This is a genomic window from Streptomyces sp. NPDC015220 (assembly GCF_043079345.1).
Taxonomy (GTDB): Bacteria; Actinomycetota; Actinomycetes; order Streptomycetales; family Streptomycetaceae; genus Streptomyces.
On record NZ_JBIBUK010000010.1, the window covers coordinates 115,344 to 230,686 of the forward strand.

The 115,343-nt window shown below is 73.2% G+C and carries 89 protein-coding genes, 1 tRNA gene and 6 pseudogenes (2 of these 96 cut by a window edge); 55 read left to right on the top strand and 41 right to left on the bottom strand.

Annotated elements, in window-relative coordinates; genetic code table 11:
* The 5 genes in view from ACF061_RS21040 to ACF061_RS21060 are tightly spaced (at most 8 nt apart) and all read right to left on the bottom strand, a layout consistent with a single transcriptional unit that may run on beyond the window.
* Nucleotides 1-288, bottom strand: the beginning of a protein-coding gene (locus ACF061_RS21040; protein ID WP_392268439.1) for a hypothetical protein. 1,215 nt of this gene lie to the left of the window's left edge; only the first 288 of its 1,503 coding nucleotides appear in the window; it begins with the start codon at nucleotides 286-288; the stop codon falls past the left edge of the window.
* An 8-nt stretch (nucleotides 289-296) separates the two neighbouring features.
* Nucleotides 297-1,097 carry an ABC transporter permease gene (locus tag ACF061_RS21045; RefSeq protein ID WP_392268440.1) on the bottom strand — a complete coding sequence of 267 codons (801 nt, stop codon included), beginning with the start codon at nucleotides 1,095-1,097 and terminating at the stop codon, nucleotides 297-299.
* Nucleotides 1,094-1,900 carry an ABC transporter permease gene (locus tag ACF061_RS21050; protein ID WP_392268441.1) on the bottom strand — a complete coding sequence of 269 codons (807 nt, stop codon included), beginning with the start codon at nucleotides 1,898-1,900 and terminating at the stop codon, nucleotides 1,094-1,096. The genes ACF061_RS21045 and ACF061_RS21050 overlap by 4 nt, the downstream gene beginning before the upstream one ends.
* Nucleotides 1,897-3,186 carry an ATP-binding cassette domain-containing protein gene (locus ACF061_RS21055; protein WP_392268442.1) on the bottom strand — a complete coding sequence of 430 codons (1,290 nt, stop codon included), beginning with the start codon at nucleotides 3,184-3,186 and terminating at the stop codon, nucleotides 1,897-1,899. The genes ACF061_RS21050 and ACF061_RS21055 overlap by 4 nt, the downstream gene beginning before the upstream one ends.
* Nucleotides 3,183-4,475, bottom strand: a complete 1,293-nt coding sequence (locus tag ACF061_RS21060) for an aspartate aminotransferase family protein (RefSeq protein ID WP_392268443.1) — start codon at nucleotides 4,473-4,475, stop codon at nucleotides 3,183-3,185. Before ACF061_RS21060 ends, ACF061_RS21055 begins: the two co-directional genes overlap by 4 nt.
* Before the next feature lie 246 nt (nucleotides 4,476-4,721).
* Between ACF061_RS21060 and ACF061_RS21065 the strand changes: the two genes are divergently transcribed.
* The 4 genes and pseudogenes from ACF061_RS21065 to ACF061_RS21080 form a co-directional block, all read left to right on the top strand.
* Nucleotides 4,722-5,789, top strand: a complete 1,068-nt coding sequence (locus ACF061_RS21065; RefSeq protein ID WP_392268569.1) for a glucose-1-phosphate thymidylyltransferase — start codon at nucleotides 4,722-4,724, stop codon at nucleotides 5,787-5,789.
* Nucleotides 5,786-6,763, top strand: a complete 978-nt coding sequence (rfbB, locus tag ACF061_RS21070) for a dTDP-glucose 4,6-dehydratase (RefSeq protein ID WP_392268444.1) — start codon at nucleotides 5,786-5,788, stop codon at nucleotides 6,761-6,763. Before ACF061_RS21065 ends, rfbB begins: the two co-directional genes overlap by 4 nt.
* A gap of 579 nt (nucleotides 6,764-7,342) precedes the next feature.
* Nucleotides 7,343-9,073 carry a carbohydrate-binding module family 20 domain-containing protein gene (locus ACF061_RS21075; protein WP_392268445.1) on the top strand — a complete coding sequence of 577 codons (1,731 nt, stop codon included), beginning with the start codon at nucleotides 7,343-7,345 and terminating at the stop codon, nucleotides 9,071-9,073.
* Between the two features lie 173 nt (nucleotides 9,074-9,246).
* Nucleotides 9,247-12,312: pseudogene (locus ACF061_RS21080) on the top strand (alpha-amylase family glycosyl hydrolase); the annotation flags it as partial.
* Between the two features lie 133 nt (nucleotides 12,313-12,445).
* Here the strand turns inward: ACF061_RS21080 and ACF061_RS21085 are convergent.
* The 4 genes from ACF061_RS21085 to ACF061_RS21100 all read right to left on the bottom strand — a co-directional run bounded on the left by ACF061_RS21085 (nucleotide 12,446) and on the right by ACF061_RS21100 (nucleotide 19,489).
* Nucleotides 12,446-15,115, bottom strand: a complete 2,670-nt coding sequence (locus ACF061_RS21085; protein WP_392268446.1) for a SpoIIE family protein phosphatase — start codon at nucleotides 15,113-15,115, stop codon at nucleotides 12,446-12,448.
* 455 nt (nucleotides 15,116-15,570) lie between these two features.
* Nucleotides 15,571-15,735 (bottom strand): VenA family class IV lanthipeptide, encoded by a 165-nt coding sequence (locus tag ACF061_RS21090; RefSeq protein ID WP_392268447.1) that lies wholly within the window; start codon nucleotides 15,733-15,735, stop codon nucleotides 15,571-15,573.
* A 44-nt stretch (nucleotides 15,736-15,779) separates the two neighbouring features.
* Nucleotides 15,780-18,623 (bottom strand): class IV lanthionine synthetase LanL, encoded by a 2,844-nt coding sequence (gene lanL / locus ACF061_RS21095; protein WP_392268448.1) that lies wholly within the window; start codon nucleotides 18,621-18,623, stop codon nucleotides 15,780-15,782.
* Nucleotides 18,624-19,117: 494 nt separating this feature from the next.
* Nucleotides 19,118-19,489, bottom strand: coding sequence for a VOC family protein (locus ACF061_RS21100; protein ID WP_392268449.1), 372 nt, complete (start codon nucleotides 19,487-19,489; stop codon nucleotides 19,118-19,120).
* A 275-nt stretch (nucleotides 19,490-19,764) separates the two neighbouring features.
* Here ACF061_RS21100 and ACF061_RS21105 point away from each other — a divergent pair, with 275 nt between their 5' ends.
* From ACF061_RS21105 to ACF061_RS21115, 3 genes are all read left to right on the top strand, one after another.
* The gene (locus ACF061_RS21105; RefSeq protein ID WP_392268450.1) at nucleotides 19,765-20,457 is read left to right on the top strand and encodes a response regulator; all 693 of its coding nucleotides are present in this window, start codon (nucleotides 19,765-19,767) and stop codon (nucleotides 20,455-20,457) included.
* A 109-nt stretch (nucleotides 20,458-20,566) separates the two neighbouring features.
* The gene (locus ACF061_RS21110) at nucleotides 20,567-22,300 is read left to right on the top strand and encodes a GAF domain-containing protein (RefSeq protein ID WP_392268451.1); all 1,734 of its coding nucleotides are present in this window, start codon (nucleotides 20,567-20,569) and stop codon (nucleotides 22,298-22,300) included.
* A gap of 1,175 nt (nucleotides 22,301-23,475) precedes the next feature.
* Nucleotides 23,476-24,522 (top strand): Acg family FMN-binding oxidoreductase, encoded by a 1,047-nt coding sequence (locus ACF061_RS21115; RefSeq protein WP_392268452.1) that lies wholly within the window; start codon nucleotides 23,476-23,478, stop codon nucleotides 24,520-24,522.
* A gap of 330 nt (nucleotides 24,523-24,852) precedes the next feature.
* On the opposite strand, the gene ACF061_RS21120 is transcribed toward ACF061_RS21115, so the two are convergent.
* Nucleotides 24,853-25,275 (bottom strand): pyridoxamine 5'-phosphate oxidase family protein, encoded by a 423-nt coding sequence (locus tag ACF061_RS21120; protein ID WP_392268453.1) that lies wholly within the window; start codon nucleotides 25,273-25,275, stop codon nucleotides 24,853-24,855.
* A gap of 331 nt (nucleotides 25,276-25,606) precedes the next feature.
* Nucleotides 25,607-25,982, bottom strand: a pseudogene (locus ACF061_RS21125) (hypothetical protein); the annotation flags it as partial.
* Between ACF061_RS21125 and ACF061_RS21130 the strand changes: the two are divergent.
* Nucleotides 25,982-26,128: pseudogene (locus ACF061_RS21130) on the top strand (FCD domain-containing protein); the annotation flags it as partial. The pseudogenes ACF061_RS21125 and ACF061_RS21130 overlap by 1 nt on opposite strands.
* A 140-nt stretch (nucleotides 26,129-26,268) precedes the next feature.
* Nucleotides 26,269-27,321: a phosphotransferase family protein gene (locus ACF061_RS21135; RefSeq protein WP_392268454.1), complete on the top strand. Its 1,053-nt coding sequence runs from the start codon at nucleotides 26,269-26,271 to the stop codon at nucleotides 27,319-27,321.
* A gap of 137 nt (nucleotides 27,322-27,458) precedes the next feature.
* On the opposite strand, the gene ACF061_RS21140 is transcribed toward ACF061_RS21135, so the two are convergent.
* The gene (locus tag ACF061_RS21140; RefSeq protein ID WP_392268455.1) at nucleotides 27,459-29,615 is read right to left on the bottom strand and encodes a cellulose binding domain-containing protein; all 2,157 of its coding nucleotides are present in this window, start codon (nucleotides 29,613-29,615) and stop codon (nucleotides 27,459-27,461) included.
* Nucleotides 29,616-30,075: 460 nt separating this feature from the next.
* Between ACF061_RS21140 and ACF061_RS21145 the strand changes: the two genes are divergently transcribed.
* Together ACF061_RS21145 and gap are read left to right on the top strand one after the other, a co-directional pair.
* Nucleotides 30,076-31,032, top strand: a complete 957-nt coding sequence (locus ACF061_RS21145; protein ID WP_392268456.1) for a GlxA family transcriptional regulator — start codon at nucleotides 30,076-30,078, stop codon at nucleotides 31,030-31,032.
* A 394-nt stretch (nucleotides 31,033-31,426) separates the two neighbouring features.
* Nucleotides 31,427-32,425, top strand: coding sequence for a type I glyceraldehyde-3-phosphate dehydrogenase (gap, locus tag ACF061_RS21150; RefSeq protein WP_392268457.1), 999 nt, complete (start codon nucleotides 31,427-31,429; stop codon nucleotides 32,423-32,425).
* Nucleotides 32,426-32,724: 299 nt separating this feature from the next.
* Here gap and ACF061_RS21155 read toward each other — a convergent pair whose 3' ends face one another.
* The 6 genes from ACF061_RS21155 to ACF061_RS21180 all read right to left on the bottom strand — a co-directional run bounded on the left by ACF061_RS21155 (nucleotide 32,725) and on the right by ACF061_RS21180 (nucleotide 40,512).
* Nucleotides 32,725-33,807, bottom strand: coding sequence for a protein kinase family protein (locus ACF061_RS21155; RefSeq protein WP_392268458.1), 1,083 nt, complete (start codon nucleotides 33,805-33,807; stop codon nucleotides 32,725-32,727).
* A gap of 169 nt (nucleotides 33,808-33,976) precedes the next feature.
* On the bottom strand, nucleotides 33,977-34,843 hold the full coding sequence (locus tag ACF061_RS21160) for a LysR family transcriptional regulator (RefSeq protein ID WP_392268459.1): 867 nt from the start codon (nucleotides 34,841-34,843) through the stop codon (nucleotides 33,977-33,979).
* Complete coding sequence (locus ACF061_RS21165) at nucleotides 34,750-36,507, bottom strand: TniQ family protein (protein ID WP_392268460.1); 1,758 nt, start codon at nucleotides 36,505-36,507, stop codon at nucleotides 34,750-34,752. The genes ACF061_RS21160 and ACF061_RS21165 overlap by 94 nt, the downstream gene beginning before the upstream one ends.
* Nucleotides 36,504-37,631 carry an AAA family ATPase gene (locus ACF061_RS21170; RefSeq protein WP_392268461.1) on the bottom strand — a complete coding sequence of 376 codons (1,128 nt, stop codon included), beginning with the start codon at nucleotides 37,629-37,631 and terminating at the stop codon, nucleotides 36,504-36,506. The genes ACF061_RS21165 and ACF061_RS21170 overlap by 4 nt, the downstream gene beginning before the upstream one ends.
* Nucleotides 37,628-39,763, bottom strand: a complete 2,136-nt coding sequence (locus ACF061_RS21175) for an integrase (protein ID WP_392268462.1) — start codon at nucleotides 39,761-39,763, stop codon at nucleotides 37,628-37,630. The genes ACF061_RS21170 and ACF061_RS21175 overlap by 4 nt, the downstream gene beginning before the upstream one ends.
* On the bottom strand, nucleotides 39,760-40,512 hold the full coding sequence (locus tag ACF061_RS21180; RefSeq protein WP_392268463.1) for a TnsA-like heteromeric transposase endonuclease subunit: 753 nt from the start codon (nucleotides 40,510-40,512) through the stop codon (nucleotides 39,760-39,762). Before ACF061_RS21180 ends, ACF061_RS21175 begins: the two co-directional genes overlap by 4 nt.
* Before the next feature lie 220 nt (nucleotides 40,513-40,732).
* On the opposite strand from ACF061_RS21180, the gene ACF061_RS21185 reads away from it, so the two are divergent.
* A tRNA-Met gene (locus tag ACF061_RS21185) sits at nucleotides 40,733-40,806 on the top strand.
* Nucleotides 40,807-41,008: 202 nt separating this feature from the next.
* Here ACF061_RS21185 and ACF061_RS21190 read toward each other — a convergent pair.
* Nucleotides 41,009-42,241: a cytochrome P450 gene (locus ACF061_RS21190; RefSeq protein WP_392268464.1), complete on the bottom strand. Its 1,233-nt coding sequence runs from the start codon at nucleotides 42,239-42,241 to the stop codon at nucleotides 41,009-41,011.
* A 521-nt stretch (nucleotides 42,242-42,762) separates the two neighbouring features.
* On the opposite strand from ACF061_RS21190, the gene ACF061_RS21195 reads away from it, so the two are divergent.
* Nucleotides 42,763-43,110, top strand: a complete 348-nt coding sequence (locus ACF061_RS21195) for a DUF3140 domain-containing protein (RefSeq protein ID WP_392268465.1) — start codon at nucleotides 42,763-42,765, stop codon at nucleotides 43,108-43,110.
* A gap of 161 nt (nucleotides 43,111-43,271) precedes the next feature.
* Here the strand turns inward: ACF061_RS21195 and ACF061_RS21200 are convergent, their stop codons facing one another.
* Nucleotides 43,272-44,564, bottom strand: a complete 1,293-nt coding sequence (locus ACF061_RS21200; protein WP_392268466.1) for a cytochrome P450 — start codon at nucleotides 44,562-44,564, stop codon at nucleotides 43,272-43,274.
* 20 nt (nucleotides 44,565-44,584) lie between these two features.
* Nucleotides 44,585-45,940 (bottom strand): glutamine synthetase family protein, encoded by a 1,356-nt coding sequence (locus tag ACF061_RS21205; RefSeq protein WP_392268467.1) that lies wholly within the window; start codon nucleotides 45,938-45,940, stop codon nucleotides 44,585-44,587.
* A 332-nt stretch (nucleotides 45,941-46,272) separates the two neighbouring features.
* On the opposite strand from ACF061_RS21205, the gene ACF061_RS21210 reads away from it, so the two are divergent.
* The 9 genes from ACF061_RS21210 to ACF061_RS21250 all read left to right on the top strand — a co-directional run bounded on the left by ACF061_RS21210 (nucleotide 46,273) and on the right by ACF061_RS21250 (nucleotide 55,124).
* Entirely contained in the window at nucleotides 46,273-46,461 is a 189-nt protein-coding gene (locus ACF061_RS21210) for a ferredoxin (RefSeq protein WP_392268468.1), read from the top strand.
* Between the two features lie 3 nt (nucleotides 46,462-46,464).
* A complete protein-coding gene (locus ACF061_RS21215) occupies nucleotides 46,465-47,673 on the top strand; it encodes an NAD(P)/FAD-dependent oxidoreductase (protein WP_392268469.1) in 1,209 nt (402 codons plus the stop codon).
* 12 nt (nucleotides 47,674-47,685) lie between these two features.
* Complete coding sequence (locus tag ACF061_RS21220) at nucleotides 47,686-48,492, top strand: acetoacetate decarboxylase family protein (protein WP_392268470.1); 807 nt, start codon at nucleotides 47,686-47,688, stop codon at nucleotides 48,490-48,492.
* Nucleotides 48,493-48,529: 37 nt separating this feature from the next.
* Complete coding sequence (locus ACF061_RS21225) at nucleotides 48,530-50,008, top strand: aldehyde dehydrogenase (RefSeq protein ID WP_392268471.1); 1,479 nt, start codon at nucleotides 48,530-48,532, stop codon at nucleotides 50,006-50,008.
* A complete protein-coding gene (locus tag ACF061_RS21230; protein WP_392268472.1) occupies nucleotides 50,001-50,954 on the top strand; it encodes a 3,4-dihydroxyphenylacetate 2,3-dioxygenase in 954 nt (317 codons plus the stop codon). The genes ACF061_RS21225 and ACF061_RS21230 overlap by 8 nt, the downstream gene beginning before the upstream one ends.
* Nucleotides 50,955-50,968: 14 nt before the next feature.
* Nucleotides 50,969-51,814, top strand: coding sequence for a fumarylacetoacetate hydrolase family protein (locus ACF061_RS21235; protein ID WP_392268473.1), 846 nt, complete (start codon nucleotides 50,969-50,971; stop codon nucleotides 51,812-51,814).
* A 28-nt stretch (nucleotides 51,815-51,842) separates the two neighbouring features.
* Complete coding sequence (locus ACF061_RS21240) at nucleotides 51,843-52,520, top strand: TetR/AcrR family transcriptional regulator (protein WP_392268474.1); 678 nt, start codon at nucleotides 51,843-51,845, stop codon at nucleotides 52,518-52,520.
* A gap of 391 nt (nucleotides 52,521-52,911) precedes the next feature.
* Entirely contained in the window at nucleotides 52,912-54,396 is a 1,485-nt protein-coding gene (locus ACF061_RS21245; protein WP_392268475.1) for an aldehyde dehydrogenase, read from the top strand.
* Entirely contained in the window at nucleotides 54,393-55,124 is a 732-nt protein-coding gene (locus ACF061_RS21250) for a gamma-glutamyl-gamma-aminobutyrate hydrolase family protein (RefSeq protein ID WP_392268476.1), read from the top strand. Before ACF061_RS21245 ends, ACF061_RS21250 begins: the two co-directional genes overlap by 4 nt.
* A 198-nt stretch (nucleotides 55,125-55,322) precedes the next feature.
* On the opposite strand, the gene ACF061_RS21255 is transcribed toward ACF061_RS21250, so the two are convergent.
* The 7 genes from ACF061_RS21255 to ACF061_RS21285 all read right to left on the bottom strand — a co-directional run bounded on the left by ACF061_RS21255 (nucleotide 55,323) and on the right by ACF061_RS21285 (nucleotide 63,207).
* Nucleotides 55,323-55,895: a MarR family winged helix-turn-helix transcriptional regulator gene (locus ACF061_RS21255; RefSeq protein ID WP_392268477.1), complete on the bottom strand. Its 573-nt coding sequence runs from the start codon at nucleotides 55,893-55,895 to the stop codon at nucleotides 55,323-55,325.
* A gap of 326 nt (nucleotides 55,896-56,221) precedes the next feature.
* Entirely contained in the window at nucleotides 56,222-57,931 is a 1,710-nt protein-coding gene (locus ACF061_RS21260; RefSeq protein WP_392268478.1) for an amidohydrolase, read from the bottom strand.
* Between the two features lie 297 nt (nucleotides 57,932-58,228).
* A complete protein-coding gene (locus ACF061_RS21265; RefSeq protein ID WP_392268479.1) occupies nucleotides 58,229-59,209 on the bottom strand; it encodes an alpha/beta hydrolase in 981 nt (326 codons plus the stop codon).
* 50 nt (nucleotides 59,210-59,259) lie between these two features.
* Nucleotides 59,260-60,330: a phosphotriesterase gene (locus ACF061_RS21270; protein ID WP_392268480.1), complete on the bottom strand. Its 1,071-nt coding sequence runs from the start codon at nucleotides 60,328-60,330 to the stop codon at nucleotides 59,260-59,262.
* The gene (locus ACF061_RS21275; RefSeq protein ID WP_392268481.1) at nucleotides 60,327-61,445 is read right to left on the bottom strand and encodes a phosphotriesterase; all 1,119 of its coding nucleotides are present in this window, start codon (nucleotides 61,443-61,445) and stop codon (nucleotides 60,327-60,329) included. The genes ACF061_RS21270 and ACF061_RS21275 overlap by 4 nt, the downstream gene beginning before the upstream one ends.
* Nucleotides 61,446-61,652: 207 nt before the next feature.
* The gene (locus ACF061_RS21280; RefSeq protein ID WP_392268482.1) at nucleotides 61,653-62,336 is read right to left on the bottom strand and encodes a GntR family transcriptional regulator; all 684 of its coding nucleotides are present in this window, start codon (nucleotides 62,334-62,336) and stop codon (nucleotides 61,653-61,655) included.
* Between the two features lie 112 nt (nucleotides 62,337-62,448).
* Nucleotides 62,449-63,207, bottom strand: coding sequence for an alpha/beta fold hydrolase (locus ACF061_RS21285; RefSeq protein ID WP_392268483.1), 759 nt, complete (start codon nucleotides 63,205-63,207; stop codon nucleotides 62,449-62,451).
* Between the two features lie 236 nt (nucleotides 63,208-63,443).
* On the opposite strand from ACF061_RS21285, the gene ACF061_RS21290 reads away from it, so the two are divergent.
* From ACF061_RS21290 to hpaD, 4 genes are all read left to right on the top strand, one after another.
* Nucleotides 63,444-64,880 (top strand): fumarylacetoacetate hydrolase family protein, encoded by a 1,437-nt coding sequence (locus ACF061_RS21290; RefSeq protein ID WP_392268484.1) that lies wholly within the window; start codon nucleotides 63,444-63,446, stop codon nucleotides 64,878-64,880.
* Nucleotides 64,881-65,210: 330 nt separating this feature from the next.
* Complete coding sequence (gene dapA, locus ACF061_RS21295; RefSeq protein ID WP_392268485.1) at nucleotides 65,211-66,131, top strand: 4-hydroxy-tetrahydrodipicolinate synthase; 921 nt, start codon at nucleotides 65,211-65,213, stop codon at nucleotides 66,129-66,131.
* A 192-nt stretch (nucleotides 66,132-66,323) separates the two neighbouring features.
* The gene (hpaE, locus tag ACF061_RS21300; protein ID WP_392268486.1) at nucleotides 66,324-67,823 is read left to right on the top strand and encodes a 5-carboxymethyl-2-hydroxymuconate semialdehyde dehydrogenase; all 1,500 of its coding nucleotides are present in this window, start codon (nucleotides 66,324-66,326) and stop codon (nucleotides 67,821-67,823) included.
* 21 nt (nucleotides 67,824-67,844) lie between these two features.
* Entirely contained in the window at nucleotides 67,845-68,870 is a 1,026-nt protein-coding gene (hpaD, locus tag ACF061_RS21305) for a 3,4-dihydroxyphenylacetate 2,3-dioxygenase (RefSeq protein WP_392268487.1), read from the top strand.
* A 591-nt stretch (nucleotides 68,871-69,461) separates the two neighbouring features.
* Here hpaD and ACF061_RS21310 read toward each other — a convergent pair.
* The 4 genes from ACF061_RS21310 to ACF061_RS21325 all read right to left on the bottom strand — a co-directional run bounded on the left by ACF061_RS21310 (nucleotide 69,462) and on the right by ACF061_RS21325 (nucleotide 74,199).
* Nucleotides 69,462-70,706 (bottom strand): multidrug effflux MFS transporter, encoded by a 1,245-nt coding sequence (locus ACF061_RS21310; protein WP_392268488.1) that lies wholly within the window; start codon nucleotides 70,704-70,706, stop codon nucleotides 69,462-69,464.
* Nucleotides 70,707-70,735: 29 nt separating this feature from the next.
* Nucleotides 70,736-71,764: an alpha/beta hydrolase gene (locus ACF061_RS21315; RefSeq protein ID WP_392268570.1), complete on the bottom strand. Its 1,029-nt coding sequence runs from the start codon at nucleotides 71,762-71,764 to the stop codon at nucleotides 70,736-70,738.
* Nucleotides 71,765-71,766: 2 nt separating this feature from the next.
* Complete coding sequence (locus ACF061_RS21320) at nucleotides 71,767-72,729, bottom strand: aldo/keto reductase (protein ID WP_392268489.1); 963 nt, start codon at nucleotides 72,727-72,729, stop codon at nucleotides 71,767-71,769.
* A gap of 360 nt (nucleotides 72,730-73,089) precedes the next feature.
* On the bottom strand, nucleotides 73,090-74,199 hold the full coding sequence (locus ACF061_RS21325; RefSeq protein ID WP_392268490.1) for a zinc-binding dehydrogenase: 1,110 nt from the start codon (nucleotides 74,197-74,199) through the stop codon (nucleotides 73,090-73,092).
* Between the two features lie 98 nt (nucleotides 74,200-74,297).
* Between ACF061_RS21325 and ACF061_RS21330 the strand changes: the two genes are divergently transcribed.
* Complete coding sequence (locus ACF061_RS21330) at nucleotides 74,298-75,716, top strand: amidohydrolase (RefSeq protein ID WP_392268491.1); 1,419 nt, start codon at nucleotides 74,298-74,300, stop codon at nucleotides 75,714-75,716.
* Between the two features lie 308 nt (nucleotides 75,717-76,024).
* On the opposite strand, the gene ACF061_RS21335 is transcribed toward ACF061_RS21330, so the two are convergent.
* Complete coding sequence (locus ACF061_RS21335) at nucleotides 76,025-76,765, bottom strand: SDR family NAD(P)-dependent oxidoreductase (protein ID WP_392268492.1); 741 nt, start codon at nucleotides 76,763-76,765, stop codon at nucleotides 76,025-76,027.
* A 110-nt stretch (nucleotides 76,766-76,875) separates the two neighbouring features.
* Here ACF061_RS21335 and ACF061_RS21340 point away from each other — a divergent pair, with 110 nt between their 5' ends.
* From ACF061_RS21340 to ACF061_RS21385, 10 genes are all read left to right on the top strand, one after another.
* Nucleotides 76,876-77,844 carry an aldo/keto reductase gene (locus ACF061_RS21340; RefSeq protein ID WP_392268493.1) on the top strand — a complete coding sequence of 323 codons (969 nt, stop codon included), beginning with the start codon at nucleotides 76,876-76,878 and terminating at the stop codon, nucleotides 77,842-77,844.
* Between the two features lie 61 nt (nucleotides 77,845-77,905).
* Nucleotides 77,906-78,895, top strand: coding sequence for a methyltransferase dimerization domain-containing protein (locus tag ACF061_RS21345; RefSeq protein ID WP_392268494.1), 990 nt, complete (start codon nucleotides 77,906-77,908; stop codon nucleotides 78,893-78,895).
* 294 nt (nucleotides 78,896-79,189) lie between these two features.
* A complete protein-coding gene (locus ACF061_RS21350; RefSeq protein WP_392268495.1) occupies nucleotides 79,190-80,701 on the top strand; it encodes an ABC transporter substrate-binding protein in 1,512 nt (503 codons plus the stop codon).
* 60 nt (nucleotides 80,702-80,761) lie between these two features.
* Nucleotides 80,762-81,703: an ABC transporter permease gene (locus tag ACF061_RS21355; protein WP_392268496.1), complete on the top strand. Its 942-nt coding sequence runs from the start codon at nucleotides 80,762-80,764 to the stop codon at nucleotides 81,701-81,703.
* On the top strand, nucleotides 81,700-83,490 hold the full coding sequence (locus ACF061_RS21360) for a dipeptide/oligopeptide/nickel ABC transporter permease/ATP-binding protein (protein WP_392268497.1): 1,791 nt from the start codon (nucleotides 81,700-81,702) through the stop codon (nucleotides 83,488-83,490). Before ACF061_RS21355 ends, ACF061_RS21360 begins: the two co-directional genes overlap by 4 nt.
* On the top strand, nucleotides 83,487-84,338 hold the full coding sequence (locus ACF061_RS21365; RefSeq protein WP_392268498.1) for an ATP-binding cassette domain-containing protein: 852 nt from the start codon (nucleotides 83,487-83,489) through the stop codon (nucleotides 84,336-84,338). The genes ACF061_RS21360 and ACF061_RS21365 overlap by 4 nt, the downstream gene beginning before the upstream one ends.
* 8 nt (nucleotides 84,339-84,346) lie before the next feature.
* The gene (locus ACF061_RS21370) at nucleotides 84,347-84,937 is read left to right on the top strand and encodes a TetR/AcrR family transcriptional regulator (RefSeq protein WP_392268499.1); all 591 of its coding nucleotides are present in this window, start codon (nucleotides 84,347-84,349) and stop codon (nucleotides 84,935-84,937) included.
* Between the two features lie 298 nt (nucleotides 84,938-85,235).
* Nucleotides 85,236-86,684: an aldehyde dehydrogenase family protein gene (locus ACF061_RS21375; RefSeq protein ID WP_392268500.1), complete on the top strand. Its 1,449-nt coding sequence runs from the start codon at nucleotides 85,236-85,238 to the stop codon at nucleotides 86,682-86,684.
* The gene (locus ACF061_RS21380) at nucleotides 86,677-87,288 is read left to right on the top strand and encodes a nuclear transport factor 2 family protein (RefSeq protein WP_392268501.1); all 612 of its coding nucleotides are present in this window, start codon (nucleotides 86,677-86,679) and stop codon (nucleotides 87,286-87,288) included. Before ACF061_RS21375 ends, ACF061_RS21380 begins: the two co-directional genes overlap by 8 nt.
* 166 nt (nucleotides 87,289-87,454) lie before the next feature.
* Nucleotides 87,455-88,726 (top strand): hypothetical protein, encoded by a 1,272-nt coding sequence (locus tag ACF061_RS21385; RefSeq protein WP_392268502.1) that lies wholly within the window; start codon nucleotides 87,455-87,457, stop codon nucleotides 88,724-88,726.
* Between the two features lie 181 nt (nucleotides 88,727-88,907).
* Here the strand turns inward: ACF061_RS21385 and ACF061_RS21390 are convergent, their stop codons facing one another.
* Nucleotides 88,908-90,290: a ricin-type beta-trefoil lectin domain protein gene (locus ACF061_RS21390; protein ID WP_392268503.1), complete on the bottom strand. Its 1,383-nt coding sequence runs from the start codon at nucleotides 90,288-90,290 to the stop codon at nucleotides 88,908-88,910.
* 304 nt (nucleotides 90,291-90,594) lie between these two features.
* On the opposite strand from ACF061_RS21390, the gene ACF061_RS21395 reads away from it, so the two are divergent.
* Nucleotides 90,595-91,803 carry an alginate lyase family protein gene (locus ACF061_RS21395; RefSeq protein ID WP_392268504.1) on the top strand — a complete coding sequence of 403 codons (1,209 nt, stop codon included), beginning with the start codon at nucleotides 90,595-90,597 and terminating at the stop codon, nucleotides 91,801-91,803.
* A gap of 185 nt (nucleotides 91,804-91,988) precedes the next feature.
* Entirely contained in the window at nucleotides 91,989-92,597 is a 609-nt protein-coding gene (locus tag ACF061_RS21400) for a TetR/AcrR family transcriptional regulator (protein ID WP_392268505.1), read from the top strand.
* Nucleotides 92,598-93,041: 444 nt separating this feature from the next.
* Here ACF061_RS21400 and ACF061_RS21405 read toward each other — a convergent pair whose 3' ends face one another.
* Nucleotides 93,042-93,932, bottom strand: coding sequence for an SDR family oxidoreductase (locus tag ACF061_RS21405; RefSeq protein WP_392268506.1), 891 nt, complete (start codon nucleotides 93,930-93,932; stop codon nucleotides 93,042-93,044).
* Nucleotides 93,933-94,198: 266 nt separating this feature from the next.
* Nucleotides 94,199-94,705, bottom strand: coding sequence for a TspO/MBR family protein (locus tag ACF061_RS21410; RefSeq protein ID WP_392268507.1), 507 nt, complete (start codon nucleotides 94,703-94,705; stop codon nucleotides 94,199-94,201).
* A 300-nt stretch (nucleotides 94,706-95,005) separates the two neighbouring features.
* Between ACF061_RS21410 and ACF061_RS21415 the strand changes: the two genes are divergently transcribed.
* The 3 genes from ACF061_RS21415 (at nucleotide 95,006) to ACF061_RS21425 (ending at nucleotide 98,228) form a co-directional block, all read left to right on the top strand.
* On the top strand, nucleotides 95,006-96,676 hold the full coding sequence (locus ACF061_RS21415; RefSeq protein WP_392268508.1) for a PP2C family protein-serine/threonine phosphatase: 1,671 nt from the start codon (nucleotides 95,006-95,008) through the stop codon (nucleotides 96,674-96,676).
* A gap of 104 nt (nucleotides 96,677-96,780) precedes the next feature.
* Nucleotides 96,781-97,836 carry a B12-binding domain-containing protein gene (locus ACF061_RS21420; protein ID WP_392268571.1) on the top strand — a complete coding sequence of 352 codons (1,056 nt, stop codon included), beginning with the start codon at nucleotides 96,781-96,783 and terminating at the stop codon, nucleotides 97,834-97,836.
* A complete protein-coding gene (locus ACF061_RS21425; protein WP_392268509.1) occupies nucleotides 97,833-98,228 on the top strand; it encodes an STAS domain-containing protein in 396 nt (131 codons plus the stop codon). Before ACF061_RS21420 ends, ACF061_RS21425 begins: the two co-directional genes overlap by 4 nt.
* A gap of 77 nt (nucleotides 98,229-98,305) precedes the next feature.
* Here the strand turns inward: ACF061_RS21425 and ACF061_RS21430 are convergent, their stop codons facing one another.
* Both ACF061_RS21430 and ACF061_RS21435 read right to left on the bottom strand, forming a co-directional pair.
* Nucleotides 98,306-99,028: a class I SAM-dependent methyltransferase gene (locus ACF061_RS21430; protein ID WP_392268510.1), complete on the bottom strand. Its 723-nt coding sequence runs from the start codon at nucleotides 99,026-99,028 to the stop codon at nucleotides 98,306-98,308.
* Nucleotides 99,025-99,561, bottom strand: a complete 537-nt coding sequence (locus ACF061_RS21435) for a cysteine hydrolase family protein (protein WP_392268511.1) — start codon at nucleotides 99,559-99,561, stop codon at nucleotides 99,025-99,027. The genes ACF061_RS21430 and ACF061_RS21435 overlap by 4 nt, the downstream gene beginning before the upstream one ends.
* Nucleotides 99,562-99,633: 72 nt before the next feature.
* Here ACF061_RS21435 and ACF061_RS21440 point away from each other — a divergent pair.
* Nucleotides 99,634-99,765 (top strand): annotated as a pseudogene (locus ACF061_RS21440) (nitroreductase); the annotation flags it as partial.
* Nucleotides 99,766-99,842: 77 nt separating this feature from the next.
* On the opposite strand, the gene ACF061_RS21445 reads toward ACF061_RS21440, so the two are convergent.
* On the bottom strand, nucleotides 99,843-100,319 hold the full coding sequence (locus tag ACF061_RS21445; protein ID WP_392268512.1) for a hypothetical protein: 477 nt from the start codon (nucleotides 100,317-100,319) through the stop codon (nucleotides 99,843-99,845).
* Nucleotides 100,320-100,689: 370 nt separating this feature from the next.
* Between ACF061_RS21445 and ACF061_RS21450 the strand changes: the two genes are divergently transcribed.
* Nucleotides 100,690-101,910 (top strand): FG-GAP-like repeat-containing protein, encoded by a 1,221-nt coding sequence (locus tag ACF061_RS21450; RefSeq protein WP_392268513.1) that lies wholly within the window; start codon nucleotides 100,690-100,692, stop codon nucleotides 101,908-101,910.
* A gap of 69 nt (nucleotides 101,911-101,979) precedes the next feature.
* On the opposite strand, the gene ACF061_RS21455 is transcribed toward ACF061_RS21450, so the two are convergent.
* Complete coding sequence (locus ACF061_RS21455; RefSeq protein WP_392268514.1) at nucleotides 101,980-102,117, bottom strand: hypothetical protein; 138 nt, start codon at nucleotides 102,115-102,117, stop codon at nucleotides 101,980-101,982.
* 224 nt (nucleotides 102,118-102,341) lie between these two features.
* On the opposite strand from ACF061_RS21455, the pseudogene ACF061_RS21460 reads away from it, so the two are divergent.
* The 3 genes and pseudogenes from ACF061_RS21460 to ACF061_RS21470 all read left to right on the top strand — a co-directional run.
* Nucleotides 102,342-102,533, top strand: a pseudogene (locus ACF061_RS21460) (hypothetical protein); the annotation flags it as partial.
* 2 nt (nucleotides 102,534-102,535) lie between these two features.
* Nucleotides 102,536-102,658: pseudogene (locus tag ACF061_RS21465) on the top strand (RNA polymerase subunit sigma-24); the annotation flags it as partial.
* A 325-nt stretch (nucleotides 102,659-102,983) separates the two neighbouring features.
* Complete coding sequence (locus tag ACF061_RS21470) at nucleotides 102,984-105,719, top strand: ABC transporter substrate-binding protein (protein ID WP_392268515.1); 2,736 nt, start codon at nucleotides 102,984-102,986, stop codon at nucleotides 105,717-105,719.
* A gap of 545 nt (nucleotides 105,720-106,264) precedes the next feature.
* Here the strand turns inward: ACF061_RS21470 and ACF061_RS21475 are convergent.
* Entirely contained in the window at nucleotides 106,265-106,669 is a 405-nt protein-coding gene (locus ACF061_RS21475; RefSeq protein WP_392268516.1) for an ATP-binding protein, read from the bottom strand.
* A 581-nt stretch (nucleotides 106,670-107,250) separates the two neighbouring features.
* On the opposite strand from ACF061_RS21475, the gene ACF061_RS21480 reads away from it, so the two are divergent.
* From ACF061_RS21480 to ACF061_RS21515, 8 genes are all read left to right on the top strand, one after another.
* Entirely contained in the window at nucleotides 107,251-108,099 is an 849-nt protein-coding gene (locus tag ACF061_RS21480; protein WP_392268517.1) for an STAS domain-containing protein, read from the top strand.
* Complete coding sequence (locus ACF061_RS21485; RefSeq protein WP_392268518.1) at nucleotides 108,096-108,464, top strand: STAS domain-containing protein; 369 nt, start codon at nucleotides 108,096-108,098, stop codon at nucleotides 108,462-108,464. Before ACF061_RS21480 ends, ACF061_RS21485 begins: the two co-directional genes overlap by 4 nt.
* Complete coding sequence (locus tag ACF061_RS21490; protein ID WP_392268519.1) at nucleotides 108,461-108,880, top strand: anti-sigma regulatory factor; 420 nt, start codon at nucleotides 108,461-108,463, stop codon at nucleotides 108,878-108,880. The genes ACF061_RS21485 and ACF061_RS21490 overlap by 4 nt, the downstream gene beginning before the upstream one ends.
* Nucleotides 108,868-109,914, top strand: a complete 1,047-nt coding sequence (locus tag ACF061_RS21495) for a SpoIIE family protein phosphatase (protein WP_392268520.1) — start codon at nucleotides 108,868-108,870, stop codon at nucleotides 109,912-109,914. The genes ACF061_RS21490 and ACF061_RS21495 overlap by 13 nt, the downstream gene beginning before the upstream one ends.
* Nucleotides 109,911-111,833: an ATP-binding protein gene (locus ACF061_RS21500; RefSeq protein WP_392268521.1), complete on the top strand. Its 1,923-nt coding sequence runs from the start codon at nucleotides 109,911-109,913 to the stop codon at nucleotides 111,831-111,833. The genes ACF061_RS21495 and ACF061_RS21500 overlap by 4 nt, the downstream gene beginning before the upstream one ends.
* Nucleotides 111,830-113,491, top strand: coding sequence for a SpoIIE family protein phosphatase (locus tag ACF061_RS21505; RefSeq protein WP_392268522.1), 1,662 nt, complete (start codon nucleotides 111,830-111,832; stop codon nucleotides 113,489-113,491). The genes ACF061_RS21500 and ACF061_RS21505 overlap by 4 nt, the downstream gene beginning before the upstream one ends.
* A gap of 206 nt (nucleotides 113,492-113,697) precedes the next feature.
* Nucleotides 113,698-114,951: an MFS transporter gene (locus ACF061_RS21510; RefSeq protein ID WP_392268523.1), complete on the top strand. Its 1,254-nt coding sequence runs from the start codon at nucleotides 113,698-113,700 to the stop codon at nucleotides 114,949-114,951.
* A gap of 231 nt (nucleotides 114,952-115,182) precedes the next feature.
* On the top strand, nucleotides 115,183-115,343 hold the 5' portion of the coding sequence (locus tag ACF061_RS21515) for an SDR family NAD(P)-dependent oxidoreductase (RefSeq protein ID WP_392268524.1). The gene runs 634 nt beyond the window's last position; only the first 161 of its 795 coding nucleotides appear in the window; the start codon lies at nucleotides 115,183-115,185; its stop codon lies off the right edge, out of view.

A 115,343-nucleotide genomic window follows, 5' to 3' on the forward strand; every position in this document is an offset into this window, starting at 1 on the left:
CACCTGGCGCACGGCCGCGAGCCCTCCGTTCCCGTCGCCGTCCGCGTGGGCGTGCGTCAGGGCGCCCGACGGCTCCTGTCTGCGCACCGGTACGAAGAACCGCCGGCCCGAGGCGGGTCCGCCTTCGGCGGCGACCACGAGCAGCAGTTCCCGCGGGCCCGCCGCCACGTGGTCGACGCACACGTAGCGGTCGGCCTCGCGCGCGTCGCGCGACATCCACGGCGCGGCCCGCAACAGCGGTTCGAGGTGTTCGTCGCCGATGGCGTCCACATTCGTGTTCGTGTGCACGTTCGCGCTCAACTCCCGGTCATCTCGTAGGCGTTGACGCCGCGCCGCCAGACGGCCAGGGCGAGCGCCAGGGCGCCGGCCGTCACCGCCGGCAGCCACACCACCAGTCCCCTCGCCCCGGTCAGCAGGTAGACGCAGGGGACGTAGGAGGTGAAGGCGAAGGGCAGCACCCAGGTCAGCAGGACACGCAGCGAGGGGTGGTAGATGTCCAGCGGATAGGCGGCGAACTCGGACACCTGGTTCGCCGCGTACATCGACGGCAGACTGGTCACGGTCCAGAAGGACAGCGAGGCGAAGAGCAGCTTCACCGAGGTGTGGATCAGCGCCCCGCACAGCACCAGCAGCGGCGCCACGGCCCACTGCGACGGTGTGGGGTCCAGCCCCAGCTCGCTGCCCGACCAGCCCACCAGGACCGCGCCGACGACCAGTTCGCCCAGTCCGTCGGGGTGGAAGAAGCGCTCCGAGAGCAGGGAGAACAGCGGGTTCACCGGACGGATCAGATACCGGTAGAACTCGCCGCGCTGCACCAGTTTGCGCCCCAGCTCCCACAACTGGTCGGTGAACAGGTGGTCCAGGCCGCGCGGCAGCAGCGAGAACCCGAGCAGGAACAGCACCTCGTGGTAGCTCCAGCCGCCCACCGCGGGCACCTGGCGGAAGACCAGGCCCACGACCGCGGTCTGCAGCCCCACCCGCACCAGGAAGGCGCCCGCGCCGAGCGCGAAGTCCATCCGGTACGCGGTCAGCCGGTGCAGCCCCACACCGCCGAGGAAGAGGGCCAGCCGTAGATGTCGCCACACCGTGCCGGTCATCCGCCGAGCACCTCCAGCCGGCTCAGCGAGGCCCGCCACAGGGCGGTGCTCAGCGCCGTCAGCCCGGCCACCCAGCCCAACTGGCGGGCGAGCACGCCGGCCGCTCCGGCCACTCCGTCGTAGCGGCCGAGGAGCAGGGTGAGCGGGCCGTCGACCATGCCCTGGAAGGGCAGCGCGGAGGCCAGCGCGGCGAGCGGGCCGGGCATCAGCGCGATGGGCACCAGCTGCCCGGCGAAGAAGGCCACCACGCTCTGCTTCACCATCCGCACCCCCCAGGTGTTGGTGGTGACGAACCCGGTCATCCCGGTCAGCAGGTTCACGAAGAAGGCGAGGAGCACCGACAGCGCGGTGGACACCAGGAACAGCAGCGCGTCCAGCGGCCGGGGCGCGGTGAGCGGCACCAGCAGCGAGAACAGGCCGAGCACCGGCACGCCGACCAGCACGGCGTTGGCCGCGACTACCGGCAGACAGGCGAAGAACCGCACCACCGGGTAGCTGACGGGCCGGGCCAGCATGACGGCGACGTCACCGCGGTAGACCTCTGCCGCGACCTCGTCGTCGACGCGGTTGGCGTGCAGCACCTGGAGCACCTGGGCCACCAGGAGATAGGTGGTGATGCCCTCGGTGGTGAAGCCGCCGGGGCCGCCGCCGGGCGGGGCGTCCGCGTACACGGCCCGCCACAGGAAGACGGTCACGGCGGCGCCGGCCGCGGCGGTCACCCCGGTCATGACGAACGCCGAGCGGTACTGGAGCAGGGACTGCAGGCCGCCGGTGGCGAACGGCAGGTAGTGACGCACGCTCACCCGGCACCGCCCTCGCGTCCGGCCGGAGCCTCGGCGACGACGCTCTTCGCGCCCGCCCCCGCGCCGGTGTCCGCGCCCGCGGCGGCCCCCGCGTCCGTGCCCGCGCCGGTGTCCGTGCCCGCGGCGGCCCCCGCGTCCGTGTCCGCGCCGGTCTCCGGGCGCGCGCCCGTCGCCGTTCCCGTGCCCGCGGCCGACGCCGTTCCCGTGCCCGTCGCCGCCTCGGTCGCGGTCGCGGTCGCGGGAAGGTCCGCAGGTACCCCGCCCGGGGCCTCGGCGGCCCCGCCGGGTTCCCGTCCGCCCCGGCCGTAGATCTGCCGCAGCACCTCCTCCAGGTCCGGCTCCGGCGCGTAGCAGTCGGCCAGGTCGAAGCGGTCCAGCAGGAAGGCCAGCACCTGCCGGGAGGTGAAGCGGTCCGCCGGGTAGTCCACCCGGATCCGTCCGTCGCCGGCGGGCGCGGCGCTCACACCGGGCAGCCCCGCCTCGACGTCCGCGCAGGCGGCGTGCGGAGCCGGTCCGCCCCGGTGGTCGAACAGGACCGAACGCCGGTCGGCGGTCCGCAGCAGGTCCCGGATGCTGCCCTGGTGCACCACCCGCCCCCGGTCGACGACCAGGGCGCTGTCGCAGATCGCGGCGATGTCCGCGATGTCGTGGCTGGTGAGCACGACCGTGGTGCCCAGCTCCCGGTGGACGCGGTTGACCAGGTCCCGCACGGCGTCCTTGAGCACCATGTCCAGGCCGATGGTCGGCTCGTCCCAGAAGACGACCGCGGGGTCGTGCAGCAGGCTCGCCGCGATCTCGGCGCGCATCCGCTGACCCAGGCTGAGCTGGCGCACGGGAGTGGTCCCGAGGGCGTCGATGTCCAGCAGTTCCCGGTACAGGGCGAGGTTGCGCCGGTAGACCGGCTCGGGGATGTCGTAGATACGGCGCAGGATGCGGAACGAGTCCGGCACGGACAGGTCCCACCAGAGCTGGCTGCGCTGGCCGAAGACCACGCCGATGCCGCGGGCGTTGGCCTGCCGGTGCCGGTAGGGTTCCAGGCCGCGGACCAGGCAGCGCCCGCTGGTGGGCGTCATGATGCCGGTCAGCATCTTGATCGTGGTCGACTTGCCGGCTCCGTTGGCGCCGATGTACGCCGTCTTCGAGCCGGCCGGGATGGTGAAGGACACCCCGTCCACCGCGCGCACCACCCGGTGCCTGCGGGTCAGCAGCGTCGACAGGCTGCCCACCAGGCCGGGCCTGCGCTCGGCGATCCGGAACTCCTTGACGAGGTTCTCCGCGACGATCACGAGAGCACCTGCTCCAGGGCCCGCTCGAGGATGTCGACGCCCTCGTCGAGCAGCGGCTCGTCGATGGTGAACGGCGGTGCCAGGCGCAGGATGTGACCGCCGAGGGCGACCCTGAGGCCCAGGTCGAGGGCGGTGGTGTACACCGCGCGGGCGAGGTCGGGGGCGGGGGTGCGGCTCGCCCGGTCCGTGACGAACTCCAGCCCGTACAGCAGCCCGAGGCCGCGCACGTCGCCGAGGTTGTCGAACCGCGCGTGCAGCGCGGCCAGCCGCTCGCCCAGCAGCTCCCCGAGAACGCCGACCCGGTCGATCAGCAGGTCGCGTTCGACGACCTCCAGGGTGGCCCGGGCGGCGGCGACGCCCAGCGGGTTGCCGGCGTACGTCGACGCGTACGCGCCGGCTCCCGAGGCGGCCGGGTGGTGCAGGAGATCGGCGCGCCCGGCCAGGACGGCGAACGGGAACCCGCTGGCCAGCCCCTTCGACAGGGTCACCAGATCGGGTTCGAGGCCGAAGTGCTCGCTCGCCAGGAACGCGCCCGTGCGGCCGCCGCCGGTCAGCACCTCGTCGGCCACCAGCAGCACCCCGTTGGACCGGCAGGCGTCCGCGATCTGCTCCCAGTAGCCCGGCGGCGGGACGACCACGCCGGCGGCCCCGAGGACGGGCTCGAAGACCAGCGCCGAGATGTTCGGCTTCTCGGCGATGTGCCGGCGTACCAGCGACGCGCACCGCACACCGCACGAGGGGTGGGTCAGCTCCAGCGGGCAGCGGTAGCAGTAGGCCGAGTAGCCCAGCACGGAGTTCCCGGCGAACGCCTGGTGGCCGACGTCCCAGTGCACCAGCATCCGGGCGCCCATCGTCTTGCCGTGGAAACCGCCGCGCAGCGCGCCGATCCGGTTGCGGCCCGGCGGCGCGGTGGCCTGCACCACGCGCAGCGCGGCCTCGACGACCTCCGCCCCGGTGGAGAACAGGGCGTAGGTGTCCAGCCGTTCCGGCAGCAGCCGGGCCAGCAGCTCCAGCAGGGCGGCACGGTCCGGCGTCGCCGAGTCGTGCACGTTCCACAGCCGTCCGGCCTGCGCGGTGAGCGCCTCGACCACCTCGGGGTGGGCGTGCCCCAGCGACTGGGTCAGGGTGCCCGCCGCGAAGTCCAGGTACTGGTTCCCGTCGAGGTCGGTGAGGACCGGACCCCGCCCCTCGGCGAAGACCCGCCGTCCGACGGCCGCCTCCTCCGAAGCGCCCGGTGCCAGATGCCTGGCCTCCCGTTCCAGCCGCTCGAGCTGGTGGTGACCTGTCACTGCTGCCCCCAACCATGTGTGCGAACTGCCATGCAGTGCTGCGCCGTTGGGCGTCGCCGGAGCGAGTCAAACACCAAAGATCCGACACATGCAAGGAGTTGCTGCAATTTTCAGAAGGAGCTTGCGGGAAGGTGTGCCGCTCTGCTTGGGTCAGAAGGAGCTCAACCGGTGACACCGCGACTTGAGTCCGAGGAGAGATCCCGTGAGTCCACACACCCATTCGGCTGCGCGACACCGGTGGCTGTCTTGAAAGCCCTGGTCCTGGCGGGTGGCACCGGCAGCAGACTGCGGCCCTTCACCCACACGCGCGCCAAACAGCTCCTCCCCATCGCCAACAAGCCGGTGGTCGGCTACGCCCTCCAGGCGGTGGCGGACGCCGGCATCGAAGAGGCCGGCGTGGTCGTCGGCGGCCACGCCGACGACATCCGCCGGGCCCTCGGGGACGGGTCCGCCTTCGGAGTGCGGATCACCTACCTGCACCAGAGCCGGCCGCTCGGCCTGGCCCACGCGGTGGCCATCGCCCGGGACTTCCTCGGCGACGACGACTTCCTGCTCTACCTCGGGGACAACTACCTCGAGGAGGGCGTCGGCGGATTCGTCCGGCGCGCCGCGGCCGGCGGCGACGCCGCCCGGCTGCTGCTCACCCCGGTGCCCGACCCCACCGCCTTCGGCGTCGCGGAGGTCGACGACACCGGGCTGGTGCGCCGGCTGGAGGAGAAACCGGAGCGGCCGCGCAGCGACCTCGCGCTGATCGGCGTCTACGCCTTCAGCCCGGCCGTGCACGAGGCGGTGCGCGCCATCCGGCCCTCCGGCCGGGGCGAGCTGGAGATCACCCACGCGGTGCAGTGGATGATCGACCAGGGGCTGAGCGTGCGCGCCGAGACGACCACCCGGCCCTGGCGCGACACCGGCAGCGTCGATGACATGCTGGAGGCCAACCGGCACGTCCTGGACCGGATGGAAGGGCGCATCGACGGCAAGGTCGATCCGCACAGCGTCCTGGTGGGCCGGGTCCGGGTGGCCGAGGGCGCCGTCGTCCGGGGCTCGCACATCGTCGGCCCGGTGATGATCGGGGCGGGCACCGTCGTCAGCAACTCCGTCGTCGGCCCCTACACCGCCATCGCCGAGGACTGCCGGATCGAGGACAGCACGATCGGCTACTCCGTCCTGCTGCAGGGCGCGTGCGTGGAGGGCGCCCCCCGCATCGAGCAGTCCCTCATCGGCCGCGAGGCCGTGGTGGCCGCGGCGCCCCGCCTCCCCTCGGCCCACCGACTCGTCATCGGCGACCACAGCAAGGTACAGCTGACCTCATGACTTCCCGCATCCTGGTCACCGGCGGAGCCGGGTTCATCGGCTCCGCGTACGTCCGCGCGCTGCTCGGTCCGTCCGGGCCGCCCGGCGTCACGGTCACCGTCCTCGACAAGCTCACCTACGCGGGCAGCCTCACCCGCCTCGAACCGGTGCGCGCCCACCCCGGTCTCACCTTCGTGCACGGCGACGTGTGCGACGCGGACGCCGTGCGGCGGCTGGCGGCCGGGCACGACGAGATCGTCCACTTCGCGGCGGAGTCGCACGTGGACCGCTCCATCGAGGACGGCTCCGGGTTCACCCTGACCAACGTCGTGGGAACCCAGGTGCTGCTGGACGCGGCGCTGCGGCACGGGGTCCGCACATACGTCCAGATCTCCACCGACGAGGTGTACGGATCGGTCCCCGAGGGCGCCGCCCGCGAGGCGGACCGGCTCGACCCCAGCTCCCCGTACGCGGCCTCCAAGGCGGCGGCCGACCTGATCGCGCTCGCCCACCACCGCACCCACGGCCTGGACGTCCGGGTGACCCGCTGCTCCAACAACTTCGGCCCCTACCAGCATCCGGAGAAGGTGATCCCGCGCTTCGTGGCCACCCTGCTGACCGGTGGGAACCTGCCGATGTACGGCGACGGCCGGCAGGTGCGCGACTGGCTGCACGTGGACGACCACGTCCGCGCGGTGGAACTGGTGCGCACGGCGGGACGGCCCGGCGAGATCTACAACATCGGCGGCGGCACCTCGCTGACCAACCTGGAACTCGCGCGCCGGCTGCTCGACTGGTGCGGGGCCGGCCCGGAGCGCGTCGAGCACGTCACGGACCGCAAGGGCCACGACCGCCGCTACGCCGTCGACCACGGCAAGATCACCGCCGAGCTCGGCTACCGGCCGAGCGTGGGCTTCGAGCAGGCGCTGTCCGGCACGGCCGACTGGTACCGGGCCCACCGGGAGTGGTGGGAGCCGTTGTTCACCTCCCGGTGAGCGGGGGGGAGCGAAGGGCGCGCGGCGCGTCGCCCACCGGCCGGGGCGGGGTCTCCGGCCGGCGTACGGGACGGGTGCTCGGGCGCGGTACGGCCGGGGTGCTCCGGCGCGGTACCGCCGGGCGCCGCGGCCCGCTCGCCGCCGGACGGTGATGTGCGGGCGAGCGGGTGTCGCGAGGTGCTCCGCCCGGGCGTCACGGGTCGCTCCTGTCGGGCGGTGCCGGGCGCTGCTGTCGGACGGTGCCGGTCGTGCGGGCGGGTACTCCGGCCCGCCGGCCGGGCGCGTAGGGGCTGTTCACCTGCCAACCCCACGGCCGTGGGCCGGAGTTCGACGAACGTAGCACCGTTGAAATCTTTGCGAAAGACTTTGCGGCGGCTGCCTTCAATCATCGCCTGCCGAACTGTCATTTCTGCGCGGAGGGTTGACCGACGGTGAAGCGGCACCGTACGTTCCTGGCCGCAATCTCTTGCAGCAAGAACCAACACGCGGCAAGGGGGCGCACTCGGCCTTCTCCGGCACGGCGCGTTGCCACTCGAGGCTGTTGCTCCGGTACACCCCACTCCCACAACTGGAGAAGACATGGCCAGAAAGACCGTGGCCGCTGCACTCGCCGTAGTGGCGGGAGCCGCTGTGGCCGTCACGGCGCCCACGCCGGCGCAGGCCAGCGCGCCCGGCGGCAAGGACGTCACCGCGGTGATGTTCGAGTGGAACTTCGCCTCCGTCGCCAAGGCCTGCACGGACGAGCTGGGCCCCGACGGATACGGCTACGTTCAGGTCTCCCCGCCGAACGAGCACATCCAGGGCTCCTCCTGGTGGACCGCCTACCAGCCGGTCAGCTACAAGATCGGCACCAAGCTCGGCGACCGCGCCGCCTTCAAGAGCATGGTCGACACCTGCCACGCCGCCGGCGTGAAGGTGGTCGCCGACACCGTCATCAACCACATGGCCAACGCCTCCGGCACCGGCACCGCCGGGTCGTCCTTCAGCAAGTACAACTACCCCGGCACCTACTCGGCCGCCGACATGGACGACTGCACGTCGAGCATCAGCAACTACGCGGACCGCTGGAACGTCCAGCACTGCGAGATGGGCGGCCTGCCCGACCTCGACACCGGCGAGGAGTACGTCCGCAAGACCATCGCGGGCTACATGAACGACCTGCTCTCCCTCGGCGTCGACGGCTTCCGCATCGACGCGGCCAAGCACATCCCCGAGGACGACCTCGCCAACATCAAGTCCCGCCTGTCCAACTCCGGCGTGTACTGGAAGCAGGAGACGATCGGCGCCTCCGGCGAGGCGGTCCAGCCGCCCGAGTTCTACGGCACGGGCGACGTGCAGGAGTTCAACTACGCCTACGCCCTCAAGCGGGTCTTCAACAACGAGAAGCTCTCGGAGCTGAAGAACTTCGGCGAAGCCTGGAACTTCGTCCGCTCCGACAAGGCGTCGGTGTTCGTCACCAACCACGACACCGAGCGCAACGGCGGCACCCTCAGCTACAAGGACGGCGCCAACTACACCCTCGCGCACGTCTTCATGCTGGCCTGGCCCTACGGCTCGCCCGACGTGCACTCCGGCTACGAGTTCAGCGACACAGGCGCCGGCGGCCCCAACAACGGCCAGGTGAACGCCTGTTACACCGACGGCTGGAAGTGCCAGCACGCCTGGCGCGAGATCGCGAGCATGGTGAAGTGGCGCAACACCGCTTCCGGCGCCGGCGTGACCAACTGGTGGGACAACGGCGGCAACCAGATCGCCTTCGGCCGCGGTGACAAGGCGTACGTCGCCATCAACCACGAGGGCTCCTCGCTCACCCGCACCTTCCAGACCTCCCTGCCGGCCGGCGACTACTGCGACGTGCAGAGCGGCAAGGGCGTCACGGTCAACTCCTCCGGCCAGTTCACCGCCACCCTCGGCGCCAACACGGCCCTCGCCCTGCACGTGAACGCCAAGACCTGCGGCGGCTCCGGCAACGGCAACGGCAACGGCAACGGCAACGGCGACGGCGGCGGCAACACGGCCACCGGAGCCTCGTTCGGCGTCAACGCCACCACCCAGTACGGGCAGAACATCTACGTCACCGGCAACAACTCCGCCCTGGGCAACTGGAACACCTCCAGCGCCCTGAAGCTGGACCCGGCGAGCTACCCCGTGTGGAAACTCGACGTGTCGATGCCCGCCGGAACGTCCTTCGAGTACAAGTACATCCGCAAGGACGCGAGCGGCAACGTCACCTGGGAGAGCGGCGCCAACCGCACCGCCACCGTGGGCGCCGGCGGCCTGGTCACGCTGAACGACACCTGGCGCAACTGACCACGCCCCCCGGCACCACCCGCCCGACCCCGACCGCCCGGCGACCGCGCCCCCCGCGCGAGCGCCGGGCGGTCCCCGGCCCCGCCGCACGGCGGGGCGACCTCCATGCCCGGCACCGAGATCCCGAGGAGAGACGTCACGTGGTCGGCACAGCCCGTCGGAACGCAACCGCCCTGGCCCTAGCCCTGTCCGCCGCGCTGCTGCCACCCCTGGCGCCCCCGGCGTCGGCCGACAGCCCCGCGCCCCCGCCGCCCTCCGACGCCCGGCTGGCGAGGGAGCCGGCCCGCCCCGCCACGAGCCGGGAGCAGTTCTACCTGCTGCTGCCCGACCGGTTCGCCAACGGCACCCGGGCCAACGACCGAGGCGGCCTCACCGGGGACCGCACGACGACCGGGTACGACCCCACGGCCAAGGACTTCTTCCAGGGCGGCGACCTGAAAGGGGTCATCGACCGCCTCGACTACATCAAGGGCCTGGGCACCACCGCCATCTGGCTGGCCCCCGTGTTCAGGAACAAGCCGGTCACCGTGCGCGACGGCCACGCGAGCGCGAACTACCACGGCTACGCCATCACCGACTTCACCAGCGTCGACCCCCACTTCGGCACGGAGGCCGACCTCACCGAACTCATCGACAAGGCCCACCACAAGGGCATGAAGGTCTTCTTCGACGTCATCACCAACCACACCGCCGACACCATCGACTACGCCGAGCAGGCCTACGGGTACCGAGGCAAGGGCGCCTACCCCTACCTGGACACCTCCGGCCGCCCCTTCGACGACAGCACCGGCATGCGCCCGACCGACGCCGACGGCGCCCCCTACACCCCGCGCGTCTCCACCGACCCGCAGGACCGCAAGGTCCCCGCCTGGCTCAACGACCCCGCCATGTACCACAACCGGGGCAACTCCACCTTCGCCGGCGAGAGCGCCCTCTACGGCGACTTCCAGGGCATGGACGACCTGTGGACCGAGCGCCCCGAGGTCGAGCGGGGCATGGAGAAGATCTACGAGAAGTGGGTGCGTGACTTCGGCGTGGACGGCTTCCGGGTCGACACCGCCAAGAACGTCGACATGGACTTCTGGACCCAGTGGGCGACCGCGCTGGACCGGTACGCCGCCCGGCACGGACGTGAGCACTTCTTCCTGTTCGGCGAGGCGTTCTCCGCCGACCCGGCCATCACCGCCCCGTACGTCACCCAGGGCCGGCTCGACTCCACCCTCGACTTCCCCTTCCAGGCCGCCGCCCGCAACTTCGCCTCCCGCGGCGGCCCCGCCGACGACCTCGCCCACGTGTTCGCACAGGACTACCGCTACAGCACGGACAAGACCAACGCCTACAGCCAGGTCACCTTCCTCGGCAGCCACGACATGGGACGCATCGGAACCTTCGTCACCCAGGACAACCCCGGCGCGGACGACGCCGAACTGCTGCGCCGCGACCGGCTGGCCCACGAGCTGATGTTCTTCTCCCGGGGCAACCCGGTGATCTACTCCGGTGACGAGCAGGGCTTCACCGGCGCCGGCGGCGACGTCGACGCCCGTCAGACCATGTTCGCCTCCAAGGTGGCCGACTACCTCGACGACGACGAGATCGGCACCGACCGCACCGCCGCCTCGGACGCGTACGACACCTCCCACCCGCTGTACCGCGCCATCGCCGCCCTGTCGAAGCTGACCGAGCGGCACCCGGTCCTGCGCGACGGCGTCCAGACCGAGCGGTACTCCCAGGGCTCGGTGTACGCGTTCTCCCGCACCGACGCCGCACGGGGCGAGGACTGCCTGGTGGTCCTCAACAACGCCGCCTCGGCGAAGACCGTCGAGATCCCCACCGGCTCCGCGCGCACCGGCTACCGGGCGCTGTACGGCGCCTCCGGGAGCGTGCGCGGCGACGCCGGCGGCAGCGTCACCGTGACCGTCCCGGCCCTGTCGTCGGTGGTGTTCGAGGCGGTGGGGCCGCCCGCCGCCCCGGCGTCCCGGCCGACCGTGACCCTCACGCCGCCGGCCGCCGGCGCCGCCGGGACGGTGGAGATCTCCGCGGACGTCACCGGAGGCCGGCTCGACCGGGTGGTGTTCGCCGCCCAGGCCGGCGACGGCGCCTGGCAGACCCTCGGCACCGCCGACCACGCCCCGTACAAGGTCACCCAGACCATCCCGGCCGACGTCCCGGCCGGAACACCCCTGCGGTACAAGGCCGTCGTCGTCGACAGCGCGGGCCGCACCGCGAGCGCGCGGGCCGCCACCACCGCGGGCGCGGCCCCGGCCGTCGGCAAGCCGACGGCGGCACGCCACTGGGCCGTCGTCCACTACCGGCGCTCCGACGGCGACTACGACGGCCTGCGGCTGACGACGTCGGACGGCCGGAGCGCGGACTTCACCGGCCGGGACGCCTACGGCGCCTTCGCCTGGTTCGAACCGGCGGCCGGCACCGGCGACATCCGCTTCACCGTGGAGAAGGACGGCGCCGCCGACGGCCCCGAGCGCACCCTCGACTTCGCCGCGGCGGCCGAGGTGTGGACCGGGCAGGGCAGCGACACGGTGGCGCAGGCCCGCCCCACGGCCTACTATCCGCCGCAGGACACGGCCAAGGCGGTCATCCACTACCACCGCGCGGACGGCGACTACGAAGGCTGGGGCCTGCACGCCTGGACGGGAGCGGCCGACCCGCCGGAGTGGAACGACCCCGTCCGGCCGGTGGGCAGGGACTCCTTCGGCCTGGTCTTCGAGGTCCCGCTGACCGACCACGCGAACTCGCTCAGCTACATCCTGCACAGGAAGGAGGAGAAGGACGTCCCCGCCGACGAGGCCCTCGACTTCTCCCTGTACGGGCACGAGGTGTGGCGCGTGGCGGGGGACCCGGCCTATCTGACGCCCTCGCTCAGCGGCGCGTTCGGCCTGGACCTCGGCGAGTCCGCCGCCACCTGGCTCGACGACACCACCGTCGTGTGGCGGGGAACCGGCACCGGCGTCGCCAGCCGCCAGCTCGTGTACGCCCCGGGGGGCGGCATCACCGTCCAGCACGGAGCCCTCTCGGACGAGGGCCGCTGGCTGCGGCTGGAACCCACCACGCTGACCGACGCGCAGAAGACGGCGCACCCCGGGTTCGAGGACTACCAGGCGTTCACCGTCGACCCCCGCGACCGGCCCCGCATCGCCGAGGCCCGCGCGAGCGAACAGGTCATCGCCACCCAGCGGGCCGAGAACGGGGCACTGCTCGGCGCCACCACCGTGCGCCCGGCGCAGCGGCCCTGACCGGCGGCGGCCGGGCGGGACGGCGGGTCCCGCGAGGGCCGTCGGGGGTGCGCCGCGCGCCGTCGCGCGTCCCCGACCGCCCCGGCCCTGACCGCCCTGGCCGCACGGCCGGTCGGCGCGGTCAGGGCGGCGGCGCCGTGCGCAGCGCGAGGACGGCCACGTCGTCGGTGCTGTCGGCCGCGAGCCCGATGAGCAGTTCGTCGCAGAAGACGTCGAGCGGTTCGCGGGCCAGCGCGGCGGCGTGCTGACGGAGCCTGGACATGGCGTCGTCGAGGGACTCCCCCCGGCGCTCGATCAGGCCGTCGGTGTAGAGCAGCAGCGTCGAGCGGGCCGGCAGCGTGTCGCACGCGGTGGGGCGGACCAGATCGGGGTCCATGCCGATCAGCACGCCCGCGCCGGAGTCGAGATAACGGGTGTCGCCGTCCTCGGTGACGAGCAGCGGCGGCAGGTGCCCGGCGCTCGCGTGGTACAGCAGCCGGCTTCCCTCCTCGGGACCGTCGCTCCTGACCAGGGCGTAGACGCAGGTGGCGGTGGCGTGCTCGTAGAGCGTGGAGCTGGCCAGGTCCAGACGGCGCAGCACGTCCCCGGGAGGTTCCTTGCGGTCGACCGCGATGCCGCGCAGCATGTTGCGCAACGCGCTCATGGCGACGGCCGCCTTCAGGTCGTGTCCGGTGACGTCCCCGATGACCAGCACGGGTTCGCCGTCGGGCAGCAGGAAGGCGTCGTACCAGTCGCCGCCCACCTGCGCGGTGCTGGACGAGGGCGCGTAGCGGGCGGCCAGCTCCAGGCCCGCCATGTCCGGCAGCTTGGGGAGCAGGGAGCGCTGGAGGCGTTCGGCGATCTGCCGGGTCTCCTGGTACAGCAGGGCGTTGTCCACGCCCATGGCGAGTCCGCCGGCCACGTCCGCGATCAGCGGCAGGTCGTCCTCGGTGAACGGGCGCCGCCTGCTGATCCGGGCCACGGTCAGCGCGCCCAGGACCTCCCGGCGGGCGCGCAGCGGCGCGACGACGGCGCTGCTCGCACCGAGTTGCTCGAACAGTTCGAGCTGCCGGGCGTCCAGGGCGCTGGTGGCCCGCTCCGGTGTGGGGATCTCGGTGAGCAGCAGGGGCCCCGCCCCGCGCAGCACCCGGGCCAGCGGGCCCTGCGCGGTGCCGGACACCGGCGGCAGCCGGCCCTCGAACGCCTCGGGCGGCAGCGCGCGGGGGTCGCGGTGGACGACGCAGTACCGGTCCACCTGGTCGCGTTCGTCCAGCAGGGTCACGACACACCAGTCGGCGAGCTGCCCGACCAGGACCTCGCAGACCCGGCGCACCCGCTCCGCCAGGAACGGTGTGGTGGCGAGCGCGCTCCCGGTCTCGGCCAGCAGGGACAGCCGCTCCAGCGCCGTCCGGCCCGCCTCGCCGATGTCGCCCGCGTCGCGGTCGGCACCCGCCGTGTCCGCCGTGCCGGGCCGCGCGGCCGCCGGCTCCCGCCGCGGTCCGGGCCGGCGTCCCGCGGCCGCTTCCGCCGCTGACGGCGCCGGTGCGGAAGCGGGCGCGCTCGTCCGGGGGATGAGCTGGGCGACGAACACGGTACGGCCGTCGGCCGCCTCCTGGGTCTGGATGAACAGGCGGACCGGGACCAGCCGGCCGTCGCGGCGCAGCGCCGGCAGCGGCACGGACCGGCCCAGGATGCGGGGCTCGCCGGTCAGCAGCAGGGAGGTGAACGCCGCCACGTGGCGCTCGCGCAGGTGCTCGGGAATGAGCGCGGTGATCCGCCGCCCGAGCAGATCGTCCGCGGGCCAGCCGAGCAGGTCCGCCGCCGCCCCGTTCACCGCGATGATCCGGTTGTCCTCGTCAGCGGCGACGGTCGGCACCCTGCTGGCCCGGACATGGTCGCTGTCCCACGGCGCCAGCTCCGACGGCCTGGCACTGGGCTCCCGGGGAACCAGCGTCCAGGCGGCGGGATGGGCGCCGGCGAGCTGGCCGATGATCTCGTCGAACAGCCAGCGGTGGAAGGCCCGGATGTGCGGCAGGGCGGGTCGGCTGAGCAGGTCCTCCCGGCGCGCCGCCGCCTCCGCGGTGTCGAGCACCCGGCGCAGGGCGGCGATGCCCTCGCCGGCGTCCGCGGGGACCGGCAGACCGAGGGTCCGGATGTCCGCGTCGGACTGCTGGTCCTGGGCCGCCGCGGCCACGCACGCGCTGAGCACGTTGTTCATGTCGTGGGCGGTGAGCAGCTCCCGCGGCCGCAGGCCGAAGCGGTTCCCGGCGTCGGCGGCGAGGAGGAGTTCGCGCAGCACCGTGTGCCGGTGCTGGCGCGCCGCCGAGTACAGCGCGTACGGCAGGTCGACCAGGGTGACGCTGCCGGCCACCGCGGTGGGACGCGGGACCCGCGGCCCGGGACCGGCGGCCGGCGCCGTCGCCGGGTCGGGCCGCAGTTCGAACCAGACCGTCTTGCGGCCGGCGGCGGTGTCCACGCCGTGGCGCGCGGCCAGCCGTCCGACCACGGCCAGGCCCCACCCCGTGCCGGTGTAGAGGTGGCCCGGCTCGGGCAGCACCACGCGGTCCGGCCGCTGGTCGCCGACCCGTACCCGCACCACCCCGTCGGCGCTCCGCCGCACCTGTACGTCGACCTCGGTGCGGGCGTGCAGCACCGCGTTGGTCACCAGCTCACCGGTCAGCAGCTCGGCGACGTCCACCACGCACCGGGCGGTCCCGTCCAGGGCGGCCCGCACGAAACGTCTGGCCGCCCTCGCGCTCTGCGGCCGCGCGGGGAACCGCTGCGCCGATTCCCGCGGATCGAGGCTGCCCATGCCCCCAGTGTGCTCCAGCCGGACGGCCCACCCGTGCCACCGCCGCCGTACGCGCCGGACGGCCCGCCGACCACGCCGCCGACCGGGTGAGACGGCCCCCGACGCCCCGGCGCCCCGCGGCGCCCTCCTGCGACACTCCGCCCCGCGTCGTTCGGCGGCGCACGGCGCGACCTTGGGCCCGGCACCCGGGAAGGGCGGGGGGCGCGGAGGGGCCGGCCACCAGGGTCGGGTCGGGGCAGGGCCGGGGGCACGAGGGGAGGCCGGGCCTCAGGGAAGGCCGGGTGCCGGGGAAGGGCCGGGTGTCAGGGAGCGGCCGGGCGCCGCGAAGGGCTCGGATCCCGTGAGCGGATCCGAGCCCCTCTCGTGTCGCCGGACGGCCGTCCGGGGCGGGTACGGCCACCACCCGTCCACGTTCCCCGGGCCCGGTGCCGTCGTGGCCGCCGGGCCGGTCGGGGTCAGAAGCAGGTGACGCCGATACAGATGGTGTTCAGCGCCGTCAGCAGGCCGACGCAGGCGCATGTGCCGCCACCGCCGCCGTACGAGACGCCCTCGACCTCGACGGGGTCCGTCTCGTGCAGGCCGTGGAGCTGGGTCAGCAGTTCGACTTCCTTGTTCTCCATGGATGTTCCTCTCTGTGGGGGGGTGACGGCCGGGGAGCCGCCGCTCATGGGGTGGGGACCGGGTGGAGGTGTTCACTCACCGCCCGGGGGTCTGTGCGGTCGTGCGGCCGGGCCGGCGGCGGGACCATCCAGTGCCGGGGGGAGCCGTGGCGCAGCCGGAGGAGGAAGGCCAGGATCCCGGCGGCCCCGTCGCTCCAGCCGGTCGAGACGTCCCCGTACTCGTTGGGGAAGACGAGCCGGCCGTGCCGGCGGGCTCCCTGGGCCAGGACGATCCCGGCCAGCTCCTGAGCCATGGCCCGGTAGGCGGGGTCCTTCGTGGCGGCGGCCATGTCGAGCAGGAAGTCGCCGTTGCCCGCCAGCCCGTGGCACTGGGTGAGGGCGGCGCGGGAGGCGTGCTCCACCACGGCACGGGCGCCGCGGCGGGCGAGGTCGCCGAACCGGTCGTCGCCGGTGGCCTCGTACAGCCGGACGAGGAAGGTGCCGATGCCGGCCGAGCCGTGGCACCAGTACGGGGCCGTGGGCTCGTCCGTGGCCTGGGCGGGCCAGTGGGCGGCCCCGCCGACCAGCTCGACGTGGGCCAGCAGGTGCTCGCCGGCGTCCACGGCCAGGTCCAGCAGGTCGGCGCGGTGCGCCGCGAGCGCGGTGGCGAGCAGGAAGCAGCCGATGCCGGCCGTCCCGTGGGCGAAGCCGAGGTAGCGCTTGCCGGCCAGCCGGGAGACGGCCTCGGCGGGCGCCGCCCAGCTGACTCCACCGGGCTCGCGCCGCGCGGCGGCGGCCAGCGCGTCGGCGGCGTCCACGGCGGCTGCCATCAGGCGCGGATCGCCGGTGCGGTGCCACAGGTACAGGGCGGCCAGTCCGCTGCCCGCGGTGCCGTGGGTGATGTCGTGGCCGGGCGTGCGGCGCAGCGGCGCCAGGGCCAGCGCCAGGGCGTGGTCGGTGAGCCGGCGGTCGCCGACGGCGGCTCCGGCGTCGTGCAGCGCCCAGGCGGTGCCGCGCTCGCCGAAGTACAGGCCGGGGCGGATCTGCTCGGTGCCGGTGTGCCGCGCGATCCAGTGGCCCGCGGTGGCGATCACCTCGGGCAGACGTGGATCGCCGGTGAGCTCGAAGTACCTCGTGAGGACCGCCAGGACCCCGGCCGCGCCCTGCTGGACGGTGCAGGGGGCGGTCTCTCCGGCGGTGGTCGAGACCGGCCACAGCCGTCCGCCGTCGGACGGCGTCATGGTGCCGAGGAGGTGGTCGACGATCCCGGCCACCGGGTCCCGGCCGCCGTCCGGCTGTGGCCGGGCGGGGCCGGCGGGCACCCCCGGCCGCGCGTCGTGCCCGGACGGACGCGCGAGGCCGGCGAACGCCTGCCGGCGGCCCGTCCGGTCGCCCTCGGTCGTCGGCGCCGCCGCGAGCGCCCGCAGGGCCGTGCGCGCCCTGGACGGGTCCCAGCGCTCGGCGGGGTCGTCCCGCATCAGTCCCAGGAGCATCGTCACCAGGCGGTCGGACAGTCGCAGCCGGCCGGCGCAGGCGGCCAGCCACCCGGCCGTCCGCTGCTCCGCGGTCCTGGTGGCGGGCTCCTCGTCCAGCAGGGCCGGGACCCTGCCGGTCAGGACGTGGCAGGCGGTGGCGCCGAGGCTGTAGTAGTCGGCGGTCGGGGCCACGGGCGCGCCGGTCAGGCGTTCGGGTGCGCTGAACCCCGGGGTGCCCAGCCGCGTCGGCGCGGACGACTCCTCGTCGAGCACGGCGAGTTCCAGGTCGATCAGGCGCAGCTCGCCGTCCGGGCGGACCATGACGTTGGCGGGGGTGAGGTCCCGCAGCACGCAGCCGTGCTCATGGGCCGCGGCCACCAGGTCCACCAGCCGCGCGACCAGGTCGAGGGCGTCGGCGCGGTAGCGGTCCGCCCCGACCCGGCGGAAGCGTTCCGTGACCCAGGTGCTCAGCGTGACCCCCGGCACCTCCTCCTCGGCCAGGAACAGGTGACGACCGAGCTCGAACACCGCCAGGAGTGCCGGGGCCAGCTCCAGCCCGTCGAGCCTTTCCAGCGCCCGGGCCTCGGCACGCAGCCAGTCCTGGACGCCGCGGCCGAAGGCGTCCTCCTCCACGTGCGGCCGGGCCTCCTTGATCACCACCGGGGCGCCCGTGCGGAGATCGGTGCCCCGGTAGACACCTCCCTTGTTGGTGTACCGGATCGCCTCCCGGACCGCGAAGCGCCCGTCCAGCGTCACCGGGCCGCCGGCCGGCGCGGGCTGGTCCGGCACGGTGGCCGTGGCGGGCGCGGCGGGGTCGGCGGAGTCGGCGGCCGCGGCGGGATCGGCGGGGAAGGGAGGGACGGCCCAGGAGGGCGGCAGATACCGCCCGGTCCGCCGGTCCTCCACCGGATTGCCGTCGGGGTCCTTGATGTACCACACCAGCAGTCCGTCGTCCGACAGCCGCCGCCGCCCGACGAACGCCCCGTAGCGGTAGTGCACCACGCTGCCCGGCGCGTAGGGCCGGTCGGACAGGATCTGTGGTCCGGCCAGCCCGGCGGTGGCCCGGTGGAGCTCCATCGCCAGCCGGGCCGCGGCGGCATCGCAGCGCGGGTAGACGGTGATGAACTTGCCCGAGCCGCCCCGGGGCGTGGTGCGGGAGTTGAGCGCGCCGACCTGGTCCAGCGACCGGGCGAACTTGAACGCCGAATCCTCCGTCAGGAGTACGTCCAGCGCCCGCGCGAGGACCGCCGGCGCGGAGGCGACCGTCGCCGACAGGTGCAGCTTCCAGCCCTGCTCCGGCACCGTCCCGGTCCGGGATGTGACGTGGCACCAGGACTCGTCCGTGTCGAAGGTCCACCGTCCGCCGGACCCGGTGGCGCGCAACGCCTCGCCGAGGAGGCGCCCGAGGTCGCCCTCCGTGCCGTGACCGGTCATCGTCGTCCCTTCCTTCGGCCGGAAACGTGACGCTCGTCCGTGGCCCGTGGCCCGTGGCCCGTGGCCCGTGGCCCGTCGTCCGCTGCGGCGCGGACGCCGTCCGCCGTGCCCTGTGCTGCCCGGCGGTCCAAGGAAGACGGTGCGCCCTTTCCTGTGATCATCACCAAGGTGCCCACATCGGCGAGCGGTTGGCGCGCCGTGGGACGCGGACGGGTGACGGCCCCGGCGCGGATGGGGGACGGCCGCGATCGGCAAGGGTGACGGTCCGGCAGGTCGGGCGAGGGGCCGTCCGCCGCACGCCCCCCCGGTTCCGCCTGCCACTGCCGGACCTCGGCCGGCGCCTCGCGCGGCGCCGGCCGAGGTCGGGGGAAGGACTGCCCGGCCCGCGCGACGTCCTGTACGCCGTCGCGGCCCGCCCGTGACCGGACGACCGCCGGCCGGGCGACCGCAGGCCGGACGACCGTCGGCCGGCCGGCGGCGTGGTGTGTCCTGCCTCAGCGGGTGAGCACGCAGAAGGGGTGGCCGGCCGGGTCGGTGAAGACCCGCCACCTGTCCCCGCCCGGCTGGTGGTCCGGCTTGGCCGCGCCCAGCTCCAGCAGCATGGCCTCCGCCTCGTCGAGGTCGTCGACCTCGAAGTCGAGGTGGATCTGCTGCGGCACGCTCTGGCCGGGCCAGCGCGGGGCCTCGTAGCCGTCGACCCGTTGGCAGCCGATGGCGAGTCCCCCGTCCTCGCCGACGAGGCCGGCGAACTCGGCGCTGGACCTGGGGTGGGGTTCGAGGCCGGTGACCTGCCGGTAGAACTCGGCGAGCGCCGGCGGATCGGCGCAGTCGAAGGTGATCACCGTCATTCTCATCCGCGAAGGCATGGCAACTCCTTGGCACTGGTCGCGTCACGGCGCGGGGTGGGGTTCCCGCGCCGTCACCGTAGTGATCAACTTCTCGTGGAGCGAGGTGATTTACGGCGTCGTCGGACGCGGCGGCCGGGCGTGGGCGGCCGGGCCGTACGCCTCGCCCCCGGCTCGGACCCCTGTTCGCGTCCGCGTGGGGAAGGCGTGGAACAGGGCCGATCGGCCCTGGCCATCCGGCCCTCCATCGGGAAAGGATCCCTGTGAGGACGACACGCACGCACAAGGAGCGACCGATGGCGGACCGTGCGCAGGCCGGCCCCGACACCCCGATCCGGGTATTCCTCCTCGACGACCACGAGGTGGTACGCCGAGGGGTGCACGACCTGCTGAACGACGAGGCGGACATCGAGGTGGTCGGCGAGGCCGGCACCGTCGAGCAGGCCCTGGCGCGCGTTCCGGCCCTGCGCCCGGACGTGGCGGTGCTGGACGTGCGGCTGCCGGACGGCGACGGCGTGACCGTCTGCCGGGAGCTGCGCTCCCGCCTGCCGGAGCTGGCCTGTCTGATGCTGACCTCGTTCGACGACGAGGAGGCGCTGCTGGACTCGATCATGGCGGGCGCCTCCGGCTACGTCCTCAAGCAGATCCAGGGATCGGACCTGGTCTCGGCGGTGCGCACCGTGGCCCGCGGGCAGTCGCTGCTCGACCCCAGCGCCACCACGAAGCTGATGGCCCGGCTGCGCGGCGGGCAGCGGCAGGAGGAGGAGCCGGACACGCTGCCCGGCCTGACCGACCGGGAGCGGGAGATCCTGGCCCTGATCGGCGAGGGCCTGACCAACCGGCAGATCGGCCAGCGCCTCTACCTCGCGGAGAAGACGGTCAAGAACCACATCTCCCGGCTGCTCGCCAAGCTCGGCGTGGAACGCCGGATCCAGGCCGCCGTCATCGCCACCCAGGCCCGGGACCGGCAGCGCGGGAACAGCCGCTGACCCCTCCGTGCGGCGCCGGGGTCCCGTCTGCGCCCCGTGCCCCAGCCGTTACTGTGACCGGTGGGCGGAAAACGTTTTCGGCAGGTCGTGGGTGCGGGGAGGAACAGCGGTGGGAAACTCCGAGAAGTCGGGGGAGGCCCGCGTCCGGCTGCCGCAGTTGCGGCTGGACGAGCTGCTGGAGGAGTTGCAGGCGCGCCTGGACGCGGCCCGCGGCACCCGGGACCGGGTGCACAGCCTCCTGGAGGCGGTGCTCTCCGTCGGCCGGGAGCTGAACCTGGAGCAGGTGCTGCACAGCATCGTGGACGCGGCCGCGACGCTGGTCGACGCCGGGTACGCGGCGCTGGGAGTGATCGGCCCGGACGGCAGGCGCCTGTCCGCCTTCCACACCATCGGGGTGAGCGAGGAGGAGATCGCCCGGATCGGCCCCTTCCCGGAGGGACACGGGATCCTGGGCGAGCTGATCCGGCACCCGGAGCCGCTGCGGCTGGCGAAGCTGTCCGAGCATCCGGCGTCGTACGGCTTCCCGCCCGGCCACCCGCCGATGCACACGTTCCTCGGGGTGCCGATCCGGGTGCGCGAGCAGGTGTTCGGCAACCTGTACCTGACCGAGAAACGGGACGGACTGGAGTTCGACGAGGAGGACGAGTCGGTCCTGTCCACCCTGGCGGTGGCGGCGGGCGTGGCGATCGACAACGCCCGCCTGTACGAGGAGTCCCGGCTGCGCGAGCGCTGGCTGCGGGCCAACGCGGAGATCACCCGCAGCCTGATGTCGGGCACCGCCCAGGCGGAGGTCCTCGGCGTGATCGCGGAACGCGCGCGGGAGATCACCGGTTCCGCCCTCGCCGCGATGTCCACGCCGGTCAGGGACACCGACACGCTCACCGTGGAACTGGCCATCGGCCGGCAGGCCGAGGCCCACCGCGGGCTGGTGCTGCCCGTGGAGGGCACCCTCACCGGGAAGGCGTTCGCCGACGGCGCGCCCGTGAGCAGCCCGGACGTCGCGCACGACGAACGCGTGACGGCCGGGCCGCCCCGGTTCGCCGGCCTCGGACCGGCCGTGGCGGTCCCCGTCGGTGCCGGCGACCACGTACGCGGAGTGGTCCTGCTGGCCCGGGAGTGTGGGGCCAGGGACTTCTCCGACAAGGAGATCGAACCGCTCAAGGGCTTCGCCGCGCAGGCCGCCCTGGCGATGGAGCTCGCCGAGCGGCGCCGGGACGCCGAGCAGATCGCCCTGCTGGAGGACCGCGACCGCATCGCCCGCGACCTGCACGACCTGGCCATCCAGCGGCTGTTCGCCACCGGGATGACCCTGCAGAGCGCGGGCCGGTTCATCGACCACGCGGGCGCCCGGGAACGGGTGCTGCGGGCCGTGGACGACCTGGACGAGACCATAAAGATCATCAGATCGACGATCTTCGGGCTGCGCAGCCACGGTGACGAGGCGGCGCCCGGACTGCGGGCGCGTGCGGTGCGGGTGGTCGGGGAGGCCGCCCGGGTGCTGGGCTTCGCGCCCAGTGTGCGGATGGAGGGGCTGCTCGACACACATGTGCCCAGGGAGACCGCCGACCATGTGATCGCGGTGCTGTCCGAGTCGCTGACCAACGTCGCCCGGCACGCGCACGCCGACCGGGTCGAGATCGCGCTGGAGACCGACGGCAGGACCGTACGCCTCACCGTCACCGACAACGGGGTGGGCATCCCCGCCGGGGGCCGCCGCAGCGGGCTGGCCAACATGGCCGAGCGGGCCCGGCAACTCGGCGGCGACCTGGAGCTCACCGGCCCCGACGGCGGCGGTGCCGGACTGGTGTGGCACGCGCCGGTTAACGACACCCGCACCGCGTAGGCCCCGCGACCGGTCCGTGGCTCCGCCCCGCGCCGCCCCCGCACCGGCCCGGCCCCCACGAAGCCGCGCCCGCGACCGCGGGCGGCCGGCGGCCGGCCCTGTGCCGCGCGCGGCCGGGGACGCCGTGCCTTCTCGTCCTTCTCCATGACCGGAGAACCAAGTGGCCCACGCCCACCGGAGGTTGGGCCGAACGCCCCCCGCCAGGCAGCCGACGGCCCGGGCCCGCCCGCCGGGCCGGGGACCAACGGCCCTGTGCGGGGGGCCGGTCGGCGCTGCCGCCGTACCGTGCGCGGGGTGCAGGCTGGGGTCGATCGAATCGGAGGCCGCATGGACGACCGCATCCACTTCGGGCCCGGCCACATCCCCCGTCCCAGGCCGAGGCGGGCACGGCGTACGACCTGTGTCGTACTCCGGTTCGGTCACCGTCCGGCCGTCGGTCACGTCTGCCCTGACTCACGGGCGGCCGGACGCACACTCGGGGGACGCCGGCCGTGAGCGAGGCCGTCGACGGGGCACGGGCGGACGGGACGGACCCGGACGCCCCCGCTCGTTCGCTTGTCCGCTCGTCGGCGCTCGTCCGGGCGTCCGGGTGTCCGCCCGCGCCCCGGCCGGCTTCCCCGGCGCGGGAACTCCTCCACCACCGCTCCCCCGGCTTGGTGGAGGAGGCCCGTGCAGGACCCGCGCGGGGCCCTGTGCCGGGTCCCGTGACGGCTCCTGCGCGGGGTCCTGCGCCGGGTTCTGTGACGGACCTGCGCGGGGTCCTGTGTCGGGCCCTGTGGCGGCTCCTGCGCGGGGTCCTGTGTCGGGTTCTGTGACGGACCTGCGCGGGGTACGCCTCGGGGCCCTGTGACGGACCTGCGCCGGGCCCCGTGACGGGTCCTGTCACGGACCTGCGCCGGACCTCGCGCCGGGCCGGGGCCCCGGCGCCCACACGTCCGGTGGCCCCCGGCCTGGTCCCTGCTGACCCGGTGGCCCCCGGCCCGGCCCCCGCTCACCCGGTGGTGCCTGTCCCGGTGCCCCTCGCTGACCGGGCGGCGCCCGGCACACCCGCTGTCCGGCGGCCCCGGGACCTGCGGCCCGGCGCGGGGACCGGCCGGCCCCTGGCCCCGGACGGGGGCGGCGACGCAGGGTCGACGGGAGAAGAGGGACCCCAGGGACTTCGTGAAGGAGCGGGTATGCGGACACCGGAAGTCGACGCGGCAGCCGTGGAGAGCCTGCTGCACGCGGCCGTGGCGGCGCCGTCGATGCACAACACCCAGCCGTGGCGGTTCGGCATGGCGGCGGACACCCGCGCGATACACGTCCGCGTGGACCGCGCCCGGCGGCTGCCCCTGTCCGACCCGGGACTGCGCGCCCAGCACCTGTCGGTGGGCGCGGCCGTCTTCAACCTGCGGGTGGCCGCGGCGCATCTGGGCTGGGACCCCGACGTACGGCTGCTGCCCGATCCGGCCGACCCCGACCTGCTGGCGACCGTCCGGCTGGGCGCGGCGACGGCGGACGCACGATCCTCGTACGGCGACCTGTACGACGCCGTCACGCGACGCCACACCAGCCGGATGCCCTTCACCGGCCGGCCGGTGCCCGAGCACATCGTGACCGAGATGGCGGCGGCGGCGCGGGCCGAGGGCGGGCACCTCGACGTGCCCGACGTCGTCGGAACCCGCCGGCTGCTGCGGCTGACCGCCCTGGCCGAGGCGCGCAACGCCGCCGATCCGGCCCGCACCGCCGAGGCCCGGCGCTGGATCACGGCCGCCGACGCGCCCACCCCCTACGGAATCCCGCTCACCTCGCTGGGCGCCCGTGACCTGACCGGCCGGATGCCGATGCGGGACTTCACCGGCCCGCTGCGCGGCCCGCGCCCGCCCGTCCCGAGCCCGCCCGTCCTGCGCTTCGAACGGCACGCGCAGGTGGCCCTGCTGTGGACCCCGCAGGACCGGCCCGCGGACTGGCTGCGCGCGGGGCAGGCGCTGGAACGCGCGCTGCTGGTGGCCACCCGGCACGGTGTGCGCACCTCGATGCTGCACCAGGCGATGGAGTGGCCGGACCTGCGGGCGGCGATGGGCGCCCCCGGCCGCCGGTGCTCTCCCCACCTGCTGATCCGCTTCGGCTACGGCCCGGAGGGCGGACGCACGCCACGCGCGTCCGCCGACGCGGCCGCCGCCCGGCGCGGAACCCGGAACAGACGTCCGGCCGCTCCCGCGCGTCCGGCTGAGCCGACGTGACCGGCTGAGTCCGCGCGTGCGGCTGATCCAGCGTGACCGACCGGCCCCTCGCGGCCGATCGGTCCCGCGCGTCCGGCCGATCCTCCCCGCGCGGTCGGCCGTTCCTCCGCCGGTTCCGCCTGGCCGGTCGATCCCCCGCCGGTTCCGCGTGGTCGCCCGGTCAGGCCGCTCCCCGGCCGCCGGGACGCCGGCCGGTGCGGGACGCCCGACCGGCACCGGCCGGTGCCGGGCCCCGCCGGTGCCGTACAGCGGCGTACGACCGGAGGCGTACGAGGCTCACGAGGCCCACGCGGTCTACGAGACCCACGAGATCGGCGGCGCCGGCGTCGTTCAGCCGGCCGCGTCGAGATCCGTGAGCTCGCGGCCGGTGACCATCGCGGCCTCGATCCTGATGAAGACGTCGTCCCGGATGGGCATCCACGAACGGGGGCCGGTCCGCAGCAGCCGCTCGTGCTCGGCCGGATCGGTGACCACGGTGGCCCGTCCGGTGATGACGACGCTCCAGCCCGACCGGCTCCCGGCGTCGAACTCGTCCGCCTCGAAGGCGACCACCACGCCGTCGACGGCGTGCACGAGATCGGAGCCGGCCGAGGTCCGCAGCAGCACGGAGGAGTCCAGGTCCACGGCGAAGTTCACCGGCAGCACGGCGGGAAGCGCCTGCTTCGTGTACACCACACGGCCGACCGGCACCTTGGCCAGCAGGCGCAGGCACTCCTGCCGGTCCATCGAGCGAAAGGCGTCGTTCATCAACATTCCCCCATCGTCCCCAGCGCCAGGGCCGATGGTTAGGGCCGGTCGGCCCCCATCCGCCCGCATCCGCCCCGGAGACCCGCGCGGACCGCGCCGTCCCGGGACGGCCTGCCCCGGGCGGGCCTCCGGGGCGGTCCGCCGGGCGTCCAGGACCCCCGGCCTCTCTCGCCGGCGCCCTCCTCGGACGGACAATGCCGTGGGCCACCCGTTCCCGCCGCGGCGGCGGGGCCTGGCCATCGGCCTCTTCGGCAGGGGCATGGGCGGCACCGCCGTCAGCGCGCTGACCACCGTCGCTGTGGCGAAGGACCGTGCACGCCAGGCCGGGCTGTCCCTGGACCGAGCGAAACGTCCCCGCCGCGGTGAACGCGTCGGTGATCGGCGCGATGAGCGAGGCGAGGCGGCGGGCACCCACGTTGCCGATCGGCGCCCACAGCGCGGCACAGTGCTCGTCCGTCTCCACCTCGATGCGCTCACGTGCCGCGCTGCCGGCGTCGGTGAGCGCGGCGTCGGAGTCGAGCCAGCCGCGCGCGACGAGGCGTGCCGTCGCCGCGCTCCACTCCACTCCTCGTCGTCCCACTGCCGGGTCGCCCGCGCGAGAGCCGTCGGGATGCGGCCGGTCGCGGTGTGCAGGACGAGGCAGTCGCACGGCCCGAGGCCGTTGTCGGCGAGCACGACGAGAGGGCGTCGCCGCGCCACTCGCGCGCCACCGTGGTCGGCGCACCGCGACCCCGGCCGGGACGGCGCCGAGGAGCACCGCAGGCTGGAGGAGGCGGCGCTGGCCCGCGACGCCGACACCGCGGCCGAGATCCTGGTCCGGCACCTCACCTTGACCGCGGCCGCCCTGACCGACGACTGACATCCGCCGCTAGTGCCCGGCTGCGGCCGGACGCCGGCGCGCCGACCGCTCGGATTCACGCGATCACCTGGACGGAGGCGTGGCCGACCGGCATCATGGGAGCGCTCCCAGGTCGTCGTACGGTCCGAGAGGACAGCCCCATGCAGAGCAGGACCAAGCGCAGCCTGTCCCCGGACGAACTGGACGTCCTGCTAAAGGAGTCCGCGGGCGTCGGCTGCCGCGTGCAGCGCGAGCTGACCGACGGCTGGTTCAACACCGCCTACCGCGTCCTGCTCGACGACGGCCGGCCCGCCGTCGTCAAGCTCGCCCCGCCGGCCGACGCCGCGGTCCTGCGCTACGAGCGCGGCATCATGGCCACGGAGGCCATGGTCTACCGGCGGATCGCGGCCCTGCCCGGAGGCAGGGTGCCGGCACCCGCACTGCTGTACGCGGGCGAGGGGTTCCTGGTCGTGTCCGTCCTGGACGGGATCCCGTGGGACAAGGCGGTCGACCACCTGTCGCCCGCCGACCGGGCGACCCTGCGCCGCGAACTGGGCGCGATCACCGCGCACCTGCACACCCTGGCTCCGCGGGACGGCCGGTTCGGTTACCCGGCCGCCGAGTCCGCGCTGTCCGCCCCCGACTGGCGGACGGCCTTCACCGCCATGGTGGAGGCACTTCTGGACGACGCCGAGCGCTGGCGGTCCCCGCTCGACGTTCCGGCCGCCGGGATACGGGCCCTGGTGGCCGAGGGCGGGTACGCCCTGGACGAGGTCACCGAGCCCCGGCTCGTCCACTTCGACCTGTGGCCGGGCAACATCTTCATCGACGTCTCCCAGGTCGGAACCGACACCGGAACCTGCGGCGGAACCAACGGCCAGGGCCGAGCCGGGGGCCAGGGCGCACGACCGCCCCGGGTCACCGGACTCATCGACCACGAGCGGGCGTTCTGGGGCGACCCGGCCGCCGAACTGGTCTCCCTGGCCCACGGCGGCGACGCCGGCCCGGACAGCGACTTGGTCGCCGGCTACACCGCGGCCGGCGGCGGCCTGGACTTCACCCCCGCCCTGCGGCACCGGCTCGCCCTCTACCGGCTCTACCTGGGTCTGCTGCTCGTCGTCGAATGCGGTCCACGCGGATACGGCCCCGATCACCTCGCCTTCTGCCGCCGCACCCTCGCGGAGGCCGGCAGCCGGCTCCGCGCGCTGGGGTAACCGGCGGACCGCCGGGACACCACGACCGGCCCGGCGGGCACGGACAAGCGGCCTCCACCTCCTCCGGAGGAAATCGAGGCCGCTCCCCGCGGCCGCGGCGGTCCACCGGCCGCCACGGCCGCGTGCGCCGGCGTCCGTCAGGTGGTGGTGCAGACCGTGCCGTTGAGCGTGAACACCGTGGGCGCGGAGTACGCGCCCGAGTTGGCGCCGGTGAAGCCGAACGACACCGAGTTGCCGCCGTTCGCGGCCAGCGTGGTGTTGCCCGGCGCCGGCGTGGCGACCACGTTCCGGCCGGACTGGCCGACCTTGGCGTTCCAGTACCCCGCCACCGTCACGCCGCTGTCCGGGAAGGCGAACGCCAGGGTCCAGCCGTCGATCGGGGCCGGGCCGGTGTTGGTGACGGTGACCTCGGCGTTGAAGCCGCTGCCCCATCCCGCGGTGAGCCGGTAGGACACCCGGCAGGTCGACTCGGCGGGCGACGTGGTGCGGACGGTGACCGGGGCCGAGGCCCGGGACAGTCGTCCTTCGGCGTCCCGGGCCAGCACGTTGAGCGTGTACGTGGAGCCCGGGACCAGGTTGCGCACGGTCGCGGTGGTCGAGGTCGTGCCGGTCAGCAGCTCGCTGGTGGTGCCCTGCCGGCGGTAGACCTCGTACCTGACCGGTGTGCCGCCCGTGGAGGGCGACCACGACAGGGTCGCGGTGGTGTCGGTGACCGAGGTGACCTTCGGGCTGCCCGGCGCGCTCAGCGCGGAGGCGGTGCCGCTCCTGGGGTGCAGGGTGACGGTGGTGATCGAGTAGGGCGGCAGTTCCTGGGCCGTACCGTCGCCGGTACCGGTGTCGACGGCCGACGCCCGGTCGCGGAAGACCGCCACGTCGGCGGCCGAGCCGTCCGCCGTGTAGCCGCTCAGCCGCAGGTTCGCGGTGTGCGACGCCGAGGGGTCCTTGTTGATCAGCAGCACGCTCAGATCGCCGTCGGCCTGCCGCACGGCGTGCGCCGACACCAGCGCGCTGTTCGTGGCCGCGTTGACCAACTGGTCGCCCGGACGGCCGGCCCGGCTGAGCATCTGTATGCCGTAGTACGGCGGGAAGGGGGTGTTGACGGCGGGCTCGCAGACCGACCCCGTGCAGCCGCCGCTGGACAGTAGGCCCATGTCGCCGTAGTCGGTGGCCCCGTCGGGAGCGGTGGAGACGGCGCCGACTCCGTTGTGGGTGTTCCACCAGTCCACCGTGAACACCCCGCCTTCGAGCGCGGTGAAATACGTGTCCGCGGCGAACAGCGCGTTGGGCTGGGTGTCCATCAGGACGTCGGAGTTCGTCTCGGTCAGCGCGATCGGTGTGCCGGTCGCGCCCGCCGCGTCCAGCTCGGCCCGCAACTGAGCCAGCTCGCCCATCAGTTGGGACGGCGTGTTGAGCATCCCGGCCGCGTCCGAGCCGCCCGGGTACCAGTGCACCACGACGAAGTCGGCCTTGCCCGCGACGATCGGGATGACGGTGTGGTTCCAGTCGGCGCCGTCCCCGCTCGCCATCACGCCGTCCGGCCAGTTGCCCGGCGTGGTGAGCACCGCGCCGACCTTGATCGTCGGGTCGACCGCCTTCATCGCGGAGACGTAGTCCACGACGCCGTGCGCGTAGGCGGTGGGGGAGGAGTCCGGGTGCTCGTCGGTCTCCCAGTCGGCGCCGTAATGGCCGTTGCCGTACAGCTCGTTGCCGACCTCCCAGAACTTGGCGCCGTAGTCCTTGGTGACGTTGGCGTACCTGACCCAGCCGGCCGCCTCCTCGGGTGTGCCCGAGCCGTAGTTGGCGATGAGCATCGGCTGTGCGCCCACCTTGCGCACGGTGCCCATGAAGGAGTCGAAGTCGGTGCCCGGCGCGACGTACCCGCCGGGCGCGGTGTGCGTCTGCCAGTGGTAGATGTCTCCGTAGCTCCCACCCGGATAGCGCAGCATGCCGATGCCCGCGGCCTTGACCAGGTCCTGGGTGTCGGCGGTGTTCATGTGCGCGTCCCAGATGGCGCTGTTGAGGCCGTACGCGGTGTCCGGGATGGTGCCGAGCCCCTGCGCGGCGTTGACGGTGACGTCGACCGTGTCGGGGGAGTCGAGCGCGGCGGCCAGGGCGGGCGTCCCGGGCACCCGCGGGGTGCCGGCCTCGGCGGCGGGGAGCCCGCCGGCGCCGACCAGCAGCGCGGCGGCCACCGCCCCGGCGGCCAGGGCCCGGCGTACGGATCTCGGTCTGCGCGGCAGCGCCCGGGCCGGCCGGCCCAGCGGTCGGCGGACGGGGGGTTCGGCAGCGTGCACGGCGGTTCTCACCTTCGTCGCGTCGGGGTCGAGGCGGGACGTGCTGCGTGCGAGCGCTCCCGGCGGTGTTCCGTGGTGCGGGAGGGGGAGGGGACAACAGTGATGGGAGCGCTCCCATATTGTGTGGGGCGTCCTCTCCCGCCTGTCAATAAGCGTGCGCGGGGATCTGCTCGGGCGGTTCCGGCCACCGTCGGCCCGCCCTCCCGCCGGCCCGCCCTCCACCGACTCACCGCTGTGGTGGCCGTGGACCGCCGGCGTCGGCCGTGGACTGGTGGTGGCCGTGAGCCGGCGTCAGCCGGTGGGCCGGGCCGGAACGCGGTCGGGCACGGCGTCCACGGGGCCCGTCGCGGGAGACGGCCCCGACGCGGCGGAGCCCCGTGCCCGCGTACCGCCGCCTCCCGTCCCCACGTACCCTGTCCCCGCGTACCGCCGCACCCCGTCCCCACGTACCCTGTCCCCCGTGTCAGCCTCCCTCCTGCGGCGTGTCGCCGTGCTCGTGCTCGAGGGTGCGAAGCCGCTCGACGTCGGCATCCCCGCACAGGTGTTCACCACCCGCGCGAGCATGCCGTACGAGGTGCGGATGTGCGGTGCGGCGCCCGGACTCGTGGCCGGCGGCGACGGCCTGTCGTACCACGTCGCCCACGGCCTCGACGCCCTCGATTGGGCGGACATCGTCTTCATCCCCGGCTACCGGTTCCCCGACCGGGAGGACCCGCCGCGGGCGGTCGTCGACGCGCTGTTGGCCGCCCACGACCGCGGCGCACGCCTCGCCGCCATCTCGACCGGCGCCTTCGCGCTCGCCGCCACGGGCCTGCTGGACGGCAGGCGGGCCACGACCCACTGGCACTACTCGGCGGCCCTCGCCGGCAGGCACCCGCTCGTGCGGGTCGACGAGGACGTCCTCTTCGTCGACGAGGGCAGTGTGCTGACCTCGGCGGGCGCTGCCTCGGGCATCGACCTGTGCCTGCACATCCTGCGCGGCGATCTGGGGGTGGCCGCCTCCAACCACGCGGCCAGGCGACTCGTCGCCGCCCCTTACCGCAGCGGCGGCCAGGCGCAGTACGTGCCGCGCAGCGTGCCCGAGCCACTCGGCGAACGGTTCGCCGCCACCCGCGAGTGGGCCCTGCGTCGGCTCGGCGAGCCGCTGACCCTGGAGGCGCTCGCCCGGCACGCGGCGGTCTCGCCGCGCACGTTCTCGCGGCGCTTCGTGGAGGACACCGGGTACACGCCGATGCAGTGGGTCATGCGCGCCCGCGTCGACCTGGCTCGTGAGCTGCTGGAGCGTTCGCAGCGGAGCGTGGAGCAGATCGCCGCCGAGACCGGTCTCAGCACCGGTGCCAATCTGCGGCTGCACTTCCAGCGCATCCTCGGCACCACACCGAGCGAGTACCGGCGCACCTTCGCCCGGAGCGAGTGACCGGCGGCCCGCCCCTGACGGCGCGGGCCCGGGCGGACGCGGGCCTTGGCGGAACGATCACCTGTGGTGGGCCGGTGGGCCGGCGGGCCGGCGGGGCCGCGGCGTCCGCCGGCGCCCTTCCGATGCCGGGGCCGCCGTGACCGATGGCGTGCGGGTGGCGTGCGGGTGGGGCGCGGTGTCCGGTGGGGCGCGGGTGGAGCGGGGGTCTCAGTGGCGTACCGGGAGGGTGCGGTGCTCGGTGGCGTACGGGTGGGGTGCGGACTCGGTGGCCTGCGGGTGGGGCGGGGGCTCGGTGGCGTGATCCTTGCGGACCGTGGCACTCACGCCGCTGTCACCGGGCGGCGGCGCGCGCGATCTTGGTGGTGAACAGAGGTGAACAGAAGGGACGCCGTTCATGACCCGCATCGCCATCAACGGATTCGGCCGCATCGGACGCAACGTGCTGCGCGCACTGCTCGAACGCGGCAGCGACCTGGAGGTCGTCGCCGTCAACGACCTGACGGAACCCGCCGGTCTGGCGCGGCTGCTGGCCTACGACACGACGGCCGGCCGGCTCGGCCGCCCGGTGACCGCCGACGGGAACGCCCTGGTCGTGGACGGCCGCCGCATCACGGTGCTCGCCGAGCGCGAACCGGCGCGGCTGCCGTGGGCCGAACTCGGCGTCGACATCGTGCTGGAGGCGACCGGCCGCTTCACCTCGGCCGAGGCGGCCCGCGCCCACCTCGACGCGGGCGCCCGCAAGGTGCTCGTCAGCGCGCCCTCCGACGGCGCCGATGTCACGCTGGCGTTCGGCGTCAACACCGACGCCTACGACCCGGCGGCGCACACCATCGTGTCGAACGCCTCCTGCACGACCAACGCCCTCGCGCCGCTGGCCGCGGTGCTCGACGAACTCGCCGGCATCGAGCACGGCTTCATGACCACGGTGCACGCCTACACCCAGGAGCAGAACCTCCAGGACGGACCGCACCGGGACGCCCGCCGGGCACGTGCCGCCGCCGTCAACATCGTGCCGACCACGACGGGGGCCGCCAAGGCGATCGGCCTGGTGCTGCCGAACCTGGACGGAAAGCTGTCGGGCGACTCGATCCGGGTGCCGGTCCCGGTGGGCTCCATCGTGGAGCTCAACACGACCGTCGCGCGCGACGTGACGCGTGACGACGTGCTGGAGGCCTACCGCGCCGCCGCGCAGGGGCGGCTCGCCGGCGTCCTCGAGTACTCGGAGGACCCGCTCGTGTCGTCCGACATCACCGGCAACCCGGCCTCGTCGATCTTCGACTCGGCCCTCACCCGCGTCGACGGCCGTCACGTCAAGGTGGTCGCCTGGTACGACAACGAGTGGGGCTTCTCCAACCGAGTGATCGACACCCTTCAGCTCCTCGCCACCGGCTGACCGCGAGAACCGGGCGGGCCCGTCGCCGCGGGCGGACTCCACCCGAGCCCGCCCGGCCGTGTCCGCCCGCGCCCGACTGAGCCCGGCCCTGTCCGTGCGAGCGGCCGCACAGCCCTCCCCGCACGCGGCCGCACAGCCTTCCCCGCACGCGCATGACGACGCTGTAGGTTGAGCCGCTCCGTTAGCAGTGAGTTCTGCTGAAACTCCGGGTTCCATGTTGCGTTAGCAGTAGGCCGATCGGCTGATCTTTAGCAATCGTCGGTAGACAGCGACCGTGGCAACCGAGGCGAGGGCGTGGATCAGCTCGGGGTTGTCGCGCCAGCGCCCGACTGCCGCTCGATCTCGGCGGCCGGGAACGGCGTCTGCTTGCTCTCGGTAATCAGGCGGCGGAAGAAGGAGTCCACGACGACGGTAGGGCGTGCGTGCCGGTCGATGATGGCCGTGATCTCGGGCGGGATGTCGCCAGGTCGCTGGCCCGCGATCCAGTCGTGCAGGAAGACTTCGCGTTCCGTGTCACCGCGCACGCCGTCGAGCAAGTGGTATTGGAGCAGGTGGCTCGCGGTGTAGCAGCGGTCGTAGCCGAGGTGGTCCGCGAGAAAGTCGGACTCGGCCGCCGTAAGGTCGAAGCGGGAGCTCAGGGCAAGTCCGAAGTCGGCGAAGTAGAGCTGACGGCCGTCGGTCAGGATGTTGGCGAAGTGAGCATCGAAGTGGACAAGTCCGCGAGAACTCATGAAGTCGGCACCGTCCATCAGAGCTTCCTCCACCCAGCGGAAGGGCGAGCCGTCCCCGCTTTCCGGCATGGCAGATTCGCGGTGGTCAGCCAGCCATCCGGCGAGTGTGTGCGGCACGTGCTCCAGGAAGACCACCAGACTGCACGAGGACTGGCCGATGGCCTCCAACCGGTCACGAACGGCAGGTGATCCCTCCCAGTGGGCGACGGCCCCCTCCAGGCCCCCGAACGCGTCGGTGAATCCTTCGGGCGGGGAGTCAGGCAGAACCCGCCAGTGATACATCAACGGGAATCCCGCATACTCGTCGCCGAGAACCCAGTTCGTGGTCATGGTGTGCACGGCGAGCTCCCGCCAGGCACCGAACCCGGCCGAGCCCACCCCGTACTGGTAGAACATCGGCAGCTCGAAGACGTTCGCCGTCGATCGCACGTTCTCCGGGCGCAATTCGATGTCCGTCAAAGGGATCCGCTTGACGAAGACGCGCGTTCCGTTGACGTCCAGTTCTGCCGACCTGCCGCCGATGCCTGACCCGAGCGGGGTAGCGGCTGCCACGACCTCCCCGAGCTGATGGTCGCTCAGTAAGGAGAGCTGAGTGCTCACGGTCTCGTAACCAGCCAGGCGCGCGGCGCGTTGCAAACCCTGGTCCAGCATCGACGGCTCCTCGGTGCCCGAACCAGGGCTTCGGCAATCCCACGTCGGCACCGACCTTACGTTGAAAAGGTCAGCGACTCTCATAAACGACCTGACAGTGACCGAAGTTGGGTCCGGGGTGCGTTCGCCGTCGAGGCGGACCGCGTCGTGATGCTGGTCGAGCCGCCGGTCAGGTGACGGAGGATTGCGCTGCGTCCAGGAGGCTGAGGAGGTGCTCTGCTTCGTGGATGAGAGCGGTGCCCGCGGGAGTGGCTGCGAGGGGACTGGTCCGTTCGATCAGTTGAACGCCTGCGGCCTTTTCCAGGGCATGGAGTTGATGCGTGAGCGTTGCCGGTAGCGTTCCGAGGCTCCTGGCGGCGGCGCAGAGGTTTCGTTGACCGGGCAGTCGGACCAGGCGTCTGAGGCGTTCGACGCAGTTGCGGATGTTGCTGATTGCCGCCATCGACTCGGACAGGGCCGGTGCGTCCGGCAGGAGCGCGAACGGGTTGCTGGTGGCGCTGTTCGGGCGGATCTCGATGCCCCACTTCTTGGCCAGCAGGTTGAGGCGGTGTCTGTCGAGACCGAACTGTTCGGCGATGTCGGGGATGCTGAGGCGTCGGTGCAGGTAGGCCTGTTCGAGTTCCTCGCGGGTGATGCGAAGGCTGAGCGGTTCGGGGCGTGGTGTGGCGGGGATCCCGGCTTCTTCCAGGGCGTTTTGGACGGTTGAGAGGCTGCAGCCGGCACTGCGGGCGATCAGGCTCTGGTTGAGAGTTCCGCTGGAGTGAGTGGTGCGGAGGAAGCCCGGGTCGAGCATCCCGCGTCGAGGCCGGCGTCGGCCGAGGCCGGGAGTCGTGGGATGGGGCGGCGGTTGGGTGGTGCCGGTGGCGTCGCAGTAGAGCCGGACGTGCTCTGTGGTCAGTCCGAGGGCGGCGGCCGTCTCCTCGGCCGGGGTCCGGTCGGCGATCAAGGTGTCGAAGTCGCTGTCGGCGATCTGTTCGGGGGTAGCCCCGGGCCAGTCGGTCCAGTCGCACCATGCGGTGGGGGGTTCCCAGAGCACGGGTTCGTCGATCCGGTGGGCAGCGAGGTTTGTGGCCGCCTGTTCCTGCAGGAACAGGCGGCCAGCGGCGGGACCTGGTAGCGGAACTGGTCACGGGCGTGGATGTTCCTCGGAGGGAGGTCCGCGTGGGTGCCGAGGAGGAAACTCAGGAGCATCCACCTGAGCATGTGGATTCGCCCTGTCCCACCGCGGGCCCAGCCTTGCTGGCGGCAGAGCTGCGTGTACTCGTCGAGGTTGAGCGTGATGCTCTCGGACGTGAACAAGTGGCGTCGTCTGCCGTAGTCGATCGGGGAGCCTTCATCGTCGAGGTGACTGGCGAGCTGGGTGAGGCAGCTGGCGATGGCGGTCTCGTGCTCGGTCGAGGCGATCACGCGTCGGAACGCCATCTTGATGATCAACCGGTTGGAGGGCTGGGCCCAAGGGTGGTGCTGTGACTTGGCGCCGGCAAGCAGCAGCTTGCTGCGGCAGCCTCGCCTGAAGCCGTCGACGGTTCGCGGGTCGATGGGGGTGTTGGGGAGAAGCCGGAGAGTCCAGGAAGGCCACAGGGCTGTCGGGATCTTGTCCGCCCGTTTCCGGATGTCGGCATCTGCGAGGTCTGGCCTGCGGGGATGGGCCGCAGACCGGTAGCGAAGCCGCGTGTCCAGGGGCAGCTCCTGGTCCGCGTCGGCGATCACCCGGCTGACGATCTCGGGGCTGGCCCGTCCCCAGGAAAGGAGGCGCCGATCGATGGACAGATTGGCGGCAGAGACGTTCAGGCGGTGGGCCTGGTCGGTTCGTATAAGCCACTCGAACACGGCCTGACCGGTGGCCGTAGCGGTGTCCGAGGCCCAGATCGCGAGGGTGGTGCCCATCGCGAGCCGACCGGCGTCGGCCAGGTCGTGCGGGCTGTCGGACAGAAGTCCTCCGTTGCATTCGCGCAGTGCGAGCCCGACGGCCTCGGGCGCCGCCCAGGGGCTGAGCATCAGGCTGCGCAGGCATCGTCGGCTGAGGAAGTACAGATGGTGCAGAGCGGGAGACCCTGCCTGGACGAGTGCGTCCAGGTGCTGCTGGCCGGCGATGAGTGTTCCGCCTGGTGGCAACGGTTGTGCCGGCGTCTGGGTGAGGTCGTGTCGGCAGGCCGTCTTGCGTCCGTCGCGCAGGGTCAGGCGCATGCAGTGGGCGCCGCTGGTGCTGCGGCCGAGCTGTTGGTTGGTGAACAGCTGTGGCCTGTCCCGGCAGCCAGGGCAGTGGTCGACCAGCAGGCACTGGTGCTGTTGGCAGGCGAATGAGAACGGCAGCCGCCAAGCCAGTGGCCAGCGCCCCCCGTTGTCGGCCAGGCATCGGGGGCAGAAGCGGCTGTGACGCCCGAGGTGACGCCAGACGGGGGCCGTCTCGTCCCCGCTCTGCGGGAGCTGCGGCAGCAGGTCGGATCGCGCGACGGACCGCAAAGTCATCCGGTCGAGTTCGGACGCGTCGGCGTCGGCCAGCCGCGCAAGCGCCTTCAGGTCCCCTTCCTCCAAGCGGAAGACCAAACGCCTCGCCGCGATGCCAGGAAGGCCGAGGAATCGCAGAAGGCCGGTGGAGGACGTTCGCAGCCGGCGGGCGTAAGCCTCGATCCAGCTGTCCAGGGCCTCTCCGGGCAGCGGGGGCAGAACGATCGGCAAGCGGTCGGTGGCCCAGGTCATGCCGACCGCCGCTTGCGGGCCGGGCCTCCCGGGCGGGCGCTGAGGAGACCGGCCTCGATCGCCGCTTCGAGTTCGCGGCGTGCTTCTTCGGCGGCGGCGTCGTTCTTCACCGTGTCGATCAGATCCTTGTCGAGCTTCTCCTCGCCCGAGCGGACGGCTCGCAGGCAGGACCGGTTGACCAGCGCCATCAGCGACGCGAAGTGCCCGGTCGTTCGGGCGAACAGGTAGTCGGCCAGGTCGACGAGCATCCCTGGGTGCTTCTCGGCCAGGACGATCTTCTTCTCGATGGTCTTCAGCAGAACCCGCCACTGCTTGCGCCCCTGGTCGTCGTCGATCTGGAAAGGACGCAGGGTCAGCGCGGTGGTGCGGCGGCCGAACTGCGCGAGCAGGGCCTGCTGCGGCGACAGGCCTTCACGCAGGATGCCGCGGTCGGCGACGCCGACGCCGACGTAAAGCAGGGTGACGGGGAACACGTTCGACAGGAACTTCAGATGGTTGGCCATCCGCACCGCCGAGGACTTCCCCGGGGCCAGGAAGTGCACGTCGTCGATGACGAAGACCGCGGTCCTCATGCTCAGGACCGCGTCGACCGCGCGCTCAGCGAGGGTGTCCGCGTCGCCGCTGGTCGGCAGGCCGTAGAACCGGCAGATCGACGCGTTCAGACCGCGGATCTGCGTGTTGCCGGTCAGGTTGACGTAGACGACCGGGACTCTCCTGTGGCCCTCCGGCGTGGCCTGCCCGTGCAGACGAACCTGCTCGCGATGGAAGTTCCGCGCGTATTCACGAATCGCCGTGCTCTTCCCGATGCCGGGGTATGCGTCGAGCAGGGCCGCGGGCTTGGCCTTGTCACCGTCCTGCCGGTTCGAGTCCACGATCTCGGTGAGGGCTTCATGCAGGGCGATCATCTGCGGAGTCTTGATCGGGCCGAGGTTCGCATGCCAGACGGCCCGCAGGTCCTGGTAGCGCGTGAGCTCCAGCTCGGACAGCTCGCCCATCTGCCGGCGCGTCAGCCGGGGCGGCTGAACCCGCTCTGGCCCGAAGACCAGCTCGAGCCAACCGGACAGGCGCGTCAACGCGTACTGACGATCATCTCCCTCGAACACCGTGCCACTGACCGCGCTCACCGGCTCTCCCAGGTGTCGGCGTAGTAGTCGTCCTCGTCGATGAACTCGTCGGTCTCGCCCGGAAAGGCGGCCTCCAGGTCCTCGTCCTCGTCGTCATCCCCGCCGAGGTCATCGGCGGCCTCGGCAGCAGCGGGGGCCGCTTCCAGGGCGGCGACCGCCCTGAGTGTCGGAAGCCGCAGCGGATCCTCCGGATTCCCGACCCCGTCGGGGCCGACCAGGCAGAGGCGGTCCTCCGACAGACGCACGGCCATCCGCCGCTCGGCCCGGTTCCCGGTCAGGCCCACTCCCCAGCGCTCCAAGAGCTCGACCAGTGCCCGCTTCGGATCAGGGAAGCGATGCGTCGTGAGCGCGAGTTTGCGCGCGTAGCGCATGGCCTCGCGGCTCACCGGCCCGTCCAGCGCGGGAGCGTGCTCCCACTGGAGGGCGTGCCAGGAGTGGTCCGGCCGCTGGAAGTAGACCTGCCGGATGTTGTCCGGGTCCACGGAGACCGGCCACTTGCCCTCATGCACCCCGGTGTAGGGGCTCTTGGCCTCCCGCAGCCCGTCCAAGCCGCCGCCGTTGTAGCGCATCCCCTCCAGCTCCACCCCGTAGTGCTGGAGGGTGCACCAGGCCTGCTCAAGGAAATGCAGGGCGAAGTTCGGCCGTGCCGGGATCCGCAGGTTGCCCGCCCGGGCGACGCCGTGGTCGAACATGTCCAGCGGGCTCAGCTTCAGACCTGGGACCTCCGGGATGACCAGACCCCTGTGGCGGCGCCGGTGATAGGTCAGGCCGATCCACTCCCGGATGATCATCTCCAGCTCGTCGATGAAGAAGAACGCGAAGTCCTCCACCGACTGGCCGCGGCTATGGACATCAGGGCCCTTGTAGCCCGGCAGAGCCGCCAGCAGACCCTGGTTCAAGGTCTTGAACCAGCGCTCGATCGGCGCCTTGTCCGTCGGCGTCAGCGGCCGGGCCGGCTGCAGCGAGATCTCGAACCGGGCGCAGACACTGCGGACGTGGTTGGACAGGTAGATCTTCCCGTGGTCGTAGACCACCGTCTCGGCCGCAACCGACGGAAGCAGCGGCCTGCCCTCCACGTCGACCAGCTTCTCCGCAGGGACGACCACCGTGGACGGGACGCCAAGACGCGGCAGGTTCCTTCCCGGCAACAGCTCCGGGCGCGTCCGCACCGTCTCGAAAAGCACCGCGGCGACGTCCACGGCCTTCGTCGACACCGGGGTGAGCCGCAGCCCGGTGATGCACCGGCTGTAGAGATCCATCGCCACCGTCAGCTCGCACTGCACCCAGCGGCAGGTCACCGGCTCCATCGCGAACACGTCCAACCGGGTGGTGTCCAACAGCACGTACTCACCCGGCCGGGTCGCCCGCAGGCGGCCGTAGACGGTCTGCGGACGGTTCGCGATCGACCGCTTCCCCTTGGTGCTGCCCGTGAACGCATTCGTCCCCGCGTCCAGCTCGCGCAGCACCTCGTAACCGGTCGACTGGGCAGGTATCTTCACCGTGCCCCGGCCGTGCTCGGCCGCGACACGCTCCTCGATCTCCAAGAGGATCAGCCCGCGGACCGGCCGGCTGGCGTTCGTGTAGCTGTCCAGGACCGTCCGGGCGCTCTCCAGCCAGCGATGATCCACCCTGTCCTGGGCGTTCCGTCGCAGCTTGCTCGTGCGGACCAGGCCCGCCGGACCGGACTTCTTCACCTGCGTGACCCACAGCCGGACAGTGCTCTCGCCGACCCCCAACTCGCGGGCCTTGGCCAGGTAGCGATGCATCAGCGGGACGCCCGGGGCGTACTCCGGCCGCGGCTCGCCCTCCTGTGCCAACTCCGGCGAGCCCAGCCGGTAGCCGAAGAGGACTTCCTGCACGTGCTGGAAGCGCTGGGTGACCTCGTCCTCCTCGGCCTGGTCGAGCAGCCCGAGGGCGACGGCCGTGGACTCCTCCTCGTCCGGCAACTCGCTCAGCAGCTGGGTCGTCGGGTCCGCCAGCAGGCCGGCCACGTCGACCAGCCTCCACCGCACGCCGCCGGGCCCGGACTGTTGGAGCAGGACCTCGCGGCCTCGCACCTCGGACACCGTGAACGGCTCACCCTGAAAACTCAGGGCGAGTCCCGCCCGCAACGGAACCGTCCAGTTGCTCATGTCGCCCTCCGCAGCACCGAGTCACCGTCGATCGGGCGGCTCAGGTCGACCGAGAGCCGCCCCGACCACACCAGCGCGAGGACGGCGGGCCGCACGTCCTCGACCGGCCGACCCGCCGCCAGGCGCCGTTCAGCGACCGTGAGCGGATCCCCGTCCTGCACCACCTCCCAGGCCTGCGCGATGTCCTCGTCCGGCACCACCCCGGCCCGCCGGTAGGCGGCCAGGAACCGCACGTTGGCCAGCAGCACCGGATCCGCCCCCGACCAGATCTCGTACTGCCAGCCGTGGCCCTCCACCAGGTCCCCGGGCCAGGCCAGGGCCTCCGCGATCTCCGGATCAAGAAGGCGGTCGGCCGGCTTCACGTTGACCACGCGCACGTTGCCGTCCTCCAGCATCAGCAGGAAGTCCGGCACGTGCAGCCGCCACCGCCCACCCACGCGCGCCCGCAGACGGCACGGCTGGGCGAAAATCCGGACCACCTGCGGGTCGAAGTCCGCCAGCAGCAGCCGAGCCAGCTCCAGACGGCTCTCATAGACCACCAGCCCACGCGTCGTCGCCGACGCGTACTCCCCGGGATGATGCTTGTGACCCTTCGCCGACCTGACCTGCCGCCACGGCACGGACCCGTCGAAACTGCCCCGGCGCAGCTGCCCGAACTCGACGCTGCGTACCGAGTCGTCCTCGTACCGGATCGAAGCCGTCGCAGACTCCTGACTGCCAGCCCTCGCGCTTGTACGCTTGGTGACCATGAGCTGACCGTAGGAAGCCGCCCAGGACCGAGAGGCCGGATGACCGAGAAGTTCCCGGGACTGACCACCACCGACCACAGGTGCTGCTAACGCGACCCGGAAGATTGCTAGCCGACTGCTAGAGATCGACCGACACTGCTAACGCGGACCTGGAACCTACAGACGCTGTGGACACCGATTCGGTCCTGCGGGCCCGATGCCGTACAGTAGAGCCTGCCGACGCGGGGTGGAGCAGCTCGGTAGCTCGCTGGGCTCATAACCCAGAGGTCGCAGGTTCAAATCCTGTCCCCGCTACGAAACAGTGAAGGCCCGGTATGCACCGGGCCTTCACTGCGTTCCAGGGCTGCCGCACTCGATCCGGACGAGGCGTCCGCGTACCGCGGGGCCGACGGCCGGTGCGGTACGGCGGTGGCGTGGGCCGTCCGAACGGCGAGCCGAGGTCCGTGCCGAGCCGGCCGCCCGGGTCCGCGCCCGCCCGGATCTCCCCGGCGCGGAGTCAGTCGGCCGCGGGCCGCAACCGCACGGGCAGGCTCTGGTGGCCGTTGCTGATGAGCGAGGGGTAGGGCAGCAGCTCCTCGGCGGGAACCGCGAGTTCGATCCCGGGGAAGCGGTCGAAGAGCAGGCGCAGGGCGGTGGCGACCTCGATGCGGGCGAGGGGGGCGCCGAGGCAGAAGTGCACGCCGTGGCCGAAGGCGAGGTGCTCCTTCACGGCCCTGGTGACGTCGAAGGAGTCCGCGGTCGGGCCGTGCCAGTCCGGATGCCGGTTGGCCGCGGCGTAGGAGGCGAGGATGGCCTCGCCGCGGGCGATGGTCTGCCCGTCGGGCAGGGGGACGTCCGTGAGGGCGTAGCGCAGCGGGAGGTGTTTGACGGCCGGCTCGTGCCGCAGCGTCTCCTCGACGACGTCCGCCCAGCCCGCGCGGCCGGCGCGGAGGTGGGCGAGTTGATCGGGGGAGGTGAGCAGGGCGGTGATGGCGCGGTCGATGAGGTTGACGGTGGTCTCGTACCCGGCGTTGATCATCAACAGCACGGTGTCGCGCAGTTCGGTGTCGGACAGGCGGCTCCCGTCGCCCTCGTCGTCGCGGGCGGCGATCAGCAGACTGATCATGTCGTCGGCGGGCTCGCGGCGCTTCGTGGCGATGAGGCGGTCCAGCGCCGCGTAGAGCGCGGCGCTGTTGGCCTCGGCCTCCGCGCTGGTGAGGGTGGTGGTGAAGACGCGTTCGACCATCGTGCGGAAGCCCTGGCGCTGATCGCCGGGCACGCCCAGGAGCCGGCCGATCACGGCGATCGGCAGCGGGTGGGCCAGGTGCTCACGCAGGTCGACCGGCGTGCCGGCGGGGCGGGAGTCGAGACCGTCGAGGATCGACGTCGCCGTCGCCTCGACGACGGGCCGCATGGCCTCGACGCGACGGGCGGCGAAGGCGGGCGCGACCATGCGGCGCAGCCTGCGGTGGTCGGCGCCGTACGCGGTGAACATGTTCTCGGCCGAGATCCACAGGGCGAGGGGCCAGGTGGCGACGGTCTCGGCGAAGGCGGGCCAGTGCGCCGCGGCGTCCTTGGAGACGTCCGGGCTGGTCAGTAAGCGCTTCAGCAGGGCGGGGTCGGTGACGGCCCAGGCGGTCACGCCGAGGATGTCCACGCGGGCGGCCGGGCCGCGTGCGCGCAGCGCCCGGTGTTCGGCGTGGTGGTCGGAGCCGGTGGGGTCGAGGACGAACGTCGGCTGCTCGCTCACGGGTGCGGTCTCCTTCGTCGGGCGGCGGCGGGATGAGGAACGGGACCGGAACGGCGGGGAGGACGGGAAGGCGCGCCGCAGCCATACCTACCCCCGCGAGCGGCCCGTGACAATCGACCTGCGCGGAGGGGAACGAGCCATGTGCCACCCCTGCCCGGCCACCCCGGCCCCCTGTCCGTCCCGGCCCGTCCCGCCCGCCTCGCCCGTCCCTTCCGCCCCCTGTTCTGTTCCGCCCTGTCCGTCCGGTCCCGCCGGCCTCGTACTGTCCGTCCGGTCCCGCCGGCCTGCGGGCTCCCCGTCCGGTCCCGTCGGCCTCGTACTGCCCGTCCGGTCCAGCCGGTCCGGGCCGTCCCGCCCAGCGTCGCGTCGGAGCGGCGGCCCGGGGCCGTCGCGCTGTCCGCGCCGGGGCGGAGGGCGCGAGCTGCGGAGCGGGCGGGGAGCCCGCAGGCTGGAGGGGGCAGCGTCGGGCTGTCACCCGTTCTCCGCGGGCCTGCACCGGCTCGCCGCGAAGGAGTACCGGCATGACGAAGAGCCGTGGTGGGGATGAGGAGCGCGAGGAGACCTGGGAGCACTTCCGTGAGCTGGTGAACATGAAGCCGGCCGAGCTGGAGAAGTGGCTGGCGTCCGAGCGGTCGCGAAGCGCCGGGCAGCACAAGGACGGGGGAGAGTCCACCGGGCACGCCTCCGGCCGCCGGATCGTGGAGATCCTGCGGGCGAAGAAGGGCGATCTCTCGGACGACGACTACCAGCACATGCGCAAGGTGGTCGGCTACATCCGACGGCATCTGGCCCAGCGGCCCTCGGGCGACGTCGAGGACACCCGGTGGCGCCACTCCCTGATGAACTGGGGCCACGACCCCCTGGCGTGATCCGCGCCGCCGTCCGGAGGGTGCGACGCCGAAGTGGCGCGACGCCGGACCGAGGACCGGCGCGGCACACGTCAGGTCGGGCCCAAAACCGGCGCGGCACACACCATGCCGGCCCCCGGACCGGCGTCGCGGACGTCTCGCCGGGTGCGGCCGCGCCGGCGTCAGGCGAGGGTGACCTCGATGGGCAGCCTCTTGATGCCGTTGACGAAGTTGGAGCGGACCCGGGGGACGTCGCCGGCCAGGCGGATGCCGCCCAGGCGGGGGACGAGCTCCTCGAACATGATGCGAATCTCGGTGCGGGCCAGCAGGTTGCCCAGGCAGAGGTGGGGGCTGCCCTTGCCGAAGGTGACGTGGTCGTTGTCCCGGCGGGTGACGTCGAAGTCGTAGGGGTTGGTGAAGACCTCCTCGTCGCGGTTGCCGGAGGCGAACCACATGACGACCTTGTCGCCCTCCTTGACCCGCTTGCCGCCGAGTTCGACGTCGCGGGTGGCGGTGCGGCGGAAGTGGTAGACGGGGGAGGCCCAGCGCAGGAACTCCTCCACCGCCGCCGGAATGAGGGAAGGGTCCGCCTGGAGGCGGGCGAGCTGCTCGGGGTGCTGGAGGAGGGCCAGCATCGAGTGGGAGATGGCGTGGCGGGTCGTCTCGTTGCCGGCGACGACCAGCAGCAGGAAGTAGTTGTCGAAGTCCCGCTCGGTGAGCGGGACGCCGTCGCGGGGGGTGCCGTTGACCAACCGGGAGACGAGGTCGGTGCCGGTGCCGCCGCGCCGCTGACGGGCCAGCTCGCGCCCGTACTCGAAGACCTCCAGCGAGGCGGGGGAGCGGAACGGCAGATCGCGGAACCTCTCGCTCTCCTCGCTGTCCAGGAGTACGTCGGCGTAGTCGGGGTCGGTGTTGCCGATGATGCGGTTGCCCCAGTCGATGAGCCGCCGGTTGTCCCGCGGGGGCACGTCCAGGAGGCGGGCGAGGACGTTGATGGGGAAGTCGGCGGAGACCTCCTCGACGAAGTCGAAGGTCCCCTTGGCCAGGGCCGCGTCCAGGGTGGTGGCGGTCAGGCCGCGCAGGAAGTCGGCGTAGCCGTTGACGACGCTCGCGCCGAACCGCCGCTGGAGCAGGCCGCGCAGCGCGCGGTGGCGGACGCCGTCCAGCTCCAGGAGGGAGGCGCGCTTGCCGATCTGGTCGTCGTCGACCTCCTCCAGGTTGACGAACCGGGTGGAGGTGAAGGTCTCGGCGTCGCGGTCGACGCGGACGACGTCGGCGTGCCGGGTCACCGCCCAGAAGCCGGAGTTGGGGGCCTGCTCGGGCTGCCAGTGGACGGGGTCCTGGTGGCGCAGGGTGTGGAACATCCGCCAGGGGGTCACGCCGTCGGTGAAGTTGCCGAGGTCGGCGAGGTCGACGTCGGCCAGGGGCAGCGGCTCGCGGACGGCCTCGGTCACGGAGGGGACGGTCGCGGTCATGGGAAGCGGTCTCCTCGGCGTCACAGGTGGTAGGCGTACTCGGTGAACTCCCAGTCGGTGACGTGCCGGTGGAAGCGGGCGACCTCGTCGCGCTTGTAGATGAGGTAGGAGGCGGTGAACTCCTTGCCGAGCACCTCGGTCAGTGCCGTGTCCGCCTCCAGGGCGTCGAGGGCGGCGGGCAGGGTCATCGGCAGCACCGCGGCCTTCGCGGGGTCGTAGCCGTACCCCTCCAGCGGGGCGGGCGGTTCCTCGCCGGCCAGGACGCCCAGCAGGGCCGCCGCGAGCGTACCGGCGATCAGCAGGTAGGGGTTGGCGCTCGCGTCGCCCAGGCGCAGCTCGAAGCGGGAGCCGGAGCCGCGCTCGGGCGGGACGCGGACCATGGCGCTGCGGTTGTCCAGGCCCCAGTCGATCAGCCAGGGCGCGAGGCTGTGCGGGCCGAAGCGTTTGTAGGAGTTGACGGTGGGGTTGGCCAGCGCGGCGAGCGCGGGGGCATGGGCGAGGACGCCGGCCACCGCGTGGCGCGCGGTGGCGGACAGGCCGTGGGGCGCGGCGGGGTCGGCGAAGGCGTTGCCGCCCTCGTCGTCCTCGCAGGACAGGTGGAGGTGGAATCCGGAGCCGCCGGCGCCGTTGAACGGCTTGGCCATGAAGGTGGCCAGCCGGCCCTCCTTGCGGGCCAGTTCCTTGACCGCCGCCTTGAAGCGGAAGGCGCGGTCCGCGGCCTGAAGGGCTTCGGCGTGGGTCAGGTTGATCTCGAACTGGGAGCCGTCGTACTCGTGGTTGCCGCTGCTGACGCCGATGTCCAGGTCGCGCAGCAGCCGCAGGGTGCGCAGCAGGTGGTTGTCGCCGTCCGCGCGCAGACCGGCGGTGTAGACGACGCCGTCGGCGTCGCTGTAGCGGCGCCAGCCGGTGGGCCGGTCGGGGGCCGCGTCGCACAGGAAGTACTCCAGCTCCGGGCCCACCACCGGGCGCAGGCCGTGCTCACGGCACCGGCCGACGACGGTCCGCAGCAGGTCGCGGGGGGACTCGGGCGCGGGCAGTCCGGTGGCCGGGTCGGTGACGTCGCCCAGGCAGGAGGCGACTCCGGGCTCCCACGGCAGCGCGGTCAGGGTGTCGAGGTCGGGGGTGACGCGGATGTCGGGCAGTCCGGCGTCCAGGCCGCCGGGGACCGGGACGGTGTCGCCCTGGGGGGTGGTGTGGTAGACGGCGCGGCAGAAGGCGAGCCCGTGCTCGCAGGCGGCGGGCAGGTGGTCGAGCAGGACGTCCCGGGCCCGTTCGGTGCCGATGAGGTCGGGATAGGTCACCCGGACCACGTCGATGCCCTCGGCGGCCAGCCGTTCGACGTGGTGGCGGACGGGCGGGGTGTCGGATGCGCTCACCGGTGTCTCCTCTGGGGAAGGGGGCGCTCCCAGGGCGCGGGGCGCTGGGGGAGAGGGGAGGCGGGCCGGCCTCGGACCGCGGGACGCGGGAGGCAGGCACTTGTTTGGTGCCAAACGGTAAGGGCGGTCGCCGCTCTCCACAAGGGGGCTGCCGCAGAAACTTATCCATCCGGATAGCTATTGACCAGGGGTGCGCCGCTCCCTATCTTGTTTGAAGCCAAACGAGTTCGGGATCGGTGTCCCCCCGTGTCCCTTTGGCCGGGGCCCGGCCCCCAGCGGTCCGGGCCCCTTCTTCCCTCTCCGACGCCCCCTCAGCACCAGGAGGACCGGCCATGAAGGTCGTCGTCGACATGAACAGGTGCCAGGACCACGGCCAGTGCGTCTTCGCCGCCCCCGACGTCTTCCGCTTCGACGACGCCGGACGCCTCGCCCACGTCCCCGACCCCGACGACGCGCTGCGCGACGAGGTCGAGGAGGCCGCCGACCTCTGCCCGCTCCAGGCCATCCGGATCGAGGACTGAGCCGTGGACGCGACCGTCGTCGTGGCCGGCGCCTCCATGGCGGGCCTGCGCGCCGCCGAACAACTGCGCGCGGTCGGCTGGACGGGGCCGATCACCCTGGTCGGGGACGAACCCCACATGCCCTACAACCGGCCCCCGCTCTCCAAGGGGGTCCTGGCCGGCCGGGCCGCCTTCGAGTCGCTCGCCCTGCGGCCCCGCGCCTCCGTCTCCGACGTGCGGTGGCGGCTGGGCAGGCGCGTCGTGGGCGCCGACCTGGACCGGCGCGCCGTCGCGCTCGACAACGGCGAGACCCTCCCCTACGACGGGCTCGTCGTCGCCACCGGAATGCGCCCCCGCCGGCTGGGCTGCCCCGGCCCCGTCACCGGACGGCACACCGTCCGCACGCTCGCCGACGCCCGGGGGCTGCGCGAGGCCCTGACCCGGCCGAACGCGCGGGTGGTCGTGGTGGGAGCCGGCTTCATCGGCTGCGAGGTCGCCGCCACCGCCGTGGCCCTCGGCGCCGCAGAGGTCACCGTGGCCGACCCGATGCCGCTGCCCATGGCCGGACCGCTCGGCGAACTGCTCGCGACGGCACTGCTGAGGCGCCACCAGCGGCGGGGCGTCCGGTTCGCCCTCGGCTCCGCGGTGACCGCCTTCACGGGGCAGGACCGGGTGGACGGCGTCGTCCTGGCCGACGGCACGGTCCTCGACGCCGACGTCGTGGTGGAGTCGGTCGGTTCCGTCGCCAACACCGAATGGCTCGACGGCAACGGCCTCGACCTGACCGACGGCGTGCTCACCGACGAGCACCTGCGGGCCGGCGGCCGCCCCGAGGTGGTGGCCGTGGGCGACGTCGCCCGCTTCCCCAACGCCCGCTACGACCGCGTACCGCGCCGCGTCGAGCACTGGTCCATCCCCACCGACACCGCCAGGCACGCCGCCCGGGTGCTCGCCGCCCATCTCACCGGCACCGGGGCCGGCCTCGCGCCGTTCGCGCCGCTGCCGACCTTCTGGAGCGACCAGCACGACTTCCGCATCCAGTCCTTCGGCGCACCCGCGCTCGGCACCGGGGACGTACGCGTCCTGGACGGCGACCCCGACGGGGACCTCCTGGCCGGGTACCACACCGGCGGCCGCCTGGTCGGCGTCGTCGCCCTCGGCGGACCGGCGGCCGCCGCTGCCGCCGCCCGCCACCGCACCGAGCTGCTGAAGCCGCCCGCCCTCACCGCGTAAGGAACCCCTGCCATGACCACCGTCCGCGGATTCCTCCACCCCAGGACGGCGACGGGCGCCTCGTCGCTGATCCCCTCGCCGCCCTGGCGCTACTCCGGCGACCTGCTGACCGTCGAGTACCGCACCGACCCGGACCGGGTGCGCGAACTGCTGCCCGAACCGCTGGAACTCGCCGACGAGGACCCCGGCGCGGTCGCGCTGATCTGGGCCGACTGGCAGTCCTGCGCCGCCTCGGGACAGGAACTGCTCGACCCGGTCCTCGCCCAGTACAAGGAGGCGTTCGCCGTCGTCCGCTGCGCCTACCGGGGGCGGACCTACAGCCGCTGCGTCTTCATCTGGGTCGACAAGGACTTCGCCGTCGCCCGGGGACTGCACCAGGGCTACCCCAAGAAGCTCGGCTCCATCCACCAGACCCGCCCGCACCCCTACGGACCCGCCCCCCGCATCGAGGCCGGCGCCCGCTTCGGCGCCACCCTCGCCGCCGCCGACCGGCGCCTGGCCCAGGCCGTCGTCACCCTGCGCGAACCCGCTGGGACGAACGGCTTCGTCAACGCCCACCCGATGGCCCACCACCGCCGGCTGCCCGCCATCGAGAAGGGGAAGGGCCCCAGCCTGGACGAGCTGGTCGAGTCCGGCGCCGCCTCCTTCGAGGGCGGACAGCCCTGGGTGGGCGACGCCGACCTGGAGCTGTTCGCCTCGCCCACCGAGGAACTGGCCCGGCTGGAGATCCGCGAGCCGATCGCCGCGTACTACCGGCAGGTCGGAGTCGTGTGGGACGGCGGCCGGCTGCTGGAGTCGAACACCTCCGGCGCCCAGTGACCGCACCGCCCCGACCGACCACCAGGAGCCCGAGGACATGAGCGAACACCACATCACCGTCGCCCAAGTCGAGGTCGACACCCGGCACTTCATCGGCGGCGAACGCGTCGCCTCCACCGAGACCTTCACCGACGTCTCACCCATCGACGGCAGCGTCCTGGGGGAGATCTCCCGCGGCACCGCGATGGAGGCCGCGGCGGCCGTCGCCGCCGCCAAGGCCGCCTTCCCCCGGTGGGCCGCCACGCCGCGCGCCGAACGCGCCCGCCTGCTGCACGCCATCGCCGACGGCGTCGAGAAGCGCATCGAGGAGCTCGCCCTCGTCGAGACCACCGACAACGGCGCCCTGCTGCGCTCCCACCGCCGCGGCGTCATGCCCCGCGTCGCCCACAACTTCCGCTTCTTCGCCGACCACCTGCTGGAGCTCGACCACGAGGACTTCACCACCCGCGGCCACACCAACCACGTGAGCTGGGACCCGGCCGGCCCGTGCGTGCTGATCACCCCGTGGAACGCCCCGCTGATGCTGGCCACCTGGAAGGTAGCCCCGGCCCTGGCCGCCGGCGACACGGTGGTCCTGAAGCCCGCCGAGTGGACCCCGCTCACCGCCTCCCTGCTCGCCGACATCGCCGCCGAGGCCGGCCTGCCCGCCGGTGTCCTCAACGTCGTCCAGGGTTACGGCCCGGAGATCGGGGAGCCCCTCACCTCGCACCCGGACGTGCGCCGCATCAGCTTCACCGGATCCGTGCCCACCGCCCGGCACATCGCCGCGTCCGCCGCCGCCAACCTCACCCCGCTCAGCCTCGAACTCGGCGGCAAGTCGCCCCTGCTGGTCTTCGCCGACGCCGACCTGGACCTCGCCGTGGACCTCGCCGTCGAGCAGTACGACAACGCCGGACAGGTGTGCCTCGCCGCGACCCGCATCCTGGTGGAGGAGCCGGTCGCCGAGGAGTTCACCCGCCGCTTCACCGAGAAGGCGTCCCGGTTGATCCAGGGCGACCCGAGGGAGGAGTCCACCGACATCGGCCCCAACATCCACCCCCGGCAACTGGAGCGCATCGACGGCTTCGTACGGCGGGCGCTCGCGGCCGGCGCCCGCGCGGTGCTAGGCGGACACCGCGGAGAGGGGCAGTACTACGCGCCGACGCTCCTCACCGATGTGCGGCAGGACTCCGAGATCGTCCAGGAGGAGGTCTTCGGCCCGGTCCTGACCCTCCAGACCTTCACCGGTGAGGAGGAGGCCGTCCGGCTGGCCAACGGCACCCGCTTCGGCCTGGCCGCCACCGTCGCCACCGGCGACGCCGAGCGCGCCCGACGGGTCACCGCGCGACTGGTCGCGGGCACCGTCTGGGTCAACTGCTTCTTCGTCCGCGACCTCAGGGCGCCCTTCGGCGGCTCCCGCCACTCCGGCGTCGGCCGGGAGGGCGGCGACTGGAGCTTCGACTTCTACTGCGACGTGAAGAACACCGTCACCGCCCCGAACGGGTTCGGCGGGAAGGGGAGCGGGATCCATGGGTGAGATCGTCGGGGCGGGACTCCTCGCCCACGTCCCCACCATCGTGCTGCCCGAGGAGACCCGGCGGGAGCTCAACGACGGCAAGGAGGTCACCCTCGTCACCGGCCTGCGGCAACTGCGCGCGGAGGTCTTCGAGCGCGACGACTACGACACCGTGGTCGTCCTGGACTCCCACTGGGCCACCACCGTCGAGTTCGTCGTCACCGCGCAGTCCCGCCGGGCCGGCCTGTTCACCTCCGAGGAACTGCCGCGCGGCATGTGCCGCATGCCCTACGACTTCCCCGGCGACCCCGAACTCGCCCGCAACATCGCCTCGTCCGCCGACCGGCACGGCACCTGGATCACCGCGATCGACGACGACTACCTGCCGATCTACTACGCCACCGTCAACCTGTGGAAGTACCTCGGCGAGGGCCTGCCCGGCAAACGCTGGGTCACCATCGGCGTCTGCCAGACCGGCGACATGGAGGACCACCTGCGCCTGGGCCGCGCCCTGGCCGACGGCATCGCCGCCACGCCCGGCCGCCGGGTGCTGCTGATCGCCTCCGGCGCCCTGTCGCACACCTTCTGGCCGCTGCGCGAACTGCGCGACCACGAGGCGAGCGACCCGGCGCACATCTTCACCCCCGAGGCCCGCCGGGCCGACCAGGAGCGCATCGCCTGGTTCAAGGAGGGCCGGCACGACAAGGTCCTCGACACCATGGACGAGTTCTGGAAGTACCGGCCCGAGGCCAGGTTCTTCCACTACCTGATGATGGCCGGCGCCCTCGGCGAGCGGGCCTGCGCCGCGCGGGGCCGCCAGTACGGCGAGTACGAGAACTCCATCGGCACCGGCCAGGTCCTGCTGTGGTTCGACCGCCCCGCCGGCGGGTGGGCCGGCGCCGGCCTGCCCGGTCCGGCCGCCGCCCACCGTTCCCACCACCCCCACGACGTCCGCAGCCGAGCCTAGAAAGGCCCCCCGCCATGCCCGAGTACCGCCGTGTCCTCCTCGACGGCGCAGCAGTGCAGGCCGTCCGCGACGGCGACGAGCTGGTCGCCGGAGACGGGCGCCGCGTCAGGATCGAGGACGCGACCCACCTCCCGCCGGTCGTCCCGTCCAAGGTGATCGCCGTCCACCTCAACCACCGCAGCCGGGTCGAGGAGTTCCGGATCGGCCTGCCGGACACCCCCACCTACTTCCACAAGCCCACCTCGGCGCTGAACAGCCACCGGGGCGCGATCGTCCGGCCCGAGGGCTGCAAGTGGCTCAACTACGAGGGGGAGGTCGCCATCGTCGTGGGCAGGACCGCGCGCAACATCTCCCCGGCCGAGGCGGGGCAGTACATCGCCGGCTACACCGTGGCCAACGACTACGGTCTGCACGACTTCCGCGACACCGACGCCGGGTCCATGCTCCGCGTCAAGGGCTCCGACACCCTGTGCCCGCTCGGTCCCGGCCTGGTCACCGACTGGGACTTCCACGGCAAGCGGCTGCGCACCTACGTCAACGGGCGGGTGGTGCAGGACGGTTCGACCGACGAGATGACGTGGGACATGCACTACCTGGTCGCCGACATCGCCCGCACCATCACCCTGTACCCCGGCGACGTCCTGCTGTCCGGCACCCCCGCCAACTCCCGTCCGGTGCGGCCGGGCGACGTCGTCGAGGTGGAGGTCGAGGGCCTCGGCCGGCTCACCAACCACATCGTCGACGGCCCCACCGCCGTCCGCTCCGACGTCGGCGCCCAGCCGACCGAGTCCGAGGAGGTCCTGTCCACCGCGCTCGGCGGCGACTGGGAGTTCCGTGGCATCAGGCCGCCGCGGCGCTGAGCGGAGCGCCACCGGTAGGGTCGGCGGCATGACCGACCCCGTGGAGCCCGCCGCCGAGCGCCGCGGCCGCAAGCGCGTGACGCACTACGGGACGGGGCGGGTCGCCCTGCTGGACGCCGCCGTCCGCGTGGTCGCCCGGGGCGGCCTGCGCAACCTGACCTACCGGGCCGTCGCCGAGGAGGCCGGCGTCACCCACGGGCTCGTGGTGCACCACTTCGGCTCCCGCGACGCACTCATCGAGGAGGCCGTCGACCACGCCATCCGCGCCTCGCTCGGCACCAGCGCGCTCAACACCGGCACCGGCAGGGCGCGGGACTTCGCAGCCGGCCTGGGGAGCATGGTGGAGTCCGGGCCGGACCTCCAGGCCTTCCAGTACGAACTGCTGCTGGAGGCGAGGCGCAGGCCGGAACTGCTGCCGCACCTGCGCACCCTCTACGACGAGTACTTCGACTCCGCACGGCGCGATCTGTCCGCGATCCTCTCCCGGCCGGTCGACCGGGGGCTGACCTGGCTGGTCTTCGCCGCGCTGGAAGGGCTCGTGCTGCACCAGCTCGTCTTCGGCGAACGCGAGGTGACCGAAGAGGCGTTGGCCCAGCTCCGGGTGCTGCTGGCGGAGTCGGCCGGGGACGACGGGGACGGCGCGGACGGCGGGGGTGCCGGGAACGGTGGCGGCCCCGAGGACGGCGAGGGCCCGGCCAGGGGCTGAGCCGGTCGACGCCGAGCCGGTGGGCGCGGGACGTCCCGGCCGCCCGGCGGGCCCGTTCGCCGGGGTGCTTCCTCCGTCCGCCCGAGTGGTTCGCGGCCATCCGAGTGGTTCCCGTCCGCCCGCGCGGTTCTCGTTCGCCGCGCGGTCCTCGGCCGCCCGCGCGGCCCCCGCCCGCCCGGGCCCCCGGGGCTGCCGACGGCCGGTCGCCGCGGCCCCCGCCCGCGCGGCCCCCGCCCGCCGGGCCCCGGGCGACCGGTCGCCGCGGCCCCCGCTCACCGCGGCGCGAGGATCCGCCGGGGCTCCGGCACCCCGCTCCGCACCCCCTTGTCCGACGCATGGCTCCGTCCGCCCCCCTGAACAGCCCGAACCACCAACGAAACGAGGATTCACGGTGGAAGTCACCCACGACGACTGGATCCGCCGGGCCAAGACGCTGCGGCTGCCCGGCGCGCACCTCATCGGCGGTCGCGAACACGGTGGCGGCGGCGCCTTCGCCGTCGTCTCCCCGAGGGACGGCCAGGTGCTGGCCGAGGTGGCCGACGCGGGCGCGGCGGAGGTCGACCTGGCCGTCGCGGCGGCCCGCCGGGCCTTCGACAGCGGCCCCTGGCCGCGCCTCGCGCCCGCCGAACGCGGCCGGATCCTGCTGCGCCTCGCCGACCTGATCGAGGACCGGCGGGCGGACCTCGCCCTCACCGTGAGCCTGGAGATGGGCAAGCCGATCAGCGACGCCCACGACATCGAACTGCGCGCCCTGATCGGCACCTTCCGCTGGTACGGGCAACTGGCCGACAAGCTCACCGACGAGTCCCCGCACACCGCGCCCGACGCCCTGGCCCTCGTCACCCGCGAACCGGCGGGCGTCGTGGGCGCGGTCGTGCCGTGGAACTTCCCCCTGACGCTCGCGGGCTGGAAGGTCGCCCCGGCGCTCGCCGCCGGCTGCACGGTCGTGCTCAAGCCCTCGGAGAACTCGCCGCTGTCCGCGCTGCTGCTCGCCGGGATCGCGGTCGAGGCGGGCCTGCCGCCCGGCGTCCTCAACGTCGTCAACGGCGACGGACCGGTGGCCGGACGGGCCCTCGGCCTGCACCCCGGCGTCGACGTCCTCGCCTTCACCGGCTCCACCGCCGTCGGCCGCCACTTCCTGCGCTACGCCGCCGACTCCAACCTCAAGCGGGTCTGGCTCGAACTGGGCGGCAAGTCCCCCAACATCGTCCTGCCCGACGCCCCCGACCTGGAGCGGGCCGCCGCCACCGCGGCCTGGGGCATCTTCTTCAACCAGGGCGAGATGTGCACCGCGCCCTCCCGGCTGCTGGTGCACTCCTCCATCGCCGAGCGCGTCACCGAGGCGGTCGTCGAACGGGCCCGCGCCCTGCGCGTCGGGGACCCCCTCGACCCGGCCACCGAGATGGGCGCACTGGTCGGACCGGACCACCTGGAGCGGGTGCTCGGCCACATCCGGGCCGGCGTCGACGCCGGCGCCCGGCTGCGCACCGGGGGAGAACGCGCCCTGCCGGACACCCGGGGCGCTTACCTCCAGCCCACCGTCTTCGACCGGGTGAGCCCGGACAGCGCGCTGGCCCGCGAGGAGATCTTCGGCCCGGTGCTGTCCGTCCTCGCCTTCGACGACCTCGACGAGGCGGTGGCCCTCGCCAACGCCACCGAGTACGGACTCGCCGCCGGCCTGTGGACCTCCGACCTGTCCACCGCCCACAAGGTCTCCCGCGCCCTGAGGGCCGGCACGGTCTGGGTGAACTGCTACGAGGAGGGCGACCTCACGGTGCCCTTCGGGGGCATGAAGCAGTCGGGCAACGGACGGGACAAGTCCGTCCACGCCCTGGAGAAGTACACCGAACTCAAGACCACCTGGATCCAGCTGTGACCCGCGTCCCGCGCCCCCTCATCGGCGTCCCTGCCCGCTTCTCCGCCTCCGCCTCCGCCCTGCGCCACGCGGCCGAGGTCAACGCCCGGGCCCTGGTCGAAGCCGTCTGGCGGGCGGGCGGCGAGCCCGTCACCATCCACCCGTACGCCCCCGGCGGCGCCTGCGACCCGGACCTGACCGCCGCCCGGCTGGCCCGCTTCGACGGCGTCCTGCTGCCCGGCGGCGGCGACCTGGCGCCCCACCGCTACGGGGCCGGCGAGGCGCACGAGACCGTCTACGACGTGGACGACGAGCAGGACGCCTTCGACCTGGAGGCGGCCCGGCAGGCACTCGCGCTGCGGCTGCCGCTGCTGGCCGTGTGCCGGGGACTGCAAGTCGTCAACACCGCCCTGGGCGGGACACTGCACCAGGACATGGGCGGGCCGGGCCGCGACCACCGGCACGTGCGGCACCCGGTGTCCCTCGCCCCCGGATCCGCCGTCGCCGCCGTCACCGGGGCCGACAAGGTCGAGGCGTCCTGCTACCACCACCAGCACGTCGACCGGCTGGGGGACGGACTCGTCGCCACTGCCCGGGCCGCCGACGGCACGATCGAGGCGGTGGAGGCGGCGGGAGCCGGCGGCTGGTTCGTCGCCGTGCAGTGGCATCCGGAGGACACGGCACACCAGGACCCGGCCCAGCAGCGCCTGTTCGACGCGCTGGTTAGGGCCGCGCACGACAACCGCTGAGGCCGGTCCGGGCACGGCGGCTCCTGCCGGTCGTCGGCCCGGGCCCACGACCGCCGCGTGCCGCAGGGCGTGGGTCCGGGTCGCGCGCGACAGTCACGTGCCCTCGGTCGTCGGTCCGGGCCGCGGCGCGATGGTTCGGGTGCCGTGTGGCGGGTGTGGCGGTGTGGCCGGTGCAGCGGGTGCGGAAGGAGCCGGTGTTCAGCCCTTGGCGCGCCGGCCGCCGCGCCGCGGCTCGAGGTCGGCACCGGCCAGCAGCGACCGGCGGCGGTCCTCGCCGTGCTGCTCCACCTGGAGGACCACGCGCCGCAACCCGTCCGCGAGGTCGCGGCACTCCGCGGCGGTCAACTGCGAGGTCACGAAGGCCTCTTCCTCGTTGAAGGCGGGGAAGACGCGCCGCATGAACTCCTCGCCCTCCTCCGTGAGGCACAGCAGCACGAGCCGCCCGTCGGTGGGGTGGCCGGCGCGGCGCAGCAGCCCGCGCGACTCCAGGGTGCGGGAGACGCCGGTGAGCGTGCCCTTGGAGATGCCCGCCTCCTCGGCGACGTGCCGGGTCTCCGACTCGCCCCAGACCCACACCACCCACAGCACGACGAAGGCGGTCCAGGTCAGGTTCGAGCCGCGGAGCACAGAGTTCTCCAGGTGGTGCCGCACGGTGGAGGCGGCCCGGTAGATGTTGGCCACGGCCACCATCTGCTCCCGCTGGACGCGGATGCCGCCCAGCTTGGCCTCCGCGAGCTTCTCAGCTTCGGTGATGGATCGCTGGCCGGGCAAGCGTGCTCCCTGAGTCTGCTGGACAGCACCGGACGGCCCGTCGGTCCGCCCGGTCGTTCGGGAACGCATTGTACGGGCGCGGCCGGCGCGGGGCCCGGGGGGCCGCCGTGATCCCTGCTCCCCGGCGGCGGCCCGCACCCGGGCGGCCCGGAGGACGGGCGCCCCGGCGGACGGTCGGTCCGGCGGACGGTCGGTCCGGAGGAGGGGAGGTCCGGAGGACGGGAGGTCCGGAGGAGGGGAGGTCCGGAGGAGGGGAGGTCCGGAGGAGGGGAGGTCCGGCGGACGGGAGGTCCGGAGGAGGGGCGGTGGCGCGGCCGCGCCCTCGGTCACCGCGGGTCCGTGTCGCGTTCGTACACGATCCGCCCGTCGAAGACGGTGAGGTCGATGTCGAGTCCGGGGATGTCGTGCGGGTCGGTGGCGCGCAGGTCGCCGCCGAGGACGCACAGGTCGGCGACCTTCCCCGGTTCGACGGTGCCCTTCCAGGACTCGGCGAAATCCTGCCTGGCGGCGTTGACCGTGTAGGCGCGCAGCGCCGTCTCCAGCGAGACGCGTTGCCCGGGACCGCTCACGCGGCCGGTCGCCTTGGACTCGCGCAGCAGCATGGCGGCGACGCCCTGACGCCAGTTGGGGGCCGTGATGGGGGCGTCGGAGCTGGCGCAGACGGCGATCCCCGCCTCCGCGGCGGAACGCACCGGCCACTGGTAGTCCGACCGCTCGCTGCCGACGATGTCGTCCATCAGATCGGCGATGGTCCACTTGATGGCCGGGTTCATGTTGACGCCGTATCCGTGCGCGGCCAGTCTGGCCAGGCTCCGCGGGGAGGCGAAGTCGCCGTGGATGATGTAGTGCCGGGCGTCGGGGCGTGGATGCGCCCGGTCGGCGGCGATGAAGGCGTCCACCACGGCGTCGATCGCCCGGTCGCCCGTGACGTGCACCCCGAGCTGGTGGCCGGCCGCGTGGGCGACTCTGATCATCTCGGCGAGTTCGGCCTGTTGCAGGGCGGCGTCGGCGCCGTGCACGCACAGTCCGCCGTGGCCGCCGCCCGGGTACGGCTCGTGCATCCAGGCGGTCTCGTTGGGCGGCACCCCGTCGGCGAACACCTTGACCCCGATGACGGCCAGGCGTTCGGCGTCCACGTCGTCCGGTACGCGGAGTCCGGCCAGGCCGCTGGTGACGTCGGCCGCCGAGCCGCCCATCGGCGCGGGCAGCAGCAGCACCCGTACGCGGGCCGCCAGCCGGTCCGAGCGGGCCAGTTCGACGTACGCGTGGAGCGTCGCGGTGTCGAGGCCGCCGCCGAGGATCTGGGCGCCGCCCGGGCCGAGCCCCGGCTCGGTGTAGCTCGTGATGCCCTCGGCGTGCAGCGCCGCCACGGCCGAACGGATCGCCGTCATGCGGTCCGCCACGGTCGCGGGCGGGATCAGCTCCTGCACGAGCGCCTGCGCCGTCTCCTTAAGGATGCCGGTGGGCTCCCCGGCGGCGTCGGTCTCGACGACCCCGCCAGCCGGCGGCTCGGTGCCGCGGGTGATCCCGGCGAGTTCGAGCGCCTTGGAGTTGACCCAGACCATGTGGCCGGAGAAGTCGGTCAGGCAGACCGGGTGGCCGGGGGCGGCGTCGTCCAGGTCGCGTCGGTGCGGGCGGCGGGCCGGGTCGGCCAGGCATTCGGCCAGGTAGCCGACGTCCCAGCCGAGACCGGTGATCCACTGACCGGGGGGAGTGGCGGCCGCGGCCCGCCGCACCGCCTCGGCTGTGTCGGCGATCGACCGCACCTGGGGATGACCGACGTCGAGCGCGAACGGCGGCCGGGTCAACGCCCATGCCGCGCCGTGCAGATGGGAGTCGTTGATGCCCGGCAGCACGGTCCGGCCGGCCAGGTCGACCACCCGGGTGCCCGGCCCGGCCAGTGCCTTGATCTCCGCGTCGCTTCCCACGGCGAGGATCCGGCCGGCCCGTACTGCCACCGCCTGGGCGACGGAGAAGGCGTCGTCGATGGTCAGCACGTCGCCGCCGGTGAGGATGAGGTCCGCTGTCTCCGGCATGGATGACCCTTCTGGCTGGTGAACGGAGGAAGGTGGGGGCGCGTACGCGCCCGGGCGGATCCGGGGCGCGCGCTCGCCGTGGGACACGGGGCGCCGCCGGGAGGGCTGGTGCTCGGCGGTGACGCGCTGCCGGGTGTGTCCGGCGGCCGCTCGGCGACCGTCCCGCGGGGCACGGGCGAGGTCTCCGCGCCCCCATATCGTTTGAACCCAAACCTTATGCTCGGGGGTGCGGACCGGCAAGGGGTTCCGGCCGGTTTGGCGCCGCCCGGTCAGGAGATGCCGGCCGCGCCAGGGCGGTCAGAGCTCCAGCACGCGCCTGAGCCACGACAGGCGTGCCGCCAGGGCGGCCCGGGTCACCTCGTGGTCGGGGGCGAAGACGTCGAAGCCATGGAACGCCCCCTGCCAGATGTGCAGCTCGGCCTGGCCTCCGGCGGCCCAGACGGCGGAGGCGTAGGCCACGTCCTCGTCGCGGAACAGCTCGGCGCTGCCCGCCTCGACGAAGGCGGGGGGAAGGCCCGACAGGTCGCCGGCCCGGGCGGGCGCGGCGTAGACCGGCACCTCGGCCGCGGGGTCGCCCGCCCGATCGCCGAGCAGCGCCCGCCAGCCGAGCAGGTTCATCGCCCGCTGCCAGGTGCCCAGACCGTCGTACTGATGGCTGGAGACGGTGGTGTTGCGGTCGTCGAGCATCGGGCACAGCAGCAACTGCCCGGCCAGCGGCGGGCCGCCACGGTCGCGGGCCAGCAGGGCCACTCCGGCCGACAGACCGCCTCCGGCGCTGCCGCCCATGACGACGACGCGCCGGGGATCGACGCCGAGTTCCGCGGCGTGCTCCGACATCCACCGCAGGCCGGCGTAGCAGTCCTCGACCGGGGCCGGGTCGGGGTGCTCGGGGGCGAGACGGTACTCGACGTTGACGGCGACGACGCCGAGTTCCTCGACGAGGTCGGCCAGGCGGGCGGTGTCCTGGTGGCGGTGTCCGCTGACCATGCCGCCGCCGTGGATGTTGTAGAGCCCCGGGACCGGACCGGCCGGGCGCCTCGGACGCAGCACGGTGACGTCCAGGTCCGGGGCGCCCTCGGGGCCGGGAACCGTGCGTTCCTCGGCGTCGATCTCCCGCGCGCCGATGACTTCGGAGACCGACGGCGTGGGCATGAGCGAGGCGGAGGCGCGCATCGCCTCGACGGTCGCCGGAGACGGCGGCGCGGCCTCCTGCCCCTGGGACATGGCCTGGAGCACCCCGTTCAGAGCGGGGTCGAAGGGAACGGGGGTGACGGGCATCGGTTTCTCCCTGGGTGCGTGAGCGCGTCGGTGCGGACGGGCGGTCCGGGTCACCGCGGCGGGGCGAAGGCGAGCGCTCGCGCCGGATTCTCGACCATGATCGTGCGGATGGCCTCCTCGCTCACCCCGAGGCGGCGCAGGGCGGGCAGGAAGTACCGGGGGATGTAGTCGTACCCCTTGCCGCCGTACCTCTTGAGCTGGATCTTCTGGCACACGTCGTGACCGAGCAGGATCTGCTCCGCGTATCCGCGTTCGACCAGCTCGGCGATGCCCCGGGCGACCTTGTGGTCGCTGGTGAGGAACAGGTGCCCCCAGGGGCTCCCGGGCGAGGCCAGGAAGTCGAACTCCACGAAGACGCCGCGCTTCAGGACGCGTTCGCCGAACACCGGGTCCGCGAGGACCTCCGTGCCGTGCCCCAGCACGATGTTGTCCGGCGCGACGCCCTCCTCCTCCAGGATGCCGAGCACCCGGAACTTCTCCTCGCCGACGCCGCCGACGTGGAAGGTGACGGGGGCGCCCGTCAGCCTGCTCGCGCGTCCGCTCGCGCGCACGCTCTTCAGCTCGTTCGCGGTCAACGGCACGGACTCCGCGCCGACCTCGCCGATGACGCCCGAACGGATGCCGGTGCCGTCGGCGCCGACCGCTATGTCCCGCACGATGAGGTCGGTCAGCTCGTCGACGCCGCGTCCGTCCATGTCCGCCGGGTGGAAGGCCGGGGTGTACCAGCCGCCGCCCATGACGATGTGCAGCCCGCTCGCCCGGGACAGCCGCAGCAGCGAGAGGGGGTCCCGGCCCAGGCCGACGGGGGAGACCTCGACCATCGCGCCGCCGCCGCTGTGCGCGAAGGCCAGCACCTCCGCCAGCATCTCGTCGAAGTCGCCCATCAGGTCGTTGTCGGCGTTGGGCCGCCCGTGCCGGGTGTGTGCGAGGGTGGCGAGGGTGAGCGGTTCGGCGGCCTCCGGCGCGTCCTCGCCGGGGCGGTGGAACCTCGGGGAGCGCCGCAGGTCGACGAAGACGTGCTCGTGCATGAGGGTCGGTCCGAGCACCGACGGGTCCACGGGGCCCGCGACGGTGAGCGCCCGGCCGGCGAGGTCCGGGATCTCGAAGGGGTAGCGGGTCACGACTCTGCCCTCGCGGTCGGAATGGTGAGGAGTCTTCGGGGGTTTCGCACCGTGACCGTCTCGACGAGCGCCTCGTCGGCTCCGAGCATCCTCAGGTACGGGACGAACTGGGTGAGGACGAAGCCGTATCCGCCGCCGCCGTAGGCGAGCAGTTGGGACTTGGCGGAGACGTCCTGGGACAGCAGGATCCGCTCGGCACGGCCCCGGCGGGCGAGCTCGAGCACGGCCGCGGCGACGTCCTGGTCGTCGCAGACGCTGAGCACCGAGGGGAGCCGGCCGAGCTGGTCGAACTGCACGAACACCCCGCGTTCCAGGAGCGGTTCGAGGTCGTCGGGGTCCGGGGCGAGCGCGTCGCAGTGCCCGACGGCGACACGTGTGAGGTCCGCGCCCTCCTCGGCGACCAGATCGAGTACACGCTGCTGGGTGTCGGGGTCGGCGCAGCGGTCGAGGGAGAGGGGAGCGCCCGTGGCCGCCGACGCGCGTGCCGCCGCGACCAGGACGGCGCGCTCGGCGGGCTCGCGCGGATCGAGCGCCGCCGACGCTCCGACGATCCCCGCGCGCACCCCGTCCACGCCATCGGTCAGGTCCCGGACGATCTCCTCGGTGAGGCGCCCGGTGTCGGGGCGGGCCGGTCCGCCGGACCAGGCCGGGTGGTAACACCCGCTGCCCATCACGATGTTGAGGCCGGTCGCCTCGGCGATCCGGCGCAGGCCGGCGGGCCTGCGGGCCAGCGGGGCGGTGGTGACGTCCACCAGGGTGCCGCCGCCGGCGCGCCGGAACGCGGCGGCCTCGGCGGCGGCCAGTTCCTCGTCGTCGAGCAGCCAGTCGTCCCGGTTGGGCGCGCCCATGCCGATCTCGCCGAGCAGGTCCATGGTGAGCGGCGCCCGGTAGAGCCGGAGCCGGGCGGCGGAGGTGGGGCGGGCGCGCCCGGTGGCCGCCCAGGACTCGGCCGTGTCGTGGGGCGGGGCGAGATCGCTCAGCAGGTGCTCGCGGGGAAGTACCGGGCCGAGGGCGTCCGGCGCGATCTCGCCGGTGACGGTGACGACCGTCTCCCGTGAGGCCCGCGCGGCGGTCGGCGCGGGTGCCGCTGTGGCGGCCGGGTCGGTGGTGGACATGGCATCAACGTAACAGATGAGATCAGTTATCGTATATGATTCCGCGCGAAAAATTCGTCCCGCCGGCACGGTGTTCGCGGTGCGGCGGGACGAAGGTGTGCGGGACGAAGGCCCGAAGGTGCGGGGCGGAGGGCGAGGGGCGGGGCCGGGCGCCGGTGGCGCGTCGGGGTGCGACGCGCCACCGGCCGCGGGGTGCGGGACCCGCGCTCAGCCGGTCCGCGGCGCGCCGTGCGCCTGGTGCAGCGCGTCGGCGGTGGCGATCTTGTGGGCGCAGGCGACCTGTTCGATCTCCTGGGTCGTCGCGCCCGTCTCGATCAGCTCCAGCATCCGCTCGTGCTCCGTGACCGACCGCCGGGCCCGGCCGGGGACGTAGGTGAACGTCGAGCGGCGCATGTGGTCCAGCCGGGCCCACTCCGCCTCCAGCAGCGAGACCAGGTGCCGGTCCGGGCAGTGCTCGTAGATGGAGAAGTGGAACTCCCGGTTGAGCGCGGTGAACGACGCGGGGTCGAAGTCCTCCAGCGCCTTGGTCATCCGGGCGTTGATCTTCCGGGAGCGCTCGATGTGCCCCGCCGTCATGTGCGGCGCGCAGATCGCGGTCGCGTACCCCTCGAGCCGGGCCAGGACCTGGAGCGAGTGCTCCACCTGGGCGGCGTCGAAGACCGCCACCCGCGCGCCGATGTTGCGCACGACCTCGACGAGTCCGTCGGACTGGAGCCTGCGCAGGGCTTCGCGCAGCGGGATCGTGCTGACCCCGGTCTCCCGCGCGAGCTGGCTGAGGACCAGCCGGTACCCCGGCCCGTAGGTGCCGTCGAGGATGCGCGAGCGCAGCAGCTCGTAACTGACCTCGGCCTTCGACCCCTTGGCCCGGGCCTGCTTCTGCGTGGCAGTCATCGGTGTCCCCTTGTCCTGATCCGGCCTGCCGTGGTGCGGCCCCGGAACTGTACGCGGTGGGCGGTCGCCGGCGCATCGGGGCCGGCCCCAGCCCGCATGGTCCCGCTCGCGGTCACCGGGCGAGGGCCTCGAGGACCGTGCGCCGGAACTCCGGGCCGGTCAGGGCGTCGTGGTGGCCGCCGGGAACCGTGGTCAGCTCCGCTCCGCCGACAAGATCGACGATACGCTCGATGCCCCGGACCATCACGTCGTCCTCGCCGACGACGAAGACCGGCGGTGTCGCACCGGCCCAGCCCCGCGGGGCGAACGGGGTGCTGCGCAGCCCCTCGACGCACAGTGCCAGACCGGCCGCCCGGTCGCCGTGGGCGCGCACCAGGCCGGCGATCGCCGAGGTGAACGGATCGGCGGGCTCGGTGCCGTCGGCGACCGCGCGGCGCAGCGCCTCGACGTCCACCGCCTCGAACGGCTCGACGGGGCTGAGCCCGCCGAGGACGGCCCGGCGCAGCCGGCCGGGCGCAGCCTCGGGGAACTCCCACAGCAGCCTCGCGCCCAGGGAGTAGCCGACGGCGTCGAACGTCCCCCCGGCGCCCGCCTCGTCCAGCGCGGCGAGCAGGCCGGCGACCAGTGCCGGTGCGGCCGCCCCGGCCGCCGCCGACGGCGCCGGGCTGTCCCCGTGGCCGGGCAGGTCGGGCACGACCACCACCCGTCCGGCCTCGGTCAGCGCCCGCACGATTCCGGTCCCGACCCAGTCGCTGTCGCCGTCGGAGCCGAAGCCGTGCACGAGCAGCACGGGCGGTGCGCCGGCCGCCCCGCCGGGCGCGGGTGTGCCGGGAGTGAACGTACGGACGGCCAGAGCGGTTCTGCCTCGCATCGGGTGCGCACCCCTCACAGAGATTTCCGCCACCGCCTTCGCGGCGTCGGTTCCAGTGTCATTTTCCAGCTAGATCATGCATGATAGCGTATACGATTATTGAGGTCGGCCGTTCGGTCCGCCTCCGGTATCAGGAAAGGTCGTCGCCCGCGCCGGGTCTCCGGACACGCCGCGCCGACCGGCACCGCCCCTCCTCGACAAGCGCCTGACGTCGCTCTCGCCCCAGGAGAACTCCCATGCCGCACCCGCTGGGAACCCAGCCGTCGAAGATCATCGCCGTCCACCTCAACTACCCCTGCCGGGCGAAGGAGCGCGGTCGCGTCCCCGACCAGCCGTCCTACTTCCTCAAGCCCCCCTCCTCGCTGGCCGGCTCCGGCGACCCCCTCGTGCGCCCGAGCGGCTGCGAACTCATGTCCTTCGAGGGCGAGATCGCCCTCGTCGTCGGCCGCCGCGCCCACCGCGTCACCCCCGAGCGGGGCTGGAGCCACATCGCCTGGGTGACGGCGGCGAACGACGCCGGCGCCTACGACCTGCGGTACGCCGACCGCGGCTCCAACCTGCGCTCCAAGGGCGCCGACGGTTTCACCCCCCTCGGCCCCCGGCTGCTTGACGCCACCGAACTCGACCCGGCCGAGCTGCGGTTGCGCACCTGGGTCAACGGCGAGCTGGTCCAGGACGCCGACACCGGCACACTGCTCTTCCCGTTCGGGGCGCTGATCGCCGACCTCTCCCGGCTCCTCACGCTGGAGCCCGGCGACGTCGTCCTCACCGGAACCCCGGCCGGCGCCTCCGTGGTCTCGCCCGGCGACGTCGTGGAGGTGGAGGTCACCGGCGCCGGTGACCGGGTGTCCAGCGGCCGGCTGCGCAACGCGGTGACGGAGGCCGACCACGACCTCGCGCCCTGGGGCGCCATGCCCCGTGTCGACGCCGCCCTGCGCGCCGACGCCTGGGGCCCCGGCCACACCCCCGAGCCGGTACTCGACCGGGACCTCGCCGAGGCGCTGCGCGGCATCTCCACCGCCACCCTCAGCTCGCAGCTGCGCAAGCGCGGCCTCCAGCACATGACGATCGACGGGGTGCGCCCCACCCGCCCCGGCGACAAGCTGGTCGGAAGCGCGCACACCCTGCGCTACCTGCCGCTGCGCGAGGACCTGTTCAAGAAGTACGGCAACGGCATGAACGCCCAGAAGCGCGCCGTCGAGGAGCTGCGTCCCGGCCAGGTGCTCGTCATGGACGCCCGCCGCGACCCCACCTCCGGCACCATCGGCGACATCCTGGCGCTGCGGGCGAAGATGCGGGGCGCGGCCGGCATCGTCACCGACGGCGGCCTGCGCGACAGCGCCGCGGTCGCCGCCCTCGACCTGCCCACGTACTACGCCGCCGAGCACCCCGCCGTCCTCGGGCGCCGGCACGTCCCCTGGGACACCGGAGTCCCGGTGGCGTGCGGCGGAGCACTCGTCCAGCCCGGCGACATCCTCGTCGGCGACGCCGACGGCGTGGTCGTCGTCCCGCCGGACCTGGCCGAACAGCTCGTCGCCGACAGCACCGAGCAGGAACTGCAGGAGCGGTTCATCGCCGAACAGGTCGCGGCGGGCGAGCCCGTCGACGGCCTGTACCCGCTCGGCCCCGACTGGCGGGCCGCCTACCAGCGGTGGCGCGACACCCGCGGCTGACCCCGTGCCACACCCGTCCTGACCCCGTGTCGAACCCGTCCTGACCTCGCGCCACACCCGCCGCTACCCCCGCGCCGCGCCCCTCCCCGACCCCGCGCCACACCCCTCCCCGACCCCCGCGCGACACCTGGCCCCGACGGCACCCGGGGCCCGGCACCCGTCCCCGACGACGACCGCATGCGGCCACGACCGCGTGCGGCGCCCGCCCTGACCCCGTGCCACACCTGACACCGCCGACACTCCCCCCGACGGCGAACGCACCGCGGCCCCGACCGCGCCCGGCACCCGCCCCCGGCCACGCCCGCACCCATCCACGCAACGGAGCAGCTCATGAAGTTCCGCACCGACCCCGCCACCATCCGGGGTTCCATCGCCCCCGTCGTCACGCCGTTCACCGAGGACGGCGCGGTCGACCACGACAGCCTGCGGAACCTGGTCCGCTGGCAGCTGGAGTCCGGCTCGCACGGCATCTCGCTGGGCGGCTCGACCGGCGAGCCGTCCGCCCAGAGCACCGCCGAACGCATCGCCGCGATGCGGACCGCGGCGGACGAGATCGGCGACCGGGTGCCGTTCCTGCCCGGCACCGGCTCGCACAAGCTGGACGAAACCCTCGAGATCACCGCCGCCGCCCGGGAACTGGGCGCGGACGCCGCCCTGGTCATCACCCCGTACTACGCCCGGCCCACCCAGGAGGCCCTGTACCAGTGGTACGCCACGGTGGCCCGGGAGTTCCCCGACCTGCCGCTGGTCGCCTACAACGTGCCCTCCCGCACGGCGGTCGACATCGCGCCGGAGACCGTGCGGCGGCTGTTCACCGACTTCGACAACTTCGTCGGCGTCAAGGAGACCACCAAGGACTTCGAGCACTTCTCCAGGGTCCTGCACGCCTGCGGACGCGAGCTGCTGGTGTGGTCCGGGATCGAGCTGCTGTGCCTGCCGCTGCTCGCGCTCGGCGGGGCCGGCTTCGTCTCCGCGGTGGCCAACCTCGCGCCGACCGCGGTGGCGCGGATGTACGAACTCTGGGAGGCCGGCGAGTTCGAGGCCGCCCGGGACCTGCACTACCGGCTGCACCCCCTGGTCGACCTGCTGTTCGTCGAGACCAACCCGGCCCCCGCCAAGTGGGTGCTGCACCAGCAGGGCAGGATCGCCTCCGGGCACGTCCGCCCGCCGCTCACCCCGCCCACCGAAGCGGGCCTGGCCCGCATCCGCGCCCTGCTCGCCGAGGGCGGCGACCTCACCCAGCAGATCTGAGCCCAGCGGATCTGAGCCCAGCGGATCTGAGCCCAGCGGATCAGGGCCGCAGCGGATCCGGGCCGCCGGGCCCGGCAGGTCGGGAACCACCGGGCCCACCGGGCCCGGCCCGGCAGATCCCTGCCGACCGCAGCCGCACCCAGCACGTCCTCCGCACCCAGCACGTCCGACCCTCCGATCGGAAGAGATGCCATGACCACCGACACCACCGCCGCGCGCCCTGCCGGTCTGCCGGCCGAGATCCGCCACTGGATCGGCGGCGAGCTCACCGGCAGCGCCGACGGCCGCACGTTCCCCGTCTGCGACCCCGTCTCCAACACGCAGTACACCTCGGCAGCCGCCGGCGGGCCCGCCGACGTGGACCGCGCCGTCGCCGCGGCCACGGCGGCCTTCCCCGCCTGGTCCGCGCTCGGCAACCGCGAGCGGGCCCGCCTGCTGTACCGGATCGCCGACGCCGTGGAGGCGCGCGAGGAGCAGCTGGCCGCCTGGGAGACCTTCGACTCCGGTCTGCCCGTCACCCAGGCCAGGGGCCAGGCCAGACGGGCCGCCGAGAACTTCCGGTACTTCGCCGACGTCATCGTCGCCCTCGGCGAGGAGGCCTTCCGGGCCGGCGAGCAGCAGATCAACTACGTCGTCCGCACCCCGGTCGGCGTCGCGGGCCTGATCACCCCCTGGAACACCCCTTTCATGCTGGAGAGCTGGAAGCTGGCCCCGGCACTGGCGTCCGGCTGCACGCTCGTCCTCAAGCCCGCCGAGTGGACCCCGCTGTCCGCGAGCCTGTGGCCGGAGATCCTGGACGAGGCCGGCCTGCCCTCCGGGGTGGTCAACATCGTGCACGGCATCGGTGAGGAGGCCGGCCAGGCCCTGGTGGACCACCCCCAGGTGCCGCTGATCTCCTTCACCGGCTCCACCGACACCGGCCGGCACATCGTCCGCAGCTCCGCGACGCACCTGAAGACCGTCTCGATGGAGCTGGGCGGCAAGTCCCCGGTCGTGCTGTTCGCCGACGCCGACCTCGAAGCGGCGCTGGACTCCGTGGTCTTCGGTGTCTTCTCGCTGAACGGCGAACGCTGCACCGCCGGTTCCCGTGTGCTGGTGGAGCGCCCGGTGTACGAGGAGTTCACCCGCCGCCTGGCCGAGCGGGCAGAGAAGGTGAAGGTCGGCCTGCCCGCCGACCCGGCCACCGAGGTCGGCGCGCTGGTCCACCCCGAGCACTACGCACGTGTGCTGGAGTACGTGGAGATCGGACAGCGGGAGGCCAAGCTGGTGGCCGGCGGTGGCCGCCCCGCACACCTGCCGGAGGGCAACTACCTCCAGCCCGCCGTCTTCGCCGACGTCTCCCGGGACGCCCGCATCTTCCAGGAGGAGATCTTCGGGCCGGTGGTCGCCGTCGCACCCTTCGACGACGAGGCCGAGGCCGTCGAACTGGCCAACGCCACCCAGTACGGTCTCGCCGCCTACGTGTGGACGTCCGACCTCAAGCGCGGACACCGGATCGCGCACGCCGTCGAGTCCGGCATGGTCTGGATCAACTCGCACAACGTCCGCGACCTGCGCACCCCCTTCGGAGGTGTGAAGTCCTCCGGCCTGGGCCGTGAGGGCGGTGCGCATAGTATCGACTTCTACACCGAGTCGAAGATCGTCCACGTGATGCTCGGCGAGGTGCACACACCCCGCTTCGGCGCGTCCTGACCGCGAAGGAGTAGCACCCACATGAGTACACCTCCCGACGTCGTCCGCTCCGCCTACGCCCAGCTCGTCGTCACCGACCTGGACAAGGCACGCTGGTTCTGGGCCGACATGCTCGGCTTCCACGTCCAGTACGAGGACGAGTCACTGCTGTGCCTGCGCGGCACCGACGAACTCACCCACCACTCCCTCGTCCTGCGCCAGGGGCCGACCGCCGCCCTGGACCACCTCGCCTACCGGGTCCGCACCCCGGAGGACGTCGACCGCGCCGAGGAGTACTTCACCGCGCTCGGCCGTCCGGTCCGCCGCGTCCCCAGGGGACAGGGCACGCCCGGGGTCGGCGACGCCGTCCGGGTCGTCGACCCGCTCGGCTTCCCGGTGGAGTTCTTCCACGACATCGACCGCGCGGAACGCCTCATCCAGCGCTACGACATCCGCCGCGGCGCCGAGATCGCCCGCCTGGACCACTTCAACATCTGCACCCCCGACATACCCGCCGCCTACGCCCACTACAAGGCGCTCGGCTTCGGCTGCTCGGAGACCATCGAGGGTGACGAGCACGAGCTGTACGCGGCCTGGATGTACCGCAAGCAGACCGTGCACGACGTCGCCTTCACCGGAGGCGCCGGGCCCCGGCTGCACCACGTGGGAGTGGCCACCCACGAGTCCCACCACGTGCTGCGCACCGCCGACATCTTCGGCTCCCTGCGCAAGGAGCACCACATAGAGCGGGGCCCCGGCCGGCACGGTGTCTCCAACGCCTTCTACCTCTACCTGCGCGACCCCGACGGCCACCGGGTGGAGATCTACACCTCCGACTACTACACCGGTGACCCCGACCACGAGACCTACCGGTGGAACGTGCACGACGACCGGCGCCGTGACTTCTGGGGCAACGCGGTGATCGAGTCGTGGTACAAGGAGGCGGCCCCGGTCCTCGATCTCGACGGCAGGCCCCAGCCGGTGACCGAGTCCGTACTGGACGAGTCCGCGGTCCAGGTCGGCGCCGACGGCCTCGGCATCGTCGGTCCGGGCCGGCAGGACGGCTGACGACACACGAAATGTGCCGGGTGGCGGTCCCGACCGCCACCCGGCACGTGTGCGGACCGCCGGCCCGCAGGCTCCTTCCATCTGCCGGTCGTTCCATCTGCCGGTCGTTCCACCTGTCGATCGCTCCCTCCGCAGGCCGGCCTGTCCATGTGCAGGCCGGCTTCGCCGTGCGCGGGAGGGCTTGGCCGTGTGAGGCCGGCTGTTCCGTGTGCGGGTCGGTTCGTCCGTCCGTGCGGGCCCGCCCGCCCGTCCGTGCACGACCACCCCTGCCGAGGTGCCGCGACCGCGGCAGCCGCCGCCACCGGCCGTCCCGGACCCTCGTGGCCGACGCCTGGCGGCAGGTGCGGAGAGAGATGACGCGGCGGTGCGAGAACCGGTTCCGGCTGCCGGCCGTCGGGCTGCCGGACGGCAGCAGCCGCATCGCCGACCTGCCCGCGACGGCCGAGGCGCTCGACTGCCCGAGCAGGGGCGGTCGCCCGCCCGTCCGCGCGAGCCCGCCCGCCCGTCCGCGCGAGCCCGCCCGCCCGTCCGCGCAGGCCCGAACGACCGTCCCGCCGGGCGCCCGGCGGGACGGTCGTTCAGGCTGGTCGGTCAGCGCGGGACGCCGGGTCGGTCCACGGCGTCCCCGTCGCCGAGTCCGCCGACGAACGGCGAACTCGCGGGCCGGCGGAGCCGGGGCAGCACCGTGGTCCACACGAGCGCGCACGCCACCGCGGTGGCGACGGCCATGGTGAGGACCATGGTCAGCTCGGCGCTGCCGCCGAGCGCGACGAGGGGCGCCACCACGGGGCCGACGGCGAAACCCGACATGCCCAGCAGGGCGGCCGCCGTGCCGGCGCGCTCGCCGTGGCCGGCGAGCGCCAGCGCGGAGCTGTTCGGGCTGATGACGCCGTAGCAGAACAGCACCAGCGCGAGCAGGACGAGCACCACGGCCAGGCCGGCGCCGGCGAGGACCGCGCCGAGCAGGGCCAGCGCGGCGACCGCGGTCGCCGTCGTCCCCGCCACGTACATGCGCGCGGGACCCGCCCGGCGTACGACGGCCCGGTTGGACAGTGACCCGAGCACCGCCACGACCGCGTTCGCCGCGAAGACCGCGCTGAACGCGCGCGGACTGAGGTGGAAGCCGTCCTGCAGCACGAAGCTGATGGACGCCAGGTAGGTGAAGAAGGCCGTGCCGGTGCACGCTCCCACCAGCAGGTAGCAGACGAACAGGCGGTCGCGCAGGACCGTCGCGAACCGCCGGCCGGTGTCCGCGAACCCGCCCCGGTGCCGCAGCCGCGCGGGCAGGGTCTCGGGCAGCAGCGTCGCCGCGACGACCAGCAGGGCGGCGCCGACACCGGCGAGCACCACGAACAGGCCCCGCCAGTCCAGCACAGCGGTGAGCTGCCCGCCCACGACCGGGGCCAGGATCGGAGCCAGCGCCCCGACGAGTCCGAGCAGACTCAGCAGCCGCGCCAGTTCGATGCCCGAGGCGATGTCCCGGGCGGCGGCGAGAGCGATGACGACACCCGCCGATCCCGTGACGCCCTGGAGGAAACGTGTGACGAGCAGGACCTCGATGCCGGGGGCGAGCGCGCACAGCAGCGAGAACACCGCGAAGAGCGCCACGCCGCCCAGCAGCGGTCGGCGCCGGCCCATCCGGTCGCTGAGCGGGCCCGCCACGAGCTGGCCGAACGCGAGCCCGAGCATGCACACCGACATCGACGCCTGCGCCAGGCTGTCGCTGGTGTGCAGATCCTCGGCCAGCCGGGGCAGCAACGGCATGGACAGATCCATCGACAAAGGTCCGAACACCTCGAGCGAACCCAGGACGAACGCGGCGCGGCGCGCGCTCATCGCACGCGCGCCGCGCGCGGTGGCCGTCCTCACCGGGGCCGGCCTGCGCCGCCGAGGACGCGGTGCAGCCACGACCGGCGGGCGGCCACGGCCGCCCGGGACACCTCGGTGTCGGCGGAGAAGCCGGTGAAGCCGTGGTAGCAGCCGGACCACACGTGGAGTTCGGCCCGGCCCCCGGCCGCCCAGATACGTGTCGCGTAGTCGACCGCCTCGTCGCGGAACACCTCGGCGGCTCCCACCGTGATGCAGGCGGGAGGCAGCCCGGACAGGTCCGTCGCGCGGGCGGGCGCCGCGTACGGCGAGACCGAGTCGCTGCCCCGGCCGTCGCCCAGCAGCGCGTTCCAGGCGGTGTCGTTGTTGTTGCGGTCCCAGATGCCGATGCCGTCGTACTGCCGGCTGGAGACCGTGTCGTTGCGGTCGTCGAGCATCGGGAAGTCCAGCACCTGGCCGGCCAGGGCGGGGCCGCCGCGGTCGCGGGCCATCAGGGAGACCGCCGCGCTCAGGCCGCCGCCCGCGCTCGCGCCGCTGACGACGACGCGGCCGGGGTCGACGCCGAGGTCCGCGGCGTGCCCGGCGAACCAGAGCAGGCCCGCGTAGCAGTCCTCGGCGGCCGCGGGCGCGGGGTGCTCCGGGGCGAGGCGGTACTCGACGGTGGCGGCGACGGCGCCGAACCGCACCACCTCCTCGGCCAGTTCGGCGATGCCGAAGAACCGGTTGCCGAGCACCATGCCGCCGCCGTGGATCGAGTAGAGGCCCGGCGCGTCGCGTACCCGGCCGCGGGGCCGCAGGACGGTCAGCTCGACGTCCGGCGCTCCCGCCGGTCCCGGCGCCGTGACGTGCTCGAACTCGACCGGCAGGTCGCCGATCGCCTCCTCGACGGGGGGCACCAGCGTGGCGAAGTGGGCGCGGTTGGCGAGGATGGTGCCGGCCCGCAGCGGGATGGGTTCGACCAGTTCGCGGCAGGCCGCGAGGCCCGGTTCGAGCGGCGGGTCGTAGGGGACGGGGCGCGGGCGCACCGGCCGCCCCCCGTCCGGTGGGCGCGGTGCGGTCACGGTCACGGTCACGGGCCTTCCGGGTCGACGACGCCGCGGTCGGTCCAGAACGGCTCGGCCAGGGCGCGCAGTTCGTCGGCCCCCACCCGCCGCAGCAGTTCCAGGGCGCCGATGTTCTGCTGGACCTGCTCCAGCCGGCTGGCGCCGACGAGGGTGGTGACGTTGGCCGGGTGGGTGAGGGTGAAGGCGACGGAGAGCTGGGCGGCCGTGGTGTCGAGCCTGGCGGCCAGCTCGACGAGGGCGGGGACGGTCGCCACGATCGCGTCCCGGATCGCGCCGGGGTCCCGGCCGATCTCGCGGTCGGGGGAGGTCCGCCCGGCCAGGATGCCGCCCTCCAGCACGTCGGAGGCCTGCATGCTGAACCCGTCCGCGAACAGCTCGGCGAACGGCTCGCCGTCGGGGATGGCACGGCGCGCCAGGCTGTACTTCAGCTGGGCGATCTGCGGTCCGGGCACCCCTTGCGCGGCGGCGATGCGGCGCAGTTCCCGGATGTTCGCCGCCGACCAGTTGTTCACGCCCCAGGCCCGGATCAGTCCGGCGTCGGTCAGTGCGGCGAGGTCGCCGACGAGGTCCTCCAGGCGTACGTCGTCGCGGCGCAGGTCGCCGAGGATCACCAGGTCCGCGTGGTCCAGGCCGGTGCGCAGGAAGGCGTTCTTCAGCTGCGGCCCGAAGCCCTGCTCGCCGAAGGCCTCGATCCACAGCTTCACCGAGGCCAGGTACCGCTCCCGGGGGATACCGGTGGCCCGCATGATCGCGCCCCACAGCACGTCGGTGAAGACGGGGGGCCGGCCGGGCATGCCGTAGACACCGACGTCGAAGAGGTTGACGCCCTGGTCGAGCGCGTGGCGGACCATTTCGACGGCGTCGGCGAAGTCCATGCGGTCGAAGGTGTGCCAGGAGCCGAGGGACAGCAGCGACGCCTCGAGTTCGCTGTCACCGATACGGCGTCGGGGGAGAAGGCTCTGGGTCACGCGTGGTTCCTCTCTTCGGGGCGCGCGGGTTTCTTCGGGTTGCCGGGGTGTTCCCGGGACCGGTGTCTCGGCGGCCGTTTCCTGGGGTTGCCGCGGTCTCTCGGGGTCCGGAGTCCCGGGGTCCGGGGTCCCGGGGTCCGGGGTCTTCGGGGCGCGCGGGTTTCTTCGGGTTGCCGGGGTGTCCCCCGGAGCGGTGTCTCGGGGGGCGGTGTTTCCGGGGCCGGTGTGCTTCTACGGGTCACCCCGGCGGTCTGTGGGCGCACATGTGTCCGCGAGCTCATCGGGTGCCTTCCGGCCGCACGGAGGTTCCGTGCCGCTCGGCGTTGCCGTGCCGCTCGCGTCCTCGCGGTCCTCGGCCGCTCAGGCGATCCGGGGGTCGATGACGGCCTTGATCTCGGCGTGCCCGCTCATCGCCGTGATGCGCGCGTAGGCCTCGGACAGTCCGACGGGTGTGCCGAACAGCCGGTCCCACGGCATGCGGTCGCGGAAGGAGGCGAAGAACCCGATCGCGTCGTGGTAGTCGGCGATGTCGCCGTTGAGGGAGCCGACGACGGTGAGTTCCTTGCCCATCACCGTGCCGAGCGGGAGCGGTTCGCTGCCGGGACCGGTGCTGCCGACGACGACGACGCGTCCGCGCTGCGCGGCCATCTCCACCGCCTCCCGGCCGACCGAGGGCGCGCCGGCGAAGTCGAGCACCAGGTCGGCCCCGTGGCCGCCGGTGAGTTCCCGCACCCGCTCGATGACGGCGTCGGAGCCCGGCGCGATGTCCACCGCCTCGTCGGCGCCGAACTCGCGGGCCAGGGCCAGACGGGAGGCGGGAGCGCCGACGGTGACCACGCTGCCCGCGCCGCTGATCCGCGCGACCGCGGTGGCGAACAGACCGAGCGCCCCGGAACCCTGCACGACGACCCGGGAGCCGGGACGCACCCCGCCGGCCCGGGAGAACGCCCTCAGCACCGTCTTCGCGGCGCAGCCCGCCATCGCCGCCCAGGTGTCCGGGAGTTCGCCGGGCAGCAGGAGTTTGGCCGCGTTGGGAACCACGTATGCGTACTCGCTGAGACCCGCCGTGGCGTACGGCGGGACGTCGGCGCGCTGCCGGAACCCGTAACCGCGGTCGGAGCAGGCGACCGGCTCGCGCAGCACGGTGCAGCCGTGACAGGCGCCGCAGGTCGACTCCGACCACCCGATGCGGTCCCCGACGCGCAGTTCGCGGCCCAGCGCGTCACGGGTGTCCTCGCCGACGGCGACGATCTCGCCGACCATCTCGTGGCCGAGCACCATCGGCAGCATGCCGGGGAAGCTCATCTTCCCCGACCAGATCTCGATGTCGGTGCCGCACAGCGTCGTGCACACGATGCGCACCAGGGCGGCGCCCGGTTCGGGTTTCCCCGGAAGTGGCAGGTCAATGAGGTCAAGTGGTGCGCCGTGCGCGGTCAGTACGGCGGCACGTGTGGAGGAGGGAAGGTCCATCGTTGCTCCTTCGGATCGAGCGCCGGAGGCTCGACGATGCGTTAGTCTACGGTTGTCGACTCAAATGTCGAGACCCCCGAGAGCAATGAGGAGCACCCGTGCGCACAGTCGACGGCGACGCCCGCAAAGCATCGGCCGACCTGATCCTGCGAGGCGGGGTGGTCCATTCCCTGTGCGCGGGCGACGAGGAGGCGACCGCGATCGCCCTCCGCGACGGGCTCGTCGCACGTGTCGGCGACGACCGTGCGGTGATGGCCTTCGCCGGTGACTCGACCGAGGTCGTCGACCTGGCCGGACGGGCCGTCCTGCCCGGTGTCAACGACGCCCATCTGCACGCCACCTGGCTCGGCGCCCTGTGGCCGGACACCCTCTTCGGCGGGCACGACGGCCCCGGCCCGGAACCGCGGCGCCCGCTGCTCGACGCCGCGCAACGCCGCCGGGCCATCCTGCGCGCCGGGGAACTGCTCGCCTCGCTCGGCATCACCAGCTACACGGAGCCGGGCCTCGGGCCGGGCGAGGACAACGGTCCGACCGGCGCGTTCGGGACCTCGGTGGCACAGGAGTACCGCGCGCTCGCCGCCGAGGGACTGCTGCGGGCCCGGGTCACCGTGCTCTGGCTCTACGGCGAACTGGACGGCCCCAGCGATCTGGAGCACTTCCTCGACGGGCTCGCCGCCACCGACGCCGCGACGAGCGATCCGCGATGGCTCCGGTTCGCCGGGGTGAAGATATTCGCCGACGGCATCCCCCCGATGCGGTCGGCCTACACGCACCGGTGCTACGCGGACGGCGTCCGCCCCGCGCTGCTGGTGGAGGGCGCCGACGACGCCGAGCGCGAGGCGAACCTGACGCGGATGATCCTCGCCGCGCACCGCCTGGGCCGGCAGGTCGGGGTCCACGCCACCGGCGACCGCTCCGTCGACGTCATGCTCGACGCGATCGAGCGGGCACGCGCGGAGCACGACGTCGACCTCGGGCACTACGTCATCCACGGCGACCTGGTGACCGGGACCCAGCTGCGCCGGATGGCGGCGCTCGGGGTGGGCCTGGACATGCAGCCCGGGATCGCGGTGCGCACCCACCCGCTGGTCGACGCCGTGCTCGGCGACGGCGCGGCGGCGGCCGCCTGGCCGTTGCGGGCCGCGCTGGAGGCGGGGGTGCCGTTGTGCCTGACCTCCGACGCACCCGTGCTGTCGCCGGACTGGCGGAGGCAGATAGCCGCCGCCGACGAGTGGATGGGACCCGCGGCCGACCCGCGCCGGCGCATGGCCCGGCTGCTGCGCTGCTACACGGTCGAGCCGGCCCGCCAGGACCACGCGGCGTCGTGGAAGGGGACGCTCGCTCCCGGCATGGCCGCCGATCTGTGCGTGCTGGAGGCCGATCCGCTGGCCCTGGTCCCCGCCGAACTGCCCGACGTGGCGGTGGAACTCACCGTGGTGGACGGCAGGATCGTCCACCGGCGCGGGACGCGGGCCGCGGCCCCGGAGCCCGCCGCGGCCGGGGTGGAGGCCGACTGAGCCCGGGTGGGGCCGGCCGAACCGGCCCCACCCGGGCCCCCTCCGCCGCCCCGGCCCCGGTGTACCCGGCACCGGGGCTCGCGCTTGCTCGCCCCGGCCGACCGGGTATGCGGTGCCGGGGCTCGCGTTCGCCCGTCCTGGCCGACCGGGTACCCCGCGGTGGGGCTTTGGCTCTCCGCCGTGCCCGACCGGATGTTTCCGGGGTGCCGGGGCTCGCGTTCGCCCGTCCTGGCCGACCGGGTTTGCGGTGCCGGGGCTCGCCCGCCCCGGCACCGGCCGTGCGTTCGCCGCCCGGCCCCCCGCCCGGCTCAGGTGAGGAGCTGGCCGCCGTCGACCGGCAGGCTGGTGCCGGTGATGTGCGCGGCGGCCTCACCGGCGAGGAAGACGGCGGACGCGGCGACGTCCTCCACCGACGCGAACCGGTGCAGCGGGATGCGGTCCTCCCACGCCCGGCGCTGCGGCGAACCCTCCGGCATCCCGGCGGCCATCATCTCGGTGAGGACTGGGCCGGGCGCCACGGCGTTGACCCGGATGCCGTGCTGGGCCAGCTCGATCGCCGCCCACCGGGTGAGCGCGTCCACCGCCGCCTTGCTGCTCTCGTAGCCGCCCATCCCCGGCGTGGGCTGCCGGCCGCCGATCGAGGAGATGTTGACGATCGCCCCGGCGACGCCGGCGTCGACCATCCGGCGGGCGACCTGCTGGGTCATCAGGAACGTGCCGAGCACGTTGGTGCGCAGGATGGTGTCGAGGTCGGCGCCCGGCAGATCCAGCAGCGTGCCGTGCACGGTGAGCAGGCCCGCGTTGTTCACCAGCACCTCGACCGGGCCGGACTCCGCCGCTATCGCGTCGAGTTCGCGGGTGATCGACGCCGGATCGGTGATGTCGAGCACCCTGCCGCGGACGCCGAGGTCCCGCGCCGTCCCGGTGACGCGCTCCGCGTCCCGGTCGGCGATGACCACGGTGTCGCCCGCGGCCGCGAAGGCCGCGGCGACGCCCCGGCCGATCCCGCCCGCTCCGCCGGTGACGAGTACGGTGCGTGTTCGCTTCATCGTCAACTCTCCTCACACCGTGACCCACGTCACGGCGTCGGCCGTATAGTATACGCTTGTAGACGAAAAACGCCTGTAGACGAAAAACCCCGAGGCTTACGGGAGGAACCTTGAGTGCTGCCAAGACCGTTCCGCGCCGCCCGCTGGGACCCGGCGGGCCCGAAGTGCCGGTGCTGGCCCTGGGATCGTGGAACACCTGGGACCGCATGGCCTTCGACGACGCGGTGTCGCTGATCGCCCGGGCGGCGGAGCTCGGCTGCGCGTTCTTCGACGTCGCGCACTACAACATGGGGCCGCACGCGGAGCGCTCCCGCACCGACCTGATCTTCGGACGGGCGGTGCGCGAGGCCGGACTCGCCCGCTCCGACTGGCAGTTCTGCGGCAAGCTCTGGCTCTGGGACTATCCCGCCACCGGCTTCGCCCGGCAGATGGAGACGTCCCTGGAACGCGTCGGCGTCGAGAGTGCCGACACCGTCGTGGTGGGCGACTACTTCGGCGAACTCGACGTCGAGCGCGTGGTCACCGACGTCGCCGAGCAGATCGAGGCCGGCCGGTTCGCCACGTGGGGCGTCAACAACTGGCGGTACGGCGACCTGCGCCGGGCGATCGACGTCGCCCGCGAACGGGGGCTGGTGCCGCCCTCGTTCGCACAGCTCAAGTACGGCCTGGTCCGGCGCTCGATGGCCGAGGGCGGCTACTACGGACCGCTCTTCGACTCCGGGGAACTCGCCCTGCAGGCGTCCGACGTCCTGGAGGGCGGCATGCTGGCGGGCAAGCTCCTTCCGGACCGCAAGATCGGCGCCGACGTCGGCGGCATCCGTGAGCGCATCGCCACCTCCTACGGCACCGTGCGTCGCCTGGCCGACGAGTTCGGCGCCTCGCCCGCGCAACTGGGCATCGCCTTCTGCCTGGCCAACCCGGCCACCGCCAACGTCCTGGTCGGCGTCTCCCGGCAGGCCCAGCTGGAGGACAACGTCGGCGCGCTGGCGCTGCTCGACCGGGTGGGAGCGGCGACGCTGCGCAGCGCCACCGAGGAGCTGTGGCTCGACCGCCACGTCGCCGCGGACGGCACCTGGTGACGCCGGCCGGCGTACGGACCCCCCGTTCCACAGTCGCAGGACAACACCCCAGGAGGACATCATGACCGTACCCAGCACGTCCGCCACGCCCGAGCGCATCGTCGGCATCGCCACCGCGTACATGGGAGCCAAGCAGCTCTTCGCCGCCGCGCGCACCGGAGTCTTCCGCGCCCTGGCCGAGGGCGAGCGCGACGTGGCCGGGCTGGCCTCGGCCACCGGCCTGAGCGAGCGGATGGCGCGGATCCTCGCCGACGCCATGAACGGGCTGGGGCTGCTGGAGCGCCACGACGGCCGCTACCGGCTCGCCCCGGACGCGGCCGCGTACCTGACCGGCGACGGCGACCTCGACCTGCACCCCTTCCTCGCCTTCCTGAACGAGATCAGCTACGGCCACTGGCTCCAGTTCGACACCACCGTCGACACCACCAAGCCCGGCGACCTTCAGATGGACGACGCCCGTTGGCAGGCGTTCATGGCCGGGGTCATGCGCTACAACACCCTGCACGCCGCCATGCTCGCCCGGTCCTTCGACTTCGGGCCCTACCGGAACCTGCTCGACCTCGGCGGACTCTCGCCCGACTTCGCCATCGGCGCACTGCGGGCCAACCCCGCGCTGTCGGCGCGGTTCGTCTTCGACCCGGCGTCCACCGACGCCATAGCGGCGGCGCTCGACGCGGCGGGCGTCGCGGACCGGGCCCGGATCGAGCCGGCGCCCACCGACACCGCCCGCCCCGGCGGCGACCACGACCTCGTCATGGTCAACCACGTCGTCCACCGCTTCACCGCGGAGCAGAACCGCGCGATCCTCGCCAACGCGCGCGCCGCCGCGGCGCCCGGAGCGACCCTGCTGCTGCTGGACTTCCTGCTGGACGACGACGAACGCCAGCGCCCGATCGACGCGTTGCACGCGGGGGAGTACTTCGTCATCGACGGCACCGTCGTGTACCCGGCGTCCGAGGTCACGGCCTGGCTCCAGGAGGCGGGCTGGCGGCAGCGCGAGGTGCTCGCCCTGCCCGGAAGTCCCCGCGTCGTCGTCGCCGAGGCGGTCTGAGACCGCCCCGATCCGCGGCCCGACGCGCGGTTCGTCGGGCGGCCCGGCCACCGGTCGGACGCCCGTGACAAACCTGGCCCCACCGCTTGCCAATCGGCTGCGGCGGGGCCATTGTCTTTTTAGCCGACATCCGTAGACTAACGGCCACGACACGTGAGGTGGCGTACGGGGGAACAGTCTCCCCCGCACCCGCTCCCGTCGATGGGCCGAGCGCTGCGACGGCGACGAGAACCGGCGACATCCTCTCCCGGCTCGATCTGGCACCAGCGCCCCTCTTACCCGAGAGAAGATTCCATGCAGAGGATCTGGAGAGCCACACTTGTCGCGGTCATCGCGTTCGCGCTGGCCGCCTGCACCAACGCCGCCGCCACGTCCGGCAGCGGGCCGACGGACCAACTCAGGATCGGGACACTGCTCGACGTCACGTCCTGGGACCCGGCCAACGCCGACATCGGCTTCGACGGGCCCTACCTGTCCGCCGTCTACGACCCGCTGGTCGCCCTCGACGACGACTCCCGCCCCGTCCCCGCGCTCGCCACGTCCTGGACCTGGTCCGCGGACTACCTGACCCTCACCATGCACCTGCGCGAGGGAGTCGCGTTCAGCGACGGACAGCCCTTCGACGCCGCGGCCGCGGTGCGGAACCTCGAACACCTCAAGGCCGGCGTCCGCTCCGGGCAGACCTACGCCAACGTCACGGGCTTCACCGAGGTGGACCGGGACACCATCGCCCTGCACCTGAAGAAGAAGGACGACTCGCTCCTGTACTACATGGGGCTGGGCCGCAGTTGGATGGCCTCCCCCGCCGCGATCAAGGCCCGCACCCTGACCACCGGACCCGTCGGCTCCGGCCCGTACACCTTCGTCGCGGGCAGCTCGACGCCGGGATCGCAGTACGTCTTCACCGAGAAACCCCGGCACTGGGACCGCGCCACCTACCCGTTCCGCACGGTGAAGGTGTTCCCGATCTCCGACCCGACCGCGAGCTTCAACGCCATGCTCTCCGGCCAGCTCGACCTCAACTACGCCAACGCGGCCGACATCCCCTACGCCAAGCGCAACGGCTGGAACATCGCCTCCAAGGTCGCCACCTGGGTGGGCATCCAGTTCACCGACCGCACCGGCAAGCAGCTCAAGCCGCTGGGCGACGTACGGGTGCGGCGGGCCATCAACCACGCCTTCGACGGCGCGGCCATCCTCAAGTCGGTCGGCCAGGGCGCCGGGGTGGCGACCAACCAGGTGTTCCCGGCCGGCGACCCGGCGTACGACCCGTCCCTCAACGACCGCTACCCGTTCGACATGGACGAGGCCAAGCGGCTGCTGGCCGAGGCGGGCTACCCCGACGGGTTCCGGGTGACGATGCCGATGTCGTCGATCTTCCAGGCCTGGCAGCCCGCCGTCCAGCAGATCCTCGGCCAGCTCGGCATCAAGGTCACCTGGAAGAACATGTCCCCGGCCGACTACCAGCAGAACGCCTCCACCTACCCGATGTTCGTGGCCGTCGTGGCGCTGGACTCCAACTCGGCGGCGTCGGTGGACGGCCGGATCGCCTCCCGGCAGTGGTTCAACCCCAACCCCTCCACCGAGGCGTTCCCCGAGATCAGCACGCTCCTCGGCGACATCCAGGCGGCGACCGGCGAGAAGCAGACCGCGCTGATCCGCCGACTCGACGCGAAGGTCACCGACGAGGCCTGGCAGGACGTCTGGTACCAGGCGAACAACACCTACTTCAGCAAGAAGGGCATCAAGGTGACTCCGATCACCGGCATGATGTTCCCGACCCTGCGGTTCATCCAGCGCGGCTAGTTCCCGTTCCGGCAGCGGCCCGCCCCGTACGGCCGGCCGCCGCCCCCAGAGGGGTCCCACATGATCAAATTCACGGTTCGACGACTGCTCTCAGGAGCCGTCCTGCTCCTGGTCGTCACCTCCGCCTCCTTCTTCCTGGCTCACCTGGCCATCGGCGACCCCACCGCCGGCCTCCTCGGCGACAGCGCCACCCCGGCCCAGCGGGCGGCGCTGCGGCACCAACTCGGCCTGGACCGTCCGCTGCTCGTACAGTTCTGGGACTGGTTCTCCCACGCCCTGCGCGGCGACCTCGGCACGTCCTGGCGGAACTTCCAGCCCGTCTCCGACCAGATCGCGCTCCGCGTCCCGGTCACCCTGTCGGTCGTGGTGGCCGCCACGCTGCTGGCCGCCGCGGTCGGTCTCGCCGTCGGCGTCGCCACCGGACTGCGGCCGAACGGCGTCCTCTCCCGCGTCCTCAAGGTCGCCTCGGTGGTCCTGTTCGCCCTCCCGGGTTTCTGGGTGAGCCTCATGCTGGTCATGGCGTTCGCCATCAAACTCCGCTGGTTCCCCGCGGTCGGCTACGTCCCCTTCGCCCACTCCGGCACCGAATGGCTGCGGTCCATCACCCTGCCGTCGATCGCCCTGGCCCTCGGCGCGATCGTGATGATCGCCGAACAGCTGCGCAACGGTTTCCTGGAGGTCAACAAGCAGGACTTCGTCCGCACCCTGCGGGCCCGCGGGCTGTCCGCGCGACGAGTGACGCTGCACGTGCTGCGCAACGCCTCGCCCGCCGCGCTCACCGTCCTCGCCGTGATGTTCGTGGGGCTGCTCGGCGGCGCGATCGTCGTCGAGATCGTCTTCAACCTCCCGGGCATCGGCAGCCTCACCCAGTCGGCCTCGCAGATCGGCGACATCCCGATCCTGCTCGGACTGACCGTAGTGACGGTCGTCTTCGTCGTCGTCGTCAACTTCCTGCTCGACCTGTTGCTCGGGTGGGTCAACCCGAAGGTGCGCGAGAAATGACCGAAGCCGCGTTCCCCGCCACACCCGAGCCCGTCCAGGCCCGCCGGCACCTCCTGTCGCGCTATCTGCGCCGTCCCGTCGGCGTCGCCGCGCTCGCGGTGTTCCTCCTCGTGGTCCTCGTGGGACTGTTCGCCCCGCTGCTCGCACCGCACGACCCCAACTTCGTCGACTTCGGCCTCACCCAGGCCCGGCCCGGCAACGGACACCTGATGGGCGGCGACTCCGCCGGCCGGGACATCTTCAGCCGCCTGCTGTACGGGGCGCGCACGACCGTCTACGGGGCCGCCGTCGCCTGCCTCGCCGGGTGCCTGCTCGGGGTGCCCGCCGGAGTGGCCGCCGGCTACTTCGGCGGCCCGGCCGACCGGATCTGCTCGTGGATCAGCGACGCGGTGCAGTCCGTGCCCGGGATGATCGTCCTGCTCATCGTCGCCGCGGGCACCGGAGCGAACTTCACGCTGCTGATGGTCACCGTGGGCGCCTTCATGGCACCGGGCTACTACCGCATCTCCCGCTCCCGGGCGCTCGCCGTGCGCAGGGAGCCCTACATCGACGCGGCCCGGGTCGCGGGGCTCACCCACACCCAGATCCTGCGCGCACACATGCTCCGGGCCGTGTACGCACCCGTCATCATCCAGTCCGCGCTGACCGCGGGCGTCGCGATGGGCATGCAGACCGGCCTGCAGTTCCTCGGCATCGGCACCGCGTCCGACCCCGACTGGGGTCAGATGATGAACGACGGGTTCCGCACCATGCTGACCCACCCGCTCATCCTGCTGTGGCCGTCGGCCGCACTGGGCCTGACCATCGCCGCCCTGGCGTTCATGGGCTCGACCCTCGCCGACCTGGTGAACACACGTACCGAGCCCGTCTCCCGGCGGGTACGCGACGCCGCGCCGCCCCGGCAGGAGGAGAGCGCCACCGGCGAACTGCTGCACCCGGCCGAGGACAGCGCGCTGCGGATCGAGAACCTGCGCGTCGGCTACCGCACGCCTGACGGCCACAAGGAGGTCGTGCACGGAGTCAGCCTGGACGTCGCACCCGGGGAAGTCCTCGGCATCGTCGGCGAGTCGGGATCGGGCAAGTCGCAGACCGTGTTCTCCGCGCTGGACCTGCTCCCGGCGGACGGCACCGCCACCGCGGACGGCATCTGGATCGGCGGCCGCGAGGCCGGCGCGCTGCCGCGCGGCAAGCGCCACGCACTGCTCGGCACCACGATCGGCTACGTGCCGCAGGAGCCGATGAGCAACCTCGACCCCTGCTGCACCATCGGCCACCAGCTCACCGAACCACTGCGCGCGGTGCACAAGCTGTCCAAGGCCCAGGCACGGGAGCGGGCCCGCGCCGTCCTCGAACGCGTCGGCATCACCGACCCCGACCGGGTGCTGGCGTCCTATCCGCACCAGATCTCCGGCGGCATGGCGCAGCGCGTCCTGATCGCGGGCGCGGTCGCGGGCAACCCGAGCCTGCTGGTCGCCGACGAGCCGACCACCGCCCTGGACGTCACGGTCCAGGCCGAGGTGCTGGAACTGCTGCGCGAACTCCAGGCGGAGTACCGGATGGCCCTGGTGATCGTCACCCACAACTTCGGGGTGGTCGCCGACATCTGCGACCGCGTCGCGGTGATGAAGGACGGCAGGATCATCGAGACCGGCCGGGTCGAGCAGATCTTCGGCGACCCCGGCGACCCGTACACCGCGGAACTCATCCGCGCCTCGCTTGACGACACCGAGAGCCGCACCGAACTGGACGCGGCCTGGACCACGGCCGGACGGACGGTGCACTCATGAAGACGGACACGAACGACACCGCGCTGCTCGAGGTGGACGACCTCGTCGTGGACTACCGCCGCGGACGCACCGCCTTCCGCGCGCTGAAGGGCGTCTCGATGAGCATCGGGGCGGGCGAGTGCGTCGGCCTGGTCGGCGAGAGCGGTTCGGGCAAGTCCACGCTCGGCAAGGCCGTCCTCGGACTGACCCCGGTCACCTCCGGCTCCATCACCTTCGACGGCCGCGACATCACCCATCTGAGGGGAACCGCCCGGCGGCGCCTCGCCGCAGATCTCCAGGTGGTCTTCCAGGACCCGTACGGCTCGCTGGACCCCACCCTGACCGTCGGGCAGATCCTCGCCGAACCCCTCACCGCCTCCGGCACCGGCCGGGCCGAGGCACGCAGGGCGGTGGCCGAGATGCTCGACCACGTGCGCCTCCCGGCGGACACCGTGACGCGCTACCCCAGCGAGTTCTCCGGCGGCCAGCGCCAGCGCATCGCCATCGCCCGCGCGCTGGTGCGCCGGCCCCGCCTCATCGTCTGCGACGAGCCGGTCAGCGCACTGGACCTGACGACGCAGTCGGCGGTGGTCGACCTGTTCATCGACATCCAGCGCGAGACCGGCGTCTCCTACCTCTTCGTCTCCCACGACCTGGGAGTGGTGCGCCGCATCTGCCACCGGGTCTCGGTGATGTACCAGGGGGAGTGCGTGGAGTCCGGGCCGAACGAGACGGTCACCCGGGACCCCGAGCACCCCTACACCCGCCGGCTGCTGCTGGCCTCCCCGGTGGCCGACCCGGCCCGGCAGGCCGAGCGCAGGCGAAGCAGGCTCAGGCTACGTGCGCCGAGCGGATCGCCAGTACCGTAGGTACAACTATGCCGAAGATTATCGACCACGATCAGCGGCGGCGGGAGATCGTCGCGGTCGCGAAGAAGCTCATCATCCAGGGCGGTTTCGAGGCCGCGACCATGAGGAGCATCGTCGCTGAGGCGGGTTTCGCCAACGGCGCGTTGAAGCGTTACTTCCCCAGCAAGGACAGCATCGTCGCCGCCACGTTCCAGAGCGTGCTCGCCGAGATGAACGAGCGGATCGGCGAGAGCGACCCGTCGCCCGACCCGAAGGCGGCGCTGCGCCACGACGTCGAGGCGACCCTGCCGCTGGACCGGTACCGCATCGACTCCGCCCGCGTGCTGCTCGCCCTGTGGGAGCACTCGGTGGCGAACGAGGAACTCGCGACCCTGTACCGCGAGCACCTGCGTGAGTGGCGCCGACGGCTCGCCGCACGGATCGCCCAGGCCCGCGGCAAGGGCGAGCCGGCGGACGCCCCGGCCGTCACCGACCTGGCGGGAGAGGTCATCACGACGACCATCGGGGCCAACGTCACCTCCCTGATGTTCCCGGACGGTGCGCTGATCCCGGAGTACCGCTCCTATGTCGACCGGCTGATGCGGAACATCGCCGACTGATCCGCGCGCCGCGGGTCTTCCTCCCCGCCCGCGGCGGGGAGGCGGCCGGCGCCGTGAGGCCCCGGGCCGTCGCTCACGCGGCCCGGGCGTCGGGCCGTCGCACACCCGGCCCGGCCGCGCCGCGCCGGCGACGCCGTGCGCCCGGGCGGCCGCGGTGGCGACGCCGTGCGCCCGGCGGGAGGACGGCACCGCCGGTGAGCATCCCGACCGCTCCGGCGAACCCGTCGCGAGCAAGTCCGTGTCCAAGCAAGTCCGTGTCCGGCAAGTCCCTGTCCGGCAAGTCCAAGAAGGATCCTGTATGGATGTGCGAGGTCGGCTCTTCATCGGCGGTGCGTGGACGGCCGCCGCGGACGGCGCGGAGTTCACCACCCGCGACCCGGCCACCGGAACGGTCCTGGGCACCTGCGCCCAGGCAGGGCAGGCGGAGGTGGACGACGCGGTCGAGGCGGCGCGGGGGGCGCTGGCCGATCCCGCCTGGGCGGGGCTGCCGGCGGCGGAGCGGGCCAGGCTGCTGTGGCGGGTCGCCGATCTGATCGAACGCGACGCCGCCGAACTGGCGGAGACGGAGACCCGCGACCAGGGACAGCCACTGCGGGTGGCGCGCACGGTCTCCGTCGCGGGGGCGGCGGAGCACTTCCGCTACTACGCGGGCTGGGTCACGAAGATCGAGGGAGCGGTCAGCCCCGTCTCCTTTCCCCGCACCCTGCACTTCACCCGCCGTGAACCGGTGGGGGTGTGCGCGCTCATCACCCCCTGGAACTTCCCGCTGATGATCGCGGCGTGGAAGATGGCGCCCGCGCTGGCCTGCGGCAACACCGTCGTGCTCAAGCCGGCCGAGCAGACTCCGCTCAGCGCACTGCATCTGGTGAGGCTCTGCGCGGAGGCCGGGTTCCCGCCGGGCGTGGTCAACCTGCTCACGGGCGGCCCCGAGACCGGCCGGGCCCTGGTGGAGCACCCCGGGGTGGACAAGGTCTCCTTCACCGGGTCCACCGAGGTGGGACGCGAGATCGTCCGGGCCTCGGCGGACGACCTGAAGCGGGTCACCCTGGAACTGGGCGGCAAGGCGCCCAGCATCGTCGCCCGGGACGCCGACGTCGACGCCGCCGTCGAGGGCAACGTACAGGGGGCGCTGCTCAACAGCGGGCAGGTCTGCGCCGCCTACTCCCGCTTCTACGTGGACCGCCACCGGGCGGAGGAGTTCACCGAGAAGCTCGCCGTCGCCGTCGCCGCCCTGCGCCTGGGACCCGGTCTGTCCCCGGACACGCAGATGGGGCCGCTGGTGACCGAGGAGCACCTGCGGCGGGTGGACGCCATGGTGCGCGAGGGCGTCGCCGCGGGAGCCCAGGTGGTCACCGGGGGAGAGCGCGCCGACGGCCCCCTGGGGGGCGGCAACTTCTACCGGCCCACGGTCTTCGGCGCGGTGCGGGACGAGATGGTCATCGCCCGGGAGGAGATCTTCGGTCCCGTGCTGCCCGTGCTCACCTACGACGACGAGGACGAACTGGCGGCGCGCGCCAACGACACCCGCTACGGTCTCGCCGCCGCGGTGTGGACCAAGGACCTGTCCACCGCCCACCGGCTGGCGGCGGACGTCCGCGCGGGCGCGGTGTTCGTCAACATGCCGCCGGTTCCCGACCCGGCGGCGCCCTGGGGCGGCTTCCGGTCCAGCGGCTGGGGGCGGGAGATGGGCTCCTACGCGCTGGACGTGTTCACCGAGACGAAAGGCGTGTGGATCCACCATGGCTGACACACCCGCCACCGAGGCGGAGAACGTGACGAGCGACCGCACGGCCACGTGCGACGGCGTGCGGCCAGCGGGGCACGACGGTGTGCGGCCAGCGGGGCACGACGGTGTGCGGCCAGCGGGGCACGACGGCGTTCGGCCCGAGGGACATGACGGCGTTCGGCCCGAGGGACATGACGGCGTTCGGCCAGCGGGGCACGACGGCGTGCGGCCCGCGGGGCATGACGGCGTCTGGTCCGAGGCGCACGACGGGGTACGGTCCGCCGTGCGGGCCTATGTCTCGGCAGTGTGCGCCGGGGACCCGGAGGCCGTCCGGGCGGCCTTCCGCCCCGACGCCCACATGTGGGGCTACCTCGGCCGGCAACTCGTCTCCGCGCCGATCGAGGCGTTCTGCCAGGTGGTCGCGGCCGAGACCGGCGAGCGCGCATGGACCCGAACGTACACGTTCGTCATCCGCTCGATCGAGGTGAGCGGCGAGGTGGCGGTCGCCGTCCTCGACGAGCGCGGCTACCAGGGCGAGGACTTCACCAACCACTTCTCGCTGGTACGGGAGGACGGGGTGTGGCGGATCGCCGGCAAGACGTTCTTCCGCCGGGACGCGGACTGACCGACGCGGGCTGACCGACGCGGGCTGACCGACGCGGGCTGACCGACGCGGGCTGACCGACGCGGGCTGACCGACGGGGGCGACGGCGTACCGGGCGGAACCGGTCATCGATGGCGGACCCCCGGAGTCCGAGTGCCGGGGTCCGGTAGCTTTCTGCTCCATGAGCATGACACGCAGAACGATCCTCAGGGGGCTGGCCGCCGCGCCGTTCGTCGCGGCCGGCGGCAGCCTGCTCGCCCCCGCCGTCGCCGAGGCGGCCGCCATCGACGCGGGCCAGTTCAGCCTCACCAGCCGAACCTCCAACAGCCACGGCGAGTTCGCCGACCTGAACGCAGCTCTGGCGACCAGGCTGGCCAAGGTGGACGCGACGGCCGTCATCGCGGACGCCAACCGCAAGGCCGTCCACCTCACCGGCGCCCCCGGCACCGTCCAGGCGTTCTCGACCGGCTTCACCTGGGACAGCGGGGACCAGGCGGTCGACTACTGGATCCCGCAGGGCGTCACCACCAGCGCCGACGCCTACGGCAACGGCCTTTACCCGGCTGGCGGCGACAAGAGGGTCGTCCTCGTCTCCTGGTACTTCGAGAGCGACCCCGACGACGACGGCACCGACGAGTACGCGCTCGACAAGGGCCTGCGGCTCAGCTTCGTCGACTACACCACCGCCTCCGCGCCGGTCTACCGGCACGTGCTCCTGGTCGAGCCGGTCAGGACCGCCACCGGGGAGTACTCCTTCAACCCCATCCGCAAGCACGCGGGCGGCATCATGTGGTACGGCAACCTGCTGTACGTCGTCGACACCTACAAGGGGTTGAGGGTGTTCGACCTGAACACCCTCCTCACGGTCGCCACCGCCGAGGCGGACGTGTGCGGTCTGCACACCGACGGGTCGTACTACGGCTACGGGTACAAGTACGTCCTGCCGCAGAGCCACGCCTACGACAACGCCGGGACGTACCTGCGCTACACCACGATCGGCCTCGACCGCGCCAGCGTCCCCGACAGCCTGGTGGTGAGCGAGTACTCCCTGTCCGGCAAGGTCGACTACACGGACGGCACCTTCAACGGCACGGGCCCCGGCACGACCACGCCCAAGGTGGTCCGCTGGAACCTCGACTACACCGACCGGCAGATCTCCTCGCTCACCGCGAGCGAAGCCGTCACCGTCGCCCAGCAGAAGATCCAGGGTGTCGTCTCGCGCAACAGCAAGCACTACCTCGCGACCAGCGCCGGTACGTCCACCGCGGGCTCGCTGCGCACCTTCACCTCCGGCGCCTCCACCGCGACCACCGTCTGCAACCTGGCCATCGGCTGCGAGGACCTCAGCTACCACAGCAGCGGCGCCTCCGGCTGGGCCTACAGCGAGTCCGTGATCTGGAACCTCAGCGAGTACGCCGGCAAGCGGTACGTCTACGCGGTCCACGCGGACGGTTCGTAGCCGGGCCAGGAGCCAGGAGCCAGGGGCCGGCGGCCGGGCCGGCCCCCGTCGCCGTCCGGGCCGGAGGCGGAGAGCCGACGTCCCCGGCCCCGAGGGCGGCCCGGCCCCGTCGCCGGCCCGGACGGCGGTGCCCCGGCCCCCGGGGCGCCGCCGGGGTCACCGGGGGGCGGCGCCGCGGGGGTCAGCCGGTGTACCCGGCGAAGACCCGGGTGTAGTCCCAGTTCTGCTGCGAGACCCCGGAGCAGCTGTCGGCGGGGCCACCGGTGCACGGCCGGTCGCGGTTGGCGGACCAGAAGGTCAGCCGGGCCAGGTGGTGCTGCTGCGCGTAGCCGAGGATGGTGCGGAAGTCGGCGACGGTGACGGTCTCGTTGTCGTCGGTGACGCCGTTCATGGAGGAGATGCCCATGTCGCGGTAGGCCTGGTCGTCGCCGTAGTGGTAGGCGTTCTTCAGCGCGTTCTTGAGGCCCTCGGCGGCCTGCGCCGTGAGGTTGCCCATGTTCTGGCCGGCGCCGCCGAAGTCGAACGGCATGATCGTCCAGGCGTCGACGGTCAGGCCGGAGGCGGCGGCCCGGTTGATGAGGCTCGTGTCGGGGCCGCTCTGCCCGGTGCCGATGGTGACGATCACCTTCAGCCCGGGGTTGGCGGCCTTCACCGTCTTCAGGGCGTCCACGGTGCGCTGCTGGACGGTGGCGTTGCCGTAGGCGTCGGCCTCGATGTCGATGTCGATGGCCTTGAGCCCGTAGGCGTCGACGACCTTCTGATAGGCGGCGGCCAGTTCGCCCGCGCTGGAGCAGGAGCTCTCCAGCTTGTTGCCGCTGTAACCGCCGAAGGAGGGGATGACGTCGCCGCCGTTCGCGCGGACGGTGCCGACGGTCTGCTGGTCGACGCCGCCGGTGAGCGGGCGGCTGCCGTCCCACTGCGGGTTGCAGTAGCCGTTGCTGAGGACGAAGGCGAGGGTGAACCACTTCACGCCGGTGGCGTTGGTGATCGTGGTGGGGCTCGGCGGGCTGCCCCAGCCGTTGTAGAGGTACGGGGCGACGGCCATCGGGGCCGCCGGGGCGCCGCCGCCCGCGGCGGGCGCGTTCCACTTCTGGTTCGCGGCGCCGGTGCAGCTCCAGATCTGTGCGCGGGAGCCGTTGGCCGGGTTGTTGTCCGTGACGTCCAGGCACTTGTCGGCCTGGGGGTTGACGATGTCGTGCGCGGCGGTGACCGTCCACTTCTGGTTGGCGCCGCCGGTGCAGGTCCACAGCTGGACCTTGGCGCCGTTCGCGGTGGAGTTGCCGGTGACGTCGAGGCACTTGCCGAGGGCCCGGACGGTGCCGTCGGCGCCGACGGTCCACTGCTGGGCGGCGGTGCCGTTGCAGTCGTGGATCTGGACGGCCGTCCCGTCGGCGGAGCTCGCCCCGGCCACGTCCAGGCACTTGCCGGCGAGACCGGTGACGGTGCCGGTGGCGGCCGCGGCCGGGGAGGCGGTGAGCAGCCCCGCGGACAGGCCGAGGACGGCGGCGGAGAGGCTGGCGGCGGCGGTCCGCGGGGAGCGGACGGCGAAGCGGCGTCTGGCCATGGGCGATGCGGCCCTTCGTGTGGGGGGAGGGGGAGGCGACCTGGGATGCGCCACGGCGCTGTTCATCCATCGGAACGCCCTGAACATCCTTCGGTCTTTATTCAAGCCGTGAAGTTAAAGGTCCAGACCATGGCCGTCAAGAGCTCGCGCAAGGAGAGGCACCAACAACTCGGCCATAGTTAGCGTCTGATGGGGTCTCAGCTCGAACGCTTGACGGGCCCCGTCTCCGTATCTATGGTCACCGGCCAACGTAGCTGTTCAAGAACCCACTCGTCGTTCACGTATCGGAACGGATGGCTGTCGTATGCCCGCAGCTCCCCCACACACCCGCCGCGGAGTCCGCGCCGTGCTGCTGATCGTGCTGGTCGCCGTCCTCACCGGCGGCCTGACGCTGCCGCGGGCCCAGCGCGCCGAGGCGGCGCCCAGCACCTTCGTGCACCCGGGAGTGACCGTCTCCAGGGCCCAACTGGACTTCGTCCGCGACCGGGTGCTGGCCGGCGCCCAACCGTGGAAGGGCGCCTACGACCAGATGGCGGCCGGCTCCTACGCGAGCCTCGGTCGCACGCCGAAGCCATGGGCCACCGTGGAGTGCGGCTCGTACTCCAACCCGGACCACGGCTGCACCGACGAGCGTCAGGACGCCATCGCCGCGTACACGGACGCGCTCGCCTGGTACATCACCCGCGACCCGCGCTACGCCCAGAAGGCCATCGAGATCATGGACGCCTGGTCGGCCGTGATCCGGAGCCACACCAACAGCAACGCCCCGCTGCAGACCGGCTGGGCCGGCTCCTCCTGGCCCAAGGCCGCCGAGATCATCAAGTACACCTACACCGGGGCCTGGGCCGGAGCCGGCCGGTTCGCCACCATGCTGCGCGACGTCTACCTGCCGGTGGTCGCCAAGGGATCCAACTCCAACGGCAACTGGGAGCTGTCGATGACGGAGGCCGCCGTCGGCATCTCCGTCTTCCTCGAGGACAAGGCCGCCTACGACGCGGCCATGGCCAGGTTCCGCACCCGCACCGCCGCCTATGTCTACCTGTCCTCCGACGGCGACCTGCCCAGGACCGTGCCGAGCCAGAACCTCGACACCAGGGACAAGATCGTCGCCTACTGGCAGGGCCAGTCCACCTTCGTCACCGGACTCACCCAGGAGACGTGCCGCGACTTCACGCACACCGGCTACGGCATCTCCGCCATCTCGCACATCGCCGAGACCAGCCGCATCCAGGGCCAGGACCTGTACGGCACCGATGTCGGGGAGCGGCTGCGACAGGCCCTCGGATTCCAGTCCAAGTACGAGTTGGGCGCGACCGTACCCGGCTGGCTGTGCGGCGGCTCGGTGAACCGGGGCCTCGGCCCGGTCACCGAGGTCGGCTACAACGCCCTGCACAACCGGCTGGGCATCGCGATGACCAACACCCAGGCGCTGACCGAGCGGAACCGTCCGGCCGGCACCAACGCCCTCTTCGTCGCCTGGGAGACCCTGACCCACGGGGACGACCCCGCGTGACGGACTCGCGGCCCGGTGGGGACGGCCGTGTCGTCCCCACCCGGGACGGGACGGCCCGGGAACGGGTGCGCCTGCCCGGCCCGTCGCGGAACCGGGCCGCTCCGGCCGAGGAGGCACCGCGACCGCGCCGGCGAGCGGGCCGTCACCATACGACGGACCAGGCAGTCCATTCCAGGAGGCGCGTCATGCGTGGCGAGTTGACGGCGAAGGGGCGGGCGACGCGGAGCCGGATCGTCGAGGGAGCCGCGGCGGTGCTCCGGGAGAAGGGCGTCGGCTCGGCGACGCTGGACGACGTCATGGCCCGGACCAGCACCAGCAAGAGCCAGCTGTTCCACTACTTCCCGTCCGGCAAGGACGAACTCCTCCTCGCGGTGGCCCGGTTCGAGGCGGAGCGGGTCCTCGAGGACCAGCAGCCCCAGCTGGGCCGCCTCGACTCCTGGGAGGCATGGGAGCGATGGCGGGACGTGGTGGTCGAGCGTTACGAGGCGCAGGGCGACCAGTGTCCGCTCGGCGCGCTGTTCCGTCAGATCGGGCAGGCGACTCCCGGCGCGCGGGCGATCGTGATCGAGCTGACGCGCCGTTGGCAGGAGAGCCTGGCGGCGGGCGTCAGGGAGTTGCAGGGGGCCGGGCTGCTGCCCGCCGGGCTCGATGTCGACACGAGGGCCGCGGCACTGCTGGCGGCGATCCAGGGAGGTGTGTCGATCCTGCTGTCGACGGGCCGCTCCACCCACTTGCGCGCCGCTCTCGACCAGGGGATCGCGGACCTGCGGCAGGCGGGAGACGCCATGGCGTGAACCGGCGCCGGCCGGGGACACCTCGACCGACCGGTACGCCGGCATGGTTCCGTACGCCGGCATGGTTCCGTACGCCGGCACGGTTCCGTACGCCGGCACGGTTCCGTACGCCGGCACGGTTCCGTACGTCGGCACGGGTCCGTACGCCCGCACGGGTCCGTACGCCCGCACCGGCCCGCACGCGACCCGCCGTGCGGCCTTGGCGCGGTGCCGGGTCAGTCGCACGCGCGGCGAATGGGTCGCGGGCCGTCGCGCGTGGCCGGAAATCATCGCGGCACGTCCTCGGCAGGACCGGGTGAGGCGGATCACGGGCCGCGGGACCGCCCACGCGCGTTCCGACGGCCGTCCACGCCACCGCGTCGCCCATGACGGCGGCCCATGGACCCGCACGCTCATGGACCCGCACAGCGGCCGGACCCGCACAAGCCTGTCGAGAACCCCGGTTCAACTCCTGGTGGTGCTCGAGCCGGCCTGGTCGGCCCGGCCGCCGGCGCCCAGCAGCCCGGTGGTCTCGAACGGCGTCGAGGCGGCCAGGCGCGGCAGTTCACGCCGCGACAGCATCGTGACCACCGGTGGCATCGCGGCCCGCACCAGTTGGGTCGCCCGCAGCCAGCGGGGCATGTAGACGGACGGGCGGCGGCGCTCGATCGCGGTGACCAGCCGGCCGGCGACCTGCGCGACGGGGTACACCTTGCGGGCCGGCGGCGGCATGTGGCCGCGCAGCTCGCGGAGCACCGCGTACCTGTCGGCGTCGCGGATCATGTCGGTGTCCGTCCAGTTGATGTACGCGATGCCCACGCCCACCCGCCGGTGGGCCACCTCCGCGCGCAGCGCGTGGGCGAACGACTCGGCCCCCGCCTTCGAGGCGCAGTAGGCGCTCATCATCGGCGCCGCGCCGATGGAGGCGAGCGACGCGACCTGGAGGAAGTAGCCGTGCGTGTCGAACAGGTCCGCGAGGAAGGTCCGCGCGGTGATGGCGCTGCCGATGAGGTTCACCTCCACGACCCGGCGCCAGACCCGGGGGTCGGATTCGCTGAACGGGCCGCCCTCGGCCACGCCCGCGTTGGCCACCACCACGGACGGCGGCCCGAGCACCGCGCGGATCTCCGCCGCGGCCCTGGCCATGCCCTCGTCGTCCGTGACGTCGACCGACCAGCACCGGGCCGCGCCCGGCAGCGTGTCCCGGACCCGGGCCAGGGTGCTCTCCTCGCGCCCGATCAGCGCCACCTTCGCGCCCCGGGCGGTCAGATCCTGGGCCATCGCCGCGCCCAGACCGCGCGCCGCGCCGGTCACGACGGCGGTGCGTCCGTGCAGCGGACTCCGGGGGACTGGCATCGTAGGGTTCCTCTCCCGTGGCGCCTGTGCCGCCCACGCTAGGCGCGGACGGCCCGGTCGGCACGCCGGGCCGTGGCTTCGGACGTACCGGGGACGGCCACGGGCACGCCGGGCCGTGGCCACGGCAGCGCGGCGAGGCCGCCCCACGGCAGCAGCGCGGGGAGGCCTCCCACGGCAGCGCGGGGAGGCCTCCCACGGCCGCTTGGGGCAGCGGGCGGGCCCGGGCGGCGGGCCGTCGTGGTCGCGTACCGGGCGGGCCGCCGTCGTCAGCGGTTGCGGCGGGCGATCGAGGCGCTGAGCGCGGTGGCGAAGAGGCACCAGCCGGCATACGGCACCAGGGCCGCGGCGGCCTTCGGGTCGCTCCGGGCCACACGGCGGACGAGCCGCAGGTTGCTCGCGTCCAGCAGCAGGGCGCCCCCGACACCGGCGGCCGGGCTGCGCAGGGCGAAGAACAGCCAGGTCCAGGCCGAGTTGAGAGCCAGGTTCGTGCCGAAGCCGGTCACCAGGGCGCGCCGCTGCCGGCCACCGGCACGGGTCACGGCGTGGCCGGCGCTCCACGCCATCGAGGCGTACAGCGCGGTCCACACCACCGGAAAGGCCCGCGCGGGCGGCTGCCAGTCCGGCTTGTCCAGCGACGCGTACCAGGAATCCGACGGGCCTGCCGCGCGGGCGCCGGTCCACGCGCCCAGGGCCACGGCGGCGCCGGCGACGGCGTACGCCCAGCGGCCGGTCGGGGTGCCTCGGGAGGTCGTGCGCTTCGTCTCCGTCCACATGCCGGGCGGGTACCCGCGCGGCGACGGTGAAGGCGCGGCGTGCGCGACGCACCACCGCCGGTGGACGCTCCTGCGGGCCCTCGCCGGACCGGGTGAGCGGTCCAGCGGGCCGTGCCGGACCGGGCGCCGCTTCCCGTCCGCTCCCGGTGCGCCTTCTTCCCGGACGTCGGGGCGGGAGGTGCTGCCGTCGTGGCCGGGGGTGGCTTGCGGTCGCGGGGGTGGATGAGGGACGGTTGCCGCAGGACATCGGTTCTCGCAGCAGGAAGGAGGTGGGGAGCGCACGGGTACGTGCCTCCGGTTGTGTCTGCTTCCCGTGATTCCTCCGCGGCATCCCCCGACGCCGATCTCAGGGTCGGCGCGACGTGGAGCGGGGCCCCGTACCCGGTGCTGGTCGTCGACCGGCGCGGGGACCTCGTCCGACTGAACGACGCCGCCCGGGTGCTCCTGCCCCACGCGGCCGGCGGCGACCGGCTGCACGAGCGGGTGCCGTCCTGGCTCTCCGACGCCCACCAGCGCATCGGCGACGGGTACCGCGGCACTGCCACCGGTCCGCCGACCGGCCGTATCAACGGGCGGCTCTTCGAGGCGCATCCCACCACGAGCGGCGGCGGCGACGTGGTGTGGTGGCTGGTCGACGACACCGACCGGCACCTGGCCGAGACGGCGCTGAGTCACGCTCAGTCGCGGTCCGAGATCCTCGCGGAGACCTCCAGCGCGCTGCTGTCCACGCTGAACGTGCCGCGGTGCATGGAGCTGACCGCCTCCATGGCCGCGGAGCACCTCGCCGAAGCCGCCGTGCTGGTCGCCCCGCCCCAGGGGCGGCGCCACGCGCTCACCCACGCACGCCGGGGCGGGCCCGTCACGCAGAGCGTGCGGCAGGTCGACGTGTCCGGCGTGCCGGGTCTCGCCGAGGCCCTCCAGGGCTTCCCGCCCGTGCCGGCCCGCTGGATCAACCCCGACGACATCCCCGACTGGGTGATCCCGGAGGGGTTCGCCGGGCCGGTCGGCTCGGTGATCGTCACTCCGCTCCCCGGGCACGGGGTGCCCGCCGGCGCGCTGATCGTGCTGCGCTCCAGCACCGAGCAGGCCTTCACCGAAGGCGAGGAGGTCTTCGCCCGCCTGTTCGCCGCCCGGGCCGGCGCGGCCCTCTCCGCCGCCCGCCTCTACAGCGAACAGGCCACCATCACCGCCACCCTGATGCGCGACCTGTTGCCTCCGGTGCTGCGACACGTGCACGGCATCGAGTACGCGGGCAGCTACCGTGCGGCCAAGGACCACGAGCGGGTCGGCGGGGACTTCTACGACGTCCACCCCGGCGCGGACCCGTCCCAGGAGGCGTTCGTCGTGCTGGGGGACGTCGCCGGCAAGGGCCTGGACGCGGCGGTGCTCACCGGCAAGATCCGCAACACCCTGCACGCCCTGCTGCCGCTGGCCGACGACCACCAGCGGGTGCTGACTCTGCTCAACGGCGCCCTGCTCAGCTCCCACCACGCCCGCTTCGCCACTCTCGTGCTGGCCTCCGTGCGCCGTCGTGGCGGTCGTGCGCAGATCCGGCTGACCAGTGCCGGCCATCTGCCGCCGCTGATCGTCCGCGCCGACGGCACGGTGGAGGAGGTGCCCACGCAGGGCTCCCTGGTCGGCGCGCTGCCGACCGTGGCGGCGAGCACGGTCGAGGCGGTGCTGGAGCCGGGGGAGACGTGCCTGCTCTACACCGACGGCATCACCGAAGCCCGCGGCGGGCCGCTGGGCGACGAACTCTTCGGTGAGCACCGCCTGCAACGGGCCCTCGCCGGATGCGCGGGCATGCCGGCGGAGGCGGTGGTGGAGCGGGTGCAGATGCTGGCCGCCCAGTGGCTGGGCGCGGGCCGGCACGACGACATGGCCGCCGTCGCCATCAGCGTTCCCCGGACCGGCCCGCCGCCGGTCGCCAACGGGCACGCCGGCGGCAGCAACAGCAGGAGGAACACGTGAGGCACCCCACCGCGGCAGCCGCTCCGGCGGGCCCCACCGCGGCAGCCGCTCCGGCGGGCCCCACCGCGGCAGCCGCTCCGGCGGGCCCCACCGCGGCCGCGGGTCTGCCCGACCGGCTGTGGCAGGCAGTGGTCGACGGCGACGAGTACGGGGCCGTCGACGTCGTCCACGGGGCGCTGGCCGACGGCGTCGACGAGGAGACGCTGCTGCTGGAGGTGATCGCCCCCGTCCAGGAGCGGGTCGGCGTCGAATGGGCCGCCGACCGCATCACCGTGGCCCAGGAACACGCCGCCACCGCCATCAACGAGCGGGTCGTCGCCTCCCTCGCCCACCACCGCCCCGCGGGGCGACGCGACATCCCGACCGGGGGGCGGGTGACGGTCGGCTGCGTCGACGGCGAATGGCACGCCTTTCCGGCGCGCCTGGTCGCGGAGGTGCTCACCCTGCACGGCTGGCGGGTCGACTACCTCGGCGCCCAGACCCCCACCCCGCACCTGGTCGCCCACCTGCACCGCACCAACCCCGACGCGGTCCTGCTGTCCGGATCGATCCCCACCCACCTGCCGACCGCGCACGCCGCGATCACCGCCTGCCAGGCGACCGGCGTCCCCGTCCTGGCCGGCGGCCGGGCCTTCGGCCCGGACGGCCGCTACGCCCGGGCCCTGGGCGCGGACCAGTGGGCGGCCGACGCCCGCGGCGCGGTCGCCGTGCTCCAAGCGGGCCTCACCCGGCCCCGTCCGGCGGCGATCCGGCAGACGGTCGACGACCTGCCGCACCTCGCCGACCAGGAATACACGATGGTCGTCCAGTCCCGGCCCCAGATCGTCAAGCAGACCCTGGTCGACCTGGAGGCCCGCTTCCCCGCCATGCGCGGCTACAGCGACGCCCAGCGCGAGCACACCGCGGAGGACATAGCCCACATCGTCGACTTCCTGGCCACCGCGCTCTACGTCGACGATGCCGAGATCTTCACCGCGTTCCTCGCCTGGACCGCCGGCATCCTCGAAGCCCGGCACGTCCCGGCCCGCTCCCTGGTGACCGGTCTGGACATCCTGGCCGGCCAGTTGCGCGACTTCCCCCGTACAGTGAGGCTGATCCGCCAGGGCGCCGCCGTCCTGGACGACCGCCCTGCCCGTCCCGTCCCCGGCCCCCGCGCATGACCAATCCGCCCCCCACCGAGTTCACCCTCAGCATCCTCCACGAGGCCGGCACGATGGCCGTGCACGTGGCCGGCGAACTCGACTACGACACGAGCGACGACCTGATAGACCGCGTGGTCGAGCACCTGACCGGACACGTGCGGCCGCACGACGTGCACCTGGACTTCCGCGACCTGACCTGGATCGACTCGACCGGCCTGTCCGCCCTGCTGATGATCCGCCGGCACACCGACGCCGTCGGCGCCACCCTGCACCTGGACAACCGGCCGGAGGTCCTGGAGCGCATGCTCCGGATCACCAACGTCCTGGACCACCTCACCGCACCGGCGACCGGCGCGAACGCCCGAGGAGTGGAAGGGGGCGGCGGCCTCGCCGGGGCGGGCTCCACGTGAGGCGTCAGCCGGACCACAGGGCGCGCCCCCGGGTACCGCGTCGCTCCGGCGCGGCGCGCCCCCGGCGGCGGTGACCGTCAGAACGGGCGGAACTCCTCGAAGGGCGGCTCGAAGGGCGGGTCGGGCAGGCGAAGGGCCTGGCAGCGAGGCGCCGATCCGGTCGGGGAGCCGTCCGCGGCCGTCGGCGGGGCCTCGGCGGGGAAGGCGTCGGCGATCACGGCCCAGCCCAGATTGCGCTCGTAGTAGCGCACGGCGGTGCGCACCGACGGCGCCCAGATGTCATCGACCACGATCAGCCCGCCGGGCCGGACGATCCCGCGCAGGTAATAGAGATCGATGAAGACCTCGTGGAACCGGTGGCTGCCGTCCACGAACGCCGCGTCGGCGGTGAGGCCCTCGGCGAGGAGGTTCGGGAGCGCGACGCTGGAGGGAGCGAGCGTGAGGGAGGCGACCGAGTCCAGTCCGGCGGCGCGCAGCAGGCCCCAGCCGGTGTTGGACCAGTGACTCTCCTGGAACGGGTCGATGACGATGTGCCGGGGGCACGGCGGGTCGACCGTCACCAGCGCCTCACCGATGGCCAGCGCGGAACCGGCATAGGCGAGACCGATCTCGACGACCGTCCGCGCGCCCTCGGCGATCAGCAGGTCGCGCAGCTGGTCGCACTGGCTTTCGGGCACGGTGACCCTCCGGAAGTCCGCCTCGCGGTCCCGCGTCCACGGCGGACCCTCCAGCGCGAGCCGACGGCGCACCTCGCGGACCCGCCTTCTGCGTTCGTCCGCCGATCCGGTGCTCGGTGTCATTGCCACAGCTCCCGTCCCTCGCACAGGCGCGCGCTCATGTTCCGCTCCATCATGCGCAGTGCCGCCTGTGCGAGGTCCTCGTGGATGTGGGCCACGGCGTCCGTGGGGACGATCACCTCGAAATGACGGATGTGCGCGTCGAGGGCCGAGTAGAGCACACACTGCTCGGTCACCTGGCCGCACAGGACGAGCCGTTGGACGCCCTGCTGCCGGAGCAGGTAGTCCAGCGGTGTCTCGAAGAAGACGGAGTGGCGGGCCTTGAGCACGAAGAGGGAGTCGGCGTCGGGCTTCACGGGGTCGACGAGGCTCGCGTGCGGACCCGCCAGAGCATGGTCCAGCAGTTCGCCGTGGTGTGAGCGCCACTCGCCGAAGTTGTCGTTCACGTAGACGACCGGCACCCCACGATCCCGTGCGCGGTGCAGGAGGTCGGTCAGCACCGGCACGACCGTTCGCACCGAGGGGAGCAGAAGCTCGGCGTCCTTGTGGTCATAGGTGTTGATCATGTCGATGACGATCAGCGCGGTCTTGCCCATGCCGTCAGCGTTCCACCTGCAGTGCCGCCCACTCGGCAGGGCCCGTCCGGCGAGTCGCCCGGCCACGTCGTGTGGAAGGCCGAGCTGGGGATCCCCGCGGACCTGCGCACCTTCGCGGTGGTTCCGGTGGGATGGCCGCGCGGCGGCTTCGGGCCGGTGCGCCGCCGTCCGGTCGCGGAGGTGTTCCACCGCGACCGCTGGTGACCGGCACGGACGCGACCGCGGGGAGGCGGGGCCCGGACCCGGCCGGGTCCGGGCCCCGCCTCCCCGCTGACGTCCCCTCAGTAGACGGTGATGTCCCAGTGGTTGCCCTCGTCGCAGTAGAGGTTGCCGGAGGCGGCCCGCCATTGCGGATAGCCGTCCCCGCGCAGCCCGATGTAGGTGAAGCTGTTCTTCACGTAGGCGTCCAGGCACGAGTTGTGCGAGACGTCCACCTTGTAGCCGTTGTAGTGGCTGTACGTGCCCGAGGCGTGGCCCACCTCGGTGCCGCCGGTGATGTTGACCGCGCAGCCGCTCGCGTTCTTGAGGGTGATCATGGCGTCGACGGTGCCCGAGTTGATCTGTTCGAACGACGTACAGGTCGAGTTGGAGCGCGTGGTGCAGTGGCCGCTGGAACTCCAGGTGACGCCCGCGGCGCTGAGCTTGCTCGCGGCGGCGGACTGGGTCATCTTGGTGCCGCTGGCGTCGGCCGTGGGCGCGAGGAAGGCCAGCGAGGCCAGGGCGAGGGCGGCGGGGACGAGGACTCTGCGACCGTGCATGCTTCCTCCGGTGGTGAAGGACGCCCCGGCATTCGGGCCGGAGCGGCTCGCAGGGCGCCGCGGGTCGGGGGAGCGGGGCTGGCGACGGCCCGAAGGACCCGGGCTTCCGGCTGCGGCGCGCCCTCCCCGTGCGGCGTACGATCATCTTGACTGTACATGACAATTCTGGCCGGCGTGAAGGCTGCCCCGACACCGTCGCCGGCCCCGCCGGACCACCGCCGCGCCCGGGACGTACCGCACGGCGCGACCCGGCCGGACCCCCACCGTCGCGGCGCAGGGCGACCCGCAACCAGCGGTGATCATCCGGCGATGTATCTTCCTCTCGCGGCGCGTCGAGCGTCTCTCCGCGCCGTGTCAGGGAGGGAAACACATGCGCACATCACCGCTTCGGCGTCTGGCCGCGCTGGCCACGACACTGGGGCTCGCCTCGCTCGGGCTGCTCGGCGCGGGCGGGACGCCCGCACAGGCCGCGGTCAGCGACTGCCCGTCGGGCTACTTCTGTGCCTGGAAGACCGATAACGGCACGGGCACCATGTTCAAGACCAACACCGACAAGGCGACGCTCGGCACCTGGAACAACACCTTCCGGACGGTCGAGAACCACACGTCCAAGTACGTCTGCCTGCACGACGACGCGAACTACGGCACGGCCGGCCTCGTCGACGTGTGGGCCCCGGACCCCAAGGGCACGGAGTGGGGCCACGCGTCCAGCAACACCAGCTCGGTGCGGTTCGTCTCCACCCAGCGGGAGTGCAACTGGGCGGCCTACCCGCAGTGGTACTCCTCGACCGCGCCCAAGGCGGCGGGCTTCGGCGACCTGAATGCCGACCGCCGCGCCGACGTCCTGGTCCGGGACAAGGCGGGCCGGCTGTGGTTCCTGCCCGGCGACCAGACCGGCAAGCTGGTCGGCACCGGCGGCTGGAACGCCTTCAACGCCCTCGTCCGGCACGGCGACTTCAGCGGTGACGGCCGTGAGGACGTGATCGCCCGCGAGACGTCCACCGGCAAGCTGTGGCTGTATCCGGGCACCGGCACCGGCAGTCTCGGCAAGCGCAAGCTCATGGGCACCGGCGGGTGGAACGCCATGAGCCGGATCGTCGGGGTGGGAGACCTCTCCGGCGACGGCCGCATGGACGTGCTGGCCGTCGATAAGTCCACGGGCAAGCTGTGGCTGTACCCGGGCACCGGCACCGGCGGCCTCGGCGCGCGCAAGCTCGTGGGCAACGGCGGCTGGAACGGCATGAACGCCCTGGCCGGGGCGGGCGACATGAACGGTGACGGCCGTCCCGACCTGATCGGCCGCGAGGCGTCCACCGGGAAGCTGTGGCTGTACCCGGGCAAGACCGGTTCCCTCGGTTCCCGGGTGCTGGTCGGTTCCGGCGGCTGGAACGTCATGGACACCATCCTCGGCCTGGGTTACGTCAACGGTGACGACCGTGCCGACCTCGTCACCACGACCACCGCCCGCTACGTCAGCAGTGGGTGCCGGGGCGTCGGCTGCCAACTGGTCTACAAGGGCAGCGGCACCGGCTCGCTGAAGCCGGGCGACGTGACGGCCAATGACTGGTTCGGTCTGAACGGCGCCTTCTGATCCGGGGAAAGGGCCTCCGCCTCCGGGCGGAGGCCCTTTCGCCGTTCCACGGAGCCGTCGTGGCGTTCTTCACGGGCCGGCCGGACCGGTGGCGGCGTCCGGATCGGCCGGATCGGCGGCGGGGGCGCCGAGGGCGAACAGGGCGGTGTGGTCGTCGAGCCCGTCGCCGGAGCCCTCCAGCGACTCGGCCGGTGCGGTGACGATCACGCAAGGCGCGCCGGGTGCTGCGGGTGCGCCGGGCGCGGCGGGTCGGCGAGGTGGCGGCGGCGGGGCGGGTTCCGCCGGGCATCCGAACGCCGCGGGACGGCCCGCCCGGGCTCTGCGCGAGAGCCGGAAAGAAATCCGCACGGCGATGTCGAGATCCCGCGACCGGCTCCGTCCCCGGGGTGAGCGCGACCAGAATGGTCGCACCAGCGCCGAGGAGAGACACGATGGCCAAGTACCTGCTGCTGAAGCACTACCGAGGCGCTCCGGCTCCGGTCGACAACGTGCCCATGGACCAGTGGACGGCGGAGGAGATCTCGGCCCACATGCGGTACACGCAGGACTTCGCGGCCCGGCTGGAGGGGACCGGCGAGTTCGTCGACGGCCAGGCACCCGCCCCCGAGGGGACGTGGGTCCGCTCGACGGCGACCCGGCCACGGTGGCCAGGCTCTACGCCGAGGCCGCCCACAAGGCGGCCAACCTCGCCGAGCGCGACCACCTGACGCGCCGGGCCGCCCGGCTCAACACCCGCCGGCGCCGCTGACGGACCGTGCCGAGCCTCCTCCGGGCCCGTCCGTCCACGGCGCGGCCGCCGCCGCGGACGGACGGGCCGCGACCGGCCGCCCGGCGAGCCGCCGGCACCGGAGCGCCCGGCGACGACGGACGGGCCGAGGACGCGCTGCCCCGGCGGGCGGCCTCCCGACCGCCTCCGTGCCGCCTCGGGCGGCCGACGGGGGTGCGGCGGGTGGTGAGGCGAAGCGGAGCACGATCACTTCCGGCAACTCCTGGTGACGGCGGTTTTCCGACCAGTAATCTTGAGTCCCCTTCGCATCAGGGCAGTTGGACCGTGTCGACCAGTGGGGGACTGTGTGCCGACGACTCAGAGCGGACCCGGCGGGTTTCCCGACGACCGGGCCTTCAACTTCGCCTTCGCCTTCCGGACGGCGGTGGCGCCCGACAACGTGAACCGGTCGAGCCTGGCGAGCAGCCCGCCGCTGATCGTCCTGCGGGTGCCGCAGAGCGAGTACGCGGCCGGCGTCGACCGGGTCATGGGAGCGCTGCGCGCGTGCATCCACCACAACGGCAAGCTCGTGCCCTCCGCCCACCTGCCCGCCTCCGACGACGACTCCGCGCTGCTGTCCGAGAGCGCCGGCGTCCAGTTGATGACCGGCGCGCCGGAGTACATGACGCCCGACCGGTACCCGCACTTCCAGGTCATGCGCGACCTCGTCGGATACATCCGCAGGCAACCCCAGGTCTGGCTGGACGGTCCGCAGACGCGCAACCTGCGGCGGCACGCCGGTGAGCAACGGGCGCAGCGCGGCGGTCTGCTGGGCTTCGCCAGGACGGGGGGCCCGCCGGAGTCCGGCGCACTCCCCGCGAACCCGCCGGACCTCGGCGGGCTGCCGGGCTTCCTGGTGCGGATCAGCTGGTTGTCGTTCGTGCAGCGGTTGCCGAAGTGGCTGTGGGCCCGCTGGACGTCCCACAGGGTGATGCGCGGCTGGCTGGGCGCCGAGCAGATCGCCGGCGGCGGCCGGAAGCTCTTCCGGGTGATGGACACCACGGGCGCCGTGTGGAGCTCGCAGCTGAGGAACGACCCGCACCACGAGGAGGCGCTCCAGCAGCTCGACCGGCTGCTGTTCCGGGCGCTCCTGGCGGACCTGCGCACCCCGGCGGTCGGCCGGTACCTGCCCGGCCGGCGCCGCAGGACCGGTCGCCCCGTCCTGCTCGTGGAGCTGCCGCCACCGGGACAGCGGGGCGCGCGCGCCGCCGAGCGCTTCCTGCGCTCGGTGCACCAGGCCCGCGCGACCGCCCGGCCGCCGGGCCCGCTCGTCGTGGCCGTGGGACGGCCGTCCGAAGCGCTGCTGGCGGACCTGGGCGACCCCGCCGAGCTCACCTTCGAGCAGGCGAGCCTGCGTCTCGACCAGAACGACGGCACCCCGGTCCTGGTGACCTTCAGCGAGGGCGCCATGTCCGCGCCCGGGCTCGACCTCGGCAGGGTCGCGCCCAGGACGTTCCGGTTCAGCCGGGCGGTCCCCACGGGGATCGCGGCCTGCGTGACCGTTCTGGCCCTGGGCGCCGCGGGACTGGCGACACGGCAGGCCCTGGCCCCCGACGAGGACCACGGCTGTGTCGGCGGCACCGCGTCGGTCGCCGAGTCCGCGCCCTCCGCGCCCGTCCCGGTCGACTCCAAGGGGTGGTACGACGCGGCCGTGCGCGAGATCGACGAGCAGAACAGGCGGGCCGAGCGGGCCGCCGCCCAGGGCAGGACCGTACGGACCGTGGTGGCGTTCGTCTCCAGCGTGCCGACGGACGAGAACGAGACGCGTTTCGACGGCACGATCCCGGAGCTGCGCGGCATCGCGATGTGGCAGCGGAAACTGCTCGACGACGCGGTGTCCGACGACTCGGCCGTACGGCTGCGGGTCGAGGTCCGGCCCACCGGACGCGCGTTCGCGAACGCCGTGTCCGAGGCCGAGAAGCTGGTCGCCCGGGTGCGCAGCGAGCCCGCCGCGCACAGCCCCCGGGCCTGGGCCAGGGTCGTCGGCGTCCTCGGATACGCGCAGAGCCGGGACGAGACCCGGGCCGCGCTCCGGGTGCTCGGCGCGGCGAAGATCCCCGCCATCGGCACCACGGCGACCGCCGACGAGATGCCGACCGGCGCCGCCGCCCTCAGCTACTGGCCCCTCACCCCGGTCAACTCCACCGAGGCGCGGATCGAGGCGGACTTCGCCGGCGGGCAGAACATCGTGGCCGCTCCCGGCTCGGGCGCCGGCGAAGGGCCCGGCGGCGACTGCTCCCCCGCCCGCCGCGCCCTCGTCATCGAGAGCTCCGCGGACCTCTACAGCCGCAGTCTGGCGGACAAGTTCCGCGCCGACTTCCCGGGCGACTCGCAGGTGTTCAACTTCAACCAGGACGCGCGCTTCGACCCGCCGCCGCCGACCGGCGCGACGAACGTCACCAGCGCGGACGAACTGGCGCGCCAGCTGTGCCGGGCGCTCGGGGCGGAGCCGAGGTCGGTGGTGTACTGGTCGGCGCGGGCCCGTGACTTCACGGCCCTCATCCGCGCCATGGACACCCAGGGCACCTGCATCGGTGACGACATCACCGTGCTCGGCGGCAACGAACTCACCAACGTCGCCCAGACCGGCGCCTTCGCCGACAAGGACTGGCTGCGGCTGTACTACTCCGCGCACCGGCTGCCCGCCACGGACCGGCGCGCCAGCGACAAGACCCGGCAGTTCGTCGACGACTACAACGCGTTCGTCCGGCGCACCGCCAAGGGCACCGACCCCTGGGTGCAGGACGGCCACTCCGCCGTCTCCTACGACGCCTTCCACGTCCTGTCCCAGGCCGTGGACCAGGCCAGGCTGCGCGACGAGTCCGTCTCCCGCCAGTCCGTGCTCGTCGCCCTCGGCGGCGGCGTCACCTTCAACGGAGCCACCGGCTACGTCTCCTACGACCAGGGCAACAACGCCCCGCCCGTCGACAAGACCCTCGTCCTGCTCCGTCAGGTCGCGGACCGTCCCGAGGCGGTCGTGGTGTGCGGGGCGTACCGGCAGGGCGCGTCGAGCGCCGCGGAGGGAGCGCCGTGTTCCCGCTGAGGACGAGGAGGTGCGCCGCACGCCGTCTCGACACCCGGCCCGGTCCGTCGGGCACGCGTACGACGCGTCGCGTCCGTGCCGTCGTGCGCGACGGCCGAAGGCGCGCCGAGTACGGCGGGTGACGGGCAGCACGCCACCGACGGACGCCCGCCCGAGCCGGGTGCGATCCATCCGCTCAGGAGCAAAGGACCCCGACACCGTCACCGTTCCACCGGGAGCGACCTGGACCCCGCGCGGTCACTTCGGCGAGCCCTCACCGGTCGAGGAGTCGCTGAGCCCCGGCGAGGTCCGGTCGCTGTCGACGCCGAACGGCGCGCTGATGACGGAGGAAGGATCGCGCACGGTGATCCCCCTGAGCTGACCGCCGACGACCGTGGGCGGACCGGCGACCCGGGCACCGGCCCGCGCCCGTCCCGTGGTCCGCTCCGTCCCGCGACCGTCGCGGCGGGGCCACCGCCGAGGCGCCACGGTCCTGTGCCGCCGTGACCGGGCCGGCGCCGCCGGGCCGGCGCGCACGGTCCACGGGCGGCGGGGCGCCGGGCCCGTCACGCCTCGACGGTCAGTTCCGCCCAGACCGTCTTGCCGGGCGAGTGCCGGGCGACGCCCCAGCGGTGGGAGAGCTGGGCGATGAGCCGGATGCCGAAACCGCCAGGTTCGGCGACGGGGGTGGCGCGCAGTTCCGGCAGGCGGTCGCAGTGGTCGCTCACCGAGATGCGCAGCAGCGTGCCGTCCCAGGTGAGACCTATCTCCGGCGCACCGGTGCCGTGACGGATCGCGTTGGTGACGAGTTCCGAGACGATCAGCTCGGTGATCTCCAGGTGCCGGGGACGCAGCAGCGGGTTCCCGGAGTCGCGCAGGCAGTCGACGGCCCATTGCCGTGCCGCCGCGATGCTCGCGGTGACCGGGGGGAAGCGGCGGCACCGGTTGGTGGCGGTCGCATCGCGGGTCACGAAGCGCCTCCGTCCAGGCCGGCCCCCCGGAGGGCACGTACGCCGCGTCCGGTGGCCACCGCTGTCCCCGGCTCCATCCTCGTCAACGTGTTCATCCTCCGTGTCGACGCCGCCACAGCGCAGCGGATACCTTGCCCGGCCCGGGTGACGGTGCCGCTCGCGACGCCGTCCTCCTCGCCTCGCGCCGTCCCGACGCGGCCGGTCCGAACCCCACGACCACCGGTTCCCCCGTGGGGCACTCGGCACCGACCGGGTTCCGCGCGCCGAGAACGACAACCCCCCCATTATCCGTGGACCGCTCCGGGACCAGGACGCCGGGGCGGCCAGGAGCGCGCCGGCGACCCGGCGGCCGGCGCCGGGCCCGCCCCGGACGGGCGGTCGAGGCCGGTGATCGGACTCACGTTCCCCCTGGAGGCGTCCGGCCCCGACCGGCCGCCCGGGCCGCACGACCGGTGGCCGCGGTGTTCCGCGGCCACCGGTCGACACCGCGGGCCTGCGGAAGCCGAGGTCCGGGGCTGGCTACCGGCGGGTTGCCGTAAGGTCTCCATGGCATATTCAGTCAAGTGTTTGGTGAGGATGACGTGGCGGCTGCGAGCAACACGCAAGTACTGGTCGAGACCCTGACCACACAACGTGAGGAGTTCCTCGCCCAGTGGACCAGGACGGTGGGCGACGAGCTTCAGGGCCGGCTGAGCATGGCCGAAGTGGGCCGGGAACTGGGCGAGCTGTACCAGGCCGTCCTGCGGGCCCTGATCGACGGCGGACTGGAGGGCAGGGGCGAGCACTTCGGCGAGGTGCGCAGCCTGCTGATCGAGCTCTCCCGGAACCGGGCCCGGCAGGGCTTCACCCCGTCCGAGACCGCCCGGAGCGTGCTCGCCCTCAAGGAGGTGCTGGAGCCCTCCCTCGCCGGCGACGGACAGGGCGTCCAGACGTATCTGCAGTTCGCCCGGCTGCTGGACGAGCTGAGCCTGCTGACCACCGAGGCGTTCGTCCGCACCCGTGAGGAGATCATCTCCTCGCAGGCCGAGCAGCTCCTGGAACTCTCCACCCCCGTGGTCAAGCTCTGGGACGGCGTCGTCGGCGTGCCGCTGGTCGGGACGCTCGACTCGGCCCGCACCCAGGTCGTGATGGAGAAGCTGCTCCAGACGCTGGTGGACAGCGACTCCACGCACGCCATCATCGACATCACGGGCGTGCCGACCGTGGACACCCAGGTCGCGCAGCACCTGCTCAAGACGGTCGTCGCCGCCCGCATGATGGGCGCGCAGTGCACCATCTCCGGCATCCGTCCGCAGATCGCCCAGACGATCGTGGCACTCGGCATCGAGTTCGGTGACATCCCCACCAACGCCTCGCTGTCGGACGCGCTGCGTCAGGCGCTGAAGGAAATGGCCCAGGAAACCGACGAGGACGTGCGGGGCCTGCTGTGACCGACCGCGTGCCCGTTCTCAAGATCGGCAAGATCCTCCTCGTCTCCATCCAGACGGACCTGGAGGACCAGATGGTGCTGGACCTCCAGGAAGACCTGTCGAACCGCATCGTCGAGACCGGCGCCACGGGCGTCGTCATCGACATCTCCGCGCTGGAGATCGTCGACTCCTTCGTCGGGCGCATGCTCGCCACCAACGCCTCCATCTCGCGCATCCTCGGCGCCGAGACGATCGTCGTCGGCATGCGGCCCGCCGTCGCCATGACACTCGTCGAGCTCGGGCTGTCCCTGAAGGGCGTCCGTACCGCACTCAACCTGGAACGCGGGCTGAAGCTGCTACGGCGTCTCAGCGCGGGCCGAGCATGAAGGACTACGGCAGCGCGAGGGCGTCGGCCGAGACGGTTCCGGTCGCCAACAGCAGCGACGTCGTCTCCGCGCGGCAGATGGTGCGCACCCTTGCCCAGCGCGGCGGTCTGACCCTGGTCCACCAGACGAAGCTCGTCACCGCGGCCAGCGAACTCGGACGCAACATGCTCGTCCACGGCGGAGGGGGCGTCGTGCGGGCGGCGACCGTCGTCGACGGCGCACGCTCGGGGGTCTTCGTGGAGTTCCAGGACCAGGGGCCGGGGATAGCGGACATAGAGCTGGCGCTGACCGACGGCTGGACGTCGGGCAACGGCATGGGGCTCGGACTCAGCGGCGCCAAGCGGCTCGTCGACGAGTTCTCCATCGACTCCGGGCCGGGGGGCACCACCGTGCGCATTGTGAAGTGGGGTCGGTGAGCGGCACGCTCGTCTCCGAGGCCGGTGACGTGCACTGGTTGCGCTCGGACATCGCCCTGGCGGCGGCGGCGCGCCGCCAGGCGGGCCAGCTGGCCCGCGGCCTGTGCATGCCCGAGGACCGGGTGGCGCAGGTCGAGCTGTGCGTGACGGAGATGGCCACCAATCTCCTCAAGCACGCCGACGACGGCTCTCTCGCCCTGCGGGTGGTGCGCGCGCGCGACCGCGCCGCGGTCGAGTGCCTGTCCCTGGACAACGGTCCGGGCATCGACGACGTGCAGCGGGCGCTGCGCGACGGCACCTCCGGGGCGGGCAGCCTGGGCATCGGCATGGGCGCCATCGGGCGGCTCGCCGACTCCTCCGGCATCCACACCCTGCGCGGGCGGGGCACCGTCGTCCACGCGCGGTTCTGGGCGGACGGCCAGGCGCCGGCGCCCGCCCCGGTGCTGACCGGCGGCCTGACCCGTCCGATCAGCGGCGAACAGGTCTGCGGCGACACCTGGGCCGTGCGCACGGTGGCCGGGCCGGGCGCCGGCGGCCTCCTGGTGCTCATGTGCGACGGGCTCGGGCACGGTCCGCTGGCGGCCGCCGTCGGCGACCGGGCCCGCAGCGCGTTCCGCGACAGCCGCGAGACGAGCCCCGCGGCCGTACTGCAGGACCTCCACCGCGACCTGCGGGGCACCCGCGGCGCGGCCGTGGCGATCGCACTGATCGACTTCGCCGGGCAGCGGGTGCGGCTGAGCGGCGCCGGCAACATCGCGGCGTCGGTCGGGAACGGCGACACCCGCAGCGTGCTGCTGTCCATGCCGGGCATCGTCGGCGTCCAGTTGCCCCGGCCCCGCACCTTCGAGGCCGCGTTCCAGCCCGGCGCCGCCCTCGTCATGCACTCCGACGGGCTCAGCGACCGCTGGAAGCCCGCGGACTTCCCCGGCCTGTTCGGGCAGGACCCGTCCCTGGTCGCCGCACAGATCCTCAACCAGGCAGCGGTCCGCAGGGACGACGCCGGAATCGTCGTGGCGCTGAGCAGGCAGTCGTGACCTCAGGGCCGGCCGTCCACGAGCTGGTCACGATCGCCCTCCGCGAGGGGGGCGACGTGGCCACTCTGCGCCGGTGCGCGCAGTCGGCGTGCCGGGCCATGTCTCTGACGGGCAGCCCCCTGGTCCGGCTGGCCACCGTCGTCAGCGAGGTCGGCGAACACCTCCTGGGCGCCTCCGGCCTCACCGCCCGGCTCGGCGTCGAGGAGACCGACGTCGCCCTGGTGTCCGTACGCTTCAGCTGGCGTGACGCGCGTCAGCCGTCGTCGAGCCTGCTCACCGCCGCCACCCGGCTGCTCGACGACTGCCGGCTGCTGCCCGCGGGGGAGGGCGGTGGCCACCAACTGGTCCTGGGGCAGCGCACTCCCACGCCGGCCGCGTCCGCCGGTGAACTGGCCGCCGAGACGCGCGCCAGGCTCACCGGCGCACACGGAGGAGTGGACCTGATCGAAGCTCTGCGCACGCAGAACCACCAACTGCTGGCGGCGCTGGAGGAGTCCCAGCACCAGCAGGAGGAGCTCCAGCGGCTCAACGCGGAGCTGGAGGAGACCAACGCCGGAGTCGTGGCGCTGTACTCGGAGCTGGCGAGCGAGCTGGAGGAGACGAACAGCGGAGTCGTCGCCCTCTACGCCGAACTGGAGGACAAGACACGGCAGCTCGAACTCGCCCACGAGTCCAAGCTCCGCTTCTGGGCCAACGTCAGCCACGAGCTGCGCTCACCGGTCAACTCCGTCATCGCGCTGGCCCGCCTGCTGCTGGACTCGGGAGCCGATCCGCTCTCCGACGAACAGCACCGGCAGGTCGCGCTCGTACAGGCGTCGGGCAGCACCCTGCTGGCCCTCGTCGACGAACTCCTCGACGTCGCCAAGGCCGAGTCCGGCCGGCTGGAGCCGCACCACGCCGAGACCGACCTGCGCCCACTGCTGCACCAGTTGCGCGGCACCCTCCAGGGCATCGCGCAACCCGGGGTGGCCCTGAGTATCCCGGACTACGTCCAGCGCGGCTCCCTGGTCACCGACGAGGTCATGCTGACCAGGATCCTGCGGAACGTGCTGTCGAACGCGCTGAAGTTCACGGCCGGGGGTTCGGTGACCCTGGACGTCACCGAGCGGGAGGACGAGCACGGGAGGTGTTTCGTCTTCCTCGTCCGGGACACCGGCGTCGGCATCCCGGCCGACCAGCTCGAGCGCGTCTTCGAGGAGTTCTACCAGGTACGCGGGCCGCACCAGCGCGGCCGCGGCGGTACCGGCCTCGGACTGCCCTACGCCCGCAGGCTGACGGAGCTCCTGGGCGGCACGCTGACGCTCGACAGCGAGGTCGGCCACGGCACCCGGGTGGTCGTCGGGATCCCCGCCCGGCCGGCGCCGGAGGACCCCTCCGCCGCGCCGGACAGGGCGGCAGCGGCGGACGGCGACGGTCCGGCGAGGGTGCGGACCGGTACGGCACAGCCGGGAGAGCGGGTCCCGCGGCGGCCCCCCGCCCCGGGGTTCTTGCTGAGGTCCGTGGTGGTCGTCGACGACGACGAGGCGTTCCTGGCCGGGTTCCTGCCGCTGCTGCACGGGCTCGTCGAGTCCGTGACCGTCCTCACCGACAGCGGCCGGGCCGTGGCCACCGTCGAGCAGGAGCGACCGGACGCCCTCCTCCTGGACCTCAACATGCCCGGCCTGGACGGGTACGAGATCCGGCGGCTGCTGGCCGCGAACCCGGCCACGGCCCGCGTCCCCGTGGTCGTTCTGACCGCGCTCCAGCCGTCCGAGGTGGACCGCTCGCGCCTCGCCCGGGTCCGCTCCGTCCTGAACAAGTCCCGCCTCACCGCCGAGGATCTCGCCACCGTCCTGACCCGGCCGCCGGCCGCGCCGACCGCGCGAGAGGCGCCCGGGACCGCCCGCCCCCCGTCGTCCGGTACCGAGGAACAGCGATGACCGAACAACCAGACAAGGACCACAGTCCGGCACGCATCCTGGTGGTGGACGACGACCCCACCAACCGGTACGTCCTGGCCACCACCCTGCGCCGGGCCGGGCACGAGGTCAACGAGGCGGAGGACGGGACCCGCGCGCTCGAACTGCTGCACAGGGCCGACCCGCTGCCGGAGATCGCCATCGTCGACGTGCGGCTGCCCGACATGACCGGCTTCGAGGTGTGCGAGCGCATCAAGAGCGCCCCGGCCACCGCCGCCGTGCCCGTCATCAACGTCTCCGCCTCCGCCATCACCGTCAACGACCGGGCCCAGGGGCTCTACCGCGGGGCCGACGGCTATCTCGTCGAGCCCATAGCCCCCGACGAACTGCTGGCGACGGTCACCGCGACCCTGCGCTACGCCCGTGCCCGGCGCCGGGCGGAACTCCTCGCCAACCGGCTGCGCCTGCTCAACCGCCTCACCCTGGCGCTCTACAGCGCCTCCGACGCTCATGAACTCGTCAAGGTGATGGCCGAGGCGGCGGCGGCCATCTTCCGCTGCGAGGCGGCCGCGTTCCTCACCACCCCGCAGGGCAGCCCGCTGGTCGCCCACACCTGGCAGGACGAGCACGGCGCACCGCGCCCCGCCGAGCGGCAGGTGCACTCCACGTCCGCCTGGCCCCAGCGCGGCGGCCACGGCGGCGAACGGGGCCCGCAGGGTTCCGTTCCCCGTCTGCCCTGTCTGCCCCCCGGGCTGAGGGACCCGGAACTACGGCGCACCGTGGTCGGCCACGCGAAGGCCGACCGGCCCCCGGTCGTCATCATCACGCCCGCGCACGCCGTCACGTCGCCGGACGACGTCCAGTTGCTGACCCAGCTCGCCCAGGCGAGCGCGCTGGCGCTCGACGCGCTGCGCAGCTACAGCGAGGAGCACGCGCTGGCCCTCACCCTGCAACGCAGCTTCCTGCCGGAGAGCCTGCCGGAGAGCGCACGGGCGGACCTCGCCGTGCGCTACCTGCCCGCCAGCGAACGCACGGAGATCGGCGGGGACTTCTACGAGGCGATCAGCACCTCCGCCGGCCTGGTCGTGGCGGTCGGCGACGTCGCCGGGCACTCGCTGGACGCCGCCATGGTGATGGGGCAGGTGCGCCACGCCCTGCGCGCCTACGCGGCCGAGGGCCACCCGCCCGAGGTGGTCCTCGCACAGCTCGACCACCTGCTGACGTCCGTCCAGCCCGGCGCCACCGTCACCCTCTGCGTCGTCCTGATCGAGTTCGACTCCGATACCATCCACATCGCGAACGCGGGTCATCTGCCGCCGCTGCTGCGCGCCCCGGACGGCACGGTCCGATACGTGCACGAGCACGGCCCCCTCCTCGGCCTCGGCCTCCCCCATCCTCCCGCCATGAAGGTCACCGCGGCGCCCGGCTCCCTGGTCCTCCTGGTCACGGACGGGCTGGTCGAACGCCGTCACGAGGACCTCCAGAACTCCCTGCGCACCCTCGCGCAGGTGGCCGGTGAAGTCTCCGCGGACCCGGAGGAAGCCTGTTCGGAACTGCTCGACCGGCTGCCCCCGGACGGCAGCGACGACGTGGCCCTGATGGCCGTGCGCCTGAACGCCCCCCACCCGCCCGACGGGTGCGGCCCCGCGGCGACGGGGCCGCGGCCGCCGGAGTCCTGACGCGCGGCGGCCCGGCCGGGGGCGGAGCCGCGGGCGGATGACGCGCCGCGGCTCGCCGGCGACGCGCGCCCCGGGGCCGCACGGCACCGTGACGCCGGGGGCGCCGTGCGTGGCGAGCCGGGCGAACCGGCAGGTCGTCGTCCGAAGGCGCCGCGCCCCGGCCGACCCGCGCTAGGGTGCTCGTTGCGCCGAGCACGAGGGAGATCATGAAGACCGCCGCCGAGCCAGTGACGACGATCAGCACGCCCTTGCGGAACGCGGCCTTCCGGCGGTTCGTGTCGGCCCAGCTCGTCTCCGCCACCGGATCGGCGATGGCGCCGCTCGCACTGGCCTACTCCGTCATCGAGCAGGGCGGGGGAGCCGGCTCGCTCGGCCTGGTGCTCGCCACGAACACCGTGCCCACGATCGTGTTCCTCCTGGTGGGCGGCGTCTTCGCGGACCGCCTGTCCCGGAGCCGGATCCTCTTCCTGGGCAATCTGCTCGCGGCGGGCGCCCAGGGCGCGCTGGCCCTCACCGTGGCCACCGGGCAGGCGACGACGGCCTCGATCGCGGTGTGCGGCCTCGTCTCGGGCACCGCGGCGTCCTTCATCGTGCCGGCCGCGCAGGGGGCCGTCGCGCAGATCGTTCCCGCGGGACACCTGCAACAGGCCAACGCGTTGCTCAGGCTGCCGGGCAACGCGGTCAAGGTGCTGGCTCCGGTCGTCGCCGGGTTCGTCGTCGCGGCCAGCGGCGCGGCATGGGCCCTGGCCTGGGACGCGTTCACCTTCGCCGCCGCGGCCGTGCTGCTCCTCGGTCTGCGCCTGGACGCCCCGCTCACCACGACCGGCGGCGTCCTGGCCGACCTGCGCGCGGGATGGACGGGCTTCCGGTCGCGTACCTGGTTGTGGACGTACACGGCCGCCGGAACCGTCCTCGTCGCGGCGTGGCTGGCGGGCTTCCAGCTCCTCGGGCCCCTCGTCGCCGCCCGGCAGTACGCGGGCGCACGCGACTGGGGCATGGTCCAGGCGGCCTTCGCCTCCGGTCTGCTGGCGGGCACCCTGGTGAGCCTGCGCTGGAGACCGTACCGGCTGCTCGCGGTCGCCGTCGCCACGGGCGGTGTCCTCGCGCTCCCCCTGGCCGCCATGGCCGGCGGCCTGCCGCTGCCGCTGGTCCTCTCGGCCGCCCTGCTGGCGGGGGTCGGGCTCGACGTCGGGATCGTCACCTGGACCACCGCGTTCCAGCAGCACGTGCCACAGGCCGAGCAGGGCCGCATGAGCGCGTTCAACGGTGTCGGCGAACGCCTCGCCATCCCCCTCGGCTATCTGATCACCGCCCTCGCCGCCCACTCGTGGGACAGCCGGCGGGTTCTGCTGGCGTGCGCCGCGCTGATCGCCGCCGCCGTCGTCCTCAACCTCTGCGTCCCGGACGTGTACCGCACCAACCGTGCTCCGGCGGGCGACCGGTCCCGCGACGGGAGGTGATCCGCGCGGTCCACGACCGGGGGCGACGGCATGCTCCGCCGCCCCCGGCCGCGCCACCACGCCGGTCTCACGGCCCCCGCGGGTCCCGCGCGCCTCACTCCGCTCGCCGCGCGCCCGGACGAAGATGACGCTCGGGAAAGGTGCCGGGAGAGCCGGCCCGCCGACGGGGAAGCCGGAATGCCGGGCCGCTCACCGGGCCGGCACACCCCGCACACCGCGAAAGGGCAAGGCATGCGCATCGACCTGACAGGACGCACGGCACTCGTGACGGGTTCCACCCAGGGCATCGGAGCCGCCATCGCGGCGGGCCTGGCCCGGGCCGGCGCGCGGGTCGGGATCAACGGGCGCGACCGGCGAAGGGTCGACGAGGCCGTCGAGCGCCTCAAGGGCGA

What these genes read in the sequence shown, in the direction of transcription:
- rfbB (WP_392268444.1), top strand. Translation starts at nt 5,786, where the DNA reads ATGACTTCCCGCATCCTGGTCACCGGCGGAGCCGGGTTCATCGGCTCC.
- ACF061_RS21375 (WP_392268500.1), top strand. Translation starts at nt 85,236, where the DNA reads ATGGATGTGCGAGGTCGGCTCTTCATCGGCGGTGCGTGGACGGCCGCC.
- ACF061_RS21285 (WP_392268483.1), bottom strand. Translation starts at nt 63,207, where the DNA reads ATGCGAGGCAGAACCGCTCTGGCCGTCCGTACGTTCACTCCCGGCACA.
- ACF061_RS21490 (WP_392268519.1), top strand. Translation starts at nt 108,461, where the DNA reads ATGAAGGACTACGGCAGCGCGAGGGCGTCGGCCGAGACGGTTCCGGTC.
- ACF061_RS21180 (WP_392268463.1), bottom strand. Translation starts at nt 40,512, where the DNA reads ATGGTCACCAAGCGTACAAGCGCGAGGGCTGGCAGTCAGGAGTCTGCG.
- ACF061_RS21235 (WP_392268473.1), top strand. Translation starts at nt 50,969, where the DNA reads ATGCCCGAGTACCGCCGTGTCCTCCTCGACGGCGCAGCAGTGCAGGCC.
- ACF061_RS21360 (WP_392268497.1), top strand. Translation starts at nt 81,700, where the DNA reads ATGACCGAAGCCGCGTTCCCCGCCACACCCGAGCCCGTCCAGGCCCGC.
- ACF061_RS21335 (WP_392268492.1), bottom strand. Translation starts at nt 76,765, where the DNA reads ATGAAGCGAACACGCACCGTACTCGTCACCGGCGGAGCGGGCGGGATC.
- ACF061_RS21085 (WP_392268446.1), bottom strand. Translation starts at nt 15,115, where the DNA reads ATGGGCAGCCTCGATCCGCGGGAATCGGCGCAGCGGTTCCCCGCGCGG.
- ACF061_RS21430 (WP_392268510.1), bottom strand. Translation starts at nt 99,028, where the DNA reads ATGACACCGAGCACCGGATCGGCGGACGAACGCAGAAGGCGGGTCCGC.
- ACF061_RS21120 (WP_392268453.1), bottom strand. Translation starts at nt 25,275, where the DNA reads ATGTTGATGAACGACGCCTTTCGCTCGATGGACCGGCAGGAGTGCCTG.
- gap (WP_392268457.1), top strand. Translation starts at nt 31,427, where the DNA reads ATGACCCGCATCGCCATCAACGGATTCGGCCGCATCGGACGCAACGTG.
- ACF061_RS21370 (WP_392268499.1), top strand. Translation starts at nt 84,347, where the DNA reads ATGCCGAAGATTATCGACCACGATCAGCGGCGGCGGGAGATCGTCGCG.
- ACF061_RS21385 (WP_392268502.1), top strand. Translation starts at nt 87,455, where the DNA reads ATGACACGCAGAACGATCCTCAGGGGGCTGGCCGCCGCGCCGTTCGTC.
- dapA (WP_392268485.1), top strand. Translation starts at nt 65,211, where the DNA reads ATGAAGTTCCGCACCGACCCCGCCACCATCCGGGGTTCCATCGCCCCC.
- lanL (WP_392268448.1), bottom strand. Translation starts at nt 18,623, where the DNA reads ATGACCGGTCACGGCACGGAGGGCGACCTCGGGCGCCTCCTCGGCGAG.
- ACF061_RS21290 (WP_392268484.1), top strand. Translation starts at nt 63,444, where the DNA reads ATGCCGCACCCGCTGGGAACCCAGCCGTCGAAGATCATCGCCGTCCAC.
- ACF061_RS21135 (WP_392268454.1), top strand. Translation starts at nt 26,269, where the DNA reads ATGCAGAGCAGGACCAAGCGCAGCCTGTCCCCGGACGAACTGGACGTC.
- ACF061_RS21195 (WP_392268465.1), top strand. Translation starts at nt 42,763, where the DNA reads ATGACGAAGAGCCGTGGTGGGGATGAGGAGCGCGAGGAGACCTGGGAG.
- ACF061_RS21350 (WP_392268495.1), top strand. Translation starts at nt 79,190, where the DNA reads ATGCAGAGGATCTGGAGAGCCACACTTGTCGCGGTCATCGCGTTCGCG.
- ACF061_RS21410 (WP_392268507.1), bottom strand. Translation starts at nt 94,705, where the DNA reads ATGTGGACGGAGACGAAGCGCACGACCTCCCGAGGCACCCCGACCGGC.
- ACF061_RS21380 (WP_392268501.1), top strand. Translation starts at nt 86,677, where the DNA reads ATGGCTGACACACCCGCCACCGAGGCGGAGAACGTGACGAGCGACCGC.
- ACF061_RS21225 (WP_392268471.1), top strand. Translation starts at nt 48,530, where the DNA reads ATGAGCGAACACCACATCACCGTCGCCCAAGTCGAGGTCGACACCCGG.
- ACF061_RS21445 (WP_392268512.1), bottom strand. Translation starts at nt 100,319, where the DNA reads ATGCACGGTCGCAGAGTCCTCGTCCCCGCCGCCCTCGCCCTGGCCTCG.
- ACF061_RS21210 (WP_392268468.1), top strand. Translation starts at nt 46,273, where the DNA reads ATGAAGGTCGTCGTCGACATGAACAGGTGCCAGGACCACGGCCAGTGC.
- ACF061_RS21220 (WP_392268470.1), top strand. Translation starts at nt 47,686, where the DNA reads ATGACCACCGTCCGCGGATTCCTCCACCCCAGGACGGCGACGGGCGCC.
- ACF061_RS21345 (WP_392268494.1), top strand. Translation starts at nt 77,906, where the DNA reads ATGACCGTACCCAGCACGTCCGCCACGCCCGAGCGCATCGTCGGCATC.
- ACF061_RS21075 (WP_392268445.1), top strand. Translation starts at nt 7,343, where the DNA reads ATGGCCAGAAAGACCGTGGCCGCTGCACTCGCCGTAGTGGCGGGAGCC.
- ACF061_RS21260 (WP_392268478.1), bottom strand. Translation starts at nt 57,931, where the DNA reads ATGCCGGAGACAGCGGACCTCATCCTCACCGGCGGCGACGTGCTGACC.
- ACF061_RS21400 (WP_392268505.1), top strand. Translation starts at nt 91,989, where the DNA reads ATGCGTGGCGAGTTGACGGCGAAGGGGCGGGCGACGCGGAGCCGGATC.
- ACF061_RS21425 (WP_392268509.1), top strand. Translation starts at nt 97,833, where the DNA reads ATGACCAATCCGCCCCCCACCGAGTTCACCCTCAGCATCCTCCACGAG.
- ACF061_RS21175 (WP_392268462.1), bottom strand. Translation starts at nt 39,763, where the DNA reads ATGAGCAACTGGACGGTTCCGTTGCGGGCGGGACTCGCCCTGAGTTTT.
- ACF061_RS21390 (WP_392268503.1), bottom strand. Translation starts at nt 90,290, where the DNA reads ATGGCCAGACGCCGCTTCGCCGTCCGCTCCCCGCGGACCGCCGCCGCC.
- ACF061_RS21105 (WP_392268450.1), top strand. Translation starts at nt 19,765, where the DNA reads ATGGCGGACCGTGCGCAGGCCGGCCCCGACACCCCGATCCGGGTATTC.
- ACF061_RS21510 (WP_392268523.1), top strand. Translation starts at nt 113,698, where the DNA reads ATGAAGACCGCCGCCGAGCCAGTGACGACGATCAGCACGCCCTTGCGG.
- ACF061_RS21355 (WP_392268496.1), top strand. Translation starts at nt 80,762, where the DNA reads ATGATCAAATTCACGGTTCGACGACTGCTCTCAGGAGCCGTCCTGCTC.
- hpaE (WP_392268486.1), top strand. Translation starts at nt 66,324, where the DNA reads ATGACCACCGACACCACCGCCGCGCGCCCTGCCGGTCTGCCGGCCGAG.
- ACF061_RS21325 (WP_392268490.1), bottom strand. Translation starts at nt 74,199, where the DNA reads ATGGACCTTCCCTCCTCCACACGTGCCGCCGTACTGACCGCGCACGGC.
- ACF061_RS21230 (WP_392268472.1), top strand. Translation starts at nt 50,001, where the DNA reads ATGGGTGAGATCGTCGGGGCGGGACTCCTCGCCCACGTCCCCACCATC.
- ACF061_RS21435 (WP_392268511.1), bottom strand. Translation starts at nt 99,561, where the DNA reads ATGGGCAAGACCGCGCTGATCGTCATCGACATGATCAACACCTATGAC.
- ACF061_RS21450 (WP_392268513.1), top strand. Translation starts at nt 100,690, where the DNA reads ATGCGCACATCACCGCTTCGGCGTCTGGCCGCGCTGGCCACGACACTG.
- ACF061_RS21200 (WP_392268466.1), bottom strand. Translation starts at nt 44,564, where the DNA reads ATGACCGCGACCGTCCCCTCCGTGACCGAGGCCGTCCGCGAGCCGCTG.
- ACF061_RS21100 (WP_392268449.1), bottom strand. Translation starts at nt 19,489, where the DNA reads ATGCCTTCGCGGATGAGAATGACGGTGATCACCTTCGACTGCGCCGAT.
- ACF061_RS21155 (WP_392268458.1), bottom strand. Translation starts at nt 33,807, where the DNA reads ATGCTGGACCAGGGTTTGCAACGCGCCGCGCGCCTGGCTGGTTACGAG.
- ACF061_RS21405 (WP_392268506.1), bottom strand. Translation starts at nt 93,932, where the DNA reads ATGCCAGTCCCCCGGAGTCCGCTGCACGGACGCACCGCCGTCGTGACC.
- ACF061_RS21275 (WP_392268481.1), bottom strand. Translation starts at nt 61,445, where the DNA reads ATGTCCACCACCGACCCGGCCGCCACAGCGGCACCCGCGCCGACCGCC.
- ACF061_RS21365 (WP_392268498.1), top strand. Translation starts at nt 83,487, where the DNA reads ATGAAGACGGACACGAACGACACCGCGCTGCTCGAGGTGGACGACCTC.
- hpaD (WP_392268487.1), top strand. Translation starts at nt 67,845, where the DNA reads ATGAGTACACCTCCCGACGTCGTCCGCTCCGCCTACGCCCAGCTCGTC.
- ACF061_RS21280 (WP_392268482.1), bottom strand. Translation starts at nt 62,336, where the DNA reads ATGACTGCCACGCAGAAGCAGGCCCGGGCCAAGGGGTCGAAGGCCGAG.
- ACF061_RS21395 (WP_392268504.1), top strand. Translation starts at nt 90,595, where the DNA reads ATGCCCGCAGCTCCCCCACACACCCGCCGCGGAGTCCGCGCCGTGCTG.
- ACF061_RS21240 (WP_392268474.1), top strand. Translation starts at nt 51,843, where the DNA reads ATGACCGACCCCGTGGAGCCCGCCGCCGAGCGCCGCGGCCGCAAGCGC.
- ACF061_RS21165 (WP_392268460.1), bottom strand. Translation starts at nt 36,507, where the DNA reads ATGACCTGGGCCACCGACCGCTTGCCGATCGTTCTGCCCCCGCTGCCC.
- ACF061_RS21505 (WP_392268522.1), top strand. Translation starts at nt 111,830, where the DNA reads ATGACCGAACAACCAGACAAGGACCACAGTCCGGCACGCATCCTGGTG.
- ACF061_RS21265 (WP_392268479.1), bottom strand. Translation starts at nt 59,209, where the DNA reads ATGCCCGTCACCCCCGTTCCCTTCGACCCCGCTCTGAACGGGGTGCTC.
- ACF061_RS21045 (WP_392268440.1), bottom strand. Translation starts at nt 1,097, where the DNA reads ATGACCGGCACGGTGTGGCGACATCTACGGCTGGCCCTCTTCCTCGGC.
- ACF061_RS21115 (WP_392268452.1), top strand. Translation starts at nt 23,476, where the DNA reads ATGCGGACACCGGAAGTCGACGCGGCAGCCGTGGAGAGCCTGCTGCAC.
- ACF061_RS21310 (WP_392268488.1), bottom strand. Translation starts at nt 70,706, where the DNA reads ATGAGCGCGCGCCGCGCCGCGTTCGTCCTGGGTTCGCTCGAGGTGTTC.
- ACF061_RS21090 (WP_392268447.1), bottom strand. Translation starts at nt 15,735, where the DNA reads ATGGAGAACAAGGAAGTCGAACTGCTGACCCAGCTCCACGGCCTGCAC.